Source organism: Streptomyces sp. NPDC027189, assembly GCF_055566975.1.
Map to the genome: position 1 here is coordinate 203,365 of NZ_JBVHRI010000001.1, position 113,284 is coordinate 316,648.

At 69.9% G+C, this 113,284-nt stretch carries 99 protein-coding genes, 2 tRNA genes, 2 pseudogenes and 1 riboswitch (1 of these 104 cut by a window edge); of the genes and pseudogenes, 43 read left to right on the top strand and 60 right to left on the bottom strand.

The window, feature by feature from the left end:
• From ACZ4RZ_RS00910 to ACZ4RZ_RS00920, 3 genes are all read right to left on the bottom strand, one after another.
• A protein-coding gene (locus ACZ4RZ_RS00910; RefSeq protein WP_467740745.1) for a GNAT family N-acetyltransferase crosses the window boundary here: on the bottom strand, positions 1-36 show its beginning. Its footprint begins 555 nt before the window's first position; 36 of the gene's 591 nt are visible here — the first part of the coding sequence; its start codon is at positions 34-36; its stop codon lies beyond the left edge, outside the window.
• Positions 37-483: 447 nt separating this feature from the next.
• Complete coding sequence (locus ACZ4RZ_RS00915; RefSeq protein ID WP_467740747.1) at positions 484-1,629, bottom strand: family 2 encapsulin nanocompartment cargo protein polyprenyl transferase; 1,146 nt, start codon at positions 1,627-1,629, stop codon at positions 484-486.
• 154 nt (positions 1,630-1,783) lie between these two features.
• Positions 1,784-3,190 carry a family 2B encapsulin nanocompartment shell protein gene (locus tag ACZ4RZ_RS00920; protein WP_467740749.1) on the bottom strand — a complete coding sequence of 469 codons (1,407 nt, stop codon included), beginning with the start codon at positions 3,188-3,190 and terminating at the stop codon, positions 1,784-1,786.
• A gap of 189 nt (positions 3,191-3,379) precedes the next feature.
• Between ACZ4RZ_RS00920 and ACZ4RZ_RS00925 the strand changes: the two genes are divergently transcribed.
• From ACZ4RZ_RS00925 to ACZ4RZ_RS00935, 3 genes are all read left to right on the top strand, one after another.
• The gene (locus tag ACZ4RZ_RS00925) at positions 3,380-3,613 is read left to right on the top strand and encodes a hypothetical protein (protein ID WP_467740751.1); all 234 of its coding nucleotides are present in this window, start codon (positions 3,380-3,382) and stop codon (positions 3,611-3,613) included.
• A 136-nt stretch (positions 3,614-3,749) separates the two neighbouring features.
• A complete protein-coding gene (locus ACZ4RZ_RS00930; RefSeq protein WP_467740753.1) occupies positions 3,750-4,340 on the top strand; it encodes an N-acetylmuramoyl-L-alanine amidase in 591 nt (196 codons plus the stop codon).
• Positions 4,341-4,376: 36 nt separating this feature from the next.
• A complete protein-coding gene (locus ACZ4RZ_RS00935; protein ID WP_467740755.1) occupies positions 4,377-5,360 on the top strand; it encodes a 1-aminocyclopropane-1-carboxylate deaminase/D-cysteine desulfhydrase in 984 nt (327 codons plus the stop codon).
• On the opposite strand, the gene ACZ4RZ_RS00940 is transcribed toward ACZ4RZ_RS00935, so the two are convergent.
• Entirely contained in the window at positions 5,342-6,937 is a 1,596-nt protein-coding gene (locus ACZ4RZ_RS00940) for a Na+/H+ antiporter (RefSeq protein ID WP_467740757.1), read from the bottom strand. The two genes, ACZ4RZ_RS00935 and ACZ4RZ_RS00940, sit on opposite strands and share 19 nt — an antisense overlap.
• Before the next feature lie 60 nt (positions 6,938-6,997).
• Between ACZ4RZ_RS00940 and ACZ4RZ_RS00945 the strand changes: the two genes are divergently transcribed.
• The 3 genes from ACZ4RZ_RS00945 (at position 6,998) to ACZ4RZ_RS00955 (ending at position 9,113) form a co-directional block, all read left to right on the top strand.
• On the top strand, positions 6,998-7,258 hold the full coding sequence (locus tag ACZ4RZ_RS00945; RefSeq protein WP_467740759.1) for a UBP-type zinc finger domain-containing protein: 261 nt from the start codon (positions 6,998-7,000) through the stop codon (positions 7,256-7,258).
• Between the two features lie 308 nt (positions 7,259-7,566).
• The gene (locus ACZ4RZ_RS00950; protein ID WP_054228129.1) at positions 7,567-7,980 is read left to right on the top strand and encodes an ATP-binding protein; all 414 of its coding nucleotides are present in this window, start codon (positions 7,567-7,569) and stop codon (positions 7,978-7,980) included.
• On the top strand, positions 7,977-9,113 hold the full coding sequence (locus ACZ4RZ_RS00955; protein WP_467740761.1) for an RNA polymerase sigma factor SigF: 1,137 nt from the start codon (positions 7,977-7,979) through the stop codon (positions 9,111-9,113). The genes ACZ4RZ_RS00950 and ACZ4RZ_RS00955 overlap by 4 nt, the downstream gene beginning before the upstream one ends.
• A 63-nt stretch (positions 9,114-9,176) precedes the next feature.
• Here ACZ4RZ_RS00955 and ACZ4RZ_RS00960 read toward each other — a convergent pair whose 3' ends face one another.
• Positions 9,177-9,629 carry a hypothetical protein gene (locus ACZ4RZ_RS00960; protein ID WP_467740763.1) on the bottom strand — a complete coding sequence of 151 codons (453 nt, stop codon included), beginning with the start codon at positions 9,627-9,629 and terminating at the stop codon, positions 9,177-9,179.
• A gap of 148 nt (positions 9,630-9,777) precedes the next feature.
• On the opposite strand from ACZ4RZ_RS00960, the gene ACZ4RZ_RS00965 reads away from it, so the two are divergent.
• Both ACZ4RZ_RS00965 and ACZ4RZ_RS00970 read left to right on the top strand, forming a co-directional pair.
• Positions 9,778-10,746, top strand: coding sequence for a diacylglycerol/lipid kinase family protein (locus ACZ4RZ_RS00965; protein ID WP_467740764.1), 969 nt, complete (start codon positions 9,778-9,780; stop codon positions 10,744-10,746).
• 319 nt (positions 10,747-11,065) lie between these two features.
• The gene (locus ACZ4RZ_RS00970) at positions 11,066-11,323 is read left to right on the top strand and encodes a WhiB family transcriptional regulator (RefSeq protein ID WP_016639615.1); all 258 of its coding nucleotides are present in this window, start codon (positions 11,066-11,068) and stop codon (positions 11,321-11,323) included.
• Between the two features lie 201 nt (positions 11,324-11,524).
• On the opposite strand, the gene ACZ4RZ_RS00975 is transcribed toward ACZ4RZ_RS00970, so the two are convergent.
• Positions 11,525-12,991, bottom strand: a complete 1,467-nt coding sequence (locus ACZ4RZ_RS00975) for a sensor histidine kinase (RefSeq protein ID WP_467741914.1) — start codon at positions 12,989-12,991, stop codon at positions 11,525-11,527.
• 471 nt (positions 12,992-13,462) lie between these two features.
• A complete protein-coding gene (locus ACZ4RZ_RS00980; protein ID WP_467740766.1) occupies positions 13,463-14,110 on the bottom strand; it encodes a TetR/AcrR family transcriptional regulator in 648 nt (215 codons plus the stop codon).
• Positions 14,111-14,207: 97 nt separating this feature from the next.
• Here ACZ4RZ_RS00980 and ACZ4RZ_RS00985 point away from each other — a divergent pair, with 97 nt between their 5' ends.
• On the top strand, positions 14,208-14,960 hold the full coding sequence (locus ACZ4RZ_RS00985) for an SDR family oxidoreductase (protein WP_467740768.1): 753 nt from the start codon (positions 14,208-14,210) through the stop codon (positions 14,958-14,960).
• Positions 14,961-15,077: 117 nt separating this feature from the next.
• Here the strand turns inward: ACZ4RZ_RS00985 and ACZ4RZ_RS00990 are convergent, their stop codons facing one another.
• Positions 15,078-16,175, bottom strand: a complete 1,098-nt coding sequence (locus ACZ4RZ_RS00990; RefSeq protein ID WP_467740770.1) for an SIS domain-containing protein — start codon at positions 16,173-16,175, stop codon at positions 15,078-15,080.
• 332 nt (positions 16,176-16,507) lie between these two features.
• Here ACZ4RZ_RS00990 and nagB point away from each other — a divergent pair, with 332 nt between their 5' ends.
• Entirely contained in the window at positions 16,508-17,293 is a 786-nt protein-coding gene (nagB, locus tag ACZ4RZ_RS00995) for a glucosamine-6-phosphate deaminase (protein WP_467740772.1), read from the top strand.
• Positions 17,294-17,444: 151 nt separating this feature from the next.
• Here nagB and ACZ4RZ_RS01000 read toward each other — a convergent pair whose 3' ends face one another.
• The 4 genes from ACZ4RZ_RS01000 to ACZ4RZ_RS01015 all read right to left on the bottom strand — a co-directional run bounded on the left by ACZ4RZ_RS01000 (position 17,445) and on the right by ACZ4RZ_RS01015 (position 22,223).
• Positions 17,445-19,013 (bottom strand): glycoside hydrolase family 3 protein, encoded by a 1,569-nt coding sequence (locus ACZ4RZ_RS01000; protein WP_467740774.1) that lies wholly within the window; start codon positions 19,011-19,013, stop codon positions 17,445-17,447.
• Positions 19,014-19,023: 10 nt separating this feature from the next.
• Positions 19,024-19,863: a carbohydrate ABC transporter permease gene (locus tag ACZ4RZ_RS01005; RefSeq protein ID WP_467740776.1), complete on the bottom strand. Its 840-nt coding sequence runs from the start codon at positions 19,861-19,863 to the stop codon at positions 19,024-19,026.
• Positions 19,860-20,849 (bottom strand): carbohydrate ABC transporter permease, encoded by a 990-nt coding sequence (locus ACZ4RZ_RS01010; protein ID WP_467740778.1) that lies wholly within the window; start codon positions 20,847-20,849, stop codon positions 19,860-19,862. The genes ACZ4RZ_RS01005 and ACZ4RZ_RS01010 overlap by 4 nt, the downstream gene beginning before the upstream one ends.
• 96 nt (positions 20,850-20,945) lie before the next feature.
• A complete protein-coding gene (locus ACZ4RZ_RS01015) occupies positions 20,946-22,223 on the bottom strand; it encodes an extracellular solute-binding protein (RefSeq protein ID WP_467740780.1) in 1,278 nt (425 codons plus the stop codon).
• A 406-nt stretch (positions 22,224-22,629) separates the two neighbouring features.
• Here ACZ4RZ_RS01015 and ACZ4RZ_RS01020 point away from each other — a divergent pair, with 406 nt between their 5' ends.
• The 10 genes and pseudogenes from ACZ4RZ_RS01020 to ACZ4RZ_RS01065 all read left to right on the top strand — a co-directional run bounded on the left by ACZ4RZ_RS01020 (position 22,630) and on the right by ACZ4RZ_RS01065 (position 35,309).
• Complete coding sequence (locus ACZ4RZ_RS01020) at positions 22,630-23,394, top strand: GntR family transcriptional regulator (protein ID WP_189189334.1); 765 nt, start codon at positions 22,630-22,632, stop codon at positions 23,392-23,394.
• A 138-nt stretch (positions 23,395-23,532) separates the two neighbouring features.
• Entirely contained in the window at positions 23,533-25,671 is a 2,139-nt protein-coding gene (locus ACZ4RZ_RS01025) for a carbon starvation CstA family protein (protein WP_467740783.1), read from the top strand.
• Positions 25,643-25,843, top strand: a complete 201-nt coding sequence (locus tag ACZ4RZ_RS01030; protein WP_467740785.1) for a YbdD/YjiX family protein — start codon at positions 25,643-25,645, stop codon at positions 25,841-25,843. Before ACZ4RZ_RS01025 ends, ACZ4RZ_RS01030 begins: the two co-directional genes overlap by 29 nt.
• Positions 25,844-25,970: 127 nt before the next feature.
• Positions 25,971-26,234 (top strand): DUF3311 domain-containing protein, encoded by a 264-nt coding sequence (locus ACZ4RZ_RS01035; RefSeq protein WP_467740787.1) that lies wholly within the window; start codon positions 25,971-25,973, stop codon positions 26,232-26,234.
• Positions 26,231-27,841 carry a monocarboxylate uptake permease MctP gene (gene mctP / locus ACZ4RZ_RS01040; RefSeq protein ID WP_467740789.1) on the top strand — a complete coding sequence of 537 codons (1,611 nt, stop codon included), beginning with the start codon at positions 26,231-26,233 and terminating at the stop codon, positions 27,839-27,841. The genes ACZ4RZ_RS01035 and mctP overlap by 4 nt, the downstream gene beginning before the upstream one ends.
• Positions 27,842-28,261: 420 nt before the next feature.
• Positions 28,262-28,526, top strand: a pseudogene (locus ACZ4RZ_RS01045) (GNAT family N-acetyltransferase); the annotation flags it as partial.
• A gap of 62 nt (positions 28,527-28,588) precedes the next feature.
• A riboswitch (cobalamin riboswitch) is annotated at positions 28,589-28,728 on the top strand.
• 134 nt (positions 28,729-28,862) lie between these two features.
• Positions 28,863-31,256: a ribonucleoside-diphosphate reductase subunit alpha gene (locus ACZ4RZ_RS01050; RefSeq protein WP_467740791.1), complete on the top strand. Its 2,394-nt coding sequence runs from the start codon at positions 28,863-28,865 to the stop codon at positions 31,254-31,256.
• A complete protein-coding gene (locus tag ACZ4RZ_RS01055) occupies positions 31,256-32,275 on the top strand; it encodes a ribonucleotide-diphosphate reductase subunit beta (RefSeq protein ID WP_467740793.1) in 1,020 nt (339 codons plus the stop codon). The genes ACZ4RZ_RS01050 and ACZ4RZ_RS01055 overlap by 1 nt, the downstream gene beginning before the upstream one ends.
• Before the next feature lie 393 nt (positions 32,276-32,668).
• Positions 32,669-34,747 (top strand): putative Ig domain-containing protein, encoded by a 2,079-nt coding sequence (locus tag ACZ4RZ_RS01060; protein WP_467740795.1) that lies wholly within the window; start codon positions 32,669-32,671, stop codon positions 34,745-34,747.
• Positions 34,748-34,847: 100 nt separating this feature from the next.
• A complete protein-coding gene (locus ACZ4RZ_RS01065) occupies positions 34,848-35,309 on the top strand; it encodes a hypothetical protein (RefSeq protein WP_467740797.1) in 462 nt (153 codons plus the stop codon).
• Here the strand turns inward: ACZ4RZ_RS01065 and ACZ4RZ_RS01070 are convergent.
• On the bottom strand, positions 35,270-35,473 hold the full coding sequence (locus ACZ4RZ_RS01070; protein WP_467740799.1) for a hypothetical protein: 204 nt from the start codon (positions 35,471-35,473) through the stop codon (positions 35,270-35,272). The genes ACZ4RZ_RS01065 and ACZ4RZ_RS01070 overlap by 40 nt on opposite strands.
• 94 nt (positions 35,474-35,567) lie before the next feature.
• On the opposite strand from ACZ4RZ_RS01070, the gene ACZ4RZ_RS01075 reads away from it, so the two are divergent.
• On the top strand, positions 35,568-36,533 hold the full coding sequence (locus tag ACZ4RZ_RS01075) for a GlxA family transcriptional regulator (protein ID WP_467740801.1): 966 nt from the start codon (positions 35,568-35,570) through the stop codon (positions 36,531-36,533).
• A gap of 24 nt (positions 36,534-36,557) precedes the next feature.
• On the opposite strand, the gene ACZ4RZ_RS01080 is transcribed toward ACZ4RZ_RS01075, so the two are convergent.
• The 10 genes from ACZ4RZ_RS01080 to ACZ4RZ_RS01125 all read right to left on the bottom strand — a co-directional run bounded on the left by ACZ4RZ_RS01080 (position 36,558) and on the right by ACZ4RZ_RS01125 (position 47,029).
• Entirely contained in the window at positions 36,558-37,928 is a 1,371-nt protein-coding gene (locus tag ACZ4RZ_RS01080; protein ID WP_467740803.1) for a bifunctional albaflavenone monooxygenase/terpene synthase, read from the bottom strand.
• On the bottom strand, positions 37,925-39,010 hold the full coding sequence (gene cyc1, locus ACZ4RZ_RS01085; RefSeq protein ID WP_467740805.1) for an epi-isozizaene synthase: 1,086 nt from the start codon (positions 39,008-39,010) through the stop codon (positions 37,925-37,927). The genes ACZ4RZ_RS01080 and cyc1 overlap by 4 nt, the downstream gene beginning before the upstream one ends.
• Before the next feature lie 407 nt (positions 39,011-39,417).
• Positions 39,418-40,068: a peptide deformylase gene (def, locus tag ACZ4RZ_RS01090; RefSeq protein ID WP_467740807.1), complete on the bottom strand. Its 651-nt coding sequence runs from the start codon at positions 40,066-40,068 to the stop codon at positions 39,418-39,420.
• Between the two features lie 159 nt (positions 40,069-40,227).
• Positions 40,228-41,208: a tetratricopeptide repeat protein gene (locus tag ACZ4RZ_RS01095; RefSeq protein ID WP_189189349.1), complete on the bottom strand. Its 981-nt coding sequence runs from the start codon at positions 41,206-41,208 to the stop codon at positions 40,228-40,230.
• Positions 41,209-41,361: 153 nt separating this feature from the next.
• On the bottom strand, positions 41,362-42,666 hold the full coding sequence (locus ACZ4RZ_RS01100) for an HD-GYP domain-containing protein (RefSeq protein ID WP_467740809.1): 1,305 nt from the start codon (positions 42,664-42,666) through the stop codon (positions 41,362-41,364).
• Complete coding sequence (locus ACZ4RZ_RS01105) at positions 42,663-44,027, bottom strand: HD-GYP domain-containing protein (protein ID WP_467740811.1); 1,365 nt, start codon at positions 44,025-44,027, stop codon at positions 42,663-42,665. Before ACZ4RZ_RS01105 ends, ACZ4RZ_RS01100 begins: the two co-directional genes overlap by 4 nt.
• Positions 44,028-44,185: 158 nt before the next feature.
• Positions 44,186-44,488 (bottom strand): mycothiol system anti-sigma-R factor, encoded by a 303-nt coding sequence (gene rsrA, locus ACZ4RZ_RS01110; RefSeq protein WP_189189351.1) that lies wholly within the window; start codon positions 44,486-44,488, stop codon positions 44,186-44,188.
• Positions 44,485-45,168, bottom strand: coding sequence for an RNA polymerase sigma factor SigR (gene sigR, locus ACZ4RZ_RS01115; RefSeq protein ID WP_355844693.1), 684 nt, complete (start codon positions 45,166-45,168; stop codon positions 44,485-44,487). Before sigR ends, rsrA begins: the two co-directional genes overlap by 4 nt.
• Positions 45,169-45,422: 254 nt before the next feature.
• The gene (locus tag ACZ4RZ_RS01120; protein ID WP_467740814.1) at positions 45,423-46,055 is read right to left on the bottom strand and encodes an alpha/beta hydrolase family protein; all 633 of its coding nucleotides are present in this window, start codon (positions 46,053-46,055) and stop codon (positions 45,423-45,425) included.
• A 134-nt stretch (positions 46,056-46,189) separates the two neighbouring features.
• Complete coding sequence (locus tag ACZ4RZ_RS01125) at positions 46,190-47,029, bottom strand: SOS response-associated peptidase (protein ID WP_467740816.1); 840 nt, start codon at positions 47,027-47,029, stop codon at positions 46,190-46,192.
• A 50-nt stretch (positions 47,030-47,079) separates the two neighbouring features.
• Between ACZ4RZ_RS01125 and ACZ4RZ_RS01130 the strand changes: the two genes are divergently transcribed.
• From ACZ4RZ_RS01130 to ACZ4RZ_RS01145, 4 genes are all read left to right on the top strand, one after another.
• A complete protein-coding gene (locus tag ACZ4RZ_RS01130; RefSeq protein ID WP_467740818.1) occupies positions 47,080-47,802 on the top strand; it encodes a M50 family metallopeptidase in 723 nt (240 codons plus the stop codon).
• Positions 47,803-47,943: 141 nt separating this feature from the next.
• Positions 47,944-49,284 (top strand): 3-phosphoshikimate 1-carboxyvinyltransferase, encoded by a 1,341-nt coding sequence (gene aroA / locus ACZ4RZ_RS01135; RefSeq protein ID WP_467740820.1) that lies wholly within the window; start codon positions 47,944-47,946, stop codon positions 49,282-49,284.
• 16 nt (positions 49,285-49,300) lie between these two features.
• Positions 49,301-50,311 (top strand): ribosome small subunit-dependent GTPase A, encoded by a 1,011-nt coding sequence (gene rsgA / locus ACZ4RZ_RS01140; RefSeq protein WP_467740822.1) that lies wholly within the window; start codon positions 49,301-49,303, stop codon positions 50,309-50,311.
• Positions 50,312-50,471: 160 nt separating this feature from the next.
• A complete protein-coding gene (locus ACZ4RZ_RS01145; protein ID WP_467740824.1) occupies positions 50,472-50,795 on the top strand; it encodes a DMT family transporter in 324 nt (107 codons plus the stop codon).
• Positions 50,796-50,903: 108 nt separating this feature from the next.
• Here the strand turns inward: ACZ4RZ_RS01145 and ACZ4RZ_RS01150 are convergent, their stop codons facing one another.
• A complete protein-coding gene (locus tag ACZ4RZ_RS01150) occupies positions 50,904-51,518 on the bottom strand; it encodes a TetR/AcrR family transcriptional regulator (protein ID WP_467741915.1) in 615 nt (204 codons plus the stop codon).
• 378 nt (positions 51,519-51,896) lie between these two features.
• Between ACZ4RZ_RS01150 and hisN the strand changes: the two genes are divergently transcribed.
• Positions 51,897-52,697, top strand: coding sequence for a histidinol-phosphatase (gene hisN, locus ACZ4RZ_RS01155; RefSeq protein WP_467740826.1), 801 nt, complete (start codon positions 51,897-51,899; stop codon positions 52,695-52,697).
• A 295-nt stretch (positions 52,698-52,992) separates the two neighbouring features.
• The gene (locus ACZ4RZ_RS01160) at positions 52,993-53,385 is read left to right on the top strand and encodes a CBS domain-containing protein (RefSeq protein WP_467740828.1); all 393 of its coding nucleotides are present in this window, start codon (positions 52,993-52,995) and stop codon (positions 53,383-53,385) included.
• Positions 53,386-53,454: 69 nt separating this feature from the next.
• Here the strand turns inward: ACZ4RZ_RS01160 and ACZ4RZ_RS01165 are convergent, their stop codons facing one another.
• Entirely contained in the window at positions 53,455-54,906 is a 1,452-nt protein-coding gene (locus ACZ4RZ_RS01165; RefSeq protein ID WP_467740830.1) for a catalase, read from the bottom strand.
• A 143-nt stretch (positions 54,907-55,049) separates the two neighbouring features.
• On the opposite strand from ACZ4RZ_RS01165, the gene ACZ4RZ_RS01170 reads away from it, so the two are divergent.
• Positions 55,050-55,466, top strand: coding sequence for a Fur family transcriptional regulator (locus tag ACZ4RZ_RS01170; protein ID WP_189189362.1), 417 nt, complete (start codon positions 55,050-55,052; stop codon positions 55,464-55,466).
• Between the two features lie 144 nt (positions 55,467-55,610).
• Here the strand turns inward: ACZ4RZ_RS01170 and ACZ4RZ_RS01175 are convergent.
• From ACZ4RZ_RS01175 to ACZ4RZ_RS01190, 4 genes are all read right to left on the bottom strand, one after another.
• Positions 55,611-55,684 (bottom strand) — tRNA-Met (locus tag ACZ4RZ_RS01175).
• A gap of 253 nt (positions 55,685-55,937) precedes the next feature.
• A complete protein-coding gene (locus tag ACZ4RZ_RS01180; RefSeq protein ID WP_467740832.1) occupies positions 55,938-57,797 on the bottom strand; it encodes a tetratricopeptide repeat protein in 1,860 nt (619 codons plus the stop codon).
• A gap of 229 nt (positions 57,798-58,026) precedes the next feature.
• A tRNA-Met gene (locus ACZ4RZ_RS01185) sits at positions 58,027-58,100 on the bottom strand.
• A gap of 43 nt (positions 58,101-58,143) precedes the next feature.
• A complete protein-coding gene (locus ACZ4RZ_RS01190; protein ID WP_467741917.1) occupies positions 58,144-61,059 on the bottom strand; it encodes a UPF0182 family membrane protein in 2,916 nt (971 codons plus the stop codon).
• Between the two features lie 163 nt (positions 61,060-61,222).
• On the opposite strand from ACZ4RZ_RS01190, the gene ACZ4RZ_RS01195 reads away from it, so the two are divergent.
• On the top strand, positions 61,223-61,765 hold the full coding sequence (locus tag ACZ4RZ_RS01195; protein ID WP_467740834.1) for a PPA1309 family protein: 543 nt from the start codon (positions 61,223-61,225) through the stop codon (positions 61,763-61,765).
• Between the two features lie 72 nt (positions 61,766-61,837).
• On the opposite strand, the gene ACZ4RZ_RS01200 is transcribed toward ACZ4RZ_RS01195, so the two are convergent.
• From ACZ4RZ_RS01200 to ACZ4RZ_RS01215, 4 genes are all read right to left on the bottom strand, one after another.
• Positions 61,838-62,935, bottom strand: coding sequence for a YlbL family protein (locus ACZ4RZ_RS01200; protein ID WP_467740836.1), 1,098 nt, complete (start codon positions 62,933-62,935; stop codon positions 61,838-61,840).
• Between the two features lie 143 nt (positions 62,936-63,078).
• Positions 63,079-63,282, bottom strand: coding sequence for a hypothetical protein (locus tag ACZ4RZ_RS01205; protein ID WP_467740838.1), 204 nt, complete (start codon positions 63,280-63,282; stop codon positions 63,079-63,081).
• A gap of 223 nt (positions 63,283-63,505) precedes the next feature.
• Positions 63,506-63,967: a molybdenum cofactor biosynthesis protein MoaE gene (locus tag ACZ4RZ_RS01210; RefSeq protein ID WP_189189367.1), complete on the bottom strand. Its 462-nt coding sequence runs from the start codon at positions 63,965-63,967 to the stop codon at positions 63,506-63,508.
• Between the two features lie 262 nt (positions 63,968-64,229).
• Complete coding sequence (locus ACZ4RZ_RS01215) at positions 64,230-65,342, bottom strand: SDR family oxidoreductase (RefSeq protein ID WP_467740840.1); 1,113 nt, start codon at positions 65,340-65,342, stop codon at positions 64,230-64,232.
• A gap of 191 nt (positions 65,343-65,533) precedes the next feature.
• Here ACZ4RZ_RS01215 and ACZ4RZ_RS01220 point away from each other — a divergent pair, with 191 nt between their 5' ends.
• Both ACZ4RZ_RS01220 and ACZ4RZ_RS01225 read left to right on the top strand, forming a co-directional pair.
• On the top strand, positions 65,534-66,970 hold the full coding sequence (locus ACZ4RZ_RS01220; protein ID WP_467740842.1) for a zinc-dependent metalloprotease: 1,437 nt from the start codon (positions 65,534-65,536) through the stop codon (positions 66,968-66,970).
• Complete coding sequence (locus ACZ4RZ_RS01225; protein ID WP_467740844.1) at positions 66,967-67,482, top strand: NUDIX hydrolase; 516 nt, start codon at positions 66,967-66,969, stop codon at positions 67,480-67,482. The genes ACZ4RZ_RS01220 and ACZ4RZ_RS01225 overlap by 4 nt, the downstream gene beginning before the upstream one ends.
• Before the next feature lie 117 nt (positions 67,483-67,599).
• On the opposite strand, the gene ACZ4RZ_RS01230 is transcribed toward ACZ4RZ_RS01225, so the two are convergent.
• The 4 genes from ACZ4RZ_RS01230 to ACZ4RZ_RS01245 all read right to left on the bottom strand — a co-directional run bounded on the left by ACZ4RZ_RS01230 (position 67,600) and on the right by ACZ4RZ_RS01245 (position 71,513).
• Positions 67,600-68,355 carry an AIM24 family protein gene (locus ACZ4RZ_RS01230; protein WP_467740846.1) on the bottom strand — a complete coding sequence of 252 codons (756 nt, stop codon included), beginning with the start codon at positions 68,353-68,355 and terminating at the stop codon, positions 67,600-67,602.
• Between the two features lie 16 nt (positions 68,356-68,371).
• Positions 68,372-69,052: an AIM24 family protein gene (locus tag ACZ4RZ_RS01235; RefSeq protein ID WP_189189372.1), complete on the bottom strand. Its 681-nt coding sequence runs from the start codon at positions 69,050-69,052 to the stop codon at positions 68,372-68,374.
• 11 nt (positions 69,053-69,063) lie between these two features.
• The gene (locus ACZ4RZ_RS01240) at positions 69,064-70,794 is read right to left on the bottom strand and encodes a TerD family protein (protein ID WP_467740848.1); all 1,731 of its coding nucleotides are present in this window, start codon (positions 70,792-70,794) and stop codon (positions 69,064-69,066) included.
• 122 nt (positions 70,795-70,916) lie between these two features.
• Complete coding sequence (locus ACZ4RZ_RS01245) at positions 70,917-71,513, bottom strand: M48 metallopeptidase family protein (protein WP_327431573.1); 597 nt, start codon at positions 71,511-71,513, stop codon at positions 70,917-70,919.
• Between the two features lie 218 nt (positions 71,514-71,731).
• Here ACZ4RZ_RS01245 and ACZ4RZ_RS01250 point away from each other — a divergent pair, with 218 nt between their 5' ends.
• Positions 71,732-72,937 carry a TOMM precursor leader peptide-binding protein gene (locus tag ACZ4RZ_RS01250; RefSeq protein ID WP_467740850.1) on the top strand — a complete coding sequence of 402 codons (1,206 nt, stop codon included), beginning with the start codon at positions 71,732-71,734 and terminating at the stop codon, positions 72,935-72,937.
• The gene (locus tag ACZ4RZ_RS01255) at positions 72,930-74,294 is read left to right on the top strand and encodes an ABC1 kinase family protein (protein WP_467740852.1); all 1,365 of its coding nucleotides are present in this window, start codon (positions 72,930-72,932) and stop codon (positions 74,292-74,294) included. Before ACZ4RZ_RS01250 ends, ACZ4RZ_RS01255 begins: the two co-directional genes overlap by 8 nt.
• 18 nt (positions 74,295-74,312) lie before the next feature.
• Here ACZ4RZ_RS01255 and ACZ4RZ_RS01260 read toward each other — a convergent pair whose 3' ends face one another.
• From ACZ4RZ_RS01260 to ACZ4RZ_RS01280, 5 genes are all read right to left on the bottom strand, one after another.
• The gene (locus ACZ4RZ_RS01260) at positions 74,313-74,537 is read right to left on the bottom strand and encodes a hypothetical protein (protein ID WP_467740854.1); all 225 of its coding nucleotides are present in this window, start codon (positions 74,535-74,537) and stop codon (positions 74,313-74,315) included.
• 117 nt (positions 74,538-74,654) lie between these two features.
• Positions 74,655-74,978 carry a hypothetical protein gene (locus ACZ4RZ_RS01265; RefSeq protein ID WP_388882909.1) on the bottom strand — a complete coding sequence of 108 codons (324 nt, stop codon included), beginning with the start codon at positions 74,976-74,978 and terminating at the stop codon, positions 74,655-74,657.
• The gene (locus ACZ4RZ_RS01270; protein ID WP_099499760.1) at positions 74,975-75,343 is read right to left on the bottom strand and encodes a WhiB family transcriptional regulator; all 369 of its coding nucleotides are present in this window, start codon (positions 75,341-75,343) and stop codon (positions 74,975-74,977) included. The genes ACZ4RZ_RS01265 and ACZ4RZ_RS01270 overlap by 4 nt, the downstream gene beginning before the upstream one ends.
• Positions 75,344-75,517: 174 nt before the next feature.
• The gene (locus ACZ4RZ_RS01275) at positions 75,518-75,841 is read right to left on the bottom strand and encodes a hypothetical protein (protein ID WP_467740857.1); all 324 of its coding nucleotides are present in this window, start codon (positions 75,839-75,841) and stop codon (positions 75,518-75,520) included.
• 163 nt (positions 75,842-76,004) lie between these two features.
• Positions 76,005-78,257 (bottom strand): ATP-dependent DNA helicase UvrD2, encoded by a 2,253-nt coding sequence (locus tag ACZ4RZ_RS01280; RefSeq protein ID WP_467740859.1) that lies wholly within the window; start codon positions 78,255-78,257, stop codon positions 76,005-76,007.
• Between the two features lie 159 nt (positions 78,258-78,416).
• Here ACZ4RZ_RS01280 and ACZ4RZ_RS01285 point away from each other — a divergent pair, with 159 nt between their 5' ends.
• From ACZ4RZ_RS01285 to ACZ4RZ_RS01305, 5 genes are all read left to right on the top strand, one after another.
• Entirely contained in the window at positions 78,417-78,674 is a 258-nt protein-coding gene (locus ACZ4RZ_RS01285; RefSeq protein ID WP_467740861.1) for a mycoredoxin, read from the top strand.
• Between the two features lie 157 nt (positions 78,675-78,831).
• Positions 78,832-79,047, top strand: a complete 216-nt coding sequence (locus ACZ4RZ_RS01290; RefSeq protein ID WP_467740863.1) for a hypothetical protein — start codon at positions 78,832-78,834, stop codon at positions 79,045-79,047.
• A complete protein-coding gene (locus ACZ4RZ_RS01295; protein ID WP_467740865.1) occupies positions 79,034-79,198 on the top strand; it encodes a DUF6879 family protein in 165 nt (54 codons plus the stop codon). The genes ACZ4RZ_RS01290 and ACZ4RZ_RS01295 overlap by 14 nt, the downstream gene beginning before the upstream one ends.
• Complete coding sequence (locus ACZ4RZ_RS01300) at positions 79,150-79,290, top strand: DUF7848 domain-containing protein (RefSeq protein ID WP_467741919.1); 141 nt, start codon at positions 79,150-79,152, stop codon at positions 79,288-79,290. The genes ACZ4RZ_RS01295 and ACZ4RZ_RS01300 overlap by 49 nt, the downstream gene beginning before the upstream one ends.
• A gap of 109 nt (positions 79,291-79,399) precedes the next feature.
• On the top strand, positions 79,400-79,957 hold the full coding sequence (locus ACZ4RZ_RS01305) for a GNAT family N-acetyltransferase (RefSeq protein ID WP_467740867.1): 558 nt from the start codon (positions 79,400-79,402) through the stop codon (positions 79,955-79,957).
• 170 nt (positions 79,958-80,127) lie between these two features.
• Here the strand turns inward: ACZ4RZ_RS01305 and ACZ4RZ_RS01310 are convergent, their stop codons facing one another.
• Positions 80,128-80,256 (bottom strand): hypothetical protein, encoded by a 129-nt coding sequence (locus tag ACZ4RZ_RS01310; RefSeq protein WP_467741983.1) that lies wholly within the window; start codon positions 80,254-80,256, stop codon positions 80,128-80,130.
• 15 nt (positions 80,257-80,271) lie between these two features.
• On the opposite strand from ACZ4RZ_RS01310, the pseudogene ACZ4RZ_RS01315 reads away from it, so the two are divergent.
• A pseudogene (locus ACZ4RZ_RS01315) lies at positions 80,272-80,346 on the top strand (NrdH-redoxin); the annotation flags it as partial.
• Between the two features lie 6 nt (positions 80,347-80,352).
• Here the strand turns inward: ACZ4RZ_RS01315 and nudC are convergent.
• The 5 genes from nudC to ACZ4RZ_RS01340 all read right to left on the bottom strand — a co-directional run bounded on the left by nudC (position 80,353) and on the right by ACZ4RZ_RS01340 (position 90,732).
• Positions 80,353-81,300 (bottom strand): NAD(+) diphosphatase, encoded by a 948-nt coding sequence (nudC, locus tag ACZ4RZ_RS01320; protein ID WP_467740869.1) that lies wholly within the window; start codon positions 81,298-81,300, stop codon positions 80,353-80,355.
• Between the two features lie 121 nt (positions 81,301-81,421).
• Complete coding sequence (locus tag ACZ4RZ_RS01325) at positions 81,422-82,834, bottom strand: dipeptidase (protein ID WP_467740871.1); 1,413 nt, start codon at positions 82,832-82,834, stop codon at positions 81,422-81,424.
• A 10-nt stretch (positions 82,835-82,844) separates the two neighbouring features.
• Positions 82,845-86,426 carry a UvrD-helicase domain-containing protein gene (locus tag ACZ4RZ_RS01330; RefSeq protein WP_467740873.1) on the bottom strand — a complete coding sequence of 1,194 codons (3,582 nt, stop codon included), beginning with the start codon at positions 86,424-86,426 and terminating at the stop codon, positions 82,845-82,847.
• Between the two features lie 122 nt (positions 86,427-86,548).
• Positions 86,549-90,064, bottom strand: coding sequence for an ATP-dependent helicase (locus ACZ4RZ_RS01335; RefSeq protein ID WP_467740875.1), 3,516 nt, complete (start codon positions 90,062-90,064; stop codon positions 86,549-86,551).
• Between the two features lie 302 nt (positions 90,065-90,366).
• Complete coding sequence (locus tag ACZ4RZ_RS01340; protein WP_467740877.1) at positions 90,367-90,732, bottom strand: MGMT family protein; 366 nt, start codon at positions 90,730-90,732, stop codon at positions 90,367-90,369.
• A gap of 186 nt (positions 90,733-90,918) precedes the next feature.
• Here ACZ4RZ_RS01340 and ACZ4RZ_RS01345 point away from each other — a divergent pair, with 186 nt between their 5' ends.
• From ACZ4RZ_RS01345 to ACZ4RZ_RS01355, 3 genes are all read left to right on the top strand, one after another.
• Complete coding sequence (locus ACZ4RZ_RS01345) at positions 90,919-93,744, top strand: lysylphosphatidylglycerol synthase domain-containing protein (protein ID WP_467740879.1); 2,826 nt, start codon at positions 90,919-90,921, stop codon at positions 93,742-93,744.
• 141 nt (positions 93,745-93,885) lie between these two features.
• The gene (locus tag ACZ4RZ_RS01350; protein ID WP_467740881.1) at positions 93,886-95,430 is read left to right on the top strand and encodes an alpha/beta hydrolase; all 1,545 of its coding nucleotides are present in this window, start codon (positions 93,886-93,888) and stop codon (positions 95,428-95,430) included.
• A gap of 115 nt (positions 95,431-95,545) precedes the next feature.
• The gene (locus ACZ4RZ_RS01355) at positions 95,546-97,102 is read left to right on the top strand and encodes an alpha/beta hydrolase (RefSeq protein ID WP_467740883.1); all 1,557 of its coding nucleotides are present in this window, start codon (positions 95,546-95,548) and stop codon (positions 97,100-97,102) included.
• 209 nt (positions 97,103-97,311) lie between these two features.
• Here ACZ4RZ_RS01355 and moeZ read toward each other — a convergent pair whose 3' ends face one another.
• From moeZ to ACZ4RZ_RS01415, 12 genes are all read right to left on the bottom strand, one after another.
• Positions 97,312-98,490, bottom strand: a complete 1,179-nt coding sequence (gene moeZ / locus ACZ4RZ_RS01360) for an adenylyltransferase/sulfurtransferase MoeZ (protein WP_189189389.1) — start codon at positions 98,488-98,490, stop codon at positions 97,312-97,314.
• A 63-nt stretch (positions 98,491-98,553) separates the two neighbouring features.
• The gene (locus ACZ4RZ_RS01365; RefSeq protein WP_467740885.1) at positions 98,554-99,303 is read right to left on the bottom strand and encodes a spherulation-specific family 4 protein; all 750 of its coding nucleotides are present in this window, start codon (positions 99,301-99,303) and stop codon (positions 98,554-98,556) included.
• Positions 99,291-100,250, bottom strand: coding sequence for an NAD-dependent epimerase/dehydratase family protein (locus ACZ4RZ_RS01370; protein WP_467740887.1), 960 nt, complete (start codon positions 100,248-100,250; stop codon positions 99,291-99,293). The genes ACZ4RZ_RS01365 and ACZ4RZ_RS01370 overlap by 13 nt, the downstream gene beginning before the upstream one ends.
• A gap of 613 nt (positions 100,251-100,863) precedes the next feature.
• Positions 100,864-102,345, bottom strand: a complete 1,482-nt coding sequence (locus ACZ4RZ_RS01375) for a hypothetical protein (protein WP_467740889.1) — start codon at positions 102,343-102,345, stop codon at positions 100,864-100,866.
• Entirely contained in the window at positions 102,345-104,117 is a 1,773-nt protein-coding gene (locus tag ACZ4RZ_RS01380) for a DUF3492 domain-containing protein (protein ID WP_467740891.1), read from the bottom strand. Before ACZ4RZ_RS01380 ends, ACZ4RZ_RS01375 begins: the two co-directional genes overlap by 1 nt.
• Positions 104,118-104,386: 269 nt before the next feature.
• Positions 104,387-105,982 (bottom strand): dipeptide ABC transporter ATP-binding protein, encoded by a 1,596-nt coding sequence (locus ACZ4RZ_RS01385; RefSeq protein WP_467740893.1) that lies wholly within the window; start codon positions 105,980-105,982, stop codon positions 104,387-104,389.
• Positions 105,979-106,977 (bottom strand): ABC transporter permease, encoded by a 999-nt coding sequence (locus ACZ4RZ_RS01390; protein ID WP_467740895.1) that lies wholly within the window; start codon positions 106,975-106,977, stop codon positions 105,979-105,981. The genes ACZ4RZ_RS01385 and ACZ4RZ_RS01390 overlap by 4 nt, the downstream gene beginning before the upstream one ends.
• Entirely contained in the window at positions 106,974-108,071 is a 1,098-nt protein-coding gene (locus ACZ4RZ_RS01395) for an ABC transporter permease (RefSeq protein WP_467740897.1), read from the bottom strand. Before ACZ4RZ_RS01395 ends, ACZ4RZ_RS01390 begins: the two co-directional genes overlap by 4 nt.
• Positions 108,072-108,075: 4 nt before the next feature.
• Positions 108,076-109,794 (bottom strand): ABC transporter substrate-binding protein, encoded by a 1,719-nt coding sequence (locus ACZ4RZ_RS01400; RefSeq protein WP_467740899.1) that lies wholly within the window; start codon positions 109,792-109,794, stop codon positions 108,076-108,078.
• 194 nt (positions 109,795-109,988) lie between these two features.
• Positions 109,989-110,081: an Ms4533A family Cys-rich leader peptide gene (locus ACZ4RZ_RS01405; RefSeq protein WP_467740901.1), complete on the bottom strand. Its 93-nt coding sequence runs from the start codon at positions 110,079-110,081 to the stop codon at positions 109,989-109,991.
• Positions 110,082-110,137: 56 nt separating this feature from the next.
• The gene (locus tag ACZ4RZ_RS01410) at positions 110,138-111,781 is read right to left on the bottom strand and encodes a DUF3152 domain-containing protein (RefSeq protein WP_467740903.1); all 1,644 of its coding nucleotides are present in this window, start codon (positions 111,779-111,781) and stop codon (positions 110,138-110,140) included.
• An 8-nt stretch (positions 111,782-111,789) separates the two neighbouring features.
• Positions 111,790-112,779: an alpha/beta fold hydrolase gene (locus ACZ4RZ_RS01415; RefSeq protein WP_467740905.1), complete on the bottom strand. Its 990-nt coding sequence runs from the start codon at positions 112,777-112,779 to the stop codon at positions 111,790-111,792.
• 158 nt (positions 112,780-112,937) lie between these two features.
• Here ACZ4RZ_RS01415 and ACZ4RZ_RS01420 point away from each other — a divergent pair, with 158 nt between their 5' ends.
• A complete protein-coding gene (locus ACZ4RZ_RS01420; protein WP_467740907.1) occupies positions 112,938-113,156 on the top strand; it encodes a hypothetical protein in 219 nt (72 codons plus the stop codon).
• Positions 113,157-113,284 lie beyond the last annotated feature (128 nt).

Below are 113,284 nucleotides of genomic sequence, written 5' to 3' on the forward strand. Positions count from 1 at the left end.
ATCCCCCTCGCCCGCCGTACGGATCGCCACGCCCATGTGCCCGCCCCTTCGCCCCAACTGACCTTGATCGTATGGCGGTTGAAGCGTAACCGCTGGGGCCGACCACTTCAGCGCCCCGTCCAGCACCATCCAGCCCGTCCAGCCCGTCCAGCCCGTCCAGCACGCGAGCACGAGCCGGCAAGCCGCCCCACCCCCACCCATTCGCTCCCGTTCCATCCCACCCACCCCGCCGCCGCCTTCACCCCGCCGCCCCCTCCACCCCGTCCGGCGTTTGAGGACGAGGCCGTCAAGGCCGAAGCGGCGGGCCTGGGGGGCGCAGCCCCCCAGATACGGGACGGGTAGGGGCGCAGGGGGCGAAAAAGACGGGCCCCGCACACCGTGGGGATGTGCGGGACCCGCCCGGCCGGAGCCCGGCGCCGTACGGAGGTCAGGTGCCGTACGGAACCGGAGGCTCCGGGGTCTTCGACCGGCGCACCGCGCCGGTCAGTCGCTGCGCCGCGTCACGAACTCCGCCAGCGCGAGGAGCCCACCCGCCGCCTCCGGATCGGGCACCGCCCGGGACAGCTCATGCATCGCCCGGGACATCCGGTCGACCGCCTGACCCTGCGCCCAGTCGCGACCACCCGCCCGCTCGACGGCGAGGACCGTACGCTCCAACTCCCCTTCTTCGTAAGGCACTCCGTACAGCTCGGCCAGTTCGCCGGCCGCCGACGTGCCCGAGGCGAGCGCGGCGACCACGGGCAGCGACTTCTTGCGGGCGACGAGATCCGCCCCGGCCGGTTTGCCGGTACGGCTCGGGTCCCCCCAGATCCCGATCACGTCGTCGATCAGCTGAAAGGCGAGCCCGGCCGCCCGGCCGAACGCGTCCAACGCCTCGACGTCCTCCTCGTCCGCCCCCGCGTACAGCGCCCCGAGCGCACAGGCGCAGCCGAGCAGCGCGCCCGTCTTCGCCTCGGCCATGGCGAGGCACTCGTCGAGGGTGACCTCACCGGGGCCACGCTTCTCCATGGCCGTGTCCGCGTGCTGTCCCGCGCACAGCTCGACCACGCAGGACGCGAGCCGGGCGGCAGCCGCCGAGGACGCCGGGTGCGGGTCCTCGGCGAGCAGCCGCTGGGCCAGCGCCTGCAGCGCGTCCCCGGCGAGGATCGCGTCGGCGTCGCCGAACACGGTCCAGGCGGTGGGGCGATGCCTGCGGGTGGCGTCCCGGTCCATGACGTCGTCGTGCAGCAGGGTGAAGTTGTGGATCAACTCCACGGCGGCGGCCGCCCGCACGGCCGCCGTGTGCTGCCCACCGAGCGCCCGGACCGCGGTCAGCACGAGCGCGGGCCGGATCGCCTTGCCCGCGTTGCCCGCCGCCGGAGTGCCGTCCGCGTGCTCCCAGCCGAAGTGGTAGAGCGCGATCCGGCGCATCGAGCCGGGCAGCGAGTCGATGGCCCTGCGCAGCTCGGGGTCGACCGACGCCCGGGCGCGCTCCAGGATGGCCGCCGCTTCCTGCCCTCCCCCACTCTCGGCTTCGCTCGAGCGGGGGGACCCCCACCGCGGGCTCGGTGGACCCTCCCTGTCCATGGGCCTCCCGATGGGGCTCCGCCTGTGCAGCATCCCGGTCGGGCTCTGCGTCGTCTCCGTCATGAACCCACCCGTGAACTCACCCCTGAACAACTCATCCATGGAATCGCCTCGGAGAGTCTGCGGACGGTGGCGCTTCCGCGGCCGCTGGGCGCGTACCCCCTCGATGTACCCGACCCGAAGGGCGGGAACACGGCGACCGCCGGCACGCGGAAGGTCACCGCCAGCGGCCGATCTCGACGTTCTCCAAGATGCCGAGCGCGTCCGGCACGAGCACCGCGGCCGAGTAGTACGCCGTCACCAGGTAGGAGATGATCGCCTGCTCGTTGATGCCCATGAAGCGCACCGACAGGCTCGGCTCGATCTCGTCCGGGATGCCCGCCTGCTGGAGCCCGATCACGCCCTGCTCGGCCTCGCCGGTACGCATAGCGATGATCGAGGTCGTACGGGTGTCGCTGACCGGGATCTTGTTGCACGGGAAGAGCGGCACCCCGCGCCAGGTCGGGATGCGGTTGCCCGCAATCTCGACACTCTCGGGGACGAGTCCGCGCTTGTTGCACTCGCGGCCGAACGCGGAGATCGCGCGCGGGTGGGCGAGGAAGAGCTTGGTGCCGCGCCTGCGGCTGAGCAGTTCGTCGAGGTCGTCGGGGCCGGGGACGCCGTCGTGCGGTTGCAGCCGCTGGTCGTACTCGCAGTTGTTGAGCAGTCCGAACTCCCGGTTGTTGATGAGCTCGTGCTCCTGGCGCTCCTTCAACGCCTCTACGGTGAGCCTCAGTTGCTGCTCGGTCTGGTTCATGGGCTGGTTGTAGAGGTCGGCCACGCGCGTGTGCAGGCGCAGTACGGTCTGGGCGATGCTCAGTTCGTACTCGCGCGGCGCGGCCTCGTAGTCGACGAAGGTGCCGGGGATGTCCGGCTCTCCGGTGTGGCCGGCCGAGAGGTCGATCTCCTTCTCGCCGTACTTGTTGGTGCGCTGCTCCGGAATCGCGCGCAGCTCCTGGAGGTGGGTGCGCAGGGACTCGGCGCGCTCCGCGACCTGTTCGAGGTCCTGGCGGGGCAGCGTGAGCACGGTGACCGCGGTGACGGCGCGGGCCGTGTACTCCCAGATGGCGTCCGGGTCGATGAGCGCCTGCTCCCCGAAGTACGCGCCGTCGGCGAGGACACCGAGCACCGCGTCGTCCCCGTAGGGGCCGGTGCCGATCTTCTCGACCTTGCCGTGCGCGAGCAGGAACACCTCGTCGGCCTGGCTGCCGAACGAGGCGAGCACTTCCCCTGGCGCGAACTCCCGCTGCTGGCAGCGCTGGGCGAGTTCGCCGAGCACCTCCTGATCCTCGTACGACCGCAGTACGGACAGCTCGCCAAGCTCCGCGGGGATGACCTGGATGCGGTCGCCGGTCTTCACGAACGTCACGCGGCCGTCGCCCACGGAGTAGCTGAGCCGCCGGTTCACGCGGTACGTGCCACCCTGCACGTTCACCCACGGCAGCATGCGCAGCAGCCACCGTGAGCTGATCTCCTGCATCTGGGGTGCGGACTTGGTGGTGGTGGCCAGGTTCCGCGCGGCGGATGTGCCGAGACTCTGCTGGGGCCTGCCCTGCTCCGCGCGGACGTCTTCGCCTACCGACATGAAAATTGCCCTCCCGGTCGTGCACTGATCTGCGGGGACAAGCCTTCCATCAAGGAACATGCCGGTGCTATTACACGAATGAGCGGGAATGGATCATTCGGGACTGGGCACACAGCGGAATTCTGTCCAGGGAACTCCAAGATCCGGCCAACCGTTTGCCCCTTTGACGGACAACGACAGGAGATGGCAGTGGCAGGCTTCCTGGACCGTGCGAAAGAACAGGCACAGCGCGGCCTCACACAGGGCAAGCAGAAGCTCGACGAGGTGCAGGCGCAGCGCGCCGGCGGCGACCTCCTCAAGAAACTGGGCGCGGCGTACTACGCGGAGCGGCGCGGCAGCGGCTCCCCCGAGGCGACACAACAGGCCCTGCAGGCCCTGGAGAGCCACATAGCGACGCACGGGGACGCGTTCCTGCGCGCCTGACCAGCCCATTCCTCTGCTGACCGGATCGGCTCGCACGCCGTGCGAACGAGTAGGCCCGGCCGCCCGATCACGGGTACAAGCTGCGGTACGAGACGGCCGCGACAGGTGGCCGGCGTGCAGCGCGAAGGAGGCGGTCATGGCCCCACCCATGTCCGCGGACAGTTTCCTGGACCGGCTCAGGGAGGCAGGCGTCACCGTCGTCGAGGTCGGCGACTGGGAGCATCACAACCGCAATCACAAGGGCCCGTGGGGTCCGGTGTACGGCGTGATGATCCACCACACGGTGACCTCCGGCAGCGAGCGCACCGTCGAGACCTGCCGCGAGGGCCACCCGGAGCTGCCCGGGCCGCTGTGCCACGGCGTCATCACCAAGGACGGCGTCATCCACCTCGTCGGCTACGGGAGGGCCAACCACGCGGGCCTGGGTGACGACGACGTCCTGCGCGCGGTGATCGCGGAGAAGGCGCTTCCGCACGACAACGAGGCGAACACCGACGGCAACCGCCACTTCTACGGCTTCGAGTGCGAGAACCTCGGCGACGGAAGGGACCCCTGGCCCGAGGCGCAACTGGACACCATCGAGAAGGTCTCCGCCGCGATCTGCCGCCACCACGGCTGGACCGAGCGCTCGGTCATCGGCCATCTCGAGTGGCAGCCCGGAAAGGTGGACCCCAGAGGATTCACGATGGACTCCCTGCGGGAGCGGATCCGCGACCGCCTGAAGTGACAAGCGGGCACGGGTGGCTGCCCCGCTCGCGGACAGATGTCCGACAATGGCGGGGTGACCAGCCCTGACGTCCCCGACGCTCCCGAAGCGCTCGGCCCGACGGCCCTGCGGCCGCGACTCCCGTCGCCGCTGCGCGAGGCCGCGGACGAGCGCTTCGCCCGCCAGGGCGTCCGGCTGCTGCTCAAGCGGGACGACCTGATCCACCCGGAGCTGATCGGCAACAAGTGGCGGAAGCTGACCCCGAACCTGGAGGCGGCGGCGGGCCGTACGGTGGTCACCTTCGGCGGGGCGTACTCGAACCATCTGCGCGCCACGGCCGCCGCCGGCCGCCTGCTGGGCCTGCCCACCCTGGGCATGATCCGCGGCCAGGAGTTGGCCGACCGTCCCTTCAACCCCTCGCTCGCCCGGTGCGCGGCCGACGGCATGCGGCTGCACTTCGTCGACAGATCGACATACCGCCGCAAAGCGGAGCCGGAGACGCTGGCCGGCATCCTGCGCACGGTGGGCGCCGAGGACGCCTACGTCGTGCCCGAGGGCGGCAGCAACTCCCTCGCCGTGCGCGGTTGCCGGGCACTCGGCGAGGAACTGCGCGACCACGGTGGCGTCGACGTGGCCGCCCTGGCCTGCGGCACCGGCGGCACCCTCGCGGGCCTGGCCGCCGGACTCGGCCCCGACCAGCGTGCCCTCGGCTTCCCCGTCCTCAAGGGCGGTTTCCTCAGCGCCGACATACAGGCCCTCCAGCAGGCCGCCTTCGGCACCCGCCGCGGCACCTGGTCCCTCGACGACCGCTTCCACTTCGGCGGCTACGCCCGCACCACCCCCGAACTCGACGCCTTCGCCGAGGACTTCGAGCACCGCCACGGTCTGGCCGTCGAACGTCTCTATGTCGCCAAGATGCTGTACGGACTTGTCGCCCTGGTGGAGGAGGGCGCGTTCCCCCGCGGGACGACGGTGGCGGCGGTGATCACCGGAGCGCCTTTCCCGGATTCGGGCTCGGGACCTCAGGCCGCCTCGCGATAGGCCGCCGCCTCCTCCAGGTCCAGTCGGCGCAGCAGGGTCCGCAGCATCTCGTCGTCGATGTAGCGCAGGTCCCGGAGCTTCACGAAGACCTCGCGTTCGGCGCTGATCATCTTGCGGGCCAGCCGGCGGTAGGTGTCGTCGGCGGTTTCGCCGGTGACCGGGTTCACCGCGCCGAGTCGCTCCCAGACGGCGTTGCGGCGCCGTTCCAGAACGGCGCGCAGGCGGTCGGCGAGGGGCGGGGGCAGGGCGTTGCGCTCGTCGGCGAGGAGTTCGTCGAGGCGTTGTTCGGCGGCCCGGGAGGCCTGCGCCTGGGCGTTGGCCTCGGCGAGCGTCTCGGCCTGCGGGTCGCGCCCCGGCAGCTTCAGGAGGCGGATCAGCGGGGGCAGCGTCAGCCCCTGCACGACCAGGGTCCCGATGACGGTGGTGAAGGTCAGGAAGAGGATCAGATTGCGATCGGGAAAGGCCCCGCCGCCATGCACGGTGAGCGGGATGGAGAAGGCGATGGCGAGCGAGACCACGCCCCGCATGCCGGCCCAGCCGATGATGAACGTCGCCTTCCAGGTGGGGTTCTCCTCGCGCTCCCGGATCCGCGCCGACAACAGCCGCGGCAGGAACGTCGCCGGATACACCCACACGAACCGGGACGCGACCACTACGAAGAACAGGGCCATCGCGTACCAGGCGGCACTTGTGCCCTGGTACTGCCCGAGCCCCTTGAGGACGACCGGCAGCTGCAGTCCGATCAGTGCGAACACCGCCGACTCCAGGATGAACGCGACCATCTTCCAGACCGCCTCCTCCTGGAGCCGGGTCGCGAAGTCGACCTCCCAGGAACGGTGTCCGAGGTAGAGGGCGACGACGACCACCGCGAGCACCCCGGAGGCGTTCACCTGCTCGGCGATCCCGTACGCGACGAAGGGGATCAGCAAAGAGAGGGTGTTCTGGAGAAGCGCCTCCTTCAGGTGGGTGCGCAGCCAGTGCAGCGGCAGCATCAGGACGAGCCCGACAGCCACACCGCCGACCGACGCGAGCAGGAACTCGCGGACGCCGCCCGCCCACGTCGCACCCTCGCCGATCGCGGCGGCGAGCGCCACCTTGTAGGCGGTGATCGCGGTCGCGTCGTTCACCAGGGACTCGCCCTGGAGGATGGTGGTGATCCGCGAGGGCAGGCCCACGCGACGTGCGACCGCCGTGGCGGCGACCGCGTCCGGCGGGGCCACCACGGCCCCGAGAACCAGCGCCGCGGGCAGCGGCAGGCTCGGCACGATCAGATACACGGCCCAGCCGACCACGAGGGTCGCGAAGAGGACGTACCCGACCGACAACAGCGCGACGGGCCGCAGTTGCGCCCGCAGATCGAGATACGAGCTGTCGGTGGCCGCCGTGTACAGCAGCGGGGGGAGCAGCAGCGGGAGCACGACCTCGGGGTCGAGCTCGTAAGGGGGCACCCCCGGGACGTACGAGACCGCCAGGCCCACCGCGACGAGCAGGAGCGGTGCGGGGACCGGCGTGCGGCGTGCGGCCCCGGCGACCGCCGCGCTGCCCGCGACCAGCAACAGCAGTGGCAAAACGTGCATCTCTTCCGCCCGCCCTCGTTTTCGCGCGGCTTCCCGCACACCCGACGTAACCTGGCAATCATGAAACAGTGCACGCACGCCGCCGCGCTGCCGCACCTCGAGCCCAAGCCCTTGAGCGAGACCTGTCTGGAGTGTCTGGCCGCCGGCACGCATCCGGTGCAGCTTCGCCTGTGTCTGGAGTGCGGGCACCTCGGCTGCTGCGACTCCTCACCGCTGCGTCACGCGACGGAGCACTTCAAGGACACCGGGCACCCGATCATGCGCACTTTCGAGCTTGGGGAGGACTGGCGTTGGTGCTTCGTCGACCACGTCCTTGTATGACGCGTGGACGGCATACTGAAAGGACTCGTGGATCACGTACGTGTGTGACCCTCGATCCCGACGGTTCGACCGTCTGACGCCTGGGTACGTCAACCCGGCGCGCGCTCTTCCTATTTGGGCCCGCAGACCCCTAGCCACTGTCCGTACTCATAGGCTTACTATGAGTGACAGCAAGGGGGCGGGGTCCCCAGGACAGGAAAGTTGGGAGCGCGGTAGCGTCACCGCTGAACCACGTACCGCGTTACCCCGGGGGGCGACCCTCGGCCCCGAGAGAGCTCGAATGAGCTTGTACCACCATGGAGGTGAGGGTGTCCCAGATCGCAGGCGAGCCCGCGACGAAGGACTTCGTGGAAGTCCGGCTGCCGGCCGCGGGTGCCTACCTGTCGGTGCTGCGCACGGCTACGGCCGGGCTTGCGGCCCGTTTGGACTTCACCCTCGACGAGATCGAGGACCTGCGCATCGCGGTCGACGAGGCCTGCGCGATCCTGCTGCAGCAGGCCGTCCCCGGCTCGGTGCTCAGCTGTGTCTTCCGGCTCATCGACGACTCTCTGGAGGTCACGGTCTCGGCCCCGACCACGGACGGTCACGCCCCCTCCCGGGACACCTTCGCGTGGACCGTCCTCTCGGCCCTCGCCGGCAAGGTCGACTCGACCGTCGCCGAGGACAAGACCGTTTCGATCAGCCTCTACAAACAGCGCGGCGCGGGACCCGGGCCGGCGTGAGGAACGGGGACGGGCCGGTGCAGGACGAAGAGCGCGGCACACGGGAGCTTCCCGCCGAGCGTGTCGACGGCCTCGGCGGGCCGCGGCGCACGGTGGAAGGCGTCGACGGCATCCCCGAGCAGGCCCGACCGCACCCGGAGGACGGCGCCTCCTCCGCCGCATCCGAAGCGCCGATCGACGAGCACGAACGGGAGAAGCTCTCCGGCCAGGACGACGGGCAACGGGATCCGGAGGGTGCCGCGCGGAGCACGTCCTCGGAGGGGCGACGGCTGGTGACGGGCGGGACTATGAGCGAGCACGAGCGAGACGACGAGCTGGGAGCGCAGAGCGTGCAGGGCGCGCAGCACGGGCCGAGCGCCCAGCACATCCAGCACGACCCCCAGGACCGCAGCGGGGCACGGGCGATGTTCATCGAGCTGCGCAAGCTGACGGAGGGCAGCGCCGAGTACGCCGAGTTGCGCAACCAGCTGGTCCGCATGCATCTGCCCCTCGTCGAACACCTGGCACGCCGCTTCCGCAACCGCGGGGAGCCGCTGGACGACCTCACCCAGGTCGCCACCATCGGCCTGATCAAGTCGGTCGACCGCTTCGACCCGGAGCGCGGCGTCGAGTTCTCGACGTACGCGACCCCGACCGTAGTCGGCGAGATCAAGCGGCACTTCCGCGACAAGGGCTGGGCGGTGCGGGTGCCGCGCCGGCTGCAGGAACTGCGGCTCGCGCTCACCACGGCGACCGCCGAGCTCTCGCAGCTGCACGGCCGCTCCCCCACGGTCCACGAGCTGGCCGAGAAGCTGGCCATCTCGGAGGAGGAGGTCCTGGAGGGCCTGGAGTCCGCCAACGCGTACTCCACGCTGTCCCTGGATGTCCCCGACACGGACGACGAGTCCCCGGCCGTCGCGGACACCCTGGGCGCCGAGGACGAGGCCCTGGAGGGCGTCGAGTACCGGGAATCGTTGAAACCGCTGCTCGAAGACCTCCCCCCGCGCGAGAAGCGCATCCTGCTGCTGCGCTTCTTCGGCAACATGACGCAGTCGCAGATCGCGCAGGAGGTCGGCATCTCCCAGATGCACGTGTCGCGGCTGCTGGCCCGCACGCTGGCGCAGCTGCGGGAGAAGCTCCTCGTGGAGGAGTGAGACCATCCGGAGTGAGACCGGCCGGAGTACCAGCCGGAGTAAGACCAGCCGGAGTGAGACCGGTTACTTCTCGTCCTGTACGTCCCTGCCGGGCCCTCGGATTCCGAGGGCCCGCGTCGTTGCCGGGTTCACCAGCAGCACCAGGGCCGCGATCGCGACGACCGCCAGGGCGATGCCGCCGGGGATCGCGACACTGTCGGCCTGGAGCAGGTTGTAGGCCACGGGCAGCGCCATGATCTGGGTGATGACGGCCGGGCCCCGGCTCCAGCCGCGGCGCAGCAGCAGTCCGCGCGCGGCCAGCAGGGGCAGCAGCGCGAGCACGATCAGCGTGACGCCGCCGGTGACCGCCTGCTGCCGGTCGTCGGGGTCGCCCGTGAGACCCAGGACGAGCATGTAGCCGCCGCCCGCCACTAGGGCCAGCCCCTCCAGCGCGGCCAGCGCCGCCGCGGCGGTCAGCCGCCCGGGGCGGGGTTCTGCGGTGGGGGCGTCGGGGGTGGGGTTCTGCTCAGGGCTCACCCCTGAAGAGTAGCCGTCGGCTCTGGGCCGCCGACCGCGCCGGGTGTACAGACGCACGTCACCGGGTGGGCAGACTCACGTCCTCATCTCTTACCTGATCCCTACCTCGGTCTGGGATGAGTACCACCCAGTAGGTACGCTGCATCGCATGCGTGCACTTCTCGTGGTCAATCCGGCAGCAACCACCACGAGTGCGCGCACGCGTGACGTCTTGATCCACGCGCTGGCCAGTGAGATGAAGCTGGAGGCGGTCACCACCGAGTATCGCGGGCACGCCCGGGACCTCGGCCGGCAGGCCGCGGAGAGCAAGGACATCGACCTGGTCGTGGCCCTCGGCGGCGACGGCACGGTCAACGAGGTCGTGAACGGCCTGCTCCACCACGGCCCCGATCCGGAGCGCCTGCCGCGCCTCGCCGTGGTCCCCGGCGGCTCCACCAATGTCTTCGCCCGCGCCCTGGGCCTGCCCAACGACGCCGTGGAGGCCACCGGCGCACTGCTGGACGCGCTGCGCGAGGAGCGCGAGCGCACGATAGGCCTGGGCCTGGCCGCGGGCACTCCCGGCACGGAGGACGAGGCCGTGCCCTCCCGCTGGTTCACGTTCTGCGCGGGACTCGGCTTCGACGCGGGCGTGATCGGCCGGGTCGAGCAGCAGCGCGAGCGCGGCAAGCGCTCCACGCATGCGCTGTATCTGCGCCAAGCGGTGCGCACGTTTTTGGACGAACCGCACCGCAGACACGGAACGATCACACTGGAGCGCCCCGGCGCGGACCCGGTCACCGATCTGGTCCTGTCCATAATCTGCAATACCTCGCCGTGGACGTTTCTCGGCAATCGTCCGGTGTACGCCGCGCCTAAGGCCTCGTTCGATACCGGGCTCGACGTACTCGGTCTCAGCCGCATGTCGACGACCGCTGTTGCCCGGTATGCCACGCAGTTGCTCACTTCGTCCCCCGAGCGCGGACCCCATGGCAAGCACGCTCTGTCCCTGCATGACTTGACAGACTTCACCTTGCATTCGAAGGTGCCGCTGCCCCTTCAGATGGACGGCGACCACCTCGGGCTGCGAACCAGCGTGACGTTCACAGGCGTACGCCGTGCACTGCGTGTGATTGTGTGAGCGGAAGGGCCCAAAGTCCTTTCACTCGAACGTTTAGGCCAGGATCCACCCCATGGAAGTACGGCTGTGACCTAGTCGACACCGAGGAATCAAAAAAAACTTTCCTGAAGGGGTTGTATCCGCCGCTGAGGTTTGCGAGTCTCTACGTGGCGCTCGGGACGGCCCGCAACATCGGCCACCGCAGAGAGCCAGAACCCCTCCTCAAATCACAGGACCACGCCAGTCCGTCTGGTAGTCGGCCCTTCACTTGTTGAGGGATTCGTGAAAGCGTTCACATTCACAAGCAACCTGCATGTAATACCAAGGAGAGGTAGCAGCCATGGACTGGCGTCACAACGCCGTTTGCCGCGAGGAAGACCCCGAGCTCTTCTTCCCCATCGGCAACACCGGTCCTGCGCTGCTGCAGATCGAGGAAGCCAAGGCCGTCTGCCGCCGCTGCCCCGTCATGGAGCAGTGCCTGCAGTGGGCGCTCGAGTCCGGCCAGGACTCCGGCGTCTGGGGTGGCCTCAGCGAGGACGAGCGCCGCGCCATGAAGCGCCGCGCCGCCCGCAACCGGGCCCGTCAGGCCTCCGCCTGACACCCCACCCCGCACGAGCCTGAGCTTGGCGGCGCGTACAGCGAGTACGCATCTCCCGCCCCCGAGCCGCAGCGCGCAGTACCCCCGATGCGCATAGCAACGTGAGCGTGAGCCCCGGACCACCCAGTGGTCCGGGGCTCATTGCTGTTTGCAGCCGCAGGGATTGCTACTGAGCCTTGGCCACTTGTGCGACTGCCTCGGTCACTTGTGGGCCCGCACCGGGATGTCCAGGATCACCCGCGTACCGCGCTCGGGAGCGGCCACCATGTCGAAGGTGCCGCCCAACTCGCCCTCCACCAGCGTCCGTACGATCTGCAGGCCGAGGTTGCCCGAGCGGTGCGGGTCGAAGCCCTCGGGCAGACCGACTCCGTCGTCCTGGACGGTGACCAGCAGCCGGGCGTCCTTGGTGGTGCCGCCGCGCACGGCCGCGACCTCGACCGTGCCCCGGTCGCCCTCGCGGAAGCCGTGCTCCAGGGCGTTCTGGAGAATTTCGGTGAGGACCATGGAGAGCGGGGTCGCGACCTCGGCGTCCAGGATGCCGAACCGGCCGGTGCGCCGGCCGGTGACCTTGCCGGGCGAGATTTCGGCGACCATGGCGAGCACCCGGTCGGCGATCTCGTCGAACTCCACGCGCTCGTCCAGGTTCTGGGACAGCGTCTCGTGCACGATCGCGATCGAACCGACCCGGCGTACGGCTTCCTCCAGAGCCTCCCGGCCCGTGTCCGAGTCGATGCGCCGGGCCTGCAGCCGCAGAAGTGCCGCCACCGTCTGAAGGTTGTTCTTCACCCGGTGATGAATCTCCCGGATGGTCGCGTCCTTGGTGATCAACTCGCGCTCGCGGCGCCGCAGTTCGGTGACGTCGCGCAGCAGTACGAGGGAACCGACCCGCGTGCCCTTGGGCTTGAGCGGGATCGCACGCAGCTGGATCACCCCGTCACCGCTCTCGATCTCGAACTCGCGGGGCGCCCAGCCGCTGGCGACCTTGGACAGTGCCTCGTCCACCGGACCGCGGGAAGGGGCGAGTTCGGCGGTGGTCACACCGAGGTTGTGGCCCACCAGGTCGGCGGCCAGGCCGAGGCGGTGGTACGCCGACAGCGCGTTCGGCGAGGCGTACTGGACGATGCCGTCCGCGTCGAGCCGGATCAGCCCGTCGCCCACCCGCGGCGAGGCGTCCATGTCGACCTGCTGGTCGGGGAACGGGAAGGTGCCCGCCGCGATCATCTGGGCGAGGTCGGAGGCGCTCTGGAGGTACGTCAGCTCCAGCCGGCTCGGGGTGCGCACGGTGAGGAGGTTGGTGTTCCGGGCGATGACACCGAGGACGCGCCCCTCACGCCGTACGGGAATGGACTCGACCCGGACCGGAACCTCCTCGCGCCACTCCGGGTCGCCCTCGCGCACGATCCGGCCCTCGTCGAGCGCCGCGTCCAGCATGGGACGGCGGCCGCGCGGGACGAGGTGGCCGACCATGTCGTCCTGGTACGAGGTGGGGCCGGTGTTGGGCCGCATCTGGGCGACGGAGACATAGCGGGTGCCGTCGCGCGTGGGGACCCACAGGACGAGGTCGGCGAAGGAGAGGTCGGAGAGCAGCTGCCACTCCGAGACCAGCAGATGCAGCCACTCGAGATCGGAGTCACCGAGGGCGGTGTGCTGGCGTACGAGGTCGTTCATGGAGGGCACGTCTGCGAGCGTACCCGGCGGATACGACAGGCCCCGAAATCAGCCGTCGGCACCGGCTCCGGAAACACCCGCGGGCCGCGGCGCCTGGGAGGGACCCTCAACCCTCCCGGCACCGCAGCCCGGAGCAACAACGGCCGTGGGGTGTGCGGTCCCGGTCGGCCGAAGAGAGGAGCCGGAGCAGTCAGGGCAGAGAGCGCCGGTTCCTCGGTCCGCCTTCCTGTGCGGGGAAGACGGAGGCTTGTTCACTTGCCTTCAATGCCTTCAGTTGCCAAAGCATTGTGGACTAGACCATGGTCCTGCGTCCATGCGCCTTCTGTCCATGCGTCGGCGGATGTTTGTTGTTGTCTGTTTATCCAACATCCAAAGGCATCCATCACGCAGACTAACCCGCTTCGGTTCATGGACGGGCCCGATTGGCCGATGAGTCGGCCCGGATCGGCGCATGACGGCCGCCGCTGCGGCTCATGGCCGGGGCCAGAGCGTCATGGCGAGTTCGGCGAGGGCCTCCAGTTCCGCCCTGGTGGCGCCGTCGCGGGCCTGCTGGCTCATGCCCTGGATGATCGCTCCGGTGTGCCGGGCGAGGGCGGCCGCGTTCATGCCGGCGGGCAGTTCGCCCGCGGCGATCCCCGCTTTTATACGACTCTCGAACGCGGCGATGTTGGCGTTGCGCCGCTCTCGCAGGGACTCCTCCACCTCCGGTGAGGTGCAGTTGGTGGCCGCGTGGATGACCAGGCAGCCGTGCGGATGGCCCGGGGCCGTGTACTCGACCGCGGCCTCGCGCAGCATCCGCTCGACCGCGCCACGGGCCGTGGGCTCCTCGGCCAGCGCGCGTTCGCCGAACGAGCCGTACCTCGTGCCGTACTCGCGCACGACCTCGTCGAAGAGCGACCTCTTGTCGCCGAACGCCGCGTACAGGCTCGGTGCGCCGATACCCATGACGCGCGTGAGGTCGGAGACGGAGGTCGCCTCGTACCCGTGCTCCCAGAACGCGAGGATCGCCTTCTCCAGCGCGGTCTCACGGTCGAAGGAACGGGGGCGGCCGCGCTGCCTGGTCACCTTGACGTCCTCATGCCGGGCCGCGCCCGCCTCGGTCTGCTGCCTGCTCGCCATGAGGAGGATTTTATAGCGGACGCTAGAGAAATGTCAGTGGGTCGTTGTACGGTTTTTCTGTAGCGGTCACTAGTGAAATGTGAAGGGGGGCGCCGACATGGGCGTGCTCAGGGGCAGGACGGCACTCGTCACGGGCGGCGGCAGGGGCATCGGGCGGGGCATCGCCGAGCGGCTCGGACAGGACGGCGCGCGGGTGGCCGTGCACTACGGCAGCAACGAGGCGGCGGCGAAGGAGACGGTCGCCGCGATCGAGGCGACGGGAGGGTCGGCGTTCGCGATCGGGGTGAAGCTGGGGCGGCCGGGCGACGCGAAGGCCCTGTGGGAGGCCTTCGACCGGCAGGCGGACGGGCTGGACATCCTGGTGAACAACGCGGGGATCGGTACGTCGCGCTCCCTCGAGGAGATCGACGAGACGGAGTACGACAGGGTCTTCGCGGTGAACGTGAAGGCGCCGCACTTCATCGTCAAGCACGGTCTGGACCGCCTGCGGGATGGCGGGCGGGTCATCAACATCTCCTCCGGTCTCGCTCGGACCGCCGTCATGCCGGACAAGATGGCGTACGCGATGACCAAGGGCGCCCTGGATGTCTTCACCCGGGACCTGTCCAAGGTGCTCGGCCCTCGGGGGATCACCGTGAACTCGGTGGCGCCCGGCATCATCGACACCGACAACACTGCCGAGTTGCTGCACGGGACCGAGGACGGATGGGCGCAGGCCTCGGCGATATCGGCACTGGGCCGGGTGGGGATGCCGGCCGATGTGGCCGACGTGGTGGCGTTCCTGGCCTCGGACGACGGGCGGTGGATCACGGGGAGTTGGGTGGATGCGACGGGGGGTTCGCTGACGTAGGGCCCGCCGTGGCCGAGGTGTTGGACCGGGCGGATGCCGAGGCGCCGTGCCGGGCGGGATGGCGAGGTGCCGGGTCCGGCGGGATGCCGGCGTGCCGGGTCCGGCGGGCCCTGAGTCTCAGCGGGTCTCCGTCACCTTCGCGAGGGCGCGCGGCGCGTCCGGGTCCTGGCCGCGGGCGATGGTGACCTCGTAGGCCAGGAGCTGGAGGGGGAGGATCTCCAGGATCGGCTGGACCTCTTCGGCGACGCCCTCGGTCGGCAGGACGAAACCGGCCGATGCCTGTTCGACCTGGGCCCGGGGGCCGATGACGACAAGGTCGGCGCCGCGGCCGCGCAGTCGGTCGAGCACGGGCTGGAGCGCTTCGCCGCCCTTGCCGTCCGTGACGACCGCGATGACCGGCGAGATGTTGTCGACCATGGCGAGGGGACCGTGCAGGAGGTCGGCGCCGGAGTACGAGAGAGCGGGGATGTAGCTGGTCTCCATCAGCTTCAGGGCGGCTTCCTTGGCGGTGGGGTAGCCGTAGCCGCGCGAGGTGATCACCATGCGCTCGGCGAAGCGGTAGCGCGAGGCGAGGGTCCTGACCTCGTCCTGGCGGGCAAGGAGACCGGCGGCGAGGTCGGGCAGCACCTTCGCGGGAGCGCCGTCGCCGCCACGCAGGCCTTCGACGAAGAGATAGAGAGCGAGAAGGGAGGCCGTATAGGTCTTGGTGGCGGGGAGGGCCTTCTCCGGTCCGGCCATGATGTCGATGTGGTACTCGGAGACGGCGGCCAGCGGTGAGTCCGGGTTGTTGGTCACCGCGAGGGTGATGGCACCGGCCTCGCGGGCAGCCCGGGTCGAGGCGACCAGGTCCGGGGAGCCGCCGGACTGACTGACGGTGATCACCAGGACGTCGGTGAGATCGGGGTGCGCGCCGTACGCCGTGGTCGTCGACATCGAGGTGAGCCCGCAGGGCAGGCCCAGGCGGATCTCCAGGAGGTACTTCGCGTACAGGGCGGCGTTGTCGGAGGTGCCGCGGGCCGTGAGCAGCACGAAGCGCGGCTTACGGGAGGCGATCTGCCGGGCCATGTCCTGGATCCGGGGCGCGCCCGCGTCGAGGATCCGCCGCAGCACGTCGGGCTGTTCGGCCATCTCCCGGGCCATGATCCGGCCCGGGCGGTCTGCCTGGGATGCGCCATGGGACGCGCCCTGGGGGTGATGCGGGGGCGTGGCGGTCATGGGTGCCTCCTTGTGTGCGGTGTGCGGCGTGTGCGGTGCGGCGTGTGCGGTGCGGCGTGTGCGGTGCGGTGTGTGCGGTGCGGTGTGCCGTCTGCGGCGTACGTCGGTGTGCGCTGTGCCGTGTGCCGTGTGCCGTGTGCCGTGTGCCGTGTGCGGCGTGAGTCGGTGTGCGGTTTCCATTGCACTCCCCCTGGTGGGGGCTCGCGCGTCCGGGTGGGGCCTTCGGGGCGACGGGCGGGTGACGCTCTGCTAGATTGGTCTATACCACATGTGTCCCCTTTCGGGTTCCAGTTGAGTCCCCTGAGTCCCCTCTCCAGATCGGCAGGCCCAGCGTGGAAGTTGTCATCGTCCCGGACGCCAAGGCGGGCGGCGAGCTGATCGCCGAGGCCATGGCCGAGCTGCTCCGGCGCAAGCCCGACGCCCTGCTCGGCGTGGCCACCGGCTCGACTCCGCTGCCCATTTACGAGGCTCTGGCGGCCAAGGTGAGCTCCGGTGCCGTGGACGCCTCGGGCGCGCGGATCGCGCAGCTCGACGAGTACGTGGGGCTGCCGGCCGAGCATCCCGAGTCATACCGTTCCGTGCTGCGGCGGGAGGTGCTGGAGCCGCTGAGCCTGGGCATGGACGCGTTCATGGGGCCGGACGGCACCGCGCGGGATGTGCAGGCCGCGTGCGAGGCGTACGACAAGGCGCTGGCGGAGGCCGGTGGGGTGGATCTGCAGCTGCTCGGGATCGGGACGGACGGGCACATCGGCTTCAACGAGCCGTGCTCCTCGCTCGCCTCACGGACCCGGATCAAGACGCTGACGGAGCAGACCCGAGTCGACAACGCGCGGTTCTTCGAGGGCGACATCGAGCAGGTGCCGCACCACGTCATCACCCAGGGCATCGGCACGATTCTGGAAGCGCGGCATCTGGTGCTGCTCGCGACGGGTGAGGGCAAGGCGGACGCGGTTGCCGCGACTGTGGAGGGGCCGGTCGCCGCGGTCTGCCCCGCTTCGGCCCTTCAGCTTCACCCGCACACCACGGTCGTCGTGGACGAGGGGGCGGCTTCCAAGCTGAAGCTTGCGGATTACTTCCGGCATACGTTTGCCAACAAGCCGGAGTGGCAGGGGATTTAGGCCGGCTGATGCCGTGCGAAGGCGCCGGGCACCTTTTCTTGGGGTGTCCGGCGCCTTCGCACATCTCGTGCCCGGGTACTGGCGCGGGTGCGGCCCGGTGTGTGGGTGCCCACCCGTTCCGCCCTGCGGAACGGGTGCCCGCACACCGCGCTCAAGCGCCCGTGATGACCTCCGCCGCCGCTAGGCCGCATACCCTCGCCGCGCCATGGGTGGCGATGTGGAGGGCGCCACGGGGTGGGGACTGGGGTACGCCCATCTCGACCACGATGGTGTCGGGGCGGGCCGCGAGGAGGGCGTCGAGGGCGGCTGCCATCCAGGAGTGGCGGTGTTCGTCGCGGACGACGGCGACGATGCGGCGGGAGCCCGCGGCGGCGAGGGCCGAGGGGCCCGCGTCCTCGCCGGTGAAGCTGCCGGTCTCCGTGCCGGGGAGCATGCGGGCCAGTTCCGCCGCGACGCCCCAGGGGGTCTCGTCGCCGACGGCGATGTTCGCGACCGGGGTGAGGGCGGCGACGTACGGGGCCTCGGTGAGCGGCGCGTACGTCTCGGAGTGGGTCACCGTGAGCGCGCGCCGGGCGGCCACGAGGCCGACCTCGACACGATCACTCGCGCCCGCACCCACTCCCGTACCAGCACCAGCACCAGCACCGGTAAGTACGCCGGCTCCACCGCCCGCATGCGCACCCCCGGAAGAAGCCGTCCAACGAGCCAGTTCCCGCATCCGGCTCGCCGCGTCCGCGAGGCGTTCCTCGGGGAGTTCGCCGGTACGGACGGCGGAGACGAGGGCGTCGCGCAGGCGGCGTACCGTGTCGTCGTCCGCCAGTCCCCCGCCCACGCAGATCGCGTCGGCGCCCGCGGCGATGGCGAGGACGCTGCCGCGTTCGATGCCGTAGGTCGCGGCGATGGCCTGCATCTCCATGCCGTCGGTGACGATGAGGCCCTCGTAGCCGAGTTCCTCGCGGAGCAGGCCGGTGAGGATGCGGCGGGAGAGGGTGGCCGGGCGGCCGGGGTCCAGGGCGGGGACCAGGATGTGCGCGCTCATCACGGCGCGGGTACCGGCGGCGATCGCGGCCCGGAACGGGGCGAGTTCGCGGCCCTCCAGCACCGGCAACTCGGCGTCGATGCGTGGCAGCGCGTGGTGCGAGTCGACCGCCGTGTCGCCGTGGCCCGGGAAGTGCTTGGTGCAGGCGGCGACGCCGGCCGCCTGGAGTCCGGTGACGTAGGCCGCCGTGTGCCGGGCCACCAGGTCGGTGTCGGCGCCGAAGGACCGTACGCCGATGACCGGGTTTCCCGGATTGGAGTTGACGTCGGCGGACGGGGCCCAGTTGAGGTTCACGCCGCAGGCGGCCAGGCGGCGGCCGAGCTCGAAGGCGACATCGCGTGTGAGCGATACGTCGTCCACGGCGCCCAGCGCGTGGTTGCCCGGAAAGGACGAACCCGTCCGCACCTCCAGGCGGGTGACATCACCCCCCTCCTCGTCGATCGCGACGAGCACGTCGTCGCGTTCGGCGCGCAACTGGCTGGTCAGGGCCGCCAGTTGCCCGGGCGAGGCGATATTGCGGCCGAACAGGCCGACCGAGGCGAGGCCTTGGCCGAGGCGGCGGAGCAGCCAGTCGGGGGCCGTGGTTCCCGTGAAGCCGGGCTGGAGGACGGTCAGGGCGTCACGGGTCAGGCCATCTTTTTCTGAATTGGACGCAGCGGTACCACTGGCGAGTGTCGTCATCGGGGTGGCGTTATCCCTTCACGGCGCCTGCGACGAGGCCGCTGACGGCCTTTCGCTGCAGGAAGACGAAGAGGATCAGGATCGGTACGGCGAACAGCGAGGCCGCTGCCATGGTGGCACCCCAGTCGTCGCCGAAGGTCGTCTGGAAGCTGAACAGCCACAGCGGGAGGGTCTGGGCCTGGATGTCCTTGTTGAGGATGAGGACCATGGGGAACTCGTTCCAGGCGGTGATGAACCCGAAGAGCGAGGTGGCCATCAGGCCGGGCGCGAGCAGCGGGAAGATCACCTTGATGAAGGCCTGGGTGCGGGTGCAGCCGTCGACCATGGCCGACTCCTCCAGCTCCTTCGGCACGGCGGCGACGTATCCGCGCAGGGTCAGGATGGTGAAGGGCAGCACCATGACCATGTAGAAGAAGGTCAGCGGGACCAGGCTGTTCAGCATCTCGGCGTCACGCACGATCATGTAGACCGCGATGACCATGACCTCCCAGGGGGCCATCTGCGCGATCATGAACGTGACGATGAAGCCGCGCCGCCCCCTGAACCGCATCCGCGCGAGCGCGAAGGACGCGAGCAGCGCGATGACGAGCGACAGGACCACCGACAGCACGGTGACCGTCACGGAGTTGCCGACCAGCGTCCAGAAGTGGTCCGCGTCCACGGCTTTCTTGAAGTGCTCGAGCGTGACGTCGGTCGGGAAGAAGACGGGGTCCTCGGCGATGATGTCGCCGGTCGGCTTGAAGGCCGTGGCGAACATCCAGTAGACGGGGAACGCGAAGACCACGAAGAGGACGATCGCTGTCGCGTTGGGCCAGAGACGGCGGATTGCCGAAGAAGCAGTGCGCTTCACAGCTCGTCCTCCTCCTGCTTGAGCACGGTGCGCAGGTAGTACGCGGTCAGGGCCAGCAGGATCAGGATGGTGAGGAACGAGATCGCCGCGCCCATCCCGAAGTGCTGGTTGCCGACACCTTCGACGAAGGCGTAGATCGGCAGGGTCTCGGTGAGCCGGTTGGGGCCGCCCTCGTTCATCGCGAAGATCTGTGGGAACGCCTTGAAGATCCAGATGACCTCCAGGAACGTCGTGGCCCACAGGAACGGCCGCAGGAACGGGAAGGTCACCGAGGTGAAGGACTGCCAGGCGCCGGCGCCGTCCAGCGAGGCGGCCTCGTACAGCTCCTTGGAGATCGTGGTCGTCGCGGCGTAGAGGTTGATCGCCACGAACGGGATGGACTGCCAGACGATCAGCAGGGTGACCACGGAGAAGGTGGAGAACTGCGTGCCGAGCCAGTTGTAGTCGGCCATCGAGTGCCAGCCGAGCTTGTCCAGGACCCAGTTGACGACGCCGAAGCGCTGCGCGAAGAGCCACTGGTAGACGGTGGTGGCCGCGATCACGGGCATCGCCCAGGCCAGCACCAGGCCGAGCATCAGCGTCAGCCGCATGCGCCTGCCGAGCCTGGCCAGGAGCAGGCCGACTAGGGTGCCGAGCAGCATGATGAGGACGACGTTGGCGGCGGTGAAGACGACCGACCGTCCGACGACCTTCCAGAAGTCGGAACCGGACAGCACGTCCTTGTAGTTGTCGATCCCGTTCCACTCGGTGAGGTGGAGGATCAGCTGCCGCGGGTTGAGGTTCTGGAACGACAGCATGCCGTTCTTCACCAGCGGCCAGCCCAGGAGCACCACGGTGGCTGCCAACGCCGGCAGCAGGAGCAGATAGGGCGCGGACGCGCCGCCTCGTCCCCTGGTCCGGCTCTCCCCGTCTCCCGGTGGGGATGCGTCACTCTTGCGGATCCCGGCCGCCGGGACCGTGTCCGCGCGTTCGGTCTGCACTGACATGCTCGCCATCTCTCTGTGGCCCTACTGGTCGATGCACCACTGCTCGATGCACCACTGCGTCGGGGCGCCCTCTTCGGGGCGCCCCGGCACGGGTGATCAGCTCGTCTGCGAGAGACGCTTGTTGATCTCGGCCTCGACCTGCTTGGCGGCGTCGGCGGGCGACTTACCGTTGAGCACCGCGGTCATGTAGGTCTTGATCGGGTTCGGGGCGTTCTCGACGGCGGCCCACGCGGGGATCAGCGGCGTGGTGCCACCGCCGGCGGCGGCCGGGGCGGCGGCCACGGCGGCGGGGTTGGCCGAGAGGTTGGTCTGCAGCGACTCCTTGTTCGGGATGACGCCGTTCTCCTTGGCCAGCGCGCCCTCGAACTTGTCGGACAGGGCCAGCTTCAGGAACTCCTTGGCGAGCTCCTGCTTCTTGCTGCCGGCGGCCACCGCGAAGTTGGAGCCGCCCAGGAAGACGCCCTCGGGCTTGTCGGCCGTCTCACCCGGGATGGTGAAGTAGCCGATGTTCTTCTCGATGCCCTTGTTGGCCGCGATGGCCGTGCCGGCCTCCCAGCCCATGCCGATGAAGGCGCCGGTCTTGCCCTTGGCGAAGACCTCGGCCTGCTGCGGGGTCGCCTCGTCCTTGTCCTTGGGGGCCTTGGAGTAGGACTGGTACTCCTTGTAGATCTCCATGGCCTTGCCGACCTTCGGGTCGGCGAGGTTGGAGACGTACTTGTCGCCGTCCTTCTTCACCAGGTCGGCGCCCTGGCCGATGGTCAGGCCGTCGAAGAAGTACCAGTTCTGGCCGGGCAGGTAGATCGGCTCGGCGTCGGTCTTCTTGTCGATGGCCTGAAGGTCCTTGAAGAACTCGTCCCGGGTCTTCGGGGTGTCCTTGATGCCGGCGTCCGCCCAGACCTTCTTGTTGTAGATGACGACGCGGTTGGCGAAGTACCACGGGGCCGCGTACTGCTTGCCCTCGTAGACCGAGGAATTGTTCAGGGCCGCCGTCCAGTCGGCACCGATCTCCGACTTGAGGTCCGACAGGTCCGCGAGACCGCCGGTGGCCGCGTAGGCGGGGGTCTGGGTGTTGCCGACCTCGATGACGTCCGGCGGATTGTCCTCGGAGAGCGCGGTGGTGATCTTCTGCTGGATGCCGTTCCACTGCTGGGTCTGGAACTTCAGCTTGGCGCCGGTCTTCTTCTCGAAGGCCGCCGTCAGATCCTTGGTCCAGCCGGGAGGCGTCGAACCGTCCATGGCCCAGACGGTCAGGGTCTGCCCCTTGAAGCCGTCGGCACCCGCCTTCTTGCCACTGTCGCCGTCGTCGCCCCCGCACGCCGCGATGGAGACCATCATGCCCGCGATACCGATCGCGGCTATCAGCTTGCGCTTCACGCCACCCTCCTCAGGGATGCCACAAACCCCCCTGGCTCCCCGCGGTGACATATGACGTGTACCGCCCGTGGGGCCGGGACTGGACCAATGGTGTAGACCAGTACGGGGAGCTTGGCCTAGACCTAGAGGGGTGTCAAGGAGTTCGCGAGCCCTCCCACCGTCCGTTATGGGACCTACATATGCAGGGACCTTTAAGTAGGTAACCGACATAAATAACGGCGTCGTTCGCGCGCCCAGGGGTGGACCACTTCAGCGCGGTGGACTAGACCAACAGGGACGCCGACGGTATATAGAGGGGATCACGGAGCGTGCGGGAGGACACTCGCACATGAAGCCGTGCCACGATGTGAGCCGTGGCCGATGGGGATGTCGGCCGTTTCGGCATCCGGAGCCGGGAAGGCAGAGCATGAGCGCCGACGTCAGCAGTGCGGAGAACGAGGGTGGGGCCCCCATCCGTACCGCGCGCGTGCCCAAGTACTACCGCCTGAAGAAGCACCTGCTCGACATGACGGAGACACTGCCGCCCGGCACGCCGGTACCGCCCGAGCGCACCCTCGCCGCCGAGTTCGACACCTCGCGCACGACCGTGCGGCAGGCCCTTCAGGAGCTGGTCGTCGAGGGCCGCCTCGAACGCATCCAGGGCAAGGGCACCTTTGTGGCCAAGCCCAAGGTCTCCCAGGCGCTGCAGCTCACCTCGTACACCGAGGACATGCGCGCCCAGGGCCTCGAACCCACCTCGCAGCTGCTGGACATCGGCTACATCACCGCCGACGAGACCCTCGCCGGGCTGCTCGACATCTCGGCCGGCGGGCGAGTGCTGCGCATCGAGCGCCTCCGCCTCGCCAGCGGCGAACCGATGGCCATCGAGACGACCCACCTGTCCGCGAAGCGCTTCCCCGCCCTGCGCAGGTCGCTCGTCAAGTACACCTCCCTCTACACCGCCCTCGCCGAGGTGTACGACGTCCATCTCGCCGAGGCCGAGGAGACCATCGAGACCTCGCTGGCCACCCCGCGCGAGGCCGGGCTGCTCGGCACCGACGTCGGCCTGCCCATGCTGATGCTCTCCCGGCACTCGCTCGACAAGCAGGGCGAGCCGGTGGAGTGGGTGCGCTCGGTGTACCGCGGCGACCGGTACAAGTTCGTGGCACGCCTGAAGCGCCCGCAGGAGTAATGAAGCCCCAGCACCCGAAGGACCATTGAGGCTCAAGCGCCCGCCAAAATAAGCCACTTGTGGTAGGCGCGTGGTGTAGCGCGACTCACCTTCCTGCTCTACGTTCCTCCCGTCACCGCATGGACGGGAGGACGAACGGTGCGTACCGCCAAGCCTCGAACCATCGTCATCTGGACCCTCGTCGCGCTGGTGGGCGCCGCGGGCTGGTCCGTGCTCGCGCTCGCGCGGGGCGAGAACGTGTCGGCCGCCTGGATGGTCGCCGCCGCGCTCGGCTCGTACGCCATCGCCTATCGCTTCTACGCGAAGTTCATCGCGCACAAGGTGCTCAAGGTCGACGGGACACGGGCCACCCCGGCGGAGCGGCTGAACAACGGCATCGACTTCCATCCCACGGACCGGCGCGTGCTGCTCGGCCACCACTTCGCGGCGATCGCCGGCGCGGGCCCGCTGGTCGGCCCGGTGCTGGCCGCGCAGATGGGCTATCTGCCCGGCACCATCTGGATCATCGCCGGAGTGATCTTCGCGGGCGCGGTCCAGGACATGGTGGTCCTGTTCTTCTCCACGCGCCGGGACGGGCGGTCGCTCGGGCAGATGGCCCGCGAGGAGATCGGACCGTTCGGCGGGGCGGCAGCGCTGCTCGCCGCCTTCGCCATCATGATCATCCTGCTCGGTGTGCTCGCGCTGGTGATCGTGAACGCGCTCGCCGCCTCCCCCTGGGGCACCTTCTCCATCGGAATGACGATCCCGATCGCCCTGTTGATGGGCTTCTACCTGCGCGTCCTGCGCCCGGGACGGGTCACCGAGGTCTCGCTGGTCGGCGTCGCGCTCCTGCTGCTGGCCCTCGTCGCGGGCCGCTGGGTCGCCGAGTCCTCCTGGGCCGGCACCTTCACCCTCGCCCCCTCCACCCTGGTCATCTGGCTGGTGGCGTACGGCTTCATCGCCTCGATCCTGCCGGTCTGGATGCTCCTCGCACCCCGCGACTATCTCTCCACCTTCATGAAGATCGGCACGATCGCGCTGCTCGCGCTCGGCGTCGTCATCGCGCTGCCGACGCTGAAGATGGACGCGGTCACGGACTTCGCCAAGCAGGGCGACGGCCCGGTGTTCGCGGGCTCGCTCTTCCCGTTCGTCTTCATCACCATCGCCTGCGGCGCCCTGTCGGGATTCCACGCACTCATCTCGTCCGGCACGACGCCCAAGATGATCCAGAAGGAGACGCAGGTCCGGATGATCGGGTACGGCTCTATGCTCATGGAGTCGTCGGTCGCGATCATGGCCCTGGTCGCCGCGTGCATCATCGACCCGGGCCTGTACTTCGCGATGAACGCGCCCGCGGGCGTCATCGGCACCACCGTCGAATCGGCGTCGCACGCGGTCGCGAACTTCGGGTACACCATCTCCCCGGCGGACCTCGCGAAAGCCGCGCACCAGGTCGAGGAACAGAGCCTGCTCTCCCGTACCGGCGGCGCGCCCACCCTCGCCGTCGGGGTCTCGGAGATCTTCTCGAAGGTCACCGGCGGAAGCCTGCGCGCCTTCTGGTACCACTTCGCGATCATGTTCGAGGCGCTGTTCATCCTGACGGCGCTGGACGCGGGCACACGCGTGGGCCGGTTCATGCTCCAGGACATGCTGGGGAACGTCTACCGCCCCTTCAAGAACGTGAGCTGGAAGCCCGGACTGATCGCCACCAGCGCCCTCGTGTGCGGACTGTGGGGCTACTTCCTCTGGGTCGGCGTCCACGAACCCCTCGGCGGCATCAACCAGCTCTTCCCGATCTTCGGCATCTCGAACCAGCTGCTCGCGGCGGTCGCCCTCGCCGTCTGCACGACCCTGCTGGTGAAGTCCGGACGCCTCAAGTGGGCCTGGATCACCGGCATTCCACTCGTCTGGGACGCCACGGTGACTCTCACGGCCAGCTATCAGAAGGTGTTCTCCAGCGACCCACGCGTCGGCTTCTTCAAGCAGCGCAGCGTCTACCAGGACGGCATCGACGCCGGCAAGGTCCTGCCGCCCGCCAAGAGCATGGACGACATGCACACGGTCGTCACCAACTCCACGGTGGACGGCGTCCTTTCGGCCGTTCTCGCCGTCCTCATCGTCGTCGTGATCGTCGACGCGGCCCGGGTGTGCGTCCGGCACGTACGCCGCCCGGCCCTCTCCACGCTGAGCGAGGCGCCGTATGTGGAGTCGAAGATCGTCGCCCCGGCCGGACTGATCCCCACGCAGCGAGAGAGGCAGGAGGAGCGAGATGCGATCGGCGCTGCACCGGGCAGCTAGTGGAATCCGTTGGTACATACGGGAGTTGACAGACGAATCCGCTTACGACCGCTATGTCGCATACCTCCGCAAAGACCACCCGGACGCCCCCGTACCGTCGCGCCGGGACTTCGAGCGAGCACGCACGGACCGTCAGGAGGAGGACCCGCGCCAGGGGTTCCGCTGCTGCTGACGGCACGAACCGCAGCCCACACGAACCCTCCACATCCGCTAACCGGACGGGGGTTCCCTAAAGCGGAACCGTCGCCTAGATTGCCTGCGCGTTACACAGGTGATCAGTGAGGGGACGGAGCCGCCATATGTCAGATGTGCCCGAAGTGAAGCCACCGGCGGTGACGCCGGTCCGCGTCGTGATAGCCCTCTGCCTGCTCGCCCCCTTCGTGGCGATGCTGTGGGTCGGCTCGTACGCGAAGACGGACCCGATCCTCATCGGCATCCCGTTCTTCTACTGGTACCAGATGCTGTGGGTGCTCATGTCCACGGCGCTGACGATGATCGCCTACAAGCTCTGGCAGCGTGACCAGCGCGCCCGCGCCACCACGAAGGGCGGTGCCGAGGCATGAAGGACGGCGTGAACGGCGTGGCACTCGCCGTCTTCATCTTCTTCTTCCTGGCCGTCACGGTCATGGGCTTCCTGGCCGCGCGCTGGCGCAGGGCGGACGACGAGCACAGCCTGGACGAATGGGGCCTGGGTGGACGCTCGTTCGGCACCTGGATCACCTGGTTCCTGCTCGGCGGCGACCTCTACACGGCGTACACCTTCGTCGCCGTGCCCGCCGCGATCTACGCGGCAGGCGCCGCCGGCTTCTTCGCGGTCCCGTACACCATCCTGGTCTACCCGCTGATCTTCACGTTCCTCCCCCGCCTGTGGTCGGTCTCCCACAAGCACGGATACGTGACGACGTCGGACTTCGTGCGCGGCCGCTTCGGCTCGAAGGGCCTGTCCCTCGCCGTGGCCGTCACCGGCATCCTGGCCACCATGCCGTACATCGCGCTCCAGCTGGTCGGTATCCAGGCCGTCCTGGACGTGATGGGCGTGGGCGGCGGCGACAACACGAACTGGTTCGTGAAGGACCTCCCGCTCCTCATCGCCTTCGGCGTACTGGCCGCGTACACCTACTCCTCCGGCCTGCGCGCCCCGGCCCTGATCGCGTTCGTGAAGGACACCCTGATCTACATCGTGATCGCGGTGGCCATCATCTACATCCCGATCAAGCTGGGCGGGTTCGACGAGATCTTCAAGGCGGCGAGCGACAAGTACACGGCGGCGGGCGCGGGCGGAATCGTCCCCGCCGAAGCGGGCCAGTGGACGTACGCCACCCTCGCCCTTGGCTCGGCACTGGCGCTCTTCATGTACCCGCACTCGATCACGGCGACGCTGTCGAGCCGCAGCCGTGAGGTGATCCGCCGCAACACCACGATCCTCCCCCTGTACTCGCTGATGCTGGGCCTGCTCGCCCTGCTCGGGTTCATGGCGATCGCGGCCGGAGTGAAGGTCACGAACGGCCAGCTCGCCATCCCGCAGCTCTTCGAGACCATGTTCCCGGACTGGTTCGCGGGCGTGGCCTTCGCCGCCATCGGCATCGGAGCGCTGGTCCCCGCGGCCATCATGTCCATCGCGGCCGCGAACCTCTTCACGCGCAACATCTACAAGGACTTCATCAAGCCCGACGCGACTCCCCAGCAGGAGACCAAGGTCTCCAAGCTGGTCTCGCTCCTGGTGAAGGTCGGTGCGCTGGTCTTCGTCCTCACCATGGACAAGACGGTCGCGATCAACTTCCAGCTCCTCGGCGGCATTTGGATCCTGCAGACCTTCCCGGCCCTGGTCGGCGGCCTGTTCACCCGGTGGTTCCACCGCTGGGCGCTGCTCGTGGGCTGGGCCGTCGGCATGCTCTACGGCACGTTCGCGGCGTACGGGGTCGCCTCCCCGACGCAGAAGCACTTCGGCGGCAGCGCGAAGGAGATCCCCGGGATCGGGGAGATCGGCTACATCGGCCTCACAGCGTTCGCGCTCAACGTCGTGGTGACCGTCGTCCTCACCTTCGCCTTCCGGGCGTTCAAGGCCCCCGAGGGCGTCGACGAGACGTCCCCCGAGGACTACACGGCGGACGCGGGCGACCCCGGGGTACAGACGGAACTGCCCCCGGCCACGGCTGGGGCGACTCACTAGGCACCCGCAGCCGAGGATGCCGTCGGGGTGGGTGCGCCAACCGGTGCTCGCAGAGTGCCGGTTGGCGCACCCGTGCCGCCCCAGCAGCACGATGGCCCGCAGTGGGGAAGCGCGGGTGGGCCGCCGGCGCGCATGCCCGCAGCTGAGCCGGCACGCACCCGCAGTCGCCCACGCACGGAAGGGGCCGTGCCGGTACATCACATGGCCCGTCGCTTGCGTGGTTGCCAACAGGCAGAGCCATGAAAGCCAAGCGATCTGCCACAGGCGACGGGGCGCACGGACCGGCACGGCCCCGCCCCACCCGCCGGCGGCAGGCGCAGACGCACGCAGCCGCAGACACCGCAAGACGGGCCGCCGGACAGAATCCGGCGGCCCGTCGCCGTGCCCGTCCGGCACGAGGTCGAGCAGGCCGTCTCCGAGATCGCGGTGGCCCACGACCGCGTACTCGGCGGCGTGACCTTCGTCCCGCAAGGCGGCCCCATGGCCGACATGGCCCGCCAGGGCGAGGCCGAGATCCGCACGCTCGCGGTCGCGACCGAGGACCGCGGCAGGGGCACAGGCGAAGCCCTCGTCCGCGCCCGCGTCGACCGCGCACGCGCCACGGAAGCGCGACTGGAACCCCATCCCGGACATCGACGACATCCTGCCGATCACCTACGAGTTGACGCTCCAGCACACTCCGTAGCACTCCCGGACGCCGACGCGACACAACATGTGGGGGTGCTCCCGCAGCCCGGCACAAGATGTATGCTCATGCTCGCTGTCGCCGCAGGGGAATCCGGTGCGAATCCGGAACTGTCCCGCAACGGTGTACTTGTACGTGTTCATGCCCCGCGTGGCCGCGTACGCGTTTCAGTCCGAGGACCTGTCGACAGCGCGCCCCGGCCACCCGGCCCGGGCGCCGACGACGTCCGGGCCTCGCGGAATGGGCCGGTGGACGCGGTGCGCCGCTGCCCAGAAGCGCCCCCGTGTGCCCCGCTCCTCCCCAACAGGCCCCGTGCCGAGCGAGGGAGAGCCCCAAGTGACCATCGCGCCAGCCGACCCGGCTTCAGCTTCCGTTTCCGCGAAGCAGGCCCCGGTGGAGACGGACGGTCCCGGTACCACGCTGCTGCGTACCCTGACCGACCTCACCGCCGACCTCCCGGACGCCGACCCCGGCCGGGTCGCCGCCGCCGCGCTGCGCGGCCGGTCCGCCCGCGCGGACGACGCGGAGCTGCGCGAACTGGCCACCGAGGCCGCCGCCGGCCTCATCTCCGAGGACCCGGCGTACTCCCGCCTCGCCGCCCGCCTGCTGACGATCAGCATCGCGGCGGAGGCCGCCTCACAGGGCGTGCGATCCTTCTCCGAGTCCATCGCCACCGGCCACCGCGAGGGGCTGATCGCCGACCGCACGGCGGAGTTCGTACGGCTGCACACGGCCCGCCTGAACGAACTGATCGACGTGCACGCCGACGACCGCTTCGGCTACTTCGGCCTGCGCACCCTGCACAGCCGCTACCTGCTCCGGCACCCGATCACCCGCAAGGTCATCGAGACGCCCCAGCACTTCATGCTCCGGGTGGCGTCCGGCCTCGCCGAGGACGACACCACCCGATCCGTGGACGAAGTCGCGTCCCTCTACCGGCTCATGAGCCGCCTGGACTACCTCCCCTCCTCCCCCACGCTCTTCAACTCCGGTACACGGCACCCGCAGATGTCGTCCTGCTACCTCCTCGACTCCCCGCTGGACGAGCTGGACTCCATCTACGACCGCTACCACCAGGTCGCGCGCCTCTCGAAGCACGCGGGCGGCATCGGCCTGTCGTACAGCCGGATCCGTTCCCGCGGCTCCCTCATCCGCGGCACGAACGGGCACTCCAACGGCATCGTCCCGTTCCTGAAGACCCTCGACGCCTCGGTCGCCGCGGTGAACCAGGGCGGCCGGCGCAAGGGCGCCGCCGCGGTCTACCTGGAGACCTGGCACTCCGACATCGAGGAGTTCCTGGAGCTGCGCGACAACACCGGTGAGGACGCCCGGCGTACGCACAATCTGAACCTCGCCCACTGGATCCCGGACGAGTTCATGCGCCGGGTCAACGAGAACGGGATCTGGTCCCTGTTCTCCCCCTCCGACGTGCCGGAACTGGTCGACCTGTGGGGCGACGAATTCGACGCGGCCTACCGCAAGGCCGAGGAGAGCGGCCTCGCCAAGAAGACCATTCCGGCCCGCGACTTGTACGGCCGCATGATGCGCACCCTCGCGCAGACCGGCAACGGCTGGATGACCTTCAAGGACGCCGCCAACCGCACCGCCAACCAGACGGCGGAGCCGGGCCACACCGTCCACTCCTCGAACCTGTGCACCGAGATCCTGGAGGTCACGGACGACGGCGAGACGGCGGTCTGCAACCTCGGCTCGGTGAACCTGGGCGCCTTCGTCGACACGACGAGCGGCGACATCGACTGGGAGCGCCTGGACGAGACGGTCCGCACGGCCGTCACCTTCCTGGACCGGGTCGTCGACATCAACTTCTACCCGACCGAGCAGGCGGGCCGCTCCAACGCCAAGTGGCGCCCGGTGGGCCTCGGCGCGATGGGCCTCCAGGACGTCTTCTTCAAGCTCCGCCTGCCCTTCGACTCCCCCGAAGCGAAGGCCCTCTCCACGCGCATCGCCGAACGCATCATGCTCGCCTCGTACGAGGCCTCGGCCGGCCTCGCCGAGCGCAACGGCCCGCTCCCGGCCTGGGAGAAGACCCGTACGGCCCGCGGTGTCCTCCACCCCGACCACTTCGACGTGGAGCTGACCTGGCCGGAGCGCTGGGCGGCCCTGCGGGAACGCATCGCCGCCGTAGGCATGCGCAACTCTCTCCTCCTCGCCATCGCGCCCACCGCGACGATCGCGTCCATCGCGGGCGTGTACGAGTGCATCGAGCCACAGGTGTCGAACCTCTTCAAGCGCGAGACGCTCTCCGGAGAGTTCCTCCAGGTCAACTCCTACCTGGTGGACGAGCTGAAGAAGCTCGGCGTGTGGGACGCGCAGACCCGGGAGGCTCTGCGCGAGTCCAACGGCTCGGTGCAGGGTTTCACTTGGGTGCCGCAGGACGTCCGCGACCTCTACCGCACGGCGTGGGAGATCCCGCAGCGCGGCCTCATCGACATGGCCGCCGCCCGGACCCCGTTCCTGGACCAGGCCCAGTCGCTGAACCTGTTCCTGGAGACGCCGACCATCGGCAAGCTCTCCTCGATGTACGCGTACGCCTGGAAGTCGGGCCTGAAGACGACGTACTACCTGCGCTCGCGCCCCGCGACGCGCATCGCCCGCGCCGCCCAGGCGCAGGGCCGGCCCGAGAAGACCATCCCCGTCCAGCAGGTGGCCGAGCCCGACGCCGTCGCCTGCTCCCTTGAGAACCCCGAGTCCTGCGAGGCGTGCCAGTAATGACCCCCCCGAACACCGAGAAGAACCTCCTCGACCCGGGCTTCGAACTCACCCTCCGCCCCATGCGCTACCCGGACTTCTACGAGCGCTACCGGGACGCCATCAAGAACACCTGGACCGTCGAGGAGGTCGACCTCCACTCGGACGTCGCCGACCTCGCGAAGCTGTCGCAGGGCGAGCAGCACATGATCGGCCGACTGGTCGCGTTCTTCGCGACGGGCGACTCGATCGTGGCGAACAACCTGGTGCTGACGCTGTACAAGCACATCAACTCCCCCGAGGCGCGGCTGTACCTGTCGCGACAGCTCTTCGAGGAGGCCGTGCACGTCCAGTTCTACTTGACGCTGCTCGACACCTACCTCCCCGACCCGGAGGACCGCGCCGCCGCCTTCGCCGCCGTCGAGAACATCCCCTCCATCCGTGAGAAGGCCGAGTTCTGCTTCAAGTGGATGGACTCGGTGGAGAAGCTGGACCGGCTGGAGACGAAGGCCGACCGCCGCCGCTTCCTGCTCAACCTGATCTGCTTCGCCGCGTGCATCGAGGGGCTCTTCTTCTACGGGGCCTTCGCGTACGTCTACTGGTTCCGCAGCCGGGGTCTGCTGCACGGCCTGGCGACCGGCACCAACTGGGTTTTCCGTGATGAAAGCTGCCACATGGACGCGGCGTTCGCGTTCGTCGACACCGTACGGAAGGAAGAGCCCGACCTCTTCGACGAGGAACTCGGCCGACAGATCACCGACATGATCAAGGAAGCAGTCGAGGCTGAACTCCAGTTCGGTCGCGATCTCTGCGGCGAGGGCTTGCCCGGCATGAACACCGACTCGATGCGCCAGTACCTGGAGTGCGTCGCCGACCAGCGCCTGGTACGCCTAGGCCTGGCACCGGTCTACGGCTCCGAGAACCCGTTCTCCTTCATGGAGTTGCAGGGCGTCCAGGAGCTGACCAACTTCTTCGAGCGGCGGCCGTCGGCGTACCAGGTCGCCGTGGAAGGAACCGTCGACCTCGACGAGGACTTCTGACGACACCTCAGGTTTGATGCCGGGCCGCGCACGCGGCCCGGCGTCTCGCGTCTCGCGTCCCGCGTCCCGCGTCCCGCGTCTCGTGTCTCGTGTCTCGTGTCTCGTCCATGGACCGTCCATGGGTCGTCCATGGACCACCTATGGAGCGGCAAAGTTCTTCGGGGGCCGCTATCCGCGCCTCATCGGCCCCGGCTAGGTTCTGGCCGTCCTGACATGTCATACACAGCGGCATGCCAGGCCGTCAGATTGGCATGCCCATGACACTCCCTGACGCTACGCGCGTCACGGGCCTGCCACGCAACGCCGAGAACCCCCACTTCCGGCTGTGGAGCCGCGTACGGCCCTACCCGGTCCGCGCGGCACCGGCCTCAAATCGATGGAGGCAGCACCCCCATGCGTGAGACACGCTCCGCCAGACCCGCCCGGAGACTGCGAAGACTCCTGACCGCCGCCCTCCCTGCCCTCGCCCTCGGCGTCGCCGGGTTCGCCGCGGCCCCGCCCGCGGGTGCGCAGACGGCGCCCACCGCGCACATCTCCCGGGCCGCCCAGAACGCGAAAGCCCTGACCTCCCCCGCCGCCCAGGCCGTTCACCCGACCGGCAAGGCCGGCCAGAAGGTGCCCACCACGCATCTGTGCGGCACCCCGACCCCCGGTCACGCCGCCTGCTTCGCCCAGCGGCGCACGGACATCAAGCAGAAGCTGGCCGCGGCGATATCCCCGAACGCCGCCGCCGCGGTGTCCGGCCTCAGCCCGGCCAACCTGCACAGCGCGTACAACCTGCCCTCGACCGGTGGCTCCGGCCTGACGGTCGCCGTGGTCGACGCGTACAACGACCCCAACGCCGAGTCGGACCTGGCCACTTACCGCTCGCAGTTCGGCCTGTCGGCCTGCACCAAGGCCAACGGCTGCTTCAAGCAGGTCAGCCAGACCGGCTCGACCACCTCGCTGCCGTCGAACGACACCGGCTGGGCGGGCGAGGAAGCGCTCGACATCGACATGGTCAGCGCGGTCTGCCCCAACTGCAACATCATCCTGGTCGAGGCCAACTCGGCGACCGACTCCGACCTCGGCACCGCCGAGAACGAGGCCGTGGCCCTGGGCGCGAAGTTCGTGTCCAACAGCTGGGGCGGCGGCGAGTCCTCCTCCCAGACCAGCGAGGACACCCAGTACTTCAAGCACCCGGGCGTCGCCATCACCGTCTCCGCCGGTGACTCCGGCTACGGCGCCGAGTACCCGGCGACCTCCCAGTACGTGACCGCCGTCGGCGGCACCGCGCTGTCCACGTCGTCCAACTCCCGCGGCTGGACCGAGTCCGTGTGGAAGACCAGCAGCACCGAGGGCACCGGCTCCGGCTGCTCCGCGTACGACGCCAAGCCGAGCTGGCAGACCGACACCGGCTGCACCAAGCGCATGGAGTCGGACGTCTCCGCGGTCGCCGACCCCGCGACCGGTGTGGCCGTCTACGACACCTACGGCGGCTCCGGCTGGGCGGTCTACGGCGGTACGAGCGCCTCCGCACCGATCATCGCGGGTGTGTACGCCCTCGCGGGCACCCCGGGCTCCGGCGACTACCCGGCGAAGTACCCGTACTCCCACACCTCGAACCTGTACGACGTCACCAGCGGCAACAACGGCTCCTGCTCGACCTCGTACTTCTGCACCGCGGCCACCGGCTACGACGGCCCGACCGGCTGGGGCACCCCCAACGGCACCACCGCCTTCACCTCGGGCACCAGCACCGGCAACACGGTGACCGTCACCAACCCGGGCAGCCAGTCCACCGCGACCGGCGGCTCGGTCAGCCTGCAGATCTCAGCCTCCGACAGCGCGGGCGCGGCCCTCACCTACAGCGCGAGCGGCCTGCCGACCGGTCTGTCGATCAACAGCTCGACCGGCCGGATCTCCGGCACGGCGAGCACGGCGGGCACCTACAGCGTGACCGTCACCGCGTCCGACAGCACCGGCGCCTCCGGCACGGCCACCTTCACCTGGACCGTCAGCACTTCCGGCGGCGGCACCTGCACCTCGGCGCAGTTGCTCGGCAACCAGGGCTTCGAGTCGGGCAACACCACCTGGAGCGCCTCCAGCGGAGTCATCACGAACGACACCGGTGAGGCGGCGCACGGCGGCTCCTACTACGCCTGGCTGGACGGCTACGGCTCCACCCACACCGACACGCTGTCCCAGTCGGTGACCATCCCGAGCGGCTGCAAGGCGTCGCTCACCTTCTACCTGCACATCGACACGGCCGAGACCAGCACCAGCACGGCCTACGACAAGCTCACGGTCACCGCCGGCTCCACCACGCTGGCGACCTACTCCAACCTCAACAAGGCTTCCGGCTACGCCCAGAAGACCTTCGACCTGTCTTCCTTCGCCGGCTCCACCGTCACGCTGAAGTTCAGCGGCGTCGAGGACTCCTCGCTCCAGACCAGCTTCGTCGTCGACGACACCGCCCTGACGACCAGCTGACCCACGAAAGCCCTGGCCGCCGTCGCGGCCAGGGCTTTTCCGTGCCCCGAAGTGGATCCTGATGCGGGGGTGGCACGTCCAAGCGACGAGGAGGCCCCCCATGCGCCGAACGACCCACCACCGGACCATCGCCCTCGCGGCACTGACGCTTCTCCTGGCCGCGGGTTGCGGCACGCAGAGCGGAGGCGAAGCGGGCGGCAGCGGCACCGTGTCGCCGTCCCCCACGACATCCCACAAAGGCTGTGCGGAGGCGAAGGCGGAGCTCGGCGCCGCCGATACCGGCCGCACGTTCTGCCTGACGACGGGCAACGTGATCCGCATTCTTCTGGACGGCACCACCAGCCGGCCCTGGGCGCCCGTCAAGGCCGACGGCAGCGGTCTCGAGGCCACCAACAGCGGCATCGTCCTGCAGGCGGGCGACGCCTCCTCCGCGTTCAAGGCGGTCTCGGCGGGTACGGTGCAGCTCACCTCGTCCCGTCCGTTGTGCCCCAGCGACCCGGCCCGGATCTCGTGCAAGGGCCTTCAGGAGTGGACGGTCACGGTGGTGGTGACGAAGCCGTGAGGACGGGAGGGCCGGTCGACCTCGGAGCGGGCGGCCCGGGCCGCCTTGAGCTGACGGTCGACGCGCCGCTCGTGGGCGAGCCCGATCAGCGAGGGGAGCGCCACGACCGCGAAGATCCCAAGGACGGTCAGGATTCCGACGAGGTTGTCCATGAGTGTGTTCATGAACACCACTGTCGCGCCGATTGCTCCTTACCGTCAGTGGCAGGACTGCCGCACACCCTCGAATTACTGCCACTTCCGAGGCACACTGGAGAACATGCTCAAGAACGTGGCCGCAGTCCTGCTCGACGGTGTACACCCCTTCGAACTCGGCGTCGTCTGCGAGGTGTTCGGCCTCGACCGCAGCGACGAGGGGCTGCCCGTCTACGACTTCGCGATCGCCTCGGCCGAGGGCCCCACGCTCGGCACCCATGTCTCCGGGTTCACCGTCTCCACCCCGCACGGCCTCGACCGGCTCGACGAGGCCGACCTCGTCGTCGTGCCGGCCGGGGACACCTATGCCGTGCGTGACTATCCGCCCGGGCTGCTGGACGCGCTGCGCCGGGCCGTCGAGCGCGGCGCGCGGGTGCTCAGCGTCTGCTCCGGTGTCTTCGTGCTGGGCGCGGCAGGGCTCCTGGACGGCCGACGCTGCGCGGTGCACTGGCATCACGCGGAGGCGCTCGCCCGGCAGTACCCGCGGGCGATCGTCGAGCCGGACGTGCTGTACGTCGACGAGGATCCGGTGATCACCTCGGCGGGCACCGCCGCCGGCATCGACGCCTGCCTCCACCTCGTCCGCAAGGAGCATGGCCCGGAGGTCGCCAACGCCATCGCCCGCCGCATGGTCGTACCACCGCACCGCGACGGCGGCCAGGCCCAGTTCATCGAGCGCCCGCTGCCCCGCTCCCGGTGCGACACGGTCGGCGAGGTGCTGGTGTGGATGCAGCAGCACCTCGACGAGGAGGTGACCGTGGAGCAGCTCGCGGCCCGCGCCCATATGTCCCCGCGCACCTTCGCGCGCCGCTTCCAGCAGGAGACGGGGACGACTCCGTACCGCTGGATCCTGCGCCAACGGGTGCTGCTGGCCCAGGAGTTGCTGGAGGCCACGGACGAGACGATGGACGCGATCGCGGGCCGCACCGGCTTCGGCAACGCGGCCGCGCTGCGCCATCAGTTCGTCCGGAGCCTGGGGACGACCCCGCAGGCGTACCGGCGCACGTTCAGGGGCCCGCGGGCGGCCTGAACGTGCGCCGGTGAACACGCACGGTCAGCGCGGCCGGGCCTTCAGCAGCAGCTTGTGCGGGCGCAGGGTGATGCCGACGCGGGTCGCGTCGTTGGAGCCCGACACCTGCTCGAAGCGCCACCGGGACGCCACGGTCGCCGTGATCAGACTGAGCTGGGCCATCGAGAAGTGGTCACTGGGGCACTTCCGGTTGCCCACGCTGAACGGGCGCATCGCGTACTTCGGTATGTCCTTGGACCGTTCCGGAAGCCAGCGGTCAGGGTCGAAATCCAGGTGCTCCTGGTACGACCGGGGATCGCGCTGGATCGCGAACGGGCTGTAGACGATGTCGGCACCGGCCGGAATGCGATAGCCGCCCAGCTCGGTTTCGGTCACCGTGCGCCGCGTCAATATCCATACGGCGGGGTGCAAACGCATCGCCTCGACGACGACATTGTTCGTGTGCGACAGCTTCCGGACGTCGTCGAATCCGACGGGCCGGTCGCCCGCGACGGATTCGGCCTCCTTGCTCACCCTGTCCGCGTGTTCCGGGTGTTCGGTGAGGACTTGCAGGAGCCACATGATCGTGGACGCGATGGTTTCGCTGCCGGGAGTGAGTATTGCTACGACTTGGTCGTGGATCTCCTGTTCGTCGATGGGGTCGCCGTTGTCGTCCTTCGCCTCCAGCAATGCCGTCAGCAAATCGTCCGGCTTTTGACCAGATGCCCGCCGCTCGTCGATGATCTCGTCAACGAGGTCATGCAAATCGGCCAATGCGCGGTCGAATTGGCGGTGGGACGGAAGCGGCAGCCGATAGAGCGGTCCGGCCGGGATGACCATGCGCCGGTACATACCGCGGAACACGGCGCCGAGCGCGATGCTCAGCCGCTCGGCCCGCTCGTCCATGAACTGGCCGCGCAGCAGACAGCGGGCCGCGATGCGGACGGCGACGCGGAACGACTCGGAGGTGCAGTCGATCGTCTCCCCCGGCACCATGCGCGCCGCGAACGCGCGTGCCTCCTCCTCCATGATCGGCCCGTACTCGTGGATGATGTCGGCCCGGAACGCGGGCTGGATCGTCCGCCGCTGGCGCCGGTGCTGCGGCCCGTTGGCGGTCGCGACGCCCTTCTTGCCGAGCAGTCCCTCCAGGGACTCCCACAGCGGGCCGCCGATCTCGTAGTCCGGGTTGAGCGCCAGCGCTCCGGTGAGCGCGGGGGTGGTGATGGCGTACACCGTCTTGGGGCCCAGCTTGAGCCGGACGACGTCGCCGTGGTCGCGCAGTTGGGCCAGGAAGCCCAGCGGGTCGCGGACCAGTTTCCAGCCGTGGCCGAGACCCGGCACGCCTCCGCCCGCAAGGGGCGGGGTGGACAACTCCAGCGTCTCAGGTACCTCGGGCCGCACAGACTCGACGGTCATTTCTCACCTGCCGCTTCATTGTTGACGTACGGGGGTGTGGAGCGGTCGTCCCAGCTGTCGACCATGTACCGGCCCGACTCGTGGTGGAACCAGTACACGGAGCTGAACCAGTTCCGCATATTGCCGAGGCACGCCTTCACGGCAATGCTGCATTCCTTGCCCCACACGGTCCCGTCCGCGAGGGCATCGGCGAGCCGTAATACGTCCTTTTCGGCGACGAGGAATTCACGGATGGATTCCTCGACCCGTCGCCGTACTTCCGTGACGGCCTCTTCGAGAGTCAGCCCCTCATGGTGAATGAGACTGATTCCGAGATTGTGCACTTCGTCGCCCGCAATTTCCTTGGGGAGCGAGCACAGATCGTTGTACCAGGCGGCGAATTCCTGGCTGAGCAGTGCCGCCTTCCGATATGCGGGGTGATTCCGCACCGCCGTGGGGAGTTCATACTCCGCGCTGGGTTCCAGAAGGTCGGTCCAGATCCAGTGCGCGAACGTCAGCCGGCGGAGTTCGAGATACTCCTCGACCGTCGGAACGGTGCCCGAGGCGCGATTTCGGAACTCCCGGTCGTACGCCTCGATCACCGCGTGGAAGTGGAGTGCGAACCGCTCGTTCCACTTCTTGCTGAGGAACGAGTACAGCCGCACCATGCTGTCCGCGAACCCCGCGACCAGGGGATCCTGGTGGTGCAGATGGTCCCTGGGGGAGTCGAGGGCCGCGTGCAGCCGGAACCTGAGCCTCCGCCAGGCGTCGGTGCGGCCGTGGATGACGTCGCGGTCGTGGCGGTCGTCCCAGACGAAGAACCACGCGCTGTAGTCCGCTATCGCCTGCATGACCTCGTCGGGGGCGCCAATGTAGTAGCCCGCCATGAGGTCCGTGTAGCACAAGCCGTCGGCATATTCTTCGACCTTGTCCGCCGGCATGAGCCGTTTTTCGAGCAGCCAGGTCCTGGTCTTCTCCTGGAGCCTGGGCCAATACGGATGCAGTTTTCGAGGAAACGCCGTCTCGATCACCGGAAGAGAGAGCGCCGGTGGAACCGCGATCGCTGTCGGTGTCGATGAAGTGCCGTGTGAGAAAGCATGCACGAACAAACCCCTCTCAGCCGCCTGCTGGCGCTGCGCCCCTCCTGCTGTGCCGGGCGTGCGCCGTTGCGTATCCCCGCACTTCCCATTCAGCACCACAACTGACCGTTCTGGGAACGGATTTGCTGCACTCACTACCCCATGATGCCGAGAATCTCCCCTTGTGTGACTGAATATGGATCACTAGAGGAGCACAAGGGATCGAACGTGCGACGTACACACGAACGACGCCTGGTCAGGAGGGTTCCCTGACCAGGCGCCGTTCGAGAAAGCTCACAAGAGGTTGCGAGCCCCACCTGTCATTTTCTGTCTCAGTCGTTCGCGTGGACGGTCGCCATCGCGTCTCAGTCGTTCGCGAGGACGGTCGCCGTCACGTCTCAGTCGTACGCGAGGACGGTCGCCGTCACGTCTCAGTCGTTCGCCACGATCGGGTAGCGGGGCTCGTTCTCGGCCATCTGCCGCAGCGCGTCCTTGCGCTCGCGCTTGGAGAGCCGGTCGATGTACAGGTAGCCGTACAGATGGTCCGTCTCGTGCTGGAGGCAGCGGGCGAAGTAGCCGGTGCCGCGCACCTTGATCGGGTTGCCCTTCTCGTCCTGTCCGGTGACCTCGGCGTAGTCGGGGCGGGCCAGCGGCGCGTACGCGGTCGGCACCGAGAGGCAGCCCTCGTTGCTGTCGTCCAGACGGCGCTGCTCGGCGGGCAGCTCGACGAGCACGGGGTTGCAGACGACGCCCACGTGCCGCTTGCCCTCGTCGTCCATGCAGTCGTAGACGAAGACCTTCAGGTCGACGCCGATCTGGTTGGCGGCCAGGCCCACGCCCTCGGCGATGCGCTGGCTGGCGAACATGTCGGCGACCAGCTGGTCCAGCTCTTCCCCGAACTCGGTGACGTCTTTGCACTCCTTGTGCAGCACCGGGTTCCCGACGACCGTGATCGGCCGCGAGGTGCCGCGCGCGCGGTAGGCCTCCTCACGCTCCTCGCAGTCCTCGGTGTCGATGACGAAGCCCTCGTCGTCCACGGGGAGCACGCCCGCGTGCTGCTGATCGGTGTCCTGCTGCGCCATGACCGACGTATGCCTTCCTGAAAAACGGGGGTGTGATGCTGATACAGGGTACGGGGCAGCGCCGCGTGAGGGGCGCGGGACCGCACCTGAGGTGCGGCTCCACCGCGTGGGCGCGACCAGCCACGAGAACCCGCGGCGGGCCTTCCTCCCCGCAGCCTCCTAACAAACCTCTTCGAGGTCCCGCCAGTCCCTGGAGTCGGGGCTGTCCGCGACCCACCCGTCCAGCAGCCCCCTCACCAGCGAGGCCGGCGCAGCCACCCCGCACTCCCGCTCGGGCACCCACAGCTGCCCGTCGGTGCGGTGGCCGAGCGGCCCCGGATGGCCGGGCTCGCTGTGGTCGTGCGGGTCCAGGTGCTCGCCGTCGCCCTCGTCGGAGGGCATCCGCGACTCGGAGCACATCCGGCAGAGCAGCCGTACGGACGACGACCAGTCCTCGGCGGCGAAGCCGGCGTCGGCGGCGAGCTGCTCCAGCGCGTCCCGGTCGTCCTCGGTGGCCGCCTCAAGGAGGACCACCCAGGTAGGCACCGGTGACGGCGCCCACAGCTCGATCTCGTCGAAGACGGGGTAGGCGTGTCCGGCCGCGGTGGTCCGCTCACCGTGCGGGACACCGTCGTGCAGCACCACCTCGCCCCAGCGCCGCCCGGAGGACGGCAGCGGAATGGACAGCACCTCGACGCGGGCGGGGTCGAGCCTGCGCCCCCACACCACCTCGGCCTCGCCCTCGGGCGACAGCCTTACGGCCGCGCTGCCGAGGTCCATGCCCACCGGTTCCCCGGAGACGGCGGCGCCGCCGGGTACCCGCAGCCCGTACGCCTGCCAGGCGCGCCGGGCCAGCGGCCAGTCCTGCAGGGCGGTGGCCGCGATGCCCACGTTCCACCAGTCGGGCGCCCCGGTCTCGCGGTCGAGCAGCGCGACGGCCCTGAGGCCCGCCGCCCGCGCCTGCTCCCAGTCATGCCGGAACTTGTGCAGCAGGGCCAGGTTGAACCAGGACTCGGACAGCCACGGCTCCAAGTCCGCGGCGCGCGTCAGGAGCGCCCCCGCGTCTTCGTACCGGCCGTCGCCGATCAGCGTGAACGCACGGTCGGTGGCCTGCCGCCATGAGGCGGAGGGCCGGTGTCGTCCCTTGCCGAAGATCCTCACGATTCCCGCCTGCCAGTTCCTTGCGTTTCCCGCCTGCCGGTCCCTTGAAGAGTCCCTTGAAGACAGCGCAGCCCCGGGCTGGCCCGTGCCCCCGAACACCCTCTTCCTCGCATCCAACCACGTACCGTTGGACGGGCGCTCATTACCCATGGGTTACCCAGCCTGGGGCAGGGTCAGACCGCCCCTTGCCAGGACCCTGGCCAGCGACTCCACGACCTCCGGCTGATAGTCGCGGGCAGTGGCCAGACGCAGCTTCTCCAGGGCGGTCAGAGTCCCTCCCGGCCCTGCTTCCCTGGCCATCTCCTCGTATGCGTTCACGGCTCGTACGATCCGCGCGGTGACCGGCTGCTCCCGGTATGGGTCGGCCTGCCGCTCCACCACCACGGCGACCTCGGCATCCACACCGGTCTGGCGTACGACGGCACCGCCGAGCAGAGCTATCCGCCGCTGTTCCTCGGCGGGAAGCACGGCGGTGGCCCCGGCGGGGACGGGATCGACAAGACTCAGCTGCCCGATGTCGTGCATGAGTGCCGCGTACTCCAGGACGGTCAGATCGGGCTCGGACAGCCCCAGCTCCCGCCCGACCGCACTGCTGAGCGCGGCCACCCGCCGGGCATGACCGGCGGGGGTGTACCCGGCTATCTCGGTCGCCCGCGCCAGGGAGGCGATGGTCTGCCGGTAGGTGACCCGCACGCCCGCGTACCGCCGGAACGACAGCTGGGTCAGCAGCAGGGGCAGCGAGAAGACGGGCAGCGCCCAGAGCCCGACCACGGCGACCGCGAGCGACATCACGGCCCCGGTCGCGCACACGGCCGACCCGATGCCGAGCATGGACCGCAGCTCGTCCCGCAGCAGCGGCCCGAACGGCCACCGGGTACGGGAGTGCGCCATCGCCGCCGCGAGCACGGCGTCGCACAGCGCGGTGAGCACGAGCAGCGCGACCAGCAGCAGGGCATACGCGGGGCCGCTCCACTCGTGCAATCTCCCCTGGTTGTACAGGGGTTGGAAGCAGACGGCGGCGAAACCGGCGGTCAGTATGCGCCGGGTGAGGTGGTCGAGGGTCGGGCCCCGCCCGCCGGCGGCATGGGGCACGCATCCCAGGAGCGCGGCCGCGGTGACGACGGCGACGACCTGGGCGACACCGTGATGCGTGGCGTGCCCGGCCTGCTCCCCCAGCAGGGCGTACGACAGCGCCCCCGCGGCCCCGAGCGGAGCGGTCTCCCGCTCCTCGGTACCGCTCCAGCGGGTGAGCTCGCCGAGGACGATGAGGAGACCGAAGGCGAGGGCGGTACCGCGTTCTTCGAGGCCGGTCCAGAGGGTGACGACGAGGGAGAGGAGGGCGAGGACGAGGGTGAAGGCACGGACGAGGGTGGGGGCGAGCGGTTTGGGTGCTCTTCCGGCCGAGTGGAAACGGGCGGAGCGGGTGGGAAGGCTCCGCCGCGGAGCGGCGGTACTCATGTCGGGTGCCCTTCCAGTCGACTGGAAACGGGCGGAGCGGGCGGTTGAACACCGCCGCGCGGCGGCGTGCTGTTGTCGGCGGTGACGGCGGGATGCCACCCCTGCCGGGAAAGGGCTCGCGCCAGCGCCCGTACCATCCCGGGGTCGAACTGCGCCCCCGCACACCGCTCCAGCTCCTCCAGCGCCGCGGGCACGGGCCGGGCCCGCCGGTAGGACCGAGTGGACGTCATCGCGTCGAAGGCGTCGGCAACGGCCACCACCCGCGCGAACTCCGGAATCTGGCCTCCCACCAGCCCGTACGGATACCCGCTCCCGTCCAGCCGCTCATGGTGGTGCAGGATGGCCGACCGCGCCTCCCCGAGGAACCCGATCCCCCGGACCATCTCGTGCCCGTACTCGGGATGCAACTCGATGACCCGCCGCTCCTCAGGGGTGAGCGGCCCGTCCTTCCGCAACAGCCGGGTAGGAACGCCGAGTTTGCCCACGTCGTGCAGAATCCCGGCGAACCGCAGCACTTCGACCCGCTCGTCGTCCATGCCGAGTTCCCGCGCGATCATCATGGACGCCTGCCCGACCCGCTCGCTGTGCCCGCGCGTGTACCCGTCCTTGATGTCGACGGCCTGGACCAGCGCGCGAATCGTGGCCTGGTGGGCGGCCCGCTCCCGGTGGTACTGCGCGAACACCCAGCAGGACACGTACATCGGCAAGAGCACAAGCAGCGCGGCGACAGGCCCGTACGGGCTGCGCCACAGCACCGCCATCATCAGCCCCGCGAGCCCGTGCACGGCGACGGGCGCGAGAGAGCGCGCGAAGAGCCCGCGCCAGGCGCCCCGCACCGGCACCCGCTCGGCGAGGGCCAGGATCCCGCCGTCCAGCACGGTCAGCACGAGGCAGAACGTGAGCACCGCGGCCACGGCGGGCACCAGCGCGTACGGAAAGTGGGGCTCGACCACCGCGTTCCGGCCGCCCAGCGCCCAGTGCACCCGGGAGGCCGCCCAGATCGCTACGGCGAGCTGGGCCGCGCGCCAGATCCGGCGCAGCCACCGCGGCCGCTGCTCGACCCGGGCGAGCAGGGCCCCCGGCAGCGCGACGAGCGCGGCGGCTGCGGGCGGCAGCAGAAAGGCCCCGGCCAGCAGCACGGGGAGGAAGGTGCCCATCCCTTTGGGGGCCTCACGGCCGGGGGCACCGGCGGCCCGGGGGCCGCGGGGCAGCGGGATCCGCTCGCACCCCGCGTACAGCACGGCGAGCAACGCGACGACCCACCACGGCACTTGGAGGTGCGGCAGCGGAGCCAGGCAGAGCAGGGCCCCGAGAACGACACAGGCCACGTACACACGGGCCCACGCCGGAACCGACCCCATCCTCGTCCCCTCCCCGACTTCAGGCTCCGGAGCCTAGAGCGGCGGGGGCGCCACGGGGACGCGTATGGCCGAATCCGCGGGCTCGGAGCCCGCGGATTAGCACGTTCGGGTGATAAAGGGACGATCTCCGTGACGAGTTGACGCTCGACGTCGGGAGTTCAGGACTCCTGAGGCGTCGCCGTCACGTCGTGCTCGGGCACGACCTGTCCGGAGCGGATCAGATCGATGCGACCCATGACCTTGGCGCGCAGATCGCTCGGCACGTCGTCATGACCGCAGCACCGCTTCACCAGCTTCTTCACCGCCTGCTCGAGGCCGTACTTCTCGAGGCATGGGGAGCACTCCTCGAAGTGCACCTCGAACTTGGTGCAGTCCGCGTCCGGCATCTCATGGTCGAGGAACTCGTAAAGATGGTCGAGTACCTCACTGCAATCCGTCTCGTGCGGCTCTCCGCAGCTCATGAGCCCGAGCCTTTCGCTTCGTTCGACTCCCCGGCGCCGGCCGGGACCAGCCCACGGTCACGCGCGTAGTCCTCGAGCATGCCGCGCAGTTGACGGCGACCCCGGTGCAGCCGGGACATCACCGTACCGATGGGTGTCCCCATGATGTCCGCGATCTCCTTGTACGCAAAGCCCTCTACGTCCGCGAGATAGACGGCGATGCGGAATTCCTCGGGGATCGCCTGCAGCGCTTCCTTGACGTCCGAGTCGGGCAGGTGATCGAGCGCCTGCGACTCGGCGGAGCGCAGACCCGTCGACATGTGCGACTCGGCACGCGCCAGCTGCCAGTCCTCGATCTCCTCGGCCGCGGAGCGCTGGGGTTCGCGCTGCTTCTTGCGGTACGAGTTGATGAAGGTGTTGGTGAGAATGCGGTACAGCCACGCCTTGAGGTTGGTTCCCTCACGGAACTGGTGGAAGGACGCGTACGCCTTCGCGTACGTCTCCTGCACCAGGTCCTCGGCGTCGGCCGGGTTGCGCGTCATGCGCAGGGCGGCCGAGTACATCTGGTCGAGGAATTCGAGCGCGTCCCGCTCGAAGCGCGCGGTGCGCTCGGCGGACGACTCCGTGCTCGTGCCCTGGCCCTCGGGCTGCTCCGCCTGGCCGTTTTCGGTCCCTGCGTCGGTCCCAGTGACCGGACCCACCTCCTCCAGCGACGACGTGAGACCGAAACCGGTCCCACTGGAATCGGAGGATAGACGACGATCCGTACCCGCCGCCGCCCGAATAGGGGCGGTCTTTGCCGCGTGCAGCACCGTCCAGTCCAGGTCAGCGCTGCTGCGACGGCTCGGGCAGATGGTCGAACCCATGCGGCGGACTTCCTCTCGTACGAACGGTCAGCACGCTCCGTGCTGTCTGATCCCCACAACAGACGTCCGCCGCTCAACATTCCCGGGCGTTACACGAGTGACGCGGTCCACTTCACGACACCGTCAGTGATGACCGTCAGCGCCTCGTCCTGCTCGATCGGCGCCCTCTTCGGAACGGCGAAGCCATGATCGCCGTACGGCACCTCGATCAGCTCGTACGACCCCTTCGGGAACTCCTCCGGCTTCCCGAACGGGTCGTTGCCGCCCTGTACGACCAGTGTGGGCACCCCGGAGCCGAGCAGCTCGTCGGCACGCGACTTCTCGGGCTTGCCCGGCGGGTGCAACGGAAAGCTGAGCGCAAGCACGGCCTGGGCTCCCAGCTCGACGGCCGTACGACAGGCGACCCGCGCCCCGGCACTGCGCCCGCCGGAGACCACGGGCAGCCCCGGACGCGCGAGCGCGGGCCACAGCCCCCGCCACCCGGCATCCAGCGTCTTCGGCGCGGGCGCCACCTTCTTCCCGGCCACCCGCCAGGGCTGCTCGACAAACGCGACACTCACCCCGTGCCCGGGCAACACCCCGGCCAACGCCTGCAGATCCCGCGCCTCGATGCCACCACCCGCTCCATGACTGACGGCAAGCACAAGCCGCGCCTTCTCGGCAGGGTGCCAGGTGACACGGGCACTGCCCGCTTCGGTATCAACCGTCTCACTGTGCGTCACAGAACCATCCTGTCACTGCCCTGACCGAGGGCACGCGTGCCGCCAGGGGCGGCACCCGTCTCAAAGCGAGCGGCACCCTGCGAGCGCCGGTAAGCGCACCCACCCCGGCCTCGGACCGGTCCCCGGGCACCCTCTCAGAAGAGCGTCCCCTCCTCCGGCCCCTCCAGCTCCTTCAACAGCTCGGGCCCGTTGTTCCGTACATTGCTCACCGCCGTGGACACGGGATACGCCCGCATCAACCCCTCCGGAGGCGGAGCGAGCAGCGACCGCAGGTCGTCGACATCGGTCCGCGCCGGATCGAGCCAGGCATCCCACCGATCCGGCGTGAGCATCAGCGGCATCCGCGGATGGATGTCGGCCAGGGCCCGCGGCCCCTCGGCCGGCGCGACCGCGAGCGGCGAGCTCTCCGCCTCGGTCGTGATGACCGAACACGTCACCCACCACGCCCGCGGATGGTCATCGGGCAACGTCTTGTCGCGCCAGAACTCGTACAGCCCGGCCATCGCGAAGACAGAACCGTCCGCGGGAGTCACGAAGTACGGCTGCTTGCGCGGCCGCTTCTTCTTGCCCTCGACCTCCAGATCGCGCTCGGAGACACCGGTGACCCACTCGTAGTAGCCGTCGGCGGGCACAATGCAGCGCCGGGCGGCGAAGGCGCGACGGTACGAGGGCTTCTCGTGCACCGTCTCCGCGCGCGCGTTGATCATCCGGGCGCCGCCCTCGGGCGTCTTGGCCCAGGACGGGACGAGCCCCCACCTGAGCTTGCGCAGCTGGCGAACCGGCTTCCCCGGGACGGAGGAACTGGTGGATGCAGCGTCCGCGTCCTTAAGGGGACGGTCGAGGACTGCGTAGACCTCCTTGGTCGGGGCCACGTTGTAGTCGGGCGCCAGTGTCTCCTCGGGCTCCCACTTCTCGATCTCAAAGATTCCTGCGAGATCCTCGGGCCTACGACTCGCTGCATACCGTCCGCACATACGTGCCACACTGCCAGATTCCGCGTTACGAGAGGGAGCTCCCGCCGACAATGGACAGCACCGCATCCACCTCGCTGGCCGGCCTCTGGGACCAGATCTTCGGAGGCCAGCCGGACCCCGACCTGTGGGTGGTGATCGCCACCATGGTCGCCGCGCTGGCGGTGATCGTCCCGCACGGCCTCTGGCGCGTCTCCCGCAACGCCATCACCATCGCCCACGAGGGCGGCCACGGCCTGGTCGCCCTGCTCACCGGGCGCAGTCTCAGCGGCATACGGCTGCACTCGGACACCAGCGGCCTCACCGTCAGCCGCGGCAAGCCCACCGGCTTCGGCATGATCCTCACCGCATCCGCGGGCTACACCGCTCCCCCGCTGCTCGGCCTGGGCGGCGCCGCACTGCTCGCCGCGGGCCACATCACCGCACTGCTGTGGCTGGCGACGGCCCTGCTCGTCGCGATGCTGGTGATGATCCGCAACGCGTACGGCGCGCTCACCGTGCTCCTCACCGGCGGCACGTTCGTGGTGGTGTCCTGGCTCGCCGGCCCCCAGGTGCAGGCGGCGTTCGCTTACGCCGTGGTGTGGTTCCTGCTGCTCGGCGGTGTCCGCCCGGCCTTCGAGCTCCAGGCGAAGCGGATGCGAGGCGGAGCGGGCGACTCGGACGCGGATCAGCTGTCACGCCTCACCCACGTCCCGGCGGGCCTGTGGCTGTTCCTGTTCCATGTGGTGTCCCTGTGCTCACTGATAGGCGGGGGCCGCTGGCTGCTGGAGGTCTGAGGCCCCCGCACAGGAGCGCCCCAACGGGGCGCCAGGAACTGCCCGACCAGCCACAACGGCCGCGCAGTCAGGAGCGACCCGCGTCTCGCGGCCGAACCCGCGGAACGAGCCGCGGAGCGAACCCCCATTAAAGTGGGGCGCATGACCGTGAACCCCGCCCACACCGCCCTCTGGCCCGCCCCGCACGCGAGCGGAGCCGTCGACGCGACGGTCCACGTGCCGGGGTCGAAGTCGGTCACCAATCGCGCTCTCGTGCTGGCGGCGCTGGCCTCCGAGCCGGGCTGGCTGCGCCGGCCGCTGCGCTCCCGCGACACCCTGCTGATGGCGGGCGCTCTGCGCGCGATGGGTGTCGGCATCGAGGAGACGGTGGCGTCCAGCTCCACGGTCACGGCCGGTCCCGACGCCTCCGGCGAGGCCTGGCGGGTCATCCCCTCGGGCCTGCACGGCCCGGCCACGGTCGACGTCGGCAACGCGGGCACCGTGATGCGCTTCCTGCCCCCGGTCGCCGCGCTCGCCGACGGCCCCATCCGTTTCGACGGTGACCCGCGCTCGTACGAGCGCCCCCTGAACGGTGTGATCGACGCGCTGCGCCTGCTGGGCGCCCGGATCGACGACGACGGCCGCGGCGCACTGCCGCTGACCGTGCACGGGGGCGGCGCTCTGGACGGCGGCCCGGTCGAGATCGACGCGTCCTCGTCCTCCCAGTTTGTGAGTTCCCTCCTCCTCTCGGGCCCGCGCTTCAACCAGGGCGTGGAGGTCCGGCACATCGGCTCGGCCCTCCCCTCCATGCCGCACATCCGGATGACGGTCGACATGCTGCGCGCGGTCGGCGCGCAGGTGGACACCCCGGAGTCGGGCGGCGAGCCCAACGTCTGGCGGGTCACGCCGGGCGCCCTGCTCGGCCGCGATCTGATCGTCGAGCCGGATCTCTCGAACGCACAGCCGTTCCTGGCGGCGGCCCTGGTGACCGGCGGAAAGGTCGTCATCCCCGACTGGCCCGCGCGCACCACCCAGCCCGGTGACAGGCTGCGAGAGATCTTCACCGAAATGGGCGGTTCCTGCGAACTGACCGAAAGCGGCCTGGAGTTCACCGGTTCCGGCGCGATCCACGGCATCGACGTGGATCTGAGCGAGGTCGGCGAGCTGACCCCCGGCATCGCGGCGGTCGCCGCCCTCGCCGACTCTCCCTCGACGCTGCGCGGGGTGGCCCACCTCCGCCTGCACGAAACGGACCGCCTGGCCGCGCTCACCAAGGAGATCAACGAGCTGGGCGGCGACGTCACCGAGACCGCCGACGGTCTGCACATCCGCCCACGCCGGCTGCACGGCGGCGTCTTCCACACCTACGACGACCACCGCATGGCCACCGCCGGCGCGATCATCGGCCTGGCCGTGGAGGGCGTACAGATCGAGAACGTGGCGACAACGGCGAAGACCCTGCCCGACTTCCCGGACATGTGGACCGGAATGCTCGGGAACTGACGGGCGGACCGGGATCATGCGCCGTTACGGCAAGCACACCGACGAGGACGACATCCGCCAGCGCCCCAACCGCAAGGGCAACCGTCCACGTACGAACATCCGCCCCAAGCACGAGGAGGCGGTCGAGGGCATGGTCCTCACCGTCGACCGGGGCCGCCTGACCTGCCTGGTCGAGGACCGCGTCGTGATGGCGATGAAGGCCCGCGAACTGGGCCGCAAGGCCGCGATCGTCGGCGACCGTGTCGCCATCGTCGGCGACCTGTCCGGCGAGAAGGACACCCTCGCCCGCATCGTCCGCATCGAGCCGCGCACCTCCGTGCTGCGCCGCACGGCCGACGACGACGATCCGTACGAGCGCGTGGTCGTCGCCAACGCCGACCAGCTCGCCATCGTCACCGCCCTCGCCGACCCCGAGCCGCGCCCCCGTCTGATCGACCGCTGCCTGGTCGCGGCGTACGACGGCGGCCTCACCCCGCTCCTCGTCCTCACCAAGTCCGACCTGGCCTCGCCTGACGAACTCCTGGAGCTGTACGGGGCGTTGGGCGTCCCCTACGTCGTGACCAGCCGGGAGGAGCTGGAGAGCGGCGAGGCGGTGGACCGGGTGCGCAAGCAGCTGGACGGCAAGATCACGGCCTTCGTCGGCCACTCGGGCGTGGGCAAGACGACCCTGGTCAACGCGCTGGTCTCCCTGGAGCGGCGGCGCAGCACCGGAGTCGTCAACGCGGTCACCGGGCGCGGCCGGCACACCACCACGTCGGCGCGCGCGATCCCGCTGCCCGACGAGGCCGGCTGGGTCATCGATACGCCGGGCGTCCGCTCCTTCGGCCTGCACCACGTCGATCCGTCCCGGGTCATCCACGCCTTTCCCGACCTCGAACCCGGCACCGAGGGCTGCCCACGCGCGTGCAGCCACGACGAGCCGGACTGCGCGCTCGACCAGTGGGTGGCGGACGGCCACGCGGACCCGCAGCGGCTCTACTCGCTGCGCAGGCTGCTCGCGACGCGCGAGCGGAAGGAAGGCGACTGATCGCCGTGCGACCTGACCTCCGCGTTGTTTGCGTCGGCGGCCCGTCGGTAAGGGCTTAGCCGGTCGGCAAATGCATAATCGCACCAAGCGACCCCGGAGAGGCCGCTGACCGGATCCAAGCCAGACGAAGCAGTCTACGTGCGGACGCGGGAGGACAGACATGGCGTGGCTGCTGGTCGTTGTGGCGGGACTGCTCGAAACCGGCTTCGCCGTCTGTCTGAAGCTCTCGCACGGCTTCACCAGACTCTGGCCGACCATCGCGTTCTGCGTCTTCGCGCTCGGCAGCTTCGGCCTGCTGACCCTCGCCCTGAAGAAGCTCGACGTCGGCCCGGCGTACGCCGTGTGGACCGGCATCGGCGCGGCCGGCACCGCGATCTACGGCATGATCTTCCTCGGCGACCTGGTCTCGACGCTGAAGATCGTCTCGATCAGCTTCGTCATCATCGGAGTCATCGGCCTGCAACTGTCGGGCTCCGCCCACTGACGCCAGGCTCCAGGCACACGTCGCGGACAACGCGCCTGCCGTCCGAGTCGACGTCCGGTCCGGCCACTTCGCGCGCCGGGGTCATCGGGTCGGCTTCCGCCGAGTCGATCAGACGCTCTGGACACCGAGCCGGTGGGACGGGGGCAGCGCGGCCTTCACCAGGTCCGTGACCCCGCCCTCACCGGGCGGCGCGGCCACACACGACAAGGCAAGACGGACGACGAGTTCGCAGGAGCGTGCCAGTTCGGCCGCGTCCGCCCTGGAGGTGGACAGCGAGGCCACCGCACGGTCCCGGACCAGCGACACGAAGTCGGCGGGCGAGGGCAGTGGCCCGTCGGCCCGCCGCTGCGCGGGCACGGCGGACGAGGAGGGTACGGCCGACAACGTCGGCGAGGGCAGCCGCTCGCTCCAACAACCGGTGAGCATCGCCCGTACAAGAGCATTGCTCCGCGCGGCCGATGCGGTCCACTCTGCAGTCGCCACCAGCCGCTCCCGCGCGTCCACATGAGCGCCGAGCGCCCGCTCGACCCCCGCGAGATAGGCATCGGCCTCCCGCCGCACCAGGGCACGCGCGAGCCCCTCTTTGCTCCCGAACTCGTTGTAGAGCGTCTGACGTGACACCCCGGCCACGGCGGCCACATCGACCATCCGCACCGCGGACCACGCACGACGCGCGAGTGCCGTATAGGCGGCGTCCAAGAGGGATTCCCGCGCTGCAGGCATCATCGCCTCCCTGGGGCGAGCGAGTCTGCAGCTCAGATTTGACGCGCACAAAGGCACTGTCAAGGGTTCGCGGCGGCCCGAAGGGGCGTACGTCACCTAGCGCACGCGTCGGCGGACGGACGCAAGCCCCCGCGGCCCGGGGGCCGCCGAACCGACCGAAGGGGACGTGCCGGAAACGTCCGCCCGCAGCGGATGGCCCGTCACCGCCTGTTCCTCGGCGCGCAACCGATTCCGCGCCAGACCGAGGGACGGATGCTCCGGCACGGACCCGACCCACTACTGGGCGGCAGGCGAACCCACCACCGGGCGGCAGCCGCGGGCCGGAGTGATCCCCGGCCCGTGTAGCCCCGCCCCGATGCGGGCAGATACGGTTCACCCATGCCCGACTATCGCGATGACCTGCGCCTCGCCCATGTCCTGGCGGACGCCGCCGACGCCGCGACGATGGACCGGTTCAAGGCGCTCGACCTGAAGGTCGAGACCAAGCCGGACATGACGCCGGTGAGCGAGGCGGACAAGGCCGCAGAGGAGCTCATCCGCGGCCAGCTCCAGCGAGCGAGACCGCGCGACGCGATCCTCGGCGAGGAGTACGGCATCGAGGGCACGGGCCCGCGCCGCTGGGTCGTCGACCCGATCGACGGCACCAAGAACTACGTACGCGGCGTCCCCGTCTGGGCCACGCTGATCTCCCTGACGGAGGCGGGCGAGGGCGGCTACCAGCCGGTCGTCGGCGTCGTCTCCGCCCCCGCGCTCGGCCGCCGCTGGTGGGCCGCGAAGGGGCACGGCGCGTTCACCGGCCGCAGCCTCTCCGCCGCGTCCCGGCTGCACGTCTCCCGCGTCTCGCGCATGGCCGACGCCTCGTTCGCGTACTCGTCGCTGAGCGGCTGGGAGGACCAGGGCCGCCTCGACGGCTTCCTGGACCTCACGAAGGCCGTCTGGCGCACCCGCGGATACGGCGACTTCTGGCCGTACATGATGGTCGCCGAGGGCTCGGTCGACATCTGCGCGGAGCCCGAGCTGTCCCTCTGGGACATGGCGGCGAACGCGATCGTGGTGACCGAGGCGGGTGGCTCCTTCACCGGCCTGGACGGCCGCCCGGGCCCGCACAGCGGCAACGCGGCCGCGTCGAACGGCATCCTCCACGACGAGATGCTGGGGTATCTGAACCAGCGGTACTGAACATGGCTCACAGTGAGCGAGGTTCACTACTGAAGCGCGTTCATAGTGAGCAGGTCAGTACTGAACCGTGTTCACAGTGAGCAGGGTTCAGTACCGAAACGGAACGCACTGCCGAGTGGGGTTCCTGAGCAACCCCCGCTGAGCTGGGACTACTGAGTAACCCCCAGGCGCCCCCGAACTCGCCGCACGCGCCCCCTTGTTGACCCTCCCTTTAACTGCGACTCTGAGAGTCCCCCCACTTGTGAACTTGTGAATCGCTTCTCTTGGCGCTTCACCAAGGAGGTGGCTCCAGCCCATGCTCGTCCGCGACGCCATGAGCACGGTGGTTCTGACCATCGGCCCGGCACACACCCTCCGTCAGGCGGCCCGACTGATGTCCGCACGCCGCGTCGGCGCGGCCGTAGTCCACGACGAGGACTCGTCCGGCCTCGGCATCCTCACCGAGCGCGACATTCTCAATTCCCTCGCCCTCGGTCAGAACCCGGACACGGAGACCGCAGGTACCCACACCACCACCGACGTAGTCTTCGCCGCCCCCGCCTGGACCCTGGAGGAGGCCGCGACCGCGATGTCGCACGGCGGCTTCCGTCACCTGATCGTGCTCGACTCGACCGGCCCGGTCGGCATTGTCTCGGTCCGCGACATCATCCGCTGCTGGGCACCGACGCGACAGCAGGTACCGGCCTGAGCATGCGAGCGGGCCGGAATCCCGAAGGATTCCGGCCCGCCACCCACGACAAGCGTTCCCCGCTTGTTGTCAGCCGCGCAGGGCCTGGACCGCGGCTTCCAGCCGCTTGCCGAAGTCGCCCTCCGCCTGGCGGAAGTTGTTGATCGCGCGCTCGGCGATGTCGTCACGGGAGACCTTGGCGATGAAGCCCGCCAGGTTCTCGACCAGACGGCCCTTCTCGTCCTCGGACATCAGGCGGTAGAGGTTGCCCGCCTGCACGAAGTCGTCGTCCTCGGCGTGGACCGGAGCTGCGGTGTCGCCGGTGACGCCGGCGACCGGAATCGGCTGCCACAGCGGACGATCCGTCTGGAACGGGCCGCCGAAGCTGTTCGGCTCGTAGTTCTTCGCGCCCTTGTGGCGGCCGTCGTACAGGAAGCCGTCACGGGAGTTGGTGCGCGCCTCGGTGGCGTGCGGGCGGTTCACCGGAAGGTGGTCGGCGTTGATGCCGACGCGGTAGCGGTGCGCATCGCCGTACGCGAAAAGGCGGCCCTGGAGCATCTTGTCGGGCGAAGGACCGATACCCGGCACGAAGTGGGCCGGCGAGAAGATGGACTGCTCGACCTCGGCGAAGATGTTCTCCGGGTTGCGGTTGAGCTCCAGCCTGCCGATCTCGATCGGCGGGTAGTCCTCGTGCGGCCACACCTTGGTCAGGTCGAACGGGTTGAAGCGGTACGTCGCCGCGTCCGCCGCCGGCATGATCTGCACCTGCACGGTCCAGGACGGGAAGTCGCCGCGCTCGATGGCCTCGCGCAGGTCGCGCTGGTGCGAGTCGGGGTCCTCACCGGCGAGTTTGTTGGCCTCGGCCTGGGTGAGGTTCTTGATGCCCTGGTCGGTCTTGAAGTGGTACTTGACCCAGAAGACCTCGCCGGCCTCGTTGTTCCACTGGTAGGTGTGCGAGCCGTAGCCGTTCATGTGGCGGTACGAGGCCGGAATGCCGCGGTCGCCGAACAGCCAGGTCACCTGGTGGGTGGACTCGGGAGACAGACCCCAGAAGTCCCAGACGTTGTCCGCCTCCTGCGAGCCCGTGTACGGGTCGCGCTTCTGGGTGTGGATGAAATCGGGGAACTTGATGGCGTCCTTGATGAAGAACACCGGGGTGTTGTTGCCGACGAGGTCGTAGTTGCCCTCTTCGGTGTAGAACTTCAGCGCCCAGCCACGGGGGTCACGGACGGCGTCCGCGGCACCGAGGTTGCCGGCCACGGTCGAGAAGCGCAGAAACGTCTCGGTCTGCTTGCCGACCTCGGAGAGGAACTTGGCGCGCGTGTATCTGGTGACATCGGCGGTGACCGTGAAGGTGCCGTAGGCGCCGGCGCCACGGGCGTGCACGACACGCTCCGGGATGCGCTCACGGTTGAAGTGCGCGAGCTTCTCCAGCAGCAGCTGGTCCTGAACGAGGACGGGCCCGCCGACGCCCGCGGTCTCGCTGTTCTGGTTGTCGGCGACCGGCGCGCCTGCCTCCGTCGTAAGCGGTCCCTGCGTCACGTGCGCCTCCTGCGTCATTCCGGGCCAGTCCTGCCCTTTGGCCAATACCGGTCTCGATCCTACAATGGACATTGTCTAAGTCAAGTCCAGCTCCAAAGTCACACCCGTTCGGGATCTGGTCTCCTTGCTGTTAAGCTGTCCGTATGAGTGACCTGTTGGAACGGCTGCGCGGACGCGGATGGCGAATGACCGCGCAGCGGCGTGTCGTGGCCGAGGTCCTCGACGGCGATCACGTCCACCTGACGGCCGACGAGGTACATGCGCGTGCCGTCGCCAAGCTGCCCGAGATCTCCCGGGCGACCGTCTACAACACGCTGGGTGAGCTGGTCTCACTCGGCGAGGTGCTGGAAGTCGCCACGGACAAGCGCGCCAAGCGCTACGACCCGAACGCGCACCGTCCGCACCACCACCTGGTCTGCGCCCAGTGCGGCGCCATCCGCGACGTCCACCCGACCGGCAACCCGCTCGCCGACCTCCCGGCCTCGGAGCGCTTCGGCTTCACGGTCTCGGACGTCGAGGTGACGTACCGAGGCGTCTGCCCGAACTGCGCGGCAGGCTGAGACCCGCTGCTTGCACGAAAGCCCCGGCGCGCGACGCGCGCCGGGGCTTTCTGCTGTTCGCCGTCCACAGCGGCGCCTCTGCGCGACCAGCCATGAACACACCGAGGGCCGGAACCCTGTCGGATTCCGGCCCTCGGCCTTCAGTAGCGGGGACAGGATTTGAACCTGCGACCTCTGGGTTATGAGCCCAGCGAGCTACCGAGCTGCTCCACCCCGCGTCGATGAACTGAACAGTACGTCAACTGTGTGGACCAGCGCAAATCCCTTGATCGAGCGCTCCAGGGGCACCTTTGCGGCTCCGACCGGCGATCGTGTTCCAGCCCGTCCGGCGTTTGAGGACGAGGCCGTCAAGGCCGAAGCGGGGGGCCCGGGGGCGCCCCCCAGGTTCGGGACGGGCAGGGATGGAGGGGACGAAACCAGCCTGGCCCCAGCCCCACCCCACCTCAGCGCAACCCCACCTCAACCCAACCGTCACGCAGACAACTCCTCCCGCAAGGCATCCCGCAACCGAGCCGCCCGCTCGGACACCTCCGGCGGCCCAAGAGAGACGGCACGGTCGGCCCACCGCTGCCCCTCGGCAAGCTCCCCTCGCCGCGCGTAGACGAGCGCCAGCCGAAGCGCGGCACGCCCATGTCCCGCGTCAGCGGCCCGCGTCCACCACAGCGCGGCCTCCGGCTCGCTCCCCTCCCGAGCCAGCAGCAGCCCAAGATTGAACGCCCCGTTCCGAGACCCGGCCTCGGCAGCCTCGCGGTACCACCGAGCCGCCTCCACCACATCGCCCCGCGCGGCGGCCAGCATCCCGACCCGCACCTGCGCCCGCCGATGCCCCTGGGACGCCGCCCGCTCGTACCACTCCTCGCACTCGCTCTTCTCCAGAGCGGGCTCACCCAGCTCATGAGCGGGCGCGGGCGGGCGCCGCGCATCGAGCACGGCGGCAAGCCGGTACGCGGCCTCCGCGCTACCGCCCCCCGCCGCACTCCGCAGATGCCGCTCAGCGGCCCGCTCGTCCCCCTCCCGGAGCCTCGCGATGGCGACCTGGAGTGCCGCCTCGGTGTGCCCTGCGGCGGCAGCCCGCTCGTACCAGCGCAGCGCGGCCGCGTCGTCGTCCTCGGCCCCCCGCCCGGCATGCAGAATCCCGAGGTTGAACGCGGCGTCCACACTCCCGGCCTCGGCGGCCTTGGAGAACCAGGGCTCGGCCCCGGCGGCGTCGCCGACCTGCAGCAACAGGATCGCCAAGGCATTCGCGGCCTCGCGATGACCGGCGTACGCGGCCCGGCGATACCACTGCTCGGCCTGCGCGGTCCGCCCCTGCTCGGCGCAGAGCAGCCCGAGGTTGTACGCCCCGTTCACATCGCCCGCGTCCATCGCGGCCCGATACCACCGCTCGGCGGTCTGCGTCTCACCGCGCTCGGCGTGCAGCGCGCCCAGCGCGTTCGCCGCGTTCCCGTCCCCGTCCTGCGCGGCCCGCAGCCACCACACGGCGGCGCTCTCCGTGTCCCCCGCGTCCCGCAGCAGGAACCCGAGCGCGCAGGCGGCCCGCGCCTCGCCGTCCTTGGCGGACGTCAGGTACCAGCGCCCGGCCTCCTTGAGGTCGCCCCGCTTCTCCAGAATCGCCCCGAGGTGCAGCGCGGCCCGCCGGTGCCCGCGCGCGGCGGCCTGCCGGTACCACTGCTCGGCCTCTTCACCCGCCGCGCCGATGACACCGATGACACCGTTGTCAGCACCGGCCTGGCCCGCGTCGGCGGCCTTGCGATCAAGCGTCCGCGCCAGCCGGTAGGCGGCCTCGCGGTGCCCCCGCTCGGCGGCGGCCCGCATCCACTGCTCGGCGCCGACGTCGCTGCGATGCTCCAGCAGATCGGCGAGCGCGTACGCGCCGAGGGCGTGCCCCTGCTCGGCGGACTGGCGCAGCCAGTACTCGGCGGCGGGTTCGTCGCCGCGCTCCCGGTGGTGCCGACCGAGCGCGTGCGCGGCGGCCGCGGAACCCGCGACGGCGGCGATCCGCCACCAGCCGGCGGCCTCGTCGGCGTACCCGCGCTGATGCAGGAGGACACCCAGGTTGTTGGCGGCGGCGCGGTCACCGGCGGCGGTGGCAGCGCGCAGCTGAGGCTCGGCTCCGTCGAGATCACCGCGGCGCAGCAGCATGGCCCCGAGGACGCTCATCGCCTCCACGTCGCCGGCTTCGGCGGCGAGCCGCTGGCGCGCTTCCTCGACAGCCTCGCCGGTTTCGTCCCGGTCGGAAGGCTGCGTGAGCTCCGCAGGCTGCTCAAAGTCGGCAGGCTGCGCAAACCGCCCCGTATCCAACAGAGTTCCCTTGTCCCCCATAACGTCCATCGTCGCACCACCTGCAACCTGGGTACACCTGGTATACCGCAGCCAGTGAGGTCACTTCAGCGTTTTGTCGACATGCCCACAGAGAGACAAGTCAAACACAGATTTCCCAACTCCCCACGCATGGCGCAGCACTTCACGCAAGTCGCCAGGTCACCACGGGCGCCTCGGCGTGGCGCGGCACACGTCGAAGGCCCGGATCCATGATCAGGATCCGGGCCTTCGACTTCAGTAGCGGGGACAGGATTTGAACCTGCGACCTCTGGGTTATGAGCCCAGCGAGCTACCGAGCTGCTCCACCCCGCGCCGTTGTGTTGCAACCGTATCACGGCGCGGGGTGGGCTCCTGATCAGCCGCTTCCGGAGCTCTTGTCGCCGCTCTTGCTTCCATCGCTGCCACTGCCGCCGCTGGTCTTGTCGGCCTTGGTCTGCGCTTCCTCCGCTCGTTTCAGCGCGTCCTCAAGATCCTTCTGCGCCTGGCCGTACGCCGGCCAGTCGCCCTTCTTCAGGGCTTCCTGGCCCTGATCGAAGGCCTTCTGGGCGTCCTTGAGCGCCTCTTGGACCGTTGGGTTGTTCGACGTGGGCGGTTTCGTGGTCCCCTCGTCCGGCGGCGGCGTGGTCGAACCGTCCGCTCCGAAGACCGTGTTGAGCGCCTTGTCGAGCGTGTCCTCGAAGGCGGTGCTGCCTCCGTAGGTCACCAGCACCTTGCGCAGCAGTGGGTACTTGAGGTCACCACCGCGCACGTAGACGGGCTCCACATAGAGCAGTCCTCCGTCGAGCGGAACCGTCAGCAGGTTGCCGTACTCGATGTCCGAGTCACCGCCCTTGAGGAGTCTGATGGACTCGGCGATGGACGGCTCGGAGTTGAACTGGCTCTGCACCCGTTTGGGTCCGTCGACGGTTCTGCCCGTCGGCAGTTTCAGGATGCTGATCTTGCCGTAACCGGGCTTGCCCGCTTCGGCGTTGACGGACACGAAGGCGCTCAGGTTGTCACGGCCGTTGGGCGTCATCGTCGTCGTCAGCGAGAACGACTGCGCCGTCTCGCCGGGCAGTTTCATGCTCAGGTAGTAAGGCGGCACGGGCCCCGACTTGTTGGTCGGGTCGTCCGGGACCTGCCACACCTCACTGCCGCTGAGGAACGTCTGCGCGTCCTTCACGTGGTAGCGGGTGAGCAGCTCACGCTGGACCTTGAACAGGTCCTGCGGATACCGCAGATGAGCCATCAGAGACGGCGAGATCGACTCCTTCGACTTCACCGTGTTCGGGAACGCCTTCATCCAGGTCTTCAGGACCGGGTCCTGGGTGTCCCACTGGTAGAGCTTGACCTCACCGGTGTACGCGTCGACGGTCGCCTTCACCGAGTTGCGGATGTAGTTGACCTGGTTCTGCTGGGCCACCACCGCGCGCTGGTTGTTGGCCGCCGTCAGCGAGTCCGCCGTCGTGTCACCAAGGGTGGTGCGGGAGGCGTACGGATAGCCGTTGGTGGTCGTGTAGGCGTCGACGATCCACTGGATCTTGTTGTCGACGACCGCCGGATAGGCATCGCCGTCGATGGTCAGCCAGGGGGCGACCGCCTCGACACGCTCCTTGGGAGTGCGGTTGTAGAGGATCCGCGAACCCTCGCCGATCGCACCGGAGTACAGGATCTGCGGCTCGCCGAACGCCACCGCGTAGGCGGCCCGGTTGATCGGGCTGGAGAGGCTGACGCCGCTCTTGCCCTTGTAACTGGTGGTTTTCTCGCCGCTGTCGTCGGAGTAGTCGATCTCCTTCTGGGGACCGCCGACGATCGAGTACTGGGTGGTCTTCTCGCCGTAGTAGATCTGCTGCTGATACGTGCCCAGGTCGCCCTTGGACGGCAAGTTGTACTCGGTGAAGACCGGGCGGCCCTCGCTGTCGGCCGTGGTGCCCTTGGCCGCGACGACGCCGTAGCCGTGGGTGTAGCGGAAGTGGTCGTTGATCCAGTTGTTCTTCGGGATGCCCTGGAGATTCAGCTCGCGCAGACCGATGACCGTGTCCTGGGCCTTGCCGTCCTTGGTGTACCGGTCGACGTCCAGGTTCGACGGGAAGCCGTAGTAGTTCCGCACCTGCTGGAGCTGCTGGAAGGTCGGCGACACGATGTTCGGGTCCATCAGACGCAGGCTCGCGGCGGTGTTCGCGTCGTCGCGCAGCCCGGCCTTGTCCTTGGTGTTGCTCGTGCCCGGGTAGTCGGTCACCTTGGTGCCGTCGATCCCGTATGCCTCGCGGGTCGCCTTCAGGTTCTTCTCGACGTACGGCGCTTCCTTGGCCTGCTCGTTCGGCTGGACCTGGAACTTCTGGACGATCGCCGGGTACAGGCCGCCGATGAGGATCGCCGAGAGCACCATCAGGCCGAAGCCGATGACGGGCAGCTGCCAGGTGCGCCGCCACAGGGTGGCGAAGAAGAGCAGCGCGCAGATGACGGCGATGCAGAACAGGATCGTCTTGGCGGGCAGATACGCGTTCGCGTCCACATACCTCAGGCCCGTCCAGTTGCCGGTCGCCTTGAAGTCACTGGACTTCACGGCGAGGCCGTACCGGTCGAGCCAGTAGGCGACCGCCTTCAGCGCGACGAAGATGCCGAGGAGGACCGAAAGGTGCCCGGTGGCCGCGCCCGTGGCGCGCGCCCCCGGGCTGGTGATCCGCAGCCCGCCGTACAGGTAGTGCGTGAGCGCGGCGGCGATCAGCGAGAGCACCGCGGCCGCGAAGCCGAAGCCGAGCAGGAAGCGGTACCAGGGCAGGTCGAAGGCGTAGAAGGAGACGTCGAGGTGGAACTGGGGGTCCTTCTGGTGGAAGGGCACCCCGTTCACCCACATCAGCCAGGTGCGCCACTGGCCCGAGGCGGACGCGCCGGCGATCAGTCCCACCAGGGAGGTGATGCCGAGCAGCAGCCATGTCTTGTAGGGCGCGATGCCCATCCGGTAGCGGTCGAGGCTCTGCTGCTCCATCGACATGGCGCTGAGCGGCGGGCGCAGCCGGTGCGCCAGCCAGATGTTCACGCCGACCGAGACCGCCATCAGCAGGCCGAAGACGAAGAAGAGCCCGATCTTGGTCCACAGGGTGGTCGTGAAGACGGACGAGTAATGAACCGACCGGTACCAGAGCCAGTCCGTCCAGAATCCCGAGAACATGACGAAGGCCATGGCCAGCACGGCCAGCACGCCCAGCGTCATGAGCAGGGTCCGGACACGCCGGGAGGGTCGGCCCACTCTGATCCGTGGCCCCGTCGGGCCTCCGCCGCGGTCCGGCATCTGGAAAGCCAAGGTGCGCACCTCGAAGTCGCTGTTGATCCGTCAGGTCCCCGTGATGGTGGACCGTCCGTAAGGCTCCGTGATCGTGGAGCCTCATCTATGCAACTTACTCACGCTTTACTCGGTTCCCGGTTCCGGGTATTAACGAGGCAGGATTGTGACCATGTCCAACACTCCCATGGCAGCGAGCCCGCTCACCCGAGCCGTACTCGAAATCGACGAGTACGCCTCCGGCCTCGGCTGGGACCAGCCCGCTCGCCTCTTCGCCCTCGTAGACACCGCGCGACTGCGGGCCCAGGAACCCGGCCTCGCGGCCCAGCTCGGCCTGCAGGACGAACCGGAGACCACCGGTCTCACCCCCATCGAGCAGGATGAGATCCCTGCAGAGAAGCCGCTCGACGAGTTCCTCGGCACGATCGCCTGGCCGGACGCCGTGGTCGGCTGCGCACTCACGGTGGAGCGGCTGATGCTGCCGCCGTCCGCCGAGGCCTCCGTCCCGGAGGGCCTCAGCGAGAAGAAGCTCGCGAAGTGGGTCGCCGAGCACCCGGACCGTCAGGAGGTACGCATGACGGTCGGCGTCCTGCGCGACGGCACCCGTGATTCGGCGCTCCGCCTGCGCGAGAAGGACGCGCCCACGGAGGTGCTCACGGGGTCGGACCTGGTGCCGGGCCTGGCGGAGGCGCTGTCGGCGACGTTCGCGGACTGATCTCTCGCTGTACGTGGCTGGGGGCGCCCCCTGGTCCCGGGGCGCCCCCAGCCACGTACAACCCGATGTCTGTCAGCCCTTGGTGGTGCACTTCGGCAGGTCGGCCGTGTTGCCGGAGCTGATGTCCTTGAGGGCGCTCATCGCGTCGTCGATGGTGTTGACCTTGACGAGCGTGAGCCCCTTGGGGGTGTCCTTGGCGGCGGCCGCGCAGTTGTCCTTGGGCGTCAGGAAGTACTGGGCGCCCTTCTCGCGCGCGCCCACCGTCTTCATCTCGATCCCGCCGATCGGGCCGACCTTGCCGTCGTCGTCGATGGTGCCGGTGCCGGCCACGAACTTGCCGCCGGTGAGGTTCCCCGGGGTGAGCTTGTCCACGATGCCGAGCGCGAACATCAGGCCGGCGCTCGGTCCGCCGACGTCGGCGAGCTTGATGTCGATGGTGAACGGGAACGTGTGATCGGTCCCGGCCGAGATCCCGACGATCGCCCGGTCCGTACCGCTGTCGTCGGACTTGGTCGTGGTGATCGTCACGTCCTTGGTCGCGGTCGCCGTCTTGTTCTCCTTCTCGGCGGCGGCCTGCTCCTTGGCGGGCACGATCGTGAAGACGACCTTGTCACCCGGCTTGTGCTTGGTGACCAGCTTCGCGACGTCGTCGGGCGCCTTCACCGTCGTACCGTCGACGGCCTTGATGACGTCTCCGGCGTGCAGCCGGCCTTCGGCCGGGGAGCCCTTGAGGACCGTGGAGACGATCACCCAGGACTTCACCGGGACGTTCAGCTCCTTCAGAGCGGCCACCTTGGCGCTCTCCTGGGACTGGCTGAACTCCTCGGCGTTCTCCTGCGTCGACTGCTCCTCGGTCTTGCCGTCGGGATAGAGCGTGTCGTGCGGCACGACCTTGTTGTCATGCGCGAGCCATCCGAACACGGCCTCGACCAGGTTCATGTTGTAGTCGGCGCTGGTGACCCGGACCGTGGTCATGTTCAGATTCCCGGTGGTGGAATAGGTCTTGCGCCCGGAGATCTGCAGCACCGGCTCGCCGTCGTGCTCGCCCAGTGTGTTCACCGTGGGGCCCGGTGACATCTCCGAGTACGGCACTTTGATGAACACTCCCGCGCACAGGAGCGCGATCAGGATCAGAGTGGAGGCGAGCATCGTCGCGGTGCGGCGTGGCATGGAACGACAGTACGGGACGGTGCTGTAAGCGCACCGTCGGGGCCGTCCGTACGGGGCTGGACGAGGCCGTCCGTACGGGGCTGGACGGGGCCGTGCTCACAGGCCGGAGGGGCACCGTGGATACGGGTCGTAGCGCGGAGGGCTCACACGGCGTCGGAGTGGGACTTCTCCCCGTCCGCGGACCGCTCCATGACGTCGGACCTCTCCATGGCTTCACGGAAGCGCGTATACCCCGCGAGCTCGACGCCGTCTCCCGCCGCCTTGCGATTGCGGCCGGCCCAACTACCCCACAGTCCGGCACCGATCGCAGCCACAAGCGGAATCAGCAACCAGGCGAGCGCCGCCATGTCGACCTCCCAACCCCACGAGCGACCGCAACTGACTGATCAGCAGATTAACCATCCGCAGTGTTAACGCTCACGGCAGGGGCCCGGTTACGCAACCGGAGGGCAGGTGAGAGGTTGGTTAACCCTCAAGGCCGAATGAGCGCCCGAATCCTCGGGCCGAATGAGTGGTCGAACCTCAGGCCGAATGAGTGGGCGGATCCCAGGACCCCATCACCGGCCGGCCTCAGCAGGCTCCGACCCACTCCTCCGTACCGTCGGAGAACTTCTGGTGCTTCCAGATGGGCACTTCGTGCTTCAGGTCGTCGATGAGCTTGCGACACGCCTCGAAGGCCTCGCCCCGGTGCGGGCACGAAACGGCGACGACGACCGCGAGGTCACCCACGGCCAGGTCCCCGATACGGTGCACGGCGGCCAACGCCCGCACCGGATACTCGGCGACCACCTTCTCGGCGACCCGCAGCATCTCCGCCTCTGCGCTGGGGTGACACGAATACCCCAGCTCATCGACGTCGGCACCCCCGTCATGATTCCGGACGGTCCCCACGAACAGCGCGGTGCCTCCGGAGGCGTCGTCCCCCACGGCCTTGAAGACCTCGTCCAGGGAGAGCGGCGTCTCGCGAATGGCGATCAACTTGATCGCGTCCTGCGCCGCCTGCTCACCGGGATGGTCGTTCATGGATGCCATGGGCCCATCGTGCCCCACACCACTGACAACACGAAATAGAGGTTTCACCCGGCACACGCGCGTGCGCCTTTGGAGCCTCCTACAGGAGATCGTTCAGCCCGTCCGGCATGTGAGGACGAGGCCGTCGAGGCCGCAGCGGGGATCTGTGGGCGGCGGCAGCCCCAGGCACGGGACGGGTAGCGGCGGAGGGGGCGAAAACCCGTCAGGTCGGCGCCAACGTTGGGTGCCCAGAAACCCGGGCCGAGCCGGGCCTCAGGCGCCCTCAGACGCGCCGCCGAGCCTTTCGAGCCCGCCGGACCACGGCGGCCGCACCCAGCAGAGCCACCGTCGCCCCCGCGGCCCCCGCCGCCGTCGCGTCCTTGCGTCCGAGCCGCCGCCCGGCCACCGTGTGCCGCCCGGCAACCTCCTCCAGCAGCTCCGCGAGGACCTCCTCGTTGGTCCACTGCGGCCGCCACCCGGCGTCATGCAGCCGGCTCCCGCTCACCACCCAGGGATACATCGTGTACGCCAGATCCCCGGCAGGCGAAGGAGTGAGCCCGATCCTGTGAAGCCGAGCGGCAGCCCCCAGGGCGACGGTGGACGGCAGTTCCATCCGCCGAATCCCGCTCAGCTCCTCGACCTCCTCCTGCTCCAGCCATCCGTCGCACCCGACGGCGAGCTCCCCTTCCACCTTCTCGACGACGGCGTACTCCAGAGCGCTGCACAGGTCCTCGACGTGGCAGAACTGCCAGGCGGGCCGGGACCCCGCCACCACCAGCAGTCGAGGCGACTCGAAGTACCTGGTCAGAGCGGTATCGGTGCCCCCGACGAGCACGGCGGGCCGCACGACGGTGACATTGAGCCCCGGATGCGCCCGCGGCGCCCGCCGCGCGAGCCGCTCGATCTCCAGGAGGTCGCCGACGCCCGTGGCCTCGGCCGTCGCCCGCAACTCGGCGTCTTCGGAGAGGGGCAGCTCGTTGTCCGGCAGCGCCCCGTAGACCATCGCGGACGTGCACAGCACCACCCGGTGGATCCCGGCCGCGGCAGCGGCCGTGAGCACGGTCTGCGTCCCCCGAACGTTGTACGCCGTCCGCGCCGCCGCATCCGTCTCCAGATCGAGGTCCAGCGCGAGATGCACCACGACGTCCGCCCCGCGCAGCTTCTCGGCGATCGCCGGGTCCCGGACGTCCAGGATGTGCCACTGAGCGGCAGCGCACTCGCCGCGCCGCTCGTCGATGGCGATGACCTGCTTGATCTCCTCACTGGCGGCGAGCCGCTCGGTGAGCAGCGCACCCACGCCGGACGCGGCGCCGGTGACCGCGACGACGGGCCCGCGCGGAGCTGGGCTGGTTGACTGGTTTCGCGCTGCGCGAACCTGCGGATCTGGGGAACTCACCGGGCGTCTCCAGCGGTTGTCTTCAGTAACGGACGCGCGTGACGCGTACGTACCAGGTGGCATCCATCCTGCCGCAGGCCAAGAGTCGGCGAAGCATCGAGGCCCGATCGGGCTGTGGTGTCTACGCTGGGTGGTGTTGTCGGGCAGCCGCCGTCGGAACGAACCGGCGGCCTTACCAGCCGAGGAATCCCGTGAGTGACACCCCATTCGGATTCGGCCTTCCGCCGGAGGAGCCGGAGAACGGCGACGAGGGCAAGAAGAAGGACCAGGAGAGCGGCGGTGGTCAGGGACCGTTCGGTTTCGGGCTGCCCGGAGCCGGTGGTCCCGGAGCCGACAATCCGCTCGCAGCCATGTTCGGTTCCATGAACCCCAATGACCTGGGCGCCGCGTTCCAGCAGCTGGGCCAGATGCTCTCGTACGAGGGCGGGCCGGTGAACTGGGACATGGCCAAGCAGATCGCCCGTCAGACGGTCGCCCAGGGCACCCCTGACGGCACCAAGGACGCGAGCATCGGTCCCTCCGAGCGCTCCGCGGTCGAGGAGGCCGTGCGCCTGGCCGACCTGTGGCTGGACGACGCGACATCACTGCCGTCCGGCGCCGGCTCCGCGGTGGCCTGGAGCCGCGCGGAGTGGGTCGAGGCGACCCTGCCCGTGTGGAAGGAGCTCGTCGACCCGGTCGCCGAGCGCGTCGGGGCGGCCATGGGCGACGTCCTGCCGGAGGAGATGCAGGCCATGGCGGGCCCGCTCATCGGCATGATGCGCTCCATGGGCGGCGCCATGTTCGGCACGCAGATCGGGCAGGCCGTCGGCGTGCTCGCGGGCGAGGTCGTCGGCTCGACCGACATCGGCCTGCCGCTGGGCCCGGCGGGGAAGGCCGCGCTGCTCCCGCTGAACATCGAGTCGTTCGGCAAGGACCTGGGCATCCCCCAGGAGGAGGTGCGGCTCTACCTCGCCCTGCGCGAGGCCGCGCACCAGCGCCTCTTCGCACACGTGCCGTGGCTGCGCTCGCACCTGTTCGGCGCGGTCGAGGGCTACGCGCGCGGGATCAAGGTCGACACGGCCAAGCTGGAGGACGTGGTCGGCCAGTTCGACCCGCAGAACCCCGAGGAGCTGCAGCAGGCGCTCCAGCAGGGCATGTTCCAGCCGGAGGACACGCCCGAGCAGAAGGCCGCGCTGGCCCGCCTGGAGACGGCGCTCGCGCTGGTCGAGGGCTGGGTGGACGCGGTCGTGCACGCGGCCGCCAAGCCGCGCCTGTCGTCCGCGGACGCGCTGCGTGAGACGCTGCGCCGGCGCCGTGCCACAGGCGGTCCCGCCGAGCAGACCTTCGCCACGCTGATCGGTCTGGAGCTGCGCCCGCGCCGGCTGCGGGACGCCTCGCGTCTGTGGGCCTCGCTCACCGACGCGCGCGGTGTCGACGGCCGTGACGGCCTGTGGGCCCACCCGGACATGCTGCCGACCGCGTCCGACCTGGACGACCCGGACGGCTTCGTGCACCGCGAGCAGCTGGACTTCTCCGAGATCGACAAGATGCTCGGCGAGGCGGCGAGCGGCTCCGGCTCCGCCGAGAAGCCGAACCTGACGAAGGACGACGCCCCCGAGGACGACGACAAGGGCGACGACGCCCAGTGAGCCTGTACGACGACGCGGTCCTCGTACTGAAGAGCTACGAGGACCAGGAAGAACTGCGTCAGGCCTACCTGGACCACCTGCAGGCGCACCCGGACGGCATGTGGAAGTCGTGCCGCTCCGGGCACGTCACGGCGAGCGCCCTGGTGATCGATCCCAAGGGCGGCCGGGTGCTGCTCACGCTCCACAAGAAGCTGCGGATGTGGCTGCAGATGGGCGGCCACTGCGAGCCGGACGACGCGACCCTGGCGGACGCCTCCCTTCGGGAAGGCACCGAGGAATCGGGCATCCCGGGGCTGACACTGTTGTCCGGCGGTCCGGTGCGCCTCGACCGGCATCACACACCGTGCGCCTGGCATTTCGACGTGCAGTACGCAGCGCTCGCCCCGGCGGGAGCCGTCGAAGCCATCAGCGACGAGTCGCTGGACCTGCGCTGGTTCGCGTACGACGAGGTGGCCAAGGTGGCCGACGAGTCCGTCGTACGTCTGCTGGAGGCGACGCGCGCCAGGCTCTGAACGGGTGACAGGTTCTGAACGGGCGACGGGTTCTGAACGAGCGACACGTTCTGAACCTGTAAGGGGCGACCGCAATGGTGGTCGCCCCTTACGTTTGCTTCCTGGACTGCCGGGTGGTCAGCTCCAGACGTTGCCCTGGTTCTGCGCGTGCGCCCCGTGCTGGCCCATCCCGTACTGGGCGCGCAGGCCCTGGCCGATCACGGCGTTCTGCGGCGGCAGCAGTTCGCTCGGCTGCACGAGCGCGTAGCCGTTGCCCATGAAGCTGAGCTCCCAGCCCTCACCAGTGTTGCCGCGGCGCCGCCACACTCCGGAGGAGTGGGTCTGGGCCTGCATCTGCACGCGCAGACTCGTGGACCACGCGACGATCGCGTCGGCGTCGCAGTTGACGTACCGGTCCGGCGTGACCTGCATCATCAGCGGCATCCCGGAGGTCATCAGCGCGACCTTGCCACGCCCCGTGATGTTGAGCTGGTACTTGCCGGAGCCGGAGATGCCGTACTGGCTGTCCACGGCGATGACCTCGTAGTGCAGCCCGGAGTCCATCGCCAGGACGTAGCTGCTGTCGACGGTGAGGCCGTCCTGGTCCACGTCCACAACATGAACATGCTGGCCGAGGTTGGCGAGGTAGACCGTCCCCTGCCCGTGGCAGCGCATCAGGTCGAGGCCCTCACCGGTGTACGCACGCGCGCGGTGCTGGCTGTTGTTCTGGTACTCGGCGTCGAACTCGACGAGCCCCTGGTACGCGACCATGGTGCCCTTGCGGGCGAGGATGTCGTCGTGGCCCTCCAGGACGACGCGCAGCATCTGCGAGTTCTGCAGGCTGTAACGCTCCTGGGTCTGCTGCTCGTTGTAGCCGAAAAGTGGGCTCTGCATGGTGTCGTGCTCCCCCTCAGCCCCGGACTCGGAGGCGGTCGGTGCTGTCCTCGCTGGGCTGGACGACGACGATGCCCTGCCCGGAGAACGCCATCTGGTACGCCTCGCCGCTGCCGCGTCCGATCAGTGACTGCGCCTTGAAGCTGCGCTTGCCCTTCACCTTGAGGTTCGGGGACCAGGCGACGAGCGCGTCCGGGTCGACGTACGTCTCGTCCTCACCGCCGCCGCAATCGACGACGATCGGCTTGCCCCGGGAGGTCAGCGCGACCCATCCCTGACCGGAGATCTTGGTGTTCCACAGGCCCTGTCCGGCGAACTTGGCGAGCCCCTTCACCCGCTCGACGCCCCACTGGAGGTGGGCGTCGAAGGCGAGCAGATTGGTGGCGTTGACGGAGATGGCGTCCCCGTTGAGGTTGATGACGACGACGTTCGCCCCGTAGTCGGCGAGGTAGAGCAGGCCGTCACCGGAGCACTTCATCAACGGCGCGCCCTCGCCGGTGACCCAGTCGCGCGCGATCTGGCGTACGGCGGGCGGGTTGGGCTCGTACTGGACGAACCCTTCGTAGGCGACCATCGACCCCACGCGCGCGAGGAGGTCGTTTCCGGTCTGCATGGCGACCTTCAGCATGTGGTTGCCGTGGTTCTCCATGCGGGCGGTGACGGGTGCCGGGGCGAAGCCCGCGAGTGGCTGGTTCATGACGGACTCCCTCAGACCTCGTACGGCTGGACGACGATGAAATTGCCGGGCGCGGCGCGGAACTGAAGGTTCACGCTCTCTCCGGTGTCGCCGGGGTAGGCGTTCCGGCGCATCCGCACCTGGCTGGAGACGATCACCTGTGCGGCCGCGGACCAGGCGACGACGGCGTTGCAGTCGGCGAAGGTCGTGGGCGTCACCGGCAGCACGACGGGGGCCCCGTGCGTCTTCACGACGATCGTGCCGGTCCCCTGGAACTGCATGGTGAACAGCGCGCCGCCGGGGATGCCGTGTCCCTCGATCCGGCGCACCTCGTACTGGAGCGACTCGTCGAAGGCGAGCACGTTCTCCGCGGACACACAGATCGCGTCGCCCTGGAGTTCGATGGGGTGCACATGGGTGGAGTTCTCCGCGAGGAACACCTGTCCCTGGCCGGTACAGCGCATCAGCTGCATCTCCTGGCCGGTCGCGTTGCCCACGATCCGGCCGGCGAATCCGGCGCCCTTGTAGCTGAAGTCGACCTTGCCCTGGTACAGCACCATGCTGCCCTGGCGGGCCAGCACGGGCTGACCGCCGATGCCGAGGTCGACGCGGATGAGCTTCTTGTTCTGCTGCGTCCACCGCTGGCCGGTGGGCGTCTCCTTGAAGGCCCCCAGCGCGGCGGCCACACCGGCGCCGCCCTGCGGGGCGCCCTGCGGAGCGCCGTACGGGGAGGGCGCGCCGGGCTGGCCGGGGTACTGTCCTGGCGCCTGGCCCGGGACCTGCCCGTATTGCGGCTGCTGACCGTAGCCAGGAGGCGCGGTCGGCGCCTGCTGCCCGTAACCGGGAGGTGCGGACGGAGCCTGCTGGCCGTAACCGGGCGGCATCGGAGCCGTCTGGCCGGGAGGCTGCTGGCCGTATCCGGGCGGCGGACCGGGCTGCCCCGGCGGCTGCACGTACGGCGCGGGACCCGGCGGCGGCACGGTGCCGCCCGGCGGGGTGTGCAGGGGCGCGACGATGGTCGGCGCGGCGTGCACGGAGGGCGCGGCGGGCGCCGGAGCGGGCGGCGGCGTGACGCCCGGGGGCGGCGCGAAGCCCTGCGCGGCGGGCTGCGGCGCGGGTGCCGGAGCCGGGGCGGGTGCGGCCGGGGCGCCGAACGCGGGGGGCGTGGTGGCCTGGGTCGGCGGCGCGAAGGACGGTGCGGCCGCGGCCTGCGGCTGCTGCGCGGCGGGCTGCTCCTCGGCGACCTCGCCACCGAAGTTCTTCAGCAGCGCGTCGAGGCCGCCGTCGAAGCCCTGTCCCACGGCGGCGAACCGCCAGACGTCCTTCAAGTAGAAGTCGCCCAGCATCACGGCACGTTCCGTGGAGAACTCCCCGCCGCTGAACGAGTACCGGGCCACCTCCTCGCCACCGGCGACAACGCGGAGGTATCCGGGGGCGATCTGCGACATCTGCCCGGCGCCGTCGATGGTCGCCGTGAAGGACAGCTTCTGGATCTGCGCCGGGATCCGGTCGAGGGTCACACGGAAGGACTCCGTGTCGCCCGACTGGGCGCCCAGGAGTTGGATGGACTCCTCAGGGGTCTTCGGCTGGTTGAAGAAGACGAAGTACCGGTCGTCCGACAGCCGTTCGTCGGCGTCCAGACCGAAGCAACTGATGTCGAAGGTCAGTCCGGGGCCGGTGATCTGCACGCCTACGTACAGATCGGTGCCCGCGGTGAGATCACTGATCTTGGCCTTGTGGCCGCGTTGGAATTCCCTGGCCATGCGTAACGACCGTCCCCCATCCCGAATACGAGTGCGTCGCGTCAGGCTAACGGCAAACTCTGGGAGTGGACGAAGCCGGTACAGACCCGGTACACAATCGCCCTCTGGAGGGCGGACCCGCTCTACTCGTCGCGTGCGGCGGGCAGATGGGGCAGCCGGTCGGCGGCGACCACCCCTTCGAGGTAGCCGCGCGCACGTTCGGTACGCGGATACGCCTCGAGAAGCCGCCAGAATCGGGGCCCGTGTCCGGGCACGAGCAGGTGGGCGAGTTCGTGGACGAGGACGTAGTCGACGACGTACTCGGGCATGCCCTGCAACCGGTGCGACAGACGGATGCTGCCCTCGGACGGGGTGCACGAGCCCCAGCGCGTGTTCTGATTCGTGACCCAGCGCACCGACGTGGGCCGGGCCCGGCCATCGAAGTACTGGCCCGACAAGCGCTCCGCACGCTCGGCAAGCTCGGCGTCGCCGAGCACCCTCTTGTTCTCCTGGGCGGCCAGTTTGTCGAGCATGACGGTCACCCAGCGCTGCTCCTCCGCTTCAGACATCCGAGCGGGGATGAGCACGACGGTGCGATCGCCCTCGCGGTACGCGGAGACCGTTCTGCGCCGTCGCGCGCTCCTGCGGACCTCGATCGCGCTCGCCCCCGAGCCGCTTGGCGGCGGGCTCGTCGTGCTGCGCTGTGGTTTTCCGGCGCGGTGCAGTGGGTCGGCGGGCACGCCCCGACGTTACCCGCTGCACATGCGGGAAGTCCCGCCCCCGGGACGGTTCGATGCCGATCCGCACTCCGTGCGCTTGATTTGTACGACGAACGGTGCAGCCTGTGGACAACTTTCGGCACCGTTCAGCCCGGAGGGGCATGCTGGCACTCGATCGGCGGCGCAGGAGGCACACCGCCGACACACGGGGACGCTCTTATGGGCTACGGGGGTAGGTCATGCATCCGATGGTGAAGCCCGCGCTGCGGCGCGGTTGGCGGGATCTCAACACCGTGCAGTTCGGGATGGCGCCCGCACACGCGATGGTGCTGGGCCCGATGGACACGGCGACGGGCAGTTTCCTGGACCTGCTCAACGGGGCACGCGGGATGCCGCTCCTGCGCGAGGAGGGCCGCAGGATGGGGCTGCCCGACGGCCATGTCGACGCCCTGGTGGAGCGGCTGGCCCGGTCCGGCCTGCTGGACGACGCGACCGGAGGCGGCCCGGCCGCGGACACCTTGCGCAAGAAGAAGGCGGTGCTGGAGCGGCTGCGCCCCGACCTCGCCTCCCTCTCTCTCGTCGCGCGCGAACCGGGCGACGCCATCGAACGGCTGGCCGCCCGCCGCTCACTGCGCGTACAGGTACGCGGCGCAGGCCGGGTAGGAAGTGTTCTGGCCTCGCTTCTCGCGGGCGCGGGCGTGGGCGAGATCGATGTGCGCGACGTCGGCCGCGTCGAGCCGGGGGATGTGGCACCGGGCGGGCTGCCCGCCGAGTCCATCGGTGAGCGCCGGGTGGAGGCCGCCCGCCGGGCGGTGCGCCGAGCGGCACCGGACCGTCCACCTCGGGCATCCTCGCAGAGGACATCCTCGAACGAGGAGGACAGGGACAAGGAACGGGGACTGGCGCTGGTGATCCTCACCCCCCGGGACGGCCTCGGCGTCCACGCGCCCGAGCCGGCGGCGGCCGAGACTCTGATCGCCTCAGGGACGCCCCACCTCTACGCGGGTGTTGTCGAAGGCACCGGGGTCGTGGGCCCGTTGGTCCTGCCCGGCGACACCGGCTGCGCGGGCTGCCTCGACCGAGGACGCGCCGACCGGGATCCGACGTGGCCGCGCCTGGTCGCGCAGTGGCGCTCCGGGCGGCAGCGGCAGGTGCCGGCGTGCGACCTCACGCTGGCGGCAGGCGTTGCCGGTCTGGCCGCCGGACACGCGCTTGCCTTCCTGGACGGCGAATTGCCCTCCAGCGCGGGGGCCCGCTGGGAGGTATCGGTCCCGGGCCTCGACTGGCACGCGAGACCGGTCTGGCCTCATCCGGCATGCCCATGCGGCGCGGCGGAGAAAGCTAAGGGGGAGCGGGCCTCGGAGGACGGCGAGCCGCACGAGACAATGGCGGGGCAACAGCCGTACGCGGCACGGCTGTCTGGGACTTGGAGGGCGCATGTCTGATCTTCCCCGGAAGGCGGTCACCCGTACCGCCAAACTCGCCGCACTGCCTCTCGGCTTCGCCGGGCGGGCGACCTGGGGGCTCGGCAAACGGATCGGCGGGAAGTCGGCGGAGATCGTGGGCCGCGAGCTCCAGCAGCGCACGGCGGAGCAGCTGTTCAAGGTGCTCGGCGAGCTCAAGGGCGGCGCGATGAAGTTCGGGCAGGCACTGTCCGTCTTCGAGTCCGCGCTGCCCGAGGAGGTCGCGGGGCCGTATCGCGCGGCGCTGACGAAGCTCCAGGAAGCTGCGCCGCCCATGCCGACACGCAGCGTTCACTCCGCCCTGGAGGAGCGGCTCGGCGAGAACTGGTCCGAGCTGTTCCTGGAGTTCGAGGACAAGCCGTCCGCGGCGGCCTCGATCGGCCAGGTGCACCGGGCGGTGTGGCACGACGGGCGCGAGGTCGCCGTCAAGGTGCAGTACCCCGGGGCGGGCGAGGCCCTGCTGTCCGACCTGACCCAGCTCAGCCGATTCGCCAGACTTCTGGGCCCCCTGATCCCCGGCATGGACATCAAGCCGCTCATCGCCGAACTGCGCGACCGGGTGTCGGAGGAGCTCGACTACGGACTGGAGGCCCAGGCCCAGACGGCACACGCGGAGGAGTTCGCGGGCGACCCGGACGTCCTCGTCCCGGCGGTGGTCCACCAGTGCGACCAAGTCCTCGTGACCGAATGGATCGACGGGACACCGCTGTCGGAGGTGATCGCCGACGGCACCCAGGAGCAGCGGGACCGCGCCGGCCAGCTGCTGGCCCGCTTCCTGTTCTCGGGACCGGCTCGCACCGGCCTGCTCCACGCCGATCCGCACCCGGGCAACTTCCGTCTCCTGCCGGACGAGAAGAGCGGCTGGCGCCTTGGCGTCCTGGACTTCGGAACGGTCGACCGCCTCCCGGGGGGCCTGCCCCTGCCGATCGGCGACTCCCTGCGCATGACCCTCGACGGCGACGCCGAGGCGGTCTACGAACTGCTCTGCGAGGAAGGCTTCGTCAAGGAGTCCATAGACCTCGAACCCGACGCGGTCCTGGACTACCTCCTGCCGATCATCGAACCGGCCGCGGCGGACGAATTCACCTTCACCCGAAGCTGGATGCGCAGCCAGGCCGCCCGAGTGGCCGACCCCCGCTCCCCCGCCTACCAGCTGGGCAAACAGCTCAACCTGCCCCCGGCATACCTCCTGATACACCGCGTGACCCTGAGCACCATCGGCGTCCTGTGCCAACTGGGCGCCACGGTCCGCCTGCGCGATGAACTGGAGGCGTGGCTGCCGGGATTCCTGCCGGACGAGGAGCTGCTGGACGAGGAGGAATCGGCGGTTGAGGCGTGAGTGGGCGGGCCTACCGGCCTACCACCAAGCCGAATCCAGACGGCCCTCGATCGCTCTGAGGTTGCTGCGGGCGCAACTGTCGCAGAAGTAGTGGCGGGCGCCGTTCTCGACAGAACAGGTCCAGGTCGGCTGGGGGCCCTCGGCCAGAGTGCCGCAACGGGCGCACACGATGTGCTGGGCCTCGCCCGCGTCGCGGCGCGGTGCGGAGCCGGTGCTGTCACTGTCCCCGGGAAGACTCGTCACTCCGCGACGATAACGCCGTGGTCGCGGTTCGCTCGGCACAACGCACCGCGGGGGCCGGTCCGTTCGGACCGACCCCCGCGAGGATTCACTGCCTGGTACTGCCGCGACTGCAGTGGGCTACTGCATGACCGCCATGGCCAGCGCGCGCCGGGCTCGCATCGAGGCGCGCTCGGCCCGGCGCTGCATGCGGCGAGCGGTCGCCAGGCGCACGGCCCGACGTTCCTGCTCGGCCTGGTGCAGTCGCTCGTGCATATGCGCACGAGCCAGGGCTTCTGGGATGAGTTGCATCTCTCGGGTCCTGTTCTGACGCGAGTCGTTCGCGCCGGTGGTGGTGAAGTCTGGGATCGCGGAGCCTGCGGGCTCGCTGGTGGACGGCTTCATCGGGGCCTGCTTCTTGGGGTCGTGCGTCAGGGGGCGGTCGATCGTTCCTCGGGCGTTCATGCCGCAACCGGGTTCTTGCGCGGGCGGCCACGCGGCCGCTTGCGGGCCACGACAACGCCCTGGACGAAGAGCTCGCCACCCCAGACGCCCCAGGGCTCACGCCGCTCCTTGGCGCCGGCGAGGCAGGCCTCGATCAGCGGGCAGGTGCGGCAGAGGGACTTGGCGTACTCGACATCGGCCGGCGACTCGGCGAAGAAGACCTCCGGGTCGTAGGAGCGGCAGGGGACGGGCACGCCGAGGTTCTCGATGGCGTCGTCGAGCGCGGTGAGCGCAGTGAGCGGGGTCAAGGTGGAGTCCTCCGTGAGGCCGGGCGGGGGGATCGTTTCGGAAGGCGGTACGGACGGGGCGTGCGCTTCGAGTTGCACGGTTCGTCTTCCTCGTCTGGTCGTGCCGGCCGGTCGGCCGGTTGGCGGCTGGTACCGGGTTCTTTTCTTGTCCCGAGGCCCCTTCGCTCTGCCGTCCCCGGTCGGGGACAAACAGAAGGGCCGCGGATCCCGGGTGGGGTTCCGCGGCCCTGAAGGCGCCGGCCTGATCGAGGATCAGGCTGGATCACTCCAGGGTTCAGGCCCACGGAAGGCCCACATCGTGTGGTGGTGCGTCGTCTGCTTCAGGGCTCCGGCACCGGCTGCCGCAAAGGCATAGGCCTGCGCCTCTGCCACTACTGCTGCTTCCAGTGCCTGCGTCGGTCGCTCATTGCGCTCACGGATGGGAAGACCCGCGAGGGACAGGGAGGACGCCGGCCGGACGGCAGGGATGCCGGACAGACCAGTGCCCAGGTTCGAGACGCCGAGCATGCACGTGGAGACGACCGAGCGATCGGTCATTTTGACGGTGCTGATGGAGCTGGTGGTGATGCTGATCACTGGAATCGCCTCCTCTCGGCGTCTAAGGGGACCGGGGTGAGCCAGTCCGACGGTTATTAAGTACAGCACGGAACCGGGGCCTTGGAGAAGGCCGCCGTTTCCGTGCTTAGAACCTATGGGGATCGCTGGGGCATGCGCAAACTATTTTTTCGACGAGTTCGTATCAGTCACCATCGTCGCCTGCTCCAAGCCCTTGACCTGCGCAGATGGCCAGAACATCAGCTCCGAAGCGGTTGAGCTTGCGTACTCCGACGCCGGGGATCCGCGCCAACTCGCCCTCGTCGCCTGGCACGGCCTCGGCGATCGCCATCAGTGTCTTGTCGGTGAAGACGCAGAACGCGGGCTGCCCACTGCGCTGCGCCTGCACCGCGCGCCACTCGCGCAGCCGCTCGTAGAGACCCTCGTCCATGTCGGAGGGGCAGTCCTCGCAGCGCATCAGTTTCATCTCGCCCGCGTCGGTCAGGGTGCGGCCACAGACCCGGCAGCGGGCCGGGGTCCGGCTCGTCCGCCGTACGACGGTGCCGCCGCTGCTTCCGATGCCGCGCTCGATGCCCCCCGAGCCGCCGCCGCTGCTGCGGCCCGCGGTGGCGACGGAGCCCGGACGCAGCCCGTCCAGGAACCGACTGGGCCGGCGGTTGGGTCTGCCGCCGGGTGAGCGGGACAGCGCCCAGGAGACGAACAGGTGCTCTCTGGCGCGGGTGACGCCGACATAGAGGAGGCGGCGTTCCTCCTCGATCTGCTCATCGGTCTTTGCGTAGGTGATCGGCATCATGCCCTCGGCGACGCCGACCAGGAAGACGACGTCCCACTCCAGTCCCTTGGCGGAGTGCAGCGAGGCAAGCGTGACGCCCTGCACGGTCGGGGCGTGCTGGGCGCTCGCGCGTTCGTCGAGCTCCGCCACCAGGTCACCGAGAGTGGCGCCCGCCTTGGCGGCGGCGAAGTCCTGCGCGAGGTACACGAGGGCGGCCAGCGACTCCCAGCGCTCTCTGACCGCGCCGGAACCTGCTGGGGGCTGGCTGGTCCAGCCTTCGCCGGACAGCACGGCACGGACCTGTGAGGGCAGGTCGACGGCGTCGTCGAGCAGGGAGTCATTGCCCCCGAAGCGGGCCGCGGCACGCAGGGCGGCACCCGCCTTGCGCACTTCGGGGCGGTCGAAGAACCGCTCGGCGCCGCGCAGCTGGTAGGGCACTCCGGCGTCGGCGAGGGCCTGTTCGTAGATCTCGGACTGGGAGTTCGTACGGAAGAGGATCGCGATCTCGCCCGCGGGGACGCCAGAGGCGATGAGGTCGCGGATACGGCGGGCGGCCCCCTCGGCCTCGGCGGGCTCGTCGGTGTACTCGGCGTAGACGGGCTCCGGGCCCGGGGCGCGCTGGGAGATCAGCTCCAAGCGGTGCTCGGCGGCCCTGCCGCGGGCCTGGGCGAGCAGTCCGTTGGCGAGGTGGACGACCTGCGGCGAGGAGCGGTAGTCGCGGACGAGCTTGACGACAGTGGCTCCGGGATGGCGGGTACGGAAGTCGAGAAGGTGGTCGGGAGTTGCACCGGTGAACGAATAGATCGTCTGGCTGGCGTCACCCACGACACACAGGCTGTCGCGCTCACCGAGCCACAACTCCAGGAGGCGCTGCTGGAGCGGGCTGACGTCCTGGTACTCGTCGACCACGAAGTGCTGGTACTGGGAGCGGACCTGCTCGGCGATGTCGTGCCGGTCCTGGAGGATCGCGACCGTCAGCAGCAGGACGTCCTCGAAGTCGATGACCGCGCGGTCGCGCTTGAGGTCCTCATACGCCGAGTAGAGCTGGGCGATCTCGGCCGGATCGCGCGGGGCTTCGCGGCCGGCCTTGGCGGCGGCGGCCGCGTAGTCGGCGGGGATGGTCTGGGTGACCTTGGACCACTCGATCTCGCCGGTGACGTCCCGCAGTTCGCCCCGGTCGAGGCGGATGCGGCAGGCGGCTGCCGCATCGGCGACGAGCTGGATCTTGCGGTCGACGAGCCGGGGCAGGCTGCCACCGACTGCTTTTGGCCAGAAGTACTGGAGTTGACGGAGCGCGGCGGAGTGGAAGGTGCGGGCCTGCACTCCACCGGCGCCGAGCTGACGAAGGCGGCCGCGCATCTCGCCCGCCGCGCGGTTGGTGAAGGTGACGGCCAGCACGCTGGAGGGCTGCAGGATCCCGGCGCGCACCCCGTAGGCGATGCGGTGCGTGATGGCTCGCGTCTTGCCCGTGCCGGCGCCCGCCAGCACGCACACCGGACCGTGCAGGGCGATGGCGACCTCGCGCTGCTCGGGGTCGAGCCCGTCGAGCACCGCGTCGGCCGTGTCCGGAACCTGCGGGAAGAGGGTGGAGTGCGTTGCTGCTGTCACCCCGCCATGCTGCCAGGTCGCCGGAGACGGCTGAGCCGGTTGTCCACAGGGAGGCACCTGTAGTCGTACTAATGCGGCAGGCGTCACGTCCCGATGCGGCAGGCGTCACGTCCCGATGCGGCACTCGGGGTACCCCCCACGGGAATGGCGACCAGGTCACATACGTTGCACCCCGAGCGACCACGCACCCCGAAGCCGTGAAGGAGCGCAAACGACATGCAGGGCACTGTGACGATGTACAGCACCACGTGGTGTGGCTACTGCCGTCGGCTGAAGAGCCAGCTGGACCGCGAGGGCATCACGTACAACGAGATCAACATCGAGCAGGACCCGCAGTCCGCGGCGTTCGTGGAGAAGGCGAACGGCGGAAACCAGACGGTTCCCACTGTTCAGGTAGTTCCCTCCAGCGGTGGCGCTGAGGTCGTGATGACCAACCCCAGCCTTGCCCAGGTGAAGCAGGCACTCGGCGTCTGATCCCCGCGATACGCAACCCCTGATCGGCCTGGAGCTGATCGGGGGTTTTGCGTGCTTTGGGGACCTTCCCGTTTTGGAAAGCCGGGGATCTTGACCGTGTCGGCCGGAGGCCAGACGCATCGAACGCGACAAGGACGGTCGACGTCAGGGGGCAGCCGTGGGCGCACCGCTGCGGAAGCTGTCGGGAGACCCGGACTGCAAGAACGGCACGTGCCCGACCCTGTGGGGGACGGAAGACGCGAAGAGCTACGTGGTGCAGGGGTATGTCATCACGGACCCCGAGCGGCTGGCACAGCTCAACTTGCCCGAAGGAGAAACCGCCGTGATGGTTCCCGCCGCAGTCCTGGAGGAGTACTTCCGTGCTCAGCGGTGAGGAGTTCGGCCGTCTCTTCGAGACCTTCGAGCGGACCGCGTTCCGGCTGGAGACGCCGGCCGTGTACCACGTGGAGGAGGAGCGGGAAGAGATCCCGAGTGCCTGCGGTGCGACTGGAAGGCGACGCCCTCGACAGACAGCGCGGCGGTAGACGTCGAGTGCATGAGCCACACAGGGCGGACGGGGCACGCAGGGTTCCGACGACTGTGTACGTCGTTCGCCTTCGTTGAGCGGGCCGGGTAGACGCACGCGCTCCTGGGGATCGGGGTCTCACTGCCTTGGTGGGTAAGATCCGGGAGTTTCAGCGGGCCGCGAATGCGGCGTATTGCGAGACCGTCTGAGGGGGCACCACATGACGCAGCAAGGGACCATCGCGATAGAACGCATGGATGGATCGGCCACAGCGCACGCCGAGGACGCGTTCAGGCTGATCTACGCCGAAGCGTTCGCCGAGCCTCCCTACAACGAGACCGAGGACGCCGTCGCCGCCGCCTTCCGCCGCTTCCCCGTCCAGGCTCGCAACCGCACCTTCCGCGCCGCCTTGGCCCGTACCGAGGAGGGCGAGCCGGTCGGCATGGCGTACGGCTACCTCCTCAGTCCCGACACGGGCTGGTGGGACGAACTGACCGAGCCCGTAGCCGACGAGGTGCGGCGCGAGGACGGGCACCGCACGTTCGGGCTCATGGAACTCGCCGTGCGCCGAGCGTGGCGCGGACAGGGTGTCGCGCGGCGTCTGCACGAGACGCTGCTCGACGGCATCGAGGCCGAGCGGGTGCTGTTGAACGTCCACCCGGGCAGCAAGGCGGCGTCGGCCGCTTACCGGGCGTGGGGATACCGCAAGATCGGCGAGGCGCGGCCGTGGGGGGAGAGCGCGGACCTCCATGACGTGATGCTGCTCGATCTGCGCTGAGAGCAGCCTGTGAACGGCGCGTGCGGGACGCTGAAGCAACAACATCGAAGCGCGTCGAATGCAGAGCCCCTGTCGGTCTTCCCAGTGGCTGGAAGGGGCGCACTCCGGCCCGGATACAGCAAGACCCCCGGCTCATGCCGGGGGCCTGTCTGAACAACTGTGCGCCTGTCTCAGGCGCTCTCGTCCAGGTGGCGGTGAGAGTTGGCTCGAGAGATCCCGAGAGCCTTGGCGATGGCGCTCACGCTCTCGCCCTTCGCCTTCCTGGCACGGGTCACGGTGAGCACGTCCTCATCGACCACGGACGGCCGTCCGCCACCGTTCTCTTCCCGGACGGTTCGACGCTCACCAACCCTTCGCCGGCACAGGTCAAGCAGAAGATCGGCGTCTGAGCGACGTCAGGCGGCCGCCCCTCGCATCGGCAGGGGCTTGCCGTACCAGAGCTCGATGAGGCGGGCCGCAATCGAGATTCCGTAGGGAGGCAGCACCTCCCCGGACTCGAAGGCGGCCCGCAGGTCTTCCCGGGAAAACCAGCGGGCCTCGTGGATTTCCTCGCCGTCGACGTTGATCTCGGCCGAGGTGGCGCGGGCCATGAAGCCCAGCATGAGGCTGGAGGGGAAGGGCCAGGGCTGGCTGGCGATGTACTCGACCTCGCCGACCGTGACGCCCGCCTCCTCGAAGACCTCGCGGCGCACGGACTGCTCGATGGACTCGCCGGGCTCGACGAAGCCGGCGAGCGTGGAGAAGCGGCCTTCGGGCCAGTGCACCTGACGGCCGAGCAGGATGCGGTCCTCGTCGTCCGTGACGGCCATGATCACGGCAGGGTCGGTGCGCGGGTAGTGCTCGGCGCCGCAGGCGGGGCAGCGGCGGATGTGACCGGCGGCCGCGATGACCGTGCGCTCGCCGCAGCGCGAGCAGAAGCGGTGCAGTCGCTGCCAGTTCTCCAGGGCGACCGCGTGCACCATCAGACCCGCGTCGCGGGGGGACAGCAGCAGCCCGGCCTCGCGCAGACCCGCGGGGCGCGCTGACTGGTCGATTCGGCCGGGAAGCGCGTCCTTCTGGAGTGCGAAGTAGCTCACACCGTCGTCGTCGGTGCCAAGGAAGTAGCGATGCGCCTCGGTGAGCGGGGCCTCGAAGGAGGGAGTCATCACGAGTTCGGTGGTGCCGTCCGCCGTCTCGTCGATGAGCACCTGACCGCCGGAGACCACGAAGACACGGGTCGTGGGGTGGCTCCAGGCCGCCGCGAGCCAGGCCTCGTCGAGCCGGTGGTGGGCGGCCCGGTCGATGCCGCTCGGGGCGGTGAGCGAGATGGGACGGTCGGCGGTGCGGTCGGTCCAGGTAGTCACGGGTGCTTCCAACTCCCCCGGTGGAACGGTTGTTTCGGCGGGCGGTTCAGCAGGACGTACGGCGGTGCGGTGGTGAGGGGCGCTCTTCAGGACGTGGATCGCCTTCTTCGTGGATGCCTGTTCAGTGTGCCTCGCGCCAGTTTTCGGCCAGATCGCCCCACAGGTGGGCGGTGGTTTCGACGCCCTTCATGAGGAGATCGAGCTCGACTTTCTCGTTGGGGGCGTGCCAGCCGTCCGAGGGGACGGAGATGCCCAGGAAGAGCACCGGGGCGCCGAGGACTTCCTGGAGGTCGGCCGCGGGTCCCGAGCCGCCCTCACGGGTGAAGCGGATCGGCTGCTCGAAGGCCCGTCCCATCGCCCGTACGACGGACTGGAGGGCCGGGTGGTCCAGCGGCGTCAGACACGGGCGCGTGGCCGCGCCGAACGTGATCTCGGACCGGATGCCGGCAGGCACCTGCTCGGCGGCCCAGGCGCGTACGGCCTTCTCGATGTGCTCGGGGTCCTGTCCCGCGACCAGCCGGAAGGAGAGCTTCACCATGGCCGAGGACGGGATGATCGTCTTGCTGCCGGGGCCCTGGTAGCCGCCGCCGATGCCGTTGACCTCGGCGGTCGGGCGAGCCCAGATGCGCTCCAGGGTGGTGTGTCCGGCCTCTCCGTAGGTGGCCGTCGACTTGGCTGTACGCAGCCACCGCTCTTCGTCGAAGGGCAGCTCGGCGAAGAGCTCGCGCTCCTGGTCGGTGAGTTCGGTGATGCCGTCGTAGAAGCCGGGTACGGCTACGCGCGCGTGCTCGTCGTGCAGGGCCGCGACGAGTCGGGCGGCGACGGTCGCCGGGTTGGGCACGGCACCGCCGAAGGATCCGGAGTGGATGTCCTGGTCGGGGCCGTACAGCTCGATCTCGCACTCCGCGAGGCCGCGCATCCCGGTGCACACCGTGGGGGTGTCCTCGGACCACATGCCGGTGTCGGAGACGATCACGGCATCGGCGGCGAGCCGCTGCGCCTTGGCTTCGACGAGGTCACGGAAGTGCGGGGAGCCGGATTCCTCCTCGCCCTCGACCAGGAGCTTGAGGTGGACGGCCGGGGCGGTGCGCCCGGTGGCGGCGAGGTGGGCACGGACCCCGAGTGTGTGAAAGAACACCTGGCCCTTGTCGTCGGCAGCCCCGCGCGCGTAGAGGCGGTTTCCGCGGATCACCGGCTCGAAGGGCTCCGTGTCCCAGCCGTCCTCACGGGCAGCGGGCTGCACGTCGTGGTGCCCGTAGACCAGGACCGTAGGAGCCCCCGGATCCTCTGCGGGCCACTCGGCGAAGACGGCCGGGGCGCCCGCGGTCGGCCAGACCTCGGTGGTCGGGAAACCGGTCTCCCGGAGCTTGGCGGCAAGCCAGTCGGCGCTGCGCGCCACGTCCGCGGCGTGGTCGGGCTGCGCCGACACCGAGGGGATGCGCAGCCACTCCACGAGGTCGTCGAGGAAGGCGGCGCGGTGGTTCTGGATGTACGTGCGGACGGTGCTGACGGCGTTGTCAACGGGCTTGCTCATGCTCACGAGCCTATCCGCCCACAGGGGCGTGTTCGCCCGACGGTTCCCCGGGAGCCTCTCCCTGCGGGCCTGCTGGGTCTTCGATGAGCAGCCGCTCCAGTGCGGCACGGTCCGGGAGGTGGTCCGGTCGTACGACCTCGCCGCTGCGGACGTACAGGAACACGGCCTTGACGGACTCCAGGGGCACGCCGTGCTGCTCGGCCCAGGCGAGACGGTAGAGCGCCAGCTGAAGGGGGTCGGCGGTGCGGCCGCGGCCGGTCTTCCAGTCGACGATCTCGTACGTCGTCCCGTGGCCGTCGCCCTCCCTGTAGACGGCGTCGATACGGCCGCGTACGACGCGTCCCGCGATCGCGAGCTGGAAGGGCGCCTCGACTCGATACGGAGTCCGGTGCGCATACGGGGTGCGTTCGAAGGCGTCCTTGAGAGCCTCCAGGTCGCGCTCGTCGGCGATCTCGGCCTCGCTGCCGGGCAGCTCCTCCGGCTCCAGCATGGGCAGCCGCAGCTCTTCGAAGCGGGACTCGACCCAGGCGTGGAAGCGGGTGCCCTGGCGCGCGGCCGGCTGCGGGGGGCGCGGCATGGGGCGCGCCAGCTCCTGCGCGAAGCCGTCCGGATCAGCGGCCAGGCGCAGCAACTGCGACGCGGTGAGCGACGCCGGCAGGGGTACGTCCGTGACGCTCGCGCGAGCGCGCAGCAGCTCTCCGGTCAGCGCGTCCAGGTCACGGTCCCAGGAGGTGAGGGTGCGAGCCTCCTCGGGGGAGAGATGCGGGGGCTCCTCGGGGTGGGAACGAGCCTCCGGGGCGGGCGCCTGGTGCGGAACCGTCGGGCGGGCGCTCGCGCGGTCCGTCGCGCGGTCCGTCGCGCGGTCCGTCGCGCGGTCCGTCGCGCGGTCCGTCGCGCGGTCCGTCGTCCAGGAGTCCCAGTCGGAGTCGTCCTCGTCGGGGAAGCCGTCCTCCCCGTAGGGAGGACCGTCGTGCAGGGAGTCGTCGTCCTCCGGCGGAGGCGGCCAGTCCGGATCGTCGTACGAGGACGGGTCGTGGGCAGCCCTGGGCCGGTCCCCCGCGGCCCCGGGGTGGGCCTCCTCGTGCGATGCCACCCGCTCCAGCTGGGCGAGTACGGTCTCCGCGGCCGCACGGCGGCGGGCGAGTGCCGCGTCGTCGAGCGGGAGCGGCCACGCGTGGTCTGCGGCCGCCGCGCGCAGGGCGGGGTTCTCCTCGTCCTCCGCGGGCTCGTCCGCCCAGACCTCGATCTCACCGTGTCCGGCCGCACAGTGCTCGTACAGGGCGTGCAGGAAGTCCGAGGGGCCGCGGGGTTTCTTCTGGGAGGGGCCCCACCAGTGGCCGGAACCGAGCAGGAGCGAGCGGGGGCGGGTGAAGGTGACGTAGCCGAGGCGGAGTTCCTCGGTGTGCTGGTGGTCCTTCATGGCCTCGTGGAAGGCCTTGATGCCCTTGGCGTCCCAGGCCTCGATGTCGGGCAGCGTGGCGGCGTCGCCGCGCAGCTCGTGCGGCAGGACCTTGCCCTGGGCGGTCCACTTCTCGCGGCCCTGGGTGCTGGGGAAGGTGCCCGTGACGAGGCCGGGAACCGCGACGACGTCCCATTCCAGGCCCTTGGACTTGTGCGCGGTCAGCACCTTGACGGTGTTCTCGCCACCGGGCAGGGCGTTGTCGAGGCCCTTCTCGTACTGCGCGGCGGTGCGCAGGAAGCCGAGGAAAGCCAGCAGGGTCGCCTCTCCGTCGCCCGCGGCGAAGGACGCGGCGACGTCCAGGAAGTTCGACAGGGTCTCGCGGCGGCGGGCGGCCAGGGCGTGCGGCGACGCGGAGAGTTCGACCTCCAGGCCGGTGACGGCGAGCACCCGGTGCAGGACGTCCATCAGCGGGTCGGCGAGGGAGCGGCGCAGGTCGCGCAGCTCGGCGGCGAGCCGCGCGAACCGCACCCGCGCGTCCGGCGAGAAGGGCAGCCCGTCGTCGTCCCCTTCGGCCTCGATGGGCATCTCCAGGAACGTGTCGAGCGCGTCGGCGAGCGATATCACCTCCGACGGATCGACCCCCTCGACCGCGGCGGCGAGCCGGCGATCCGGGTCGTCGTCGGCCCCCACGCGCGCGTGGGACACGAGGAGGCGGGCACGCCGCCCCAGTAGGGCGAGGTCGCGCGGGCCGATCCGCCAGCGCGGACCGGTGAGCAGGCGTACCAAGGAGGCGTTGGCGCCCGGGTCCTGGAGGACCTCACAGACTGCGACGAGATCCGCGACCTCGGGAAGGTGCAGCAGCCCGGAGAGGCCCACCACCTCGACCGGGATGTCGCGGGCGACGAGCGCTCCCTGGATCTCTGCGAAGTCGGTGGCCGTACGGCACAGGACCGCGATCTCGCCGGGCGCCTTTCCGGTGCGTACGAGATGGGCGAGGGAGTCGGCGAGCCAGTCGATCTCCTCGGCGTGAGTGGGCAGCAGCGCGCAGCGGACCACGCCGTCGTGCTCGGCTCCGGGGGCGGGGCGCAGGGCCTCCACGCCCGCGTGCATGGCGCGCAGGGGCTCAGCGAGGCCGTTGGCGAGGTCGAGGAGGCGGCCGCCGCTGCGGCGGTTCTCGCTGAGCGCCTGGCGGGTCGCGGGGCGGCCGTCGGCGTGCGCGAAGTGCTCGGGGAAGTCGTCGAGGTTGGCGACGGAGGCGCCTCGCCAGCCGTAGATCGCCTGGCAGGGGTCGCCGACCGCGGTCACCGGGTGACCGGTGCCACCGCCGAACAGCCCCGCGAGCAGGACGCGTTGGGCCACCGAGGTGTCCTGGTACTCGTCCAGCAGGACCACGCGGAACTCATCGCGCAGGATCTCTCCGACGTCGGGCCGGGTGCGGGCGAGGGTGGCCGAAAGGGCGATCTGGTCGCCGAAGTCGAGGAGATCGCGCTCACGCTTGGCCGCGCGGTAGCGGTCCACCAGCTCCGCGAGTTCACGCCGGGCCGCGGCCGCCTCGGGGACCTTGCGCAGGTCGGCGTTGGTGAGTTTGGCGCCTTCCAGGGAGCGCAGCAGCTCGGCGTCGTACGCGCGCAGGCCCTCGGGGCGTACGAGGTGTTCGGCGAGTTCGGAGTCGAGCGTGAGGAGGTCCCCGACCAGGTCGGGGAAGGAACGGGTCAGCGCCGGGTACGGCCCTGGGGCCTCGCGCAGCACGCGCGCGGCGAGCTGATAGCGGGTGGCGTCGGCGAGCAGGCGGGACGTCGGTTCGAGTCCTATGCGCAGCCCGTGGTCGGTCAGCAGGCGGCCCGCGAAGGCGTGGTACGTGGAGATGACGGGCTCGCCCGGCGGGTTGTCGGGGTCGATCACGTCCGGGTCGGTGACGCCCGCCTTGATGAGCGCCTTGCGGACGCGCTCGGCGAGTTCACCCGCGGCCTTGTTGGTGAACGTCAGGCCGAGTACCTGCTCGGGAGCGACCTGTCCGGTGCCGACCAGCCACACCACGCGCGCCGCCATCACCGTGGTTTTGCCCGAGCCGGCTCCGGCCACGATCACCTGCGGGGCGGGCGGCGCGGTGATGCAGGCCGTCTGCTCCGGGGTGAACGGGATGCCGAGGAGCTCCTTGAGCTGCTCGGGATCGGTGATACGGGCGGACACGTCAGAGAGGCTAGCGGCGCCCACTGACACCGGGGGCCACATCGGCCGCCGAGGCGCAAGAACCGCTGGTCAGCACACGTGGTGCCGAACATCACTCGACCACAAGAGGTCCCGCGGGCACCTCAGTCGACCACGTGCCGCCCCTCCGGTCGAGCGCTGCACGACGCCCTGAAAGCACAGTGTGTGCAGTGTTGTCCCGCAGTCGGCGAGAACCGTTCGTCGAGGACCTTGCCGGCGGCGGTGGCCAGGAGGTCGCCGACCCACTCGCCCTCCAGGGGCTCCTGGGCCTGCACCTTGGGGAGGGTCTCGCCGCCGCTCCTCTTGGCGGCGCCCTGGCGCAGCTGGACGAGTTCGGCACCGCCCGGTTCAGGGCGTTCTCCGTCGAAGGCGTCATCGACTGCGCCCTCGCGGACCGCGAGCTGGTAGACGGCGAGTTGCGGATGGTGCGCCACTTCGGCGGCGCTCGGCGCCTGCTTGCCGGTCTTGAAGTCGACCACGTAGGCGCGGCCTTCGGTGTCCGCCTCGACACGGTCCATGGAGCCGCGGATGCGTACTTCGTAGGAGCCCGCTTCGAGGGTCACGTCGAAGTCGTGCTCGCTGGCGACCGGCGTACGACCCGTGCGGTCCATGACGTGCCACTTCAGGAAGCGCTCGAGCGCCACGCGCGCGTGCTCCTTCTCCTGCGCCGACTTCCAGGGGGCGTCGAAGGCGAGGGCGTTCCACACGGAGTCGAGGCGCTCCATGAGGACGGCGAGGTCGGCGGGGGTGCCTCCGGACGCGACCTCGTCGGCCAGGACGTGTACCACGTTGCCGAATCCCTGCGCGGCCGTGGCCGGCGCGTCGGCCTTCACCTCCCGGCCCAGGAACCACTGCAGGGCACAGGTGTTGGCGAGCTGGTCGAGGGCGCTTCCGGAGAGCACGACCGGCTGGTCGCGATTGCGCAGCGGGACCTTGCTCTCGGTCGGCTCGTACATGCCCCACCAGCGGTAGGGGTGCGCGGACGGGACCAGGGGCCGGCCGTCCTCGTCGGCGAGCGCGGCAAGTCGGGCGAGGCGCTGTGCCGCGGCCTGCCTGAGGCTGTCCGAGACGCCCGGGTCGACGGTCGTGGCCCGCAACTCGGCGACCAGCGCGGCGACGGAGAGAGGGCGGCGCGGACGGCCGGTCACGTCCTTGGGTTCGACTCCGAGTTCGGTGAGGAACCGGGACGGCTGGTCGCCGTCGTCGGCGGGGGCCTTCACGGCGGTGACGACGAGGCGTTCCCGCGCGCGCGTGGCGGCCACGTAGAACAAGCGGCGCTCTTCGGCGAGGAGCGCTCCGGGCGTGAGGGGTTCGGCGAGCCCGTCGCGTCCGATGCGGTCCGCCTCCAGCAGGGAGCCGCGGCGACGAAGATCCGGCCACAGGCCCTCCTGGACGCCCGCGACGACGACGAGGCGCCATTCCAGGCCCTTGGAGCGGTGCGCGGTCATCAGACGTACGGCGTCGGGGCGTGCGGCCCTGCGGGTGAGCGTGTCGGCGGCGATGTCCTCGGCCTCGATCTCCTCCAGGAAGTTGAGGGCACCCCGGCCCCCGGTCCGCTCCTCGGCGCGCGCCGCGGTCGCGAACAGCGCGCACACGGCGTCGAGATCCCGGTCGGCGTTGCGCCCGGCCGCGCCGCCGCGGCGGGCGGCCCGCTCCAGGCGCTGCGGCCACGGTGTGCCCTCCCACAGATCCCAGAGCGCCTCCTCGGCCGTCCCGCCGCCCGCGAGGCGCTCCCGTGCCTTGCGCAGCAGCGCGCCGAGGCGCTGGGCCCCTCGGGCGTACGCCGGGTCGTGCGCGACGAGCCGCTCCGGCTCGGCCAGCGCGCGAGCGAGCAGGTCGTCGGACGGCGGCGGTACGAGGTTGCCTGCGGCGCGCTCCTCCTCGCGCAGTGCGCGGCCCAGACGCCGCAGGTCGGCGGCGTCCATGCTCGCGAGGGGCGAGGCGAGCAGGGTGAGCGCGGTTTCGGTGTCGAGCCAGGGCGGCGCTGCGGGCGCTTCGGAGTCGGCGCTCTCTTCGGGCTCGTCCACGGCGCCGGCCGCGGGGCCTTCCGCCGGTACGGCGGGTTCGGCTTCCGGCGATACGGCGAGCTCGCCTTCCGCCGGTACGGGCCCGCCTTCCGGCGGTACGGCGGCTTCGGTGCCGGAGTCCTCCCCGAGCTCGGCTTGCTCCCCGAGCTTGCCTTCCTCCTCGAGCTCGGCTTCCTCCCCGAGCTCCGCTTGCTCCCCCAGTTCTGCTTGTGCCACCGCCCGCAACGCCGTCAGCAGCGGCGCGACCGCCGGCTCGTGGCGCAGCGGCAGGTCGTCGCCGTCGATGTCGAGGGGCACCCCGGCCGCGGTGAGCGCCCGCCGGATCGTCGGAATGGTGCGGGAGCCCGCGCGCACCAGGACGGCCATGTCACCCCAGGGGACGCCGTCCTCCAGGTGGGCGCGGCGCAGGATGTCCGCGATGTTGTCGAGCTCCGTGCCGGGCGTCGGGTACGTGTAGATCTCGACGCGGCCCCCGTCCCGTACCGGGAACAGCTCGCGGTGGGCGCGTACCTTCTCCGCCGGGAGGCGGGTCAGCGGCATGCGCTGGGTGAGCAGGCGGGTGGCGGCCAGCAGGGCGGCTCCCGAGCGGCGGGACGTCCGGAGGACCTCGACCGGCGCCGGGCGGCCGTCCGCGCGCGGGAAGGCGTCGGGGAGGTCCAGGATGCCGTTCACATCGGCGCCCCGGAAGGCGTAGATCGACTGGTCGGGGTCGCCGAAGGCGACGAGGGTGCGCCCGCCGCCCGCGAGGGCTCGCAGCAGCCGCACCTGCGCGGGGTCGGTGTCCTGGTACTCGTCCACGTAGACGGCGTCGTACTGGGCGGCGAGGCGCCCGGCGACCTCGGGACGCCGGGCGAGGAGCACCGCGCGGTGGACCAGTTCCGCGTAGTCGAGCACTCCTTGCATGTCCAGGACGTCGAGGTACTCGGCGAGGAAGGCGGCCGCCGCACCCCAGTCGGGGCGGCCGATGCGCCTGGCGAAGGCGTCCAGGGCGTCGGGGCTCAGGCCCAGTTCACGGCTGCGGGCGAGCACCGCGCGGACCTCATCGGCGAAGCCGCGGGTGGTCAGACAGGCGCGCAGCTCGTCCGGCCAGCGCACATGGGCGAGGCCGAGCCGCTCCAGGTCGGGCTGGCCCGCGAGCAGCTCACGCACCGCCACGTCCTGCTCGGGACCGGACAGCAGTCTCAGCGGCTCCACGAACAGGTCGCTGTCCTGGTGAGCGCGGACCAGGGCGTAGCAGAAGGAGTGAAAGGTGGTGGCCTGGGGCGCGCGGGCGGCCCCTATGCGCAGCGCCATGCGGTCGCGCAGCTCGACGGCCGCCTTCCTGCTGAACGTGAGCACCAGCACCCGCTCCGGGTCGCCGTCCCGTGCGATCCGGGCAGCCACCGACTCGACGAGCGTGGTCGTCTTGCCAGTGCCCGGACCTGCGAGAACGAGCAGCGGACCGCTCCTGTGGTCAACCACCGCACGCTGCCCTGCGTCAAGACGAGGGGGATCCACCCGGGCCGGCGGGGTACGCACCAGTCGGTACGCGCCGCGGGTCCCCTGGCGCACCTGGGGGTGCGTCAGGCGCCTGGTGGAAGAAGAGGAGCTCACGTGGTTCGCCGGTCCTGGTGGTTGTGCGGTTTGTCACTGCCGGCGCGGAGCGCCGTCGTTGAGGGGCGGTGTTCGGGCGACGAGTGGGAGGACTGCCGCGTGTGGAGGGCGGTGGCCGCGGGGTGAGGGGGATGCGCGTCGACGACGCTACGCCGGTGACCTTCCTGGAAGGAGGGCTTCCCCTTCTTCCCTCAGGCCACGTGCGTCCCTCGCTCCACGAACGTACGGCATGTCACGGATGTGCCTCATTTCCCCCGGACGGGCCGCAGGTTCCCCTTCCGCCCGTCCGATGCCGGAAGCTGTCAGGTGTGACCTTCCGCGCGCTCGCCGCCGTCCCATCGCGCCCGTCTCATGTCGACGCGCGGCAGATGCCCCTCGGAGGCTCTGCTCGCCTCCTTCAGGGGCGTGCCCTCGTCGCGGTAGTGGGCCAGCGCCTCCAGTTCGTGACCCGGGAGCAGCACGCCGTCCGCGCGTATGACACGCCACCAGGGCACCGCTCCTCCGTAAAGGGCCATCACGCGGCCCACCTGGCGCGGCCCGCCCTGCTCGAGCCATTCGGCGACATCGCCGTACGTCATGACGCGTCCGGGCGGGATCAGCTCGGCGACCTCGAGCACCCGCTCCGCGTACTCCGGCAGGGCGTCCACCGGAAGGCTCTCCTCGCTCATCCGCCCCATCCTGCCCCACCCCACCGACAATGTGACGCGGTCACGACTGTGCGTATCTCTCGCCCCGCGACGAGGCTTGGGGCAGACTGTGCGCCCCCGCATTTGCACCCTGATGCCCCCGTGTGTCGGTCGGGCATGCCACCATCGTGCGGGCGGTGACTGGTGATACGAGATCAAGAAGAGACTATGAGGCAGCAGGGCGTGCACCCCGAAGACGCGGAGGGCACCTCCGAGGCCTCGTCACGCCCGGACACCGACGGCGTCGGCGAGAAGGACGCGGGCGGGGCGAAGGCCGAGCCCACGACCGCCAAGGCGAGCGAGTCCGCCTCCGCGGCGTCCGCAAAGCGCACCCCTAAGACGTACGAAAACGAGAAGCAGCAGGTCAAGCAGGGCGCCGACTGCGCCGACGAGGCCCACGCCGACGAGGTAGAGGGCGACGAACCGCTGCTCCCCGCGCGCGTGCACCGTCCGTCCGATCTGATGCGGCTCCTGGTCGGCTTCCTCGCGATCGTCGTGGTGCTCGCGATCGCCGCGTTCGCGCACGGCACCACCTCGGGGCTCGAACAGGACATCAACAAGGGCACGGGCCAGGCACCCGATCTACTGATCAAGATCGCGGGTCTGGCGTCCAGCATCGCGATCCTCCTGGTGCCCGTCGCCTTCGCCATCGAGCGGTTGATCAAGCGGGACGGGCTGCGCATCGCCGACGGTGTCCTCGCCGCGGTGCTGGCGCACGGAGTGACACTCGCGACGGACCTGTGGGTCGCGAAGGCCGCCCCCGACTCCATCCAGGAGGCGCTCACCCAGCCCTCGCCGGGTGACATCCACGCCCTCACCGACCCCGTGCACGGCTATCTCGCGCCGGTCATCGCGTACATGACGGCCGTCGGCATGTCCCGCAGACCGCGCTGGCGCGCGGTGCTGTGGGTGGTGCTGCTCCTGGACGCCTTCTCCATGCTGGTCACCGGCTATACGACGCCGTTCTCGATCATCCTGACGGTGCTGATCGGCTGGACCGTCGCATACGGGACGCTGTACGCGGTCGGCTCGCCGAACGTGCGGCCCACCGGACGGACGCTGATGGCGGGCCTGCGGCATGTGGGCTTCCACCCGGTGAGCGCGGCCCGCGAGGAGGCACCGGAGGCCACGGAGAACGGCGACCGCGGTCGGCGCTACTTCGTCACCCTGGAGGACGGCCCACCGCTGGACGTCACGGTGGTCGACCGCGAGCAGCAGGCGCAGGGCTTCTTCTATCGTGTGTGGCGCCGGCTGACGCTGCGCGGGATCACCACGCGCCGCAGCCTCCAGTCGCTGCGCCAGGCCCTGGAGCAGGAGGCCCTCCTCGCGTACGCGGCCATCGCGGCCGGGGCGAACGCGCCCAAGCTGATCGCGACCTCGGAACTCGGTCCGGACGCCGTGATCCTCGTCTACGAGCACACCGGTGGCCGCACCCTCGACTCGCTGCCCGACGAGCTCATCACCGACGATCTGCTGCGCGACACCTGGCATCAGGTGCAGGCACTGCAGTCCCGGCGCATCGCGCACCGCAGACTCGCGGGTGACGCGATCTTGGTGGATCGTTCCGGCACGGTGGTCCTCACCGATCTGCGCGGCGGCGAGATCGCGGCCGGAGACCTGCTGCTGCGCATGGACATCGCCCAGCTGGTCACCACGCTCGGACTGCGCGTAGGCGCGGAGCGCGCGGTGGCGTCGGCGGTGGGCGTACTCGGCCCGGACGCGGTCGCCGACTGCCTGCCGATGCTGCAGCCGATCGCGCTGTCCCGCTCCACGCGCGCGACGCTGCGGAAACTGGCCCGGGAGCGCGCACAGCGCGAGCGGGACGCCGTGCTGGAGGCTTCCCGGCAGGACAGACTCGCTCGCGCCGAGGAAGCCAAGGAAGACACCGCGGTCGCACTGGAAAAGCCCGACAAGAAGGCCGTACGCGCCGAACAGCGGGCCGAGAAGCGGGCGATCGGCGAGGCTCTGGACGAGGCGCGCGAGGAGGATCTGCTCACCCAGATCCGCCACCAGGTGCTGCTGATCAGGCCGCAGGCACCGGTCGAACCGGCCCGCCTCGAGCGCGTCCGGCCGCGCACCCTGATCAGCTTCATCGCCGGCGCGATCGGCGCGTACTTCCTGCTGACGCAGCTCACCCATATCGAGTTCGGAACCCTGTTCGACAACGCCGAGTGGGGCTGGGTCGCCGCGGCGGTGCTGTTCTCGGCGCTGAGCTACTTCGCGGCGGCCATGAGCCTGCTCGGCTTCGTGCCCGAGCGGGTGCCGTTCGTGCGGACCGTGGCGGCGCAGGTCGCAGGCTCGTTCGTGAAGATCGTGGCCCCCGCGGCGGTCGGCGGTGTCGCCCTGAACACGCGCTTCCTGCAGCGTGCCGGGGTGCGGCCGGGTCTCGCGGTGGCGAGCGTCGGCGCGTCGCAGCTGTTCGGTCTCGGCTGCCACATCCTGATGCTGCTGTCCTTCGGCTATCTGACCGGCACCGAGAAGACGCCGTCCCTGTCGCCGTCCCGCACGGTCATCGCGGGTCTGCTGACGGTCGCGGTGCTGGTTCTCGTGGTGACGTCGGTGCCCTTCCTGCGCAAATTCATCGTCACGCGCGTGAGGTCGCTGTTCGCGGGCGTGGTACCGCGCATGCTCGATGTGCTGCAGCGGCCGCAGAAGCTGGTCACCGGCATCGGCGGCATGTTGCTGCTCACCGCCTGCTTCGTGATGTGTCTGGACGCCTCGATCCGCGCGTTCGGCCACGAGGAGACCACCACACTCAGCCTCGCCAGCGTCGCGGTCGTCTTCCTCGCCGGCAACGCGCTGGGCTCCGCGGCGCCGACCCCCGGCGGCGTGGGTGCGGTCGAGGCCAGCCTCACGCTCGGTCTCATCGCCGTCGGCCTCCCCAAGGAGGTCGCGGCGCCCGCCGTGCTGCTGTACCGGCTGCTGACGCTGTGGCTTCCGGTGCTGCCGGGATGGCTGTTCTTCAACCACCTGACACGCAAGGGCGCACTGTAGGCGGCGTGCGGGGCCATCCGTGCGAGTCCACGGGCCGTCCCGTCCGCGTCCACCGGCCATCCCGTACGGGTCCACTGCGGGCCCTCACCCACACGGCTCGCGCCCCGAGCGTCCCGCCCTGCACGCCCGCAGGATGGAAGCATGCCGAACCCTCCCCAGCTGCGCGCCGCTGCCCTGACCGTCACCGCCCTCCTGCTGTTCTCCTTGATGACGGGTTGCAGCGACGGCTCCAAGGACGAGGACCTGACGGCTCAGAAGCTGAACTGGAAGGAGTGCCCGGCACCGTCCGAGTCCGAGGGCGGCGGCAACGCTCCCTCACCCCTGCCGGGCGGTACGGAGTGGCAGTGCGCCACCCTGAAGGCACCCCTCGACTGGGCCGAGCCGAAGGGCGACACGATCGGGCTCGCGCTGATCCGGGCGAAGACGAGCGGTGACCCGAGCAAGCGCATCGGTTCGCTGATCTTCAACTTCGGCGGGCCGGGGGGCTCGGGCGTCACCACACTGCCCGCCTTCGGCGAGGACTACGCCAAGCTGCGCACCCGCTACGACCTGGTGAGCTTCGACCCGCGCGGGGTCGGCCGCAGCGCGGGCGTGAAGTGCGAGGACGACAGCCAGCTCGACGAGTTCTTCCAGCAGGACGCCACCCCGGACGACACCGCCGAGCAGCAGAAGCTCCTGAAGAACACCGAGACGTTCAACGCGGCCTGCGACAAGAACTCCGGCAAGATCCTCCTCCACGTCCGTACGACCGACGCGGCTCGTGACATGGACCTGATGCGGCAGGTGCTCGGCGACGCCAAGCTGTACTACTTCGGCATCTCGTACGGCACCGAACTGGGCGGCGTCTACGCCCACTTGTTCCCCAAGAAGGTGGGACGCGCCGTCTTCGACGCGGTCGTCGACCCGACACAGAACCCCGAGCAGAGCTCGCTGGGGCAGGCCAAGGGCTTCCAGCTCGCCCTTGACAACTTCGCCGAGGACTGCACCTCGAAGACCGAGGACTGCCCGATCGGCGACACCCCGCAGGACGTCAAGGACCGCATCGCCAAACTGCTGAAGGAGCTCGACACCAAGCCGATCCCCGGCGTCTTCCCCCGTCAGCTCACCCAGACCGCCGCGACGAACGGCATCGCTCAGGCGCTGTACTCCAAGGACTTCTGGGAGTACCTGACAGAGGGCCTTGAGCAGGCGTACGACGGTGACGGCAAGGTGTTGATGCTGCTGTCGGACTCGATGAACGGACGCAGCGAGAACGGCCAGTACAGCAACATCGTCCCGGCGAACATCTCCATCAACTGCGCCGACGACAAGCCGCGATACACCTCGAACTACGTCGAGTCGAAGGTTCCGGAGTTCCGGGCCGCCTCGCCGCTGTTCGGCGACTATCTGGCCTGGGGCATGGTCAGCTGCACCGACTGGGCCGTGGCGGGCGCGGCCGACCACCCGAACGTCAGCGCCGCCGGTGCGGCGCCGATCCTCGTCGTCGGCAACACCGGCGACCCGGCCACACCGTACGAAGGGGCGAAGAAGATGGTGGACGCGCTGGGCAAGGGAGTCGGTGTCGAGCTGACGTACAAGGGCCAGGGGCACGGGGCGTACGACAGCAAGAACAAGTGCGTGCAAAGCGCTGTGAACGGCTACCTGCTGGAGGGGACCGTACCGCCGGCCGGGACCGTCTGCTCATAGAAAGCAGCAGGTCAATGCGTTATCCACAGGGCTCGGCTGCGGCCGACCGACGACGCCTAATATGGCTTGCATGTGATCCGCGACTTCGAGCGGATCACGGGCGAGGGGGAAGTTCATGACACGTTTGGCACGGTGGACAGCCGCGGCGGCCGCCGCGTTGCTGGTGGCCGGCTGCAGCAGCGGCTCGCCGGGGGACGGCACGGGCGAGGGGAAGAACAGCGATATGCCGTCGGCCGTCGCTCCCTCTTCCGGCACGGCCTCGGGTCTGCCCGCCTCGCTCACCTCGCAGAAGCTCGACTGGGGCCGCTGCAAGGGAAGTTCGAACTCCCCCGCACCGGGCAGCGGCTGGCAGTGCGCCACGCTGAAGGTGCCCCTGGACTACGCGAAGCCGGACGGCGGGACGATCGGCCTCGCGCTGATCCGTTCGAAGGCCACCGGCGGCCAGAGCAAGCGCATCGGCTCCCTCCTGTTCAATTTCGGCGGCCCTGGCGGCTCGGGCGTCTCCACGATGCCCGCGTACGAAAGCGTCGTGGGTCCGCTCCACGAGCGGTACGACCTGGTGAGCTGGGACCCGCGCGGCGTCGCCGCCAGCGAGGGCGTGCGCTGCCGCGGCGACAAGGCGATCCAGGCCGCCGAGTCGGTGGACGCCACACCGGACGACGCGACCGAGGAAGCGGCGTACTTCAAGGACGCCGCCGACTTCGGCAAGGGCTGCGAGAAGGCCGAGGGAAAGCTGCTGTCACACGTCTCGACGACGGACACTGCCCGCGACATGGACCTGATGCGCCAAGTCCTCGGCGACCAGAAGATGCACTACTTCGGCATCTCCTACGGCACCGAACTCGGCGGGGTGTACGCCCACTTGTTCCCCAAGAACGTGGGCCGTCTGATCCTGGACGCCGTCGTCGACCCGAGTGCCGACACGGTGGGCCACGCCAAGAACCAGACCCTGGGCTTCCAGCGCGCGCTGAACGACTACCTCAAATCCACGGGCCAGGACCCGAAGCAGGGTTCCCAGAAGATCGTGGACCTGCTGAACCGGATCGATGCCAAGCCGCTGCCGACATCCAGTGGCCGCAAACTCACTCAGACTCTCGCGCTCACCGGCATCGTCCTGCCGCTGTACAGCAAGGAGGGCTGGCCACGCCTGACCAGCGCCCTCAAGGACGCAGAGAACGGGGACGGTTCGCAGCTGCTGGAGTTCGCCGACGGCTACAACGACCGTGACTCCGCGGGGCACTACGGCACGACGACGCATTCACAACGGGTCATATCGTGCTTGGACGACAAGCAGCGGCCGACACCCGAGGAGACGAAGAAGCTGCTACCCGAGTTCGAGAAGATCTCGCCCGTCTTCGGGGACTTCATGGGCTGGGACACGGCGGGTTGGTGCCACGACTGGCCGGTGGCCGGTCAGTACGACAACCCGGAGGTCAGCGCGCCGGGAGCCGAGCCCATCCTGGTCGTCGGCAACACCGGGGACCCGGCGACGCCGTACGAGGGCGCTCGCAGGATGGCCGACGAGCTGGGCAAGGGCGTCGGAGTCGAGCTCACCTGGAAGGGCGAGGGCCATGGGGCGTACGGGAGTGGCAGCGACTGCGTCGACTCGACCGTGAACAGCTATCTGCTGAAGGGGACGGTGCCGAAGGACGGCAAGGTCTGCGCGTCGTAGCAGTCCCTGCCGGTCGGCGACACCTGCCCCGGGCCGCGCGGATGGCCCCGTGCACAACGGCGCGGATCGCCCCGTGCACAACGGCGCGGGTAGTCCTGTGGGCAGCGGCGCGCGCCGCACGACGGACCACGGAGCTCACCACACCGCGGGCAGCGGAAAGGGGCCCGGCACCTGCGGTGCCGAGCCCCTCCTCCGAAGAGGGTGTACGCCTAGTACACCGGCTTGTCCGGCTCGATCTGGTTGACCCAGCCGATCACGCCGCCGCCGACGTGGACCGCGTCCGAGAAGCCCGCGGACTTCAGGACGGCGAGGACTTCCGCACTGCGGACACCCGTCTTGCAGTGCAGGACGATCTTCTTGTCCTGCGGCAGGGTCTCCAGGGCGGTGCCCATAAGGAACTCGTTCTTCGGGATCAGCTTGGCGCCGGGGATCGAGACGATCTCGTACTCGTTGATCTCGCGGACGTCGATGATCTCGATGTTCTCACCGTCGTCGATCCACTCCTTGAGCTGCTTGGGAGTGATCGTCGAGCCGGCGGCCGCCTCCTGGGCCTCCTCGGACACGACGCCGCAGAAGGCCTCGTAGTCGATGAGCTCGGTGACGGTGGGGTTCTCGCCGCAGACCGCGCAGTTCGGGTCCTTGCGGACCTTGACCTGGCGGTACTGCATCTCCAGCGCGTCGTAGATCATCAGGCGGCCGACGAGCGGCTCGCCCGTGCCGGTGAGGACCTTGATCGCCTCGGTGACCTGGATGGAGCCGATGGACGCGCACAGTACGCCCAGGACGCCGCCCTCGGCGCAGGAGGGAACCATGCCCGGCGGCGGGGGCTCCGGGTAGAGGCAGCGGTAGCAGGGGCCGTACTCGGACCAGAAAACCGAGGCCTGTCCGTCGAAGCGGTAGATCGAGCCCCACACGTACGGCTTGTTGAGGAGCACGCACGCGTCGTTGACCAGGTAGCGGGTCGCGAAGTTGTCCGTGCCGTCGACGATCAGGTCGTACTGGCTGAAGATGTCCATCACGTTCTCGGCCTCGAGCCGCTCTTCGTGAAGGATCACGTTCACGTACGGGTTGATGCCCAGGACGGAGTCGCGGGCCGACTCGGCCTTGGAGCGGCCGATGTCCGCCTGGCTGTGGATGATCTGGCGCTGCAGGTTCGACTCGTCGACCTCGTCGAACTCCACGATGCCGAGCGTGCCCACGCCCGCGGCGGCCAGGTACATCAGCGCCGGCGATCCGAGGCCACCGGCGCCCACACAGAGCACCTTGGCGTTCTTCAGCCGCTTCTGCCCGTCCATGCCCACGTCGGGGATGATCAGGTGGCGGGAGTACCTGCGGACCTCGTCTACGGTGAGCTCAGGAGCTGGCTCGACCAGGGGTGGCAGCGACACGGGGGCTCCGTTGGTCGGTCAATCACTACAGTTGTTCTCCCCGTAACACTGCCACGCCCTTCTTCATTCCGAGACACCCGTTCCGATCCGCGAGACGATTTCGTCCCAGTAGCCGGGCATCGTCTCCCAGGGGTCGGCTCGGCCGCCGTGGTCCGTGCGGTCGGTGAAGTAGATCGTCGAGGCGCCCTGCCAGCGGGCGATGCGCAGCGCCTCTTCCAGGTGGCCGCGCGGCACACCGTGGACGAAGTGGCAGAAGCGCTCGGGCGGATAGTCGGCGGTCCACTCGGCGACCTGCGACCAGCGATAGTCGCTCCAGGGGCCGGAGAAGGTCACCAGCTGGTCGGCGCTCTCCGCATAGCCGGGGTACGGGTGGCCGCCGTGGCCCAGCACGATGTGTGCGCCGTCGCAGAGCGCGCGGAGCGTGGTGATCGTGCGGCGGACCTCGGGGAGCGCGGCGCGCTCGGTGGGGCAGCGGTCCAGGAGGAAGCCGTCGACCCGGTACCAGTCGAGATACTGGTGGGCGTCGGAGATCAACTCGCCGAAGTTGCGTGCGCCGTAGGTGGTGCCCAGATGCCCGAGGATCCGGACCCCCGCGTTGCGCAGCCGTCCGGCGGCCTCCAGGCAGTGCGGGTCGGGGCGCGTTCCGGGGCCGCCCGCCACGTTCAGGACGACCCAGTGCAAGGGGGTCCCGGGGCGGGTGAGTTCGCCCCACTCCACGGGAGCGACGAGGGGGTGCGCATAGCCGGGGATGCCGAAGCCGAGGCCTAAATCGGTGCTCGCGGTGCCTGTTGCGGTGCTGGTCAGATACGGCATGCCGCCTCCATCCAGATGTCGGCGAGGGATTCCTCGAGGTTGATCCGGGGCCGCCAGCCGAGCCGATCGCGTGCGGTGCGCACGTCGGCCTGCTGCCAGCTGCCGCAGCCGTCCGGATAGGGGTACGCGACCGGGGCCACGTGGTCTGGTTCGGTGCGGGGGTGGCCGATGGATGTCCTCATGGGCCCGGGCGGGCCGTCGAGTTCGTGCAGGGCGCCGCCGTAGCCGGCCACGCGGGCGAGGACGGCGGCGGCGTCGCGGAGGCGTACGGCACGGCCGGAGCCGATGTTGATCACGCCTTGTGCGGCGGAGAGTGAGGCGGCGTGGACGGCGCGGGCGACGTCGCGTACGTCGATGAAGTCGCGTTGGACGCCGAGGCCGCCGAGTTTCAGTTCGCCGTCGCCCGACTGCATGGCGCGGCGCAGAGCCTCGGCGAGGCGGCCGAGCGGGGATCCGGCGGGGGTGCCGGGACCCGCGGGCGAGAAGACGCGGAGCACGACGGCGTCCAGGCCGGAGCCGAGGACCAGTTCGGTGGCGGCGAGCTTGCTCACGCCGTAGGGGCCGCCCGGGCGCGGCACGGCGTCCTCGGGAGTGGAGGAGCCGGGCTGGCTGGGCCCGTACTCTGCACCGCAGCCGATCTGGACGAGTCGTGCCCCGCAGCCGCTGCGGCGCAGGGCCTCGCAGACGGTGGCGACGGCGACGGTGTTGTGCCGGGTCAGTTCGCGGGCGCCGCCGCGGGTGGCGCCCGCGCAGTTGATGACGACTCCGGGGTGCACCGCGTCCAGGAAGCGGGTGAGTGCTCCGGGGCTGCCCGAGGCGAGGTCGAACCGTACGTCGGCGTCGTCGCCCCGGCCGAGCGCGGTGAGCTGTACGGCCGGGTCGGCGAGCAGTCTGTCGGCGACGAATCGGCCCAGGTATCCGTTGGCTCCGATCAGCAGGACCCTCATCGGGCGGCTCCCGGGGCGGATTCTCCGGTTCGGGAGGTGATCATCTGGCGTTCTCCTTCGAGGTGATGCCGTAGGTCGGGGAGAGGGCCCGCGGTGTCGGCCCCGCGGGAGAGGGGTGCGGGCGCCTCCGGCGTGGGGCGCCTGCGGGCTTGTGGTTGCAGCCGTCGGGCGTTCTCGCGGCCGCTGTTGAGCGCCTGCGGGCTTGTGACATTGCAGCCGTCGGGCGTTCTCGCCGCCGCGGTGGGGCGCCTGCGGTGGGGCGGGGGCGTCGTGCGTCCTCGTCGCCGCCGCAGGACGCGTGCGGTCGCGGGGTGAGCAGGGGCCGTCGTGCGTCCTCGTCGCCGCCGCAGGACGCGTGCGGTCGCGGGGTGAGCAGGGGCCGTCGTGCGTCCTCGTCGCCGTCGCAGGACGCGTGCGGTCGCGGGGTGAGCAGGGGCCGTGCCGGTACATCCGCCCGTTGCGGGGTGGGCGCTTGTGCCACGCTCAACTTGGCTGGGGTGAGCAACGGGCACTCGATGTACCGGCACGGCCCCTTCCGCCGGTCCGGCGACTGCGGGTGCGTGGGGGCTTGCGTCCGCCGCGACAAGGCGCGTGTCCGCGCTCCGGTGGCCCGTCACAGCGGCTCGCCCGGCGGTGTCGCGTGGGCCGAGGCCCGGGTCAGGGTGCGCGTCGAGTGGATGAGGAGGACGAGGGCCGCCGCGCCGCACACCAGCGCCGGTACGGCGCCCGGTCCCCAGGCGCCGACGACGGTCTCGACGGGGGTGACCAGGAACGAGCAGCCGGGGAGGCGACCCGCGAAGACCGTGGCCAGGGCCATCGCCTCGGCCCCACCCGCGACGGCGAGCACGACGGCCGGGGCGTGGGTGAAGCCTCGCGCCGTGAGCAGCCGGGCGAGCAGGAGCAGTGCGCCGAGGGCACCGGCTCCGGCGTACGCCGCAGGCTCGCCCAGCGCGGCGCCGCACAGCGCGAGCAGCCCGACGAGGGCACACAGGAACAGGCCGAACACCCCGAGGAGCAGGGGCTGTACGGAGGCGGCGAACTCCTCAAGGCCGCGGCTCGCGGTCAGCCTTCGGCTCGCACGTACGGCGAAGACGTGGGCGCACCAGGCTGCCGGGGCACAGGCCAGTGCGAGGGCCAGTACGGGTGCGGTGGCCAGGGGCCAGGGGCCGTCGGGGCCGCCGTCGAGGCCGGCGCTCAGCAGTCCGTCGCCGAGGAGGGCGTATGCGATGAGCCAGCACGTCCACGCGCGCGTGGCGCCTGTCGTACGGTGGCCGGTGTTCAGGGGGCCGCGGCGGAGGGCGACCCGCAGGCCGAGCGCCACGGCCAGGGCACCGACCGCGGCGACCGCGAGGCGCGGCCGGCCGTCGGTGATCCGCAGCCCCACCACGGCTGCCGCGCAGAGGGCACCCGGCACCAGGGCGAGCACCGCCCAGTCGGCGCGCGCGCCGGGGCGCTCCGGGGTCTCCGGGCAGGGCGCGGGCTCTCCGTCACGCGCCACGCGCGCGTACATCTCCTCGGCGAGCGAGAACACGTCACGGTGCCGGAACCGCGCGGCGGTCCTGTCGGTCACCCCGTGCGCCTCCAAACCCGCCGCGATCTCCAACGGGTCCACGGCCCGCTCACAGAGCTCACGGTGACGGTGCATCAGGGCTTTCACGGGGTCCACGGCACCACGACGCCCGGGGGAGGCAGGAGGCGAAGAGGGAGAGGTGGTGGGGGCGGGGGAGGCAACGGAGGCAGTGGAGGCGGTGGGCTTGCGAGCGCCACCGCCCGTGCGGCCCGCACCATCAGCTCCGCCCGCATCGGCCGGATCACCCGCATCGCCCGAGCCGACCGAGCCGACCGAGCCGACCGAGCCGACCGAGCCAGCGTGTGAACCACCCGTGTCGCCCGCGTCGGCCTGCGCTCCCCCCGCATCGTCGCTCGCCGCTCGGGACAGGGCTCCGGCCCGACCAGCGAGGTCGGCCCCCTCGGACATCCCTTCCGCCTCGTCCATCTCCCCGCCCCCCGTCACCAACCACTCCTCCGACCGCGCGTCCCAGGCGCCAGGGCTGTTCGGCCTGCCTGGGCGGTCCAGTGCTCCGAGTTCGCTCATCACGCGCCCTCCCCGGCGACCAGGGGAACCGTGGCCCGAACCGGCGCCCCCGCCGCCCAGCGCGGTCGGCCCGCAGCCATGAGGTGGGTCTCGGTCCAGCAGCCGGGTACGTGGGCCTCGGCCGGCACTCCGAAGGGCAGCGGCTCACCCTCGTCGTCCACGACCACCCGACGCACCGGGGAGTGCGAGACGATCTCCAGGTAAATGCCGTGAAACGCCGCGATGTTCTGCTCGACGGTGAACAGTTCGAGGGCGCGTGCGCGGGCAGCGGCGCCCAGGCGCTCACGACGCTCGGGATCGCGCAGCAGCGCCACGCACGCCTCGGCGAGCGCCCGCGGATTGCGTGGCGGTACCACAAGCCCCGTACCGCCGATGACTTCGACGACCGCGCCCACGTCCGTGGAGACCGTGGCGCGGCCGCAGAACATGGCCTCGACAAGGCTGATCGGGAAGCCCTCGACGACGCTGGACAGGACGATCACCGATCCGGAGGCGTACGCCTCCGCGAGGCTCGGGACCTCCGGACCGCCGATCTCCTCGAAGGACACCGGGTTGTCACCGACCGCGTGCACGCCCTCCGCCTCGTCGGGGAAGAGTTGCGCGGCCAGCGCCTTGCAGTGGGCCAGATAGGTCGCGCCCTCCGGCCCGTCGGCGGGCGCGCCGACGATCCGCAGCCGGGTCTTCGGTTCCTCCTTGCGGATCTCCGCGAACGAGTGCAGCAGCGAGATCAGGTCCTTGGCCGGTTCGATGCGGCCGACCCACACCAGCGTGTCCGGGTCCGCGCACCTGCTGCCCTCCGCGCTCTCCCCCACCTCCGCGAAGCGGGACGCCTCCATGCCGGGATAGACGGTGCGCAGCTTGGCGCGGTCGGCGCCGCAGCGCTCCTGCCAGCGGCGGGCGTGCGTGTTGCCGGGCGTGATGAGCGCGGCCGCGCGGTAGACCTCGGCGGCGAGCCTGCCGTGGAACGCGGCGAGCAGCGCCCGTACGGCGGGGACCTCCCCAACAGTGGCGGGGGCCAGGTAGTGCGCCCGTAACTGCACCCCGTACTCCGTGACCAGCAGTGGAACGCCGGAGAAGTGCCGTGCGAGGAGGCCGGGCAGCGCCGCCGCGCCGCCGGCCGCGGCGTGGCACAGGTCGACCGAGTCGAGCCCGTCGTCCTCGTACCAGTCCAGTGAGAGGGGGCGCAGCGCGCGTTCGACATGGGCGGCGACGGCGAGCAGATCGGGTACACGCGCGGTGCGGGCGGCGCGCAGTGCGCCGGGCGCGCGACAGGCGCGCTCCAACGCGCGCACGGCGCCCTCGGAGCGCAGCGCTCCGACCAGGCCGCCCTCGTCCCGGGCGAGTTCGGCGAGCCCGTACAGCGCACTGACGAAACGGTCCGCCTCAACACCGCGAGATGCCGCCGAGCCGCCGAGAGCCCCCGCACGACCGGAGACCCCCGGTCCGCCGGGTGCCCTCACGTCGGCATCGGGAGTCCCCGGCCCCTCGCACATCGCCGCGGCCAGTTCCCCGTACGCGTCCGCGAACCGCCGGCGCGCCCGCCGCCCGTACACCACCCCGTCGTCCTCGGCGGTCCACAGCGGTGCCGTTCGCACCCTGCTGACCTGGGGCGGCAGCTGGATCCAGCCCTCGTCCTCCTGCCGCTCGCTGCGGCTGAGCGCGTAGATGTCGAACTCATGCTGCCCGAGCCCGCGCACGAGCCGGTCGCACCAGAGTCTGGCGTCACCGCTCACATACGGATAGCCACCCTCCGTAAGCAGTCCGATGCGCACGAGTACACCCCCGATCTCCCGTATGGGGAGCCGCCGTTGACCCGGCGGCTCGCAGCGGGACGAAGGTATGCGGACATGACGGTGGCGCGACGGACGGTTGTCCATCGCGCCACCAAAAGGGGTGAACGGTCGTAACTTTCCCGTGCGGGCCGCGTTCCGTCGCGCTAGGGGATCAAGCAGTTACGTTTCGTTAGGTTCAACCCCTAGCGGTCCCCCTCACACCGCCCGGCCCGCTCACAGCGTCAGTCGCACTCGCGCCGTCGGGCCGCTCACGCCACGGCCAGCTCCCTTCGGGCCGTGCGGCGCCGTGCCGCGGCCTCCGGGTCGAGCGCCGGCACGGCGGCCAGCAGCTGCTTGGTGTAGGGGTCTCGCGGGGATTCGTACACCTCGTCGGCGGGCCCGTACTCGACGATTCGCCCGCGCCGCATCACCGCCACCCGGTCGCTGACCTGGCGTACGACCGCGAGATCGTGCGCCACGAACACCAGCGCCAGCCCCAGTTCCCGCTGCAACTCGCCGAGCAGGGCGACCACTTGGGCCTGAGTGGTGACGTCGAGCGCGGAGACCGGCTCGTCGCACACGATGACGCGCGGTTCGGCGGCGAGCGCCCGCGCGATGCCGACGCGCTGACGCTGTCCGCCGCTGAACTCGTGCGGATAGCGGTCGTAGTGCGCCGCTTCGAGACCCACGCGTTCAAGGAGTTCCCGTACCCGCCCCCGGATGCGCCCCTCGTCCCGTTCGCCGCGCGCCCGCAGCGGGTCGGCGATGGACTCGCCCACGCTGCGCCGGGGGTTGAGCGAGGAGACCGGGTCCTGGAAGACCATCTGCACGGAGGGGCTTACGCCGGACTGTGCGCGCCCCTCGTAGCGGACCGCGCCGGTCGTGGGCTCCAGGAGCCCCACGAGCATCCGGCCCAGCGTCGTCTTCCCGCTGCCGCTCTCACCGACGATGCCGAGGGTCTCGCCCCGGTGGATCGCGAGCGACACATCGTCGACCGCAGCGAACTGCCGCTTCCCGCGCCCGAATTCGCGGCGCAGGTCCACCGCTTCGAGGACGACCTCGTCCGACACGCCACCGTCCGACTCACGCGGCGCGTCCACCCGCGGCACCGCGCCCAGCAGCTCCTGCGTGTACGTCTCCCGGGGCGCCCCGAGAACCGTCGCGACCGACCCGTGTTCGACCGCGCGGCCGTGACGCATGACGAGGATCTCGTCCACGCTCTCGGCGGCGACCCCGACGTCGTGCGTGACCAGCAGCAGGCCCATCCCGGTCTCCTCCCGCAAGGTGTGCAGGAGGTCGAGGATCTGGGCCTGGACGGTCACGTCGAGGGCGGTGGTCGGCTCGTCGGCGATCAGCAGGTCGGGTTCGCAGGCCAAGGCCATGGCGATGAGGGCGCGTTGGCGCATGCCGCCACTGAACTCGTGCGGGCGCGAGCGGGCGCGGCGAGCCGCGTCCGGGATGCCGACGCGATCGAGCACCTCGACGGCACGCGCGCGTGCCGCTCGCCGGGACGCCCTCACATGCACCCGGTACACCTCGGCGATCTGGTCGCCGACCGCGTAGTACGGGTCGAGGGACGACAGCGGGTCCTGGAAGACCATGGCGGCCTTCCCGCCGCGCAACCGTCGCAGTTCGTCGTCGGACGCCCGCTGTACGTCGCTGCCGGCCACGTGCACCGCGCCGCCGACGACGGCACCCGTCCCCCGGTGCAGCCCCAGCAGGGCGGACGCGACCGTCGACTTGCCCGAGCCGGACTCGCCGACCAGGCCGAGTGCGGCGCCCTTCTCCAGCCGGAAGGAGAGCCCGTCGACGGCGCGCAGCGACCCGAATCCGACCGTCAGGTCGGTGACTTCCACCAGGCTCATGCGAGCACCACCCGTCGGTCGGCCACCGCGTACAGCACGTCCGCGACAGCGTTGGCGAGAACCACGAAGAAGCCGATGACCAGGACCATGCCGACGACCACCGGCAGGTCGACGACGTTCACCGCGTGCACCAGCTCCTGTCCGATGCCGGGCAGTCCGAAGAGCGTCTCGGTGAGCACCGCGCCGCCGACCGCCGAGCCGACGTTGTTGGCGTTCAGCGCGATGACCGGCGCGAACGCGCCGCGCAGCGCGTGCCGCCCGATGATCGACCGCTCGCCGACGCCATACGCGCGGAAGGTCCTGATGTGGTCCTCGGCGAGCGTCTCCAGCATCGACGCCCTGGTCAGCCGGGCGAACGCGGCGGCCTCGACGAGAGCGAGCGAGAACCACGGCAGCAGCAGGTTCCACGCCCACTGCTCGGGGTCGTCGGTGAAGTCGACGTACTGCGGGAAGGGCAGCAGCTGCAGCTGGCCACAGACGACGATCATCAGCACCAGGCCGATCACGAAGACGGGAGTGGCCACGCCCGCGAGCGTGATGCCGGTCAGCACACGCTCGCTCAGCCGGCCGCGCCGCCACGCGGAGAGCACGCCGGTGCCGACACCGAGGACCAGCCACAGCACCATCGCGCCGAACACCAGCGACAGGCTGACCGGCAGCTTCGTCAGGATCAGCTGCGTGACCTGCTGGTCGGTCTGGTACGACAGGCCGAGACAGGGCGCCGAGCAGTGCTGCACCGACGTACCCGTCGAGTAGTCCTGGCCGGCGACGATGCCCTGAAGGAAGTGCCCGTAGCGCACGTACAGCGGGTCGTCGAGATGCAGTTGCTCGGCGACCTGGTGGACTTGGACGGGCGAGCAGCGCGGGCCGCAGGTGATCTGGGCGACGTTGCCGGGCGTGGCGTAGAAGACCAGGTAGATGATCAACGAGATGGCGAACAGGGTGACTACGGTGCCGATGGCGCGGCGCAGCACGAAGCCGCCGAAGCCGTTCACGCCTTGACCTCCTTCGTCGCACTCGTGTCCGCCGTCCCGTAGCTCGCGCGAGCCGTTCCAGCGCCCGCGTCCGCCGTCGTGGCGCCCGCGCTCGCCCCCGCGTCCGCCTTGGCCTCGCGCCTGCGCCCCGTACCGACGCGCAGGCGCGAGGCCGCGCGTGGGTCGAGTGCGGTGCGCACGCCGTCGCCGAGAACGGTCAAGGCGAGGACGGTGACGAACAGCGCGCCGGCGGGCAGCAGCAGGTACTGCGGCGCCGCCTGGTACCAGACGTCGGCGGCGGTGAGCATCTGCCCCCACGACGGCGTCGGCGGTTTCACACCGACCCCGAGGAACGACAGGGCGGCCTCGACGCTGATGTTCTGCGGCACGAGGAGGGCGGAGTAGGTGATGACCGGCGCGGCAAGGCCGGGCAGCAGCTCACGGCGGGCGATCCGCCAGGCGCCCCAGCCGCTGAGCCGGGCGGCGGAGACGTAGTCGAGCTCCTTGAGGGTGAGTGTCTGGGCGCGCACGATCTTGGCGATGTTGCCCCAGGCGATCAGGCCGATGACGAGTGCGACCAGCACGGGCCGCGGGAAACTGCTGGGCACGATGGCCAGCAGCGCCAGCGACATGATCATCAGCGGCATCGCGACGATGATGTCGGTGGCACGGCTCAACAGTTGATCAACCCATCGGTTCCCGAGCGCGGCCGCGACGCCCACCACGACGCCGATGAAGACCTGTACCAGCGTGGCCGCCAGTGCGACACCCAGGGAGACCCGGGCGCCGTGGACGAGCCGTGCGAACAGATCGCGCCCGGTCTGCGGTTCGACGCCGAGCCAGTGGTCGCCGCTGATGCCGCCGAGCGATCCGACGGGCACGCCGCCACGCGCCGAGTCGATCAACGAAGGGTGGTACGTGGTCGGGTCCTGGCCCTCGATCGCCGTGAGCAGCGGCGCGGCGAGCGCGACCAGGACGAGCAGCGCGACGATGCCCGCCGCGACGAGGGCGGCGCGCTGCGCTCGCAGCCGCCGCCAGAACTGACGAGCCCCCGAGGCCCCCGGAACGGACGTGTCCGTCCCGGGGGCCGGAGAGGCGACAAGTGCCTCGCTCACGGTGCTACTTCACCGCGACCTGGGAGATGTCCAGAACGCCGGTCCAGTCGCTGATCACGATGTTCTTGACGGCGCTTCCGTACAGCCGCTTGTAGACGGGGTGGAACAGCGGCACGGTCAGGGCCTGCTCGCCGACCTTCTTGTCCAGTGCGCCCCAGCGCTTGGCAGCCTCGTCAAGATTCGTCAACTTGTTGATCGCGTCAATCTCGTCATTGACCCACTTGTCATTGAGGAAGCCGGTGTTGAAGTTGGCACCGTCCTTGACGATCTGCCGGCCGTCGAAGATCGGGGCCAGGAAGGGGCCGCCCGAGGGCCAGTCGGCACCCCAGTGGGCGAGGAAGAAGCCCGGCTCGGTCTTGACGCTGTGGATCTTGTCCTTGTAGTCGTTGATCTCCAGCCCCTGGAGCTTGACGGTGATCCCGGCCTGCTTCAGGGCGTCCTGGATGGCGGTCGCGATCTCCGGGCTGGTCTCGAAGTCCTTGTCGTTGGAGTGCGTGAGCGTGATGGTGAGCCCGTTCTTGTAACCGGCCTCCTCCAGCAGCTCCTTGGCCTTGGCCGGGTTGCCGGACTTGCCCGCCGGGAAGAGGTCGTACGGCGTGTAGCCGAAGGACTTCTGGTTCGGCAGATACGTCGTCGCGGGCTCGGCGAGCGACGAGCCGCCCGCCGCGTTGATCACCGACGTACGGTCGATGGCGTACGAGATCGCCTGGCGCACCTTGGGGTTGTTGAACGGCTTCACCTTCGGGTTGAAGGCGATGTAGTTGGTGTAGCCGAAGTGTCCGGTACCGACGCGCGAAGCAAGATCCTTGTCACCCGTCACCTTGGCGAGCTCGGCCGGGCCGAGGTTGGTGTCCGTCGTGACAGCGGTGGCGTCCGCTCCCTGGGACGCGGACAGCCGCTGGTTGATCACGGACGAGTCCAGACCCGACCGTACGTCGATCTTGTCCGGGTAAGCCTTGCGCTCGGCGTCGGTCGACGCGGACCAGTACGTGTTGCGCTCCAGGGTCAGCCGCTCGCCGTCGTTCTCGTTCTTGACGATCTTGTAGGGACCCGACGAGATCGGGTGCTCCTCGTACTTGGTGCCGTTGTCCTTGGCCTTCAGCACGGGCGCGAACTGCGTCTGCGTGGCCAGGTACGGAAACTCGCCCTCGGGCTTGTTGAGGCGGAAGACGATGGTCAGGTCGTCCGGCGTCTCGATCGAGTCGAGGCCCTTCTTGTCCTTGTACGGGCCCTGGTAGTCGGCGCCGCCGATCAGCCAGTCCCTCAAGTAGGGGGCACCACCGGAGAGTTCGGCGGCGAAGGAGCGCTCGATTCCGTACTTGATGTCGGCGGAGGTGATCGGCGTGCCGTCCTCGTACTTGAGGCCCTTCTTCAGGGTGTACGTCCACACGGTCGCGTTCTTGCTCGGGCGGCCGGTGTCCGTGGCGAGGTCGGAAACGACCTTGGCGCCGGCGGCACCGCTCTCACGGTTGCGCGTGGTGAGCGTGCGGAAGACGAGGGAGGGGACGTTGCCGCCGCCGGAGGTGTAGAGCCGCGCCGGATCGAAGTCCTCCTGCGGGTTCGCGTTCAGGACGGTGAGCGTGCCGCCCTTCTGCGGCTTGGCGTCGCCACCGGAGCTCTTGGCATCGTTGTCCTTCGGCCCGCAGGCGGCGGCGCCCGCTGCCACGACCAGGCTGACGGATGCCGCGGCCACGCGGCGCGCTATGACGGACGGATGACGCATCGGAAGACGACCTCTCGGATGGTGAGACGGATTGACGCAGAGTGAGACGGAAGAGCGCAGAGCTCGCCCAAGGCGTCAGGCGTCGACATCCGACCGAGAGAGACCAGGATTGACCGGACCGGAAGAGACCCGTGCGCCACTACGGGGCACACGGACAACACGGGAGAAAGCGACGCACTCGCCAGGGGCGGGCGTCAGCGACAGTGAATGTCGGCCACGCAGAGCGGGGTCACGCCGATCAGCGCCAGCTCAATGGCGGCGCGGGCGGAGACGTGACGAGGCGACATGCGGAGAAATATGAACGAACTTTCGCCGCATGTCAACGTGACCTGTGGGGCGCCTGTCAACTCCCCGGATAGGGCCAGGGGTTGGCCCTGCAGTGGATCCCGTCGTGGTCGAGGAACTTGGTCTGCTGCTGCATGACGGGGGCCAGTTCGCCGTCCTTGTCGCAGGTGACGTGGCCGTATCCGAGGCGGTGGCCGACCTCGTGGTTGATCAGCATCTGCCGGTACGCGTGAATTTGGTCACCGTAGGTCTTGGAGCCCTGGGCCCAGCGGTACGCGTTGATCATGACTCGGTCGGTCGACGCCGAGTCGCACGACACGTTGTCCTCCGTCGTGTCGAGCCCCGACTTGGCGCACCACTTGGCGGTGGTGCCCGGGCTCGCCAGCGTGATCACGAAGTCGGGCTTACCGGAAGAGATCCGCTCAAAGGTTCGGCCGCCGTTGTGTGCCCAACTCCGGTCGTCGTTCAGGGTCTTCTGCACGGCCTGCGCGAAGAGGTCGCCGTCCAGGCCGAGGCCCTGCTCCACATCGACGCGATAGGTGTACTTGCGGCCCTTGCCCGGCGCCTTGTCGAAGCCGAGGACCGCGGCGAACTTCCCCGAGCCCATGAGCGTCGCGCCGAGCGCGTACCTCTTGGCCATCTTCTGGTCGTACGTCAGTGTCGTCGCGCTCGGTGTCCCCGACTGGGTCGGCCGGTCGTCCCCGCGCGAGGCGGAGTCGTGGGTCTCGCGGCCGTTGCCGCCGGCGGACCGCGCGCTCGCGTCGGCGTCCTGCCGCCCGGTGGCGACCTGCCCGGCCACGACGACGGCCAGCACGGTGGTGACGGCGGCCGCGGCGATCCCGGTGAACGCCCGCCCCTTGACCGCCTTGCCCTTCGGCGGCTCCTCGACCTCGGGCAGCGGCTTCTCGTCGGCCTCCGTGTCCCCGTCCGTGACGGAGCCGTACGGGTCGGTGCGGTGCGCCGCCGCGTCGCGGGGCGCGAAGACGTCGACGTCCTCGTCCGCGTCGAGGTCGAAGGCGTCGACGTAGGACTGCCGGGGGCCCTGCCCGGACTCCTGGCGCTGACGGGGGATCCGGGGCCCGGGACGGCCGGACGGCACGCCGTACGGAGCGCCTTGCGGCGCCCCCGGCGACGCGGTCTGCGGCCCGCCGCGCGGCGCACCGCCGCTGAACTCGCCCCAGCCACCGCCCGGTTCACGCTGCTCGGGGTGACCGCTACGCACTCGGGGGACGCCGTGGGCGGGGGTTCCGTCGGGGAAACGCGGGACGCCGTGCGCCGGGGTTCCGTCGGGAAGGCGCGGCACACCGTGCGCCGGAGTCCCGTCAGGAAGACGCGGCACCCCGCGCGCGGGGGTCCCGTCGGCCATGATCGGGGAACCGTGCGCGGGCGTCCCGTCGGAAAGACGAGGCACGCCGTGTGCCGGAGTGCCGTCCTGGAAGCGGGGCACGCCGTGCGCGGGCGTCCCGTCCGGGAAGCGAGGCACGCCCTGTGCCGGAGTTCCGTCCGCGAGACGCGGGACGCCACGCGCGGGCGTCCCGTCCAGCGGGGGCCGCGGACCCGGCGCGCCCGGAGGCGGAGTCGCCGTACGACGAGAGGGGGCGGGTCCCGGCGCCGGGGCCCTTGCCGCGTCCTGCGCCGGAACCGCGGGTATCTCGGAGGTATCGGTCTTGCCTGCCCGCCCCCGACGGCTGTGACGTCCCACGTCCCGCCTCAGCTCCTCGCGCCCGCAGCGGACGTAGCGGCCAACTCGCCTGTGTCCGCTAGGAGTTCACGGAAGGCTGTGGCTACCGTCTCGGGGTACTCCATCATCGCGACGTGTCCCGCCTCCGGCAGCGACAGCAGCCGGGAGTCACGGAAGGCGCGGGCCGCCCGCTGGGCCATGCGGTAGCCGACGAGCTGGTCGCGACCGCCGTAGATGAGCAGCGCCGGCGCGAGCACGCGCTCGGCCTGGCGCCACAGCCCGTGCTGGCCGCCCAGCGTGTACGCGTTCACCAGCCCGCGCGACGAGCGCGTCATGGCGTCCCAGAAGTACGGGAGGGCGAGCCGCCGCTCCAACTCCTCGACCGCCTCACGGAACGCCTCGGGCGTCACGATGCTGGGATCCCCGTAACAGAGCGCCATGACCCCGCGTACGCGCTGCTCGGCGCTCCACTCCTTGGTGAGCCTGGTGAACAGCCGCGCCACGCCGGGCACCGCGAGCAGCGCGGTCGGCCAGGCGGTGCGCTGCGCCCGGATCTCCGGGAGCGCGGGCGAGATCAGCGTGAGCGTACGGACGAGGTCGGGGCGTACGGCCGCGACGCGCGTCGTGACGGCCCCGCCGAGCGAGTTCCCGAAGAGGTGCACGGGCCCGCGCCCGGCCGCGTCGAGATAGCGGATGACCGCGCGCGCGTGACCCGTGACCGAGTAGTTCCCGTCGTCCGGCGGCGGCGAGTCCCCGAAGCCGGGCAGGTCCACGGCCTCGCTGTCCACGATCCCGTCGAGCAGCGGCATCAGCCCCGACCAGTTCTGCGAGGAACCGCCGAGGCCGTGCACGTACAACGCGGGCGGCAGTCCCACCCGCTCCGGCGGTCTCGACCGGATCGTCAGCGTGATACCCGGCAGCCCCACCGATCGCAGCCGCTCGCCCGCCGCGACCCTGACCGCACCGACCCTCGGTGTGACAGTGGTGGCCAGCACGGGCGGCAGTTCGGTCGAAGACATGCGGCAATGTTACGAGACGATCACGCAGAGGCTCATGTGTTCGCCGTCACAGATCGCGAGCGGATGGCATAGCGCCCCGATCGGGTGTCTCCTAGGCTTCAGACGAGGGCACTCGTACGCATACAGGAGCGCACTCGCCCCGCTCGGGAAGAGGAACCATGACAGTCGACCCGACAGACCCCGAGACCTTCAACGACCAGTTCCGGGAAATTCTCGACGCGGAGGCTCCGGAAGCCGCCGCCGCCGAGCATGTCACCGAACTGGACCCCGTCGAGGACGTCGACCAGCAGCCCCCCGGCGACTCCCTGAACGCCAATGAGGCGGACCTCGCCGAGCAGGCAAGGGTCGTACAGCTCAACGAGGACGACTACCGGTGATCGACGGGAACGCATACCGTTGATCCATACCGTTGATCAACAAGGGCGACCGCCCGCGACGGGACGCCGCTGACCAGGGCAGTCGGGGCGATGTAGCGCCGATCTCACCCCGTTCCGCAGGCTTTGCG

What these genes read in the sequence shown, in the direction of transcription:
- ACZ4RZ_RS01080 (WP_467740803.1), bottom strand. Translation starts at nt 37,928, where the DNA reads ATGACCGTCGAGTCTGTGCGGCCCGAGGTACCTGAGACGCTGGAGTTG.
- ACZ4RZ_RS01210 (WP_189189367.1), bottom strand. Translation starts at nt 63,967, where the DNA reads ATGGCATCCATGAACGACCATCCCGGTGAGCAGGCGGCGCAGGACGCG.
- ACZ4RZ_RS00975 (WP_467741914.1), bottom strand. Translation starts at nt 12,991, where the DNA reads ATGAACGACCTCGTACGCCAGCACACCGCCCTCGGTGACTCCGATCTC.
- ACZ4RZ_RS00965 (WP_467740764.1), top strand. Translation starts at nt 9,778, where the DNA reads ATGCGTGCACTTCTCGTGGTCAATCCGGCAGCAACCACCACGAGTGCG.
- ACZ4RZ_RS01385 (WP_467740893.1), bottom strand. Translation starts at nt 105,982, where the DNA reads ATGAGCCTGGTGGAAGTCACCGACCTGACGGTCGGATTCGGGTCGCTG.
- ACZ4RZ_RS01060 (WP_467740795.1), top strand. Translation starts at nt 32,669, where the DNA reads ATGCGTGAGACACGCTCCGCCAGACCCGCCCGGAGACTGCGAAGACTC.
- ACZ4RZ_RS01325 (WP_467740871.1), bottom strand. Translation starts at nt 82,834, where the DNA reads ATGAGCAAGCCCGTTGACAACGCCGTCAGCACCGTCCGCACGTACATC.
- ACZ4RZ_RS01230 (WP_467740846.1), bottom strand. Translation starts at nt 68,355, where the DNA reads ATGCAGAGCCCACTTTTCGGCTACAACGAGCAGCAGACCCAGGAGCGT.
- ACZ4RZ_RS00930 (WP_467740753.1), top strand. Translation starts at nt 3,750, where the DNA reads ATGGCCCCACCCATGTCCGCGGACAGTTTCCTGGACCGGCTCAGGGAG.
- ACZ4RZ_RS01375 (WP_467740889.1), bottom strand. Translation starts at nt 102,345, where the DNA reads ATGAGCGAACTCGGAGCACTGGACCGCCCAGGCAGGCCGAACAGCCCT.
- rsrA (WP_189189351.1), bottom strand. Translation starts at nt 44,488, where the DNA reads ATGAGCTGCGGAGAGCCGCACGAGACGGATTGCAGTGAGGTACTCGAC.
- ACZ4RZ_RS01170 (WP_189189362.1), top strand. Translation starts at nt 55,050, where the DNA reads ATGAGTGACCTGTTGGAACGGCTGCGCGGACGCGGATGGCGAATGACC.
- ACZ4RZ_RS00940 (WP_467740757.1), bottom strand. Translation starts at nt 6,937, where the DNA reads ATGCACGTTTTGCCACTGCTGTTGCTGGTCGCGGGCAGCGCGGCGGTC.
- ACZ4RZ_RS01160 (WP_467740828.1), top strand. Translation starts at nt 52,993, where the DNA reads ATGCTCGTCCGCGACGCCATGAGCACGGTGGTTCTGACCATCGGCCCG.
- ACZ4RZ_RS01285 (WP_467740861.1), top strand. Translation starts at nt 78,417, where the DNA reads ATGCAGGGCACTGTGACGATGTACAGCACCACGTGGTGTGGCTACTGC.
- ACZ4RZ_RS00990 (WP_467740770.1), bottom strand. Translation starts at nt 16,175, where the DNA reads ATGACCGCCACGCCCCCGCATCACCCCCAGGGCGCGTCCCATGGCGCA.
- ACZ4RZ_RS01010 (WP_467740778.1), bottom strand. Translation starts at nt 20,849, where the DNA reads ATGTCAGTGCAGACCGAACGCGCGGACACGGTCCCGGCGGCCGGGATC.
- ACZ4RZ_RS01180 (WP_467740832.1), bottom strand. Translation starts at nt 57,797, where the DNA reads ATGGACGTTATGGGGGACAAGGGAACTCTGTTGGATACGGGGCGGTTT.
- ACZ4RZ_RS00915 (WP_467740747.1), bottom strand. Translation starts at nt 1,629, where the DNA reads ATGACGGAGACGACGCAGAGCCCGACCGGGATGCTGCACAGGCGGAGC.
- ACZ4RZ_RS00985 (WP_467740768.1), top strand. Translation starts at nt 14,208, where the DNA reads ATGGGCGTGCTCAGGGGCAGGACGGCACTCGTCACGGGCGGCGGCAGG.
- hisN (WP_467740826.1), top strand. Translation starts at nt 51,897, where the DNA reads ATGCCCGACTATCGCGATGACCTGCGCCTCGCCCATGTCCTGGCGGAC.
- ACZ4RZ_RS01365 (WP_467740885.1), bottom strand. Translation starts at nt 99,303, where the DNA reads ATGCCGTATCTGACCAGCACCGCAACAGGCACCGCGAGCACCGATTTA.
- ACZ4RZ_RS01125 (WP_467740816.1), bottom strand. Translation starts at nt 47,029, where the DNA reads ATGTGCGGACGGTATGCAGCGAGTCGTAGGCCCGAGGATCTCGCAGGA.
- ACZ4RZ_RS00935 (WP_467740755.1), top strand. Translation starts at nt 4,377, where the DNA reads ATGTCCGACAATGGCGGGGTGACCAGCCCTGACGTCCCCGACGCTCCC.
- ACZ4RZ_RS01265 (WP_388882909.1), bottom strand. Translation starts at nt 74,978, where the DNA reads ATGAACGCCCGAGGAACGATCGACCGCCCCCTGACGCACGACCCCAAG.
- ACZ4RZ_RS01250 (WP_467740850.1), top strand. Translation starts at nt 71,732, where the DNA reads ATGCATCCGATGGTGAAGCCCGCGCTGCGGCGCGGTTGGCGGGATCTC.
- ACZ4RZ_RS01355 (WP_467740883.1), top strand. Translation starts at nt 95,546, where the DNA reads ATGACACGTTTGGCACGGTGGACAGCCGCGGCGGCCGCCGCGTTGCTG.
- ACZ4RZ_RS01190 (WP_467741917.1), bottom strand. Translation starts at nt 61,059, where the DNA reads ATGCCGGACCGCGGCGGAGGCCCGACGGGGCCACGGATCAGAGTGGGC.
- ACZ4RZ_RS01150 (WP_467741915.1), bottom strand. Translation starts at nt 51,518, where the DNA reads ATGCCTGCAGCGCGGGAATCCCTCTTGGACGCCGCCTATACGGCACTC.
- ACZ4RZ_RS01200 (WP_467740836.1), bottom strand. Translation starts at nt 62,935, where the DNA reads ATGCCACGCCGCACCGCGACGATGCTCGCCTCCACTCTGATCCTGATC.
- ACZ4RZ_RS01020 (WP_189189334.1), top strand. Translation starts at nt 22,630, where the DNA reads ATGAGCGCCGACGTCAGCAGTGCGGAGAACGAGGGTGGGGCCCCCATC.
- ACZ4RZ_RS01345 (WP_467740879.1), top strand. Translation starts at nt 90,919, where the DNA reads ATGAGGCAGCAGGGCGTGCACCCCGAAGACGCGGAGGGCACCTCCGAG.
- ACZ4RZ_RS01420 (WP_467740907.1), top strand. Translation starts at nt 112,938, where the DNA reads ATGACAGTCGACCCGACAGACCCCGAGACCTTCAACGACCAGTTCCGG.
- ACZ4RZ_RS01000 (WP_467740774.1), bottom strand. Translation starts at nt 19,013, where the DNA reads ATGACGACACTCGCCAGTGGTACCGCTGCGTCCAATTCAGAAAAAGAT.
- ACZ4RZ_RS01400 (WP_467740899.1), bottom strand. Translation starts at nt 109,794, where the DNA reads ATGCGTCATCCGTCCGTCATAGCGCGCCGCGTGGCCGCGGCATCCGTC.
- ACZ4RZ_RS01145 (WP_467740824.1), top strand. Translation starts at nt 50,472, where the DNA reads ATGGCGTGGCTGCTGGTCGTTGTGGCGGGACTGCTCGAAACCGGCTTC.
- ACZ4RZ_RS01340 (WP_467740877.1), bottom strand. Translation starts at nt 90,732, where the DNA reads ATGAGCGAGGAGAGCCTTCCGGTGGACGCCCTGCCGGAGTACGCGGAG.
- ACZ4RZ_RS01235 (WP_189189372.1), bottom strand. Translation starts at nt 69,052, where the DNA reads ATGAACCAGCCACTCGCGGGCTTCGCCCCGGCACCCGTCACCGCCCGC.
- ACZ4RZ_RS01035 (WP_467740787.1), top strand. Translation starts at nt 25,971, where the DNA reads ATGTCAGATGTGCCCGAAGTGAAGCCACCGGCGGTGACGCCGGTCCGC.
- rsgA (WP_467740822.1), top strand. Translation starts at nt 49,301, where the DNA reads ATGCGCCGTTACGGCAAGCACACCGACGAGGACGACATCCGCCAGCGC.
- ACZ4RZ_RS01100 (WP_467740809.1), bottom strand. Translation starts at nt 42,666, where the DNA reads ATGAGTACCGCCGCTCCGCGGCGGAGCCTTCCCACCCGCTCCGCCCGT.
- ACZ4RZ_RS01415 (WP_467740905.1), bottom strand. Translation starts at nt 112,779, where the DNA reads ATGTCTTCGACCGAACTGCCGCCCGTGCTGGCCACCACTGTCACACCG.
- ACZ4RZ_RS01305 (WP_467740867.1), top strand. Translation starts at nt 79,400, where the DNA reads ATGACGCAGCAAGGGACCATCGCGATAGAACGCATGGATGGATCGGCC.
- aroA (WP_467740820.1), top strand. Translation starts at nt 47,944, where the DNA reads ATGACCGTGAACCCCGCCCACACCGCCCTCTGGCCCGCCCCGCACGCG.
- ACZ4RZ_RS01065 (WP_467740797.1), top strand. Translation starts at nt 34,848, where the DNA reads ATGCGCCGAACGACCCACCACCGGACCATCGCCCTCGCGGCACTGACG.
- ACZ4RZ_RS01255 (WP_467740852.1), top strand. Translation starts at nt 72,930, where the DNA reads ATGTCTGATCTTCCCCGGAAGGCGGTCACCCGTACCGCCAAACTCGCC.
- ACZ4RZ_RS01055 (WP_467740793.1), top strand. Translation starts at nt 31,256, where the DNA reads ATGACCCCCCCGAACACCGAGAAGAACCTCCTCGACCCGGGCTTCGAA.
- ACZ4RZ_RS01130 (WP_467740818.1), top strand. Translation starts at nt 47,080, where the DNA reads ATGGACAGCACCGCATCCACCTCGCTGGCCGGCCTCTGGGACCAGATC.
- def (WP_467740807.1), bottom strand. Translation starts at nt 40,068, where the DNA reads ATGGCGCAGCAGGACACCGATCAGCAGCACGCGGGCGTGCTCCCCGTG.
- ACZ4RZ_RS01105 (WP_467740811.1), bottom strand. Translation starts at nt 44,027, where the DNA reads ATGGGGTCGGTTCCGGCGTGGGCCCGTGTGTACGTGGCCTGTGTCGTT.
- ACZ4RZ_RS01240 (WP_467740848.1), bottom strand. Translation starts at nt 70,794, where the DNA reads ATGGCCAGGGAATTCCAACGCGGCCACAAGGCCAAGATCAGTGATCTC.
- mctP (WP_467740789.1), top strand. Translation starts at nt 26,231, where the DNA reads ATGAAGGACGGCGTGAACGGCGTGGCACTCGCCGTCTTCATCTTCTTC.
- ACZ4RZ_RS01195 (WP_467740834.1), top strand. Translation starts at nt 61,223, where the DNA reads ATGTCCAACACTCCCATGGCAGCGAGCCCGCTCACCCGAGCCGTACTC.
- ACZ4RZ_RS00920 (WP_467740749.1), bottom strand. Translation starts at nt 3,190, where the DNA reads ATGTCGGTAGGCGAAGACGTCCGCGCGGAGCAGGGCAGGCCCCAGCAG.
- ACZ4RZ_RS01030 (WP_467740785.1), top strand. Translation starts at nt 25,643, where the DNA reads ATGCGATCGGCGCTGCACCGGGCAGCTAGTGGAATCCGTTGGTACATA.
- ACZ4RZ_RS00980 (WP_467740766.1), bottom strand. Translation starts at nt 14,110, where the DNA reads ATGGCGAGCAGGCAGCAGACCGAGGCGGGCGCGGCCCGGCATGAGGAC.
- ACZ4RZ_RS01405 (WP_467740901.1), bottom strand. Translation starts at nt 110,081, where the DNA reads ATGTCGCCTCGTCACGTCTCCGCCCGCGCCGCCATTGAGCTGGCGCTG.
- ACZ4RZ_RS01350 (WP_467740881.1), top strand. Translation starts at nt 93,886, where the DNA reads ATGCCGAACCCTCCCCAGCTGCGCGCCGCTGCCCTGACCGTCACCGCC.
- ACZ4RZ_RS00945 (WP_467740759.1), top strand. Translation starts at nt 6,998, where the DNA reads ATGAAACAGTGCACGCACGCCGCCGCGCTGCCGCACCTCGAGCCCAAG.
- ACZ4RZ_RS01075 (WP_467740801.1), top strand. Translation starts at nt 35,568, where the DNA reads ATGCTCAAGAACGTGGCCGCAGTCCTGCTCGACGGTGTACACCCCTTC.
- ACZ4RZ_RS01205 (WP_467740838.1), bottom strand. Translation starts at nt 63,282, where the DNA reads ATGGCGGCGCTCGCCTGGTTGCTGATTCCGCTTGTGGCTGCGATCGGT.
- ACZ4RZ_RS01070 (WP_467740799.1), bottom strand. Translation starts at nt 35,473, where the DNA reads ATGAACACACTCATGGACAACCTCGTCGGAATCCTGACCGTCCTTGGG.
- ACZ4RZ_RS01370 (WP_467740887.1), bottom strand. Translation starts at nt 100,250, where the DNA reads ATGAGGGTCCTGCTGATCGGAGCCAACGGATACCTGGGCCGATTCGTC.
- ACZ4RZ_RS00970 (WP_016639615.1), top strand. Translation starts at nt 11,066, where the DNA reads ATGGACTGGCGTCACAACGCCGTTTGCCGCGAGGAAGACCCCGAGCTC.